The sequence below is a fragment of the Sphingomonas sp. BL2 genome (assembly GCF_056680015.1).
This window is the reverse complement of record NZ_CM155261.1, coordinates 1,862,660-1,973,398: the sequence shown is the minus strand read 5'-3', so window position 1 is coordinate 1,973,398 and position 110,739 is coordinate 1,862,660. Positions and strand designations below refer to the sequence as shown.

General features: G+C 65.9%; 112 protein-coding genes, 2 tRNA genes and 1 other RNA gene (1 of these 115 running past the window's edge). 77 read left to right on the top strand and 38 right to left on the bottom strand.

Annotated elements, in window-relative coordinates:
• Window positions 1–181 precede the first annotated feature (181 nt).
• The 6 genes from AC1ME3_RS09160 to AC1ME3_RS09135 all read right to left on the bottom strand — a co-directional run bounded on the left by AC1ME3_RS09160 (window position 182) and on the right by AC1ME3_RS09135 (window position 5,193).
• Window positions 182–661 (bottom strand): glutathione peroxidase, encoded by a 480-nt coding sequence (locus tag AC1ME3_RS09160; RefSeq protein WP_480955715.1) that lies wholly within the window; start codon window positions 659–661, stop codon window positions 182–184.
• Between the two features lie 14 nt (window positions 662–675).
• Window positions 676–1,266, bottom strand: a complete 591-nt coding sequence (locus tag AC1ME3_RS09155; RefSeq protein WP_480955714.1) for a GNAT family N-acetyltransferase — start codon at window positions 1,264–1,266, stop codon at window positions 676–678.
• Window positions 1,263–1,976: an ABC transporter ATP-binding protein gene (locus AC1ME3_RS09150; protein WP_093399625.1), complete on the bottom strand. Its 714-nt coding sequence runs from the start codon at window positions 1,974–1,976 to the stop codon at window positions 1,263–1,265. Before AC1ME3_RS09150 ends, AC1ME3_RS09155 begins: the two co-directional genes overlap by 4 nt.
• Entirely contained in the window at window positions 1,969–3,219 is a 1,251-nt protein-coding gene (locus AC1ME3_RS09145) for a lipoprotein-releasing ABC transporter permease subunit (protein ID WP_480955713.1), read from the bottom strand. The genes AC1ME3_RS09150 and AC1ME3_RS09145 overlap by 8 nt, the downstream gene beginning before the upstream one ends.
• A 732-nt stretch (window positions 3,220–3,951) precedes the next feature.
• A complete protein-coding gene (gene rsgA / locus AC1ME3_RS09140) occupies window positions 3,952–4,950 on the bottom strand; it encodes a ribosome small subunit-dependent GTPase A (RefSeq protein ID WP_480955712.1) in 999 nt (332 codons plus the stop codon).
• A gap of 153 nt (window positions 4,951–5,103) precedes the next feature.
• Window positions 5,104–5,193 (bottom strand) — tRNA-Ser (locus AC1ME3_RS09135).
• Window positions 5,194–5,349: 156 nt separating this feature from the next.
• On the opposite strand from AC1ME3_RS09135, the gene hspQ reads away from it, so the two are divergent.
• The 4 genes from hspQ (at window position 5,350) to AC1ME3_RS09115 (ending at window position 7,347) form a co-directional block, all read left to right on the top strand.
• Window positions 5,350–5,745 carry a heat shock protein HspQ gene (hspQ, locus tag AC1ME3_RS09130; protein ID WP_253071177.1) on the top strand — a complete coding sequence of 132 codons (396 nt, stop codon included), beginning with the start codon at window positions 5,350–5,352 and terminating at the stop codon, window positions 5,743–5,745.
• A 230-nt stretch (window positions 5,746–5,975) separates the two neighbouring features.
• Window positions 5,976–6,323 (top strand): 50S ribosomal protein L21, encoded by a 348-nt coding sequence (gene rplU / locus AC1ME3_RS09125; RefSeq protein ID WP_107963253.1) that lies wholly within the window; start codon window positions 5,976–5,978, stop codon window positions 6,321–6,323.
• A 13-nt stretch (window positions 6,324–6,336) separates the two neighbouring features.
• Window positions 6,337–6,627 carry a 50S ribosomal protein L27 gene (rpmA, locus tag AC1ME3_RS09120; RefSeq protein WP_056055842.1) on the top strand — a complete coding sequence of 97 codons (291 nt, stop codon included), beginning with the start codon at window positions 6,337–6,339 and terminating at the stop codon, window positions 6,625–6,627.
• A gap of 174 nt (window positions 6,628–6,801) precedes the next feature.
• Window positions 6,802–7,347, top strand: a complete 546-nt coding sequence (locus AC1ME3_RS09115) for a GNAT family N-acetyltransferase (RefSeq protein WP_480955711.1) — start codon at window positions 6,802–6,804, stop codon at window positions 7,345–7,347.
• A 282-nt stretch (window positions 7,348–7,629) separates the two neighbouring features.
• Here the strand turns inward: AC1ME3_RS09115 and AC1ME3_RS09110 are convergent, their stop codons facing one another.
• Window positions 7,630–8,499: a metal-dependent hydrolase gene (locus AC1ME3_RS09110; protein ID WP_133020929.1), complete on the bottom strand. Its 870-nt coding sequence runs from the start codon at window positions 8,497–8,499 to the stop codon at window positions 7,630–7,632.
• Between the two features lie 63 nt (window positions 8,500–8,562).
• Here AC1ME3_RS09110 and AC1ME3_RS09105 point away from each other — a divergent pair, with 63 nt between their 5' ends.
• From AC1ME3_RS09105 to AC1ME3_RS09045, 13 genes are all read left to right on the top strand, one after another.
• Complete coding sequence (locus AC1ME3_RS09105; protein WP_133020930.1) at window positions 8,563–9,162, top strand: TetR/AcrR family transcriptional regulator; 600 nt, start codon at window positions 8,563–8,565, stop codon at window positions 9,160–9,162.
• A 66-nt stretch (window positions 9,163–9,228) separates the two neighbouring features.
• Window positions 9,229–10,275, top strand: coding sequence for a GTPase ObgE (gene obgE / locus AC1ME3_RS09100; protein WP_093399629.1), 1,047 nt, complete (start codon window positions 9,229–9,231; stop codon window positions 10,273–10,275).
• 115 nt (window positions 10,276–10,390) lie between these two features.
• Window positions 10,391–11,488 carry a glutamate 5-kinase gene (gene proB / locus AC1ME3_RS09095; RefSeq protein WP_480955710.1) on the top strand — a complete coding sequence of 366 codons (1,098 nt, stop codon included), beginning with the start codon at window positions 10,391–10,393 and terminating at the stop codon, window positions 11,486–11,488.
• Window positions 11,489–11,585: 97 nt separating this feature from the next.
• Window positions 11,586–12,485, top strand: a complete 900-nt coding sequence (locus AC1ME3_RS09090) for an NAD-dependent epimerase/dehydratase family protein (RefSeq protein ID WP_480955709.1) — start codon at window positions 11,586–11,588, stop codon at window positions 12,483–12,485.
• 58 nt (window positions 12,486–12,543) lie between these two features.
• On the top strand, window positions 12,544–12,789 hold the full coding sequence (locus AC1ME3_RS09085; protein WP_056065939.1) for an acyl carrier protein: 246 nt from the start codon (window positions 12,544–12,546) through the stop codon (window positions 12,787–12,789).
• Window positions 12,790–12,965: 176 nt separating this feature from the next.
• Window positions 12,966–14,228, top strand: a complete 1,263-nt coding sequence (gene spt / locus AC1ME3_RS09080; RefSeq protein WP_480955708.1) for a serine palmitoyltransferase — start codon at window positions 12,966–12,968, stop codon at window positions 14,226–14,228.
• A gap of 165 nt (window positions 14,229–14,393) precedes the next feature.
• On the top strand, window positions 14,394–16,289 hold the full coding sequence (locus AC1ME3_RS09075) for an ATP-binding protein (protein ID WP_480955798.1): 1,896 nt from the start codon (window positions 14,394–14,396) through the stop codon (window positions 16,287–16,289).
• Between the two features lie 89 nt (window positions 16,290–16,378).
• Window positions 16,379–17,572 carry an LPS export ABC transporter permease LptF gene (gene lptF / locus AC1ME3_RS09070; protein ID WP_207897156.1) on the top strand — a complete coding sequence of 398 codons (1,194 nt, stop codon included), beginning with the start codon at window positions 16,379–16,381 and terminating at the stop codon, window positions 17,570–17,572.
• On the top strand, window positions 17,569–18,666 hold the full coding sequence (gene lptG / locus AC1ME3_RS09065; RefSeq protein WP_333960703.1) for an LPS export ABC transporter permease LptG: 1,098 nt from the start codon (window positions 17,569–17,571) through the stop codon (window positions 18,664–18,666). The genes lptF and lptG overlap by 4 nt, the downstream gene beginning before the upstream one ends.
• A 79-nt stretch (window positions 18,667–18,745) precedes the next feature.
• A complete protein-coding gene (locus AC1ME3_RS09060) occupies window positions 18,746–19,162 on the top strand; it encodes a VOC family protein (RefSeq protein ID WP_107963247.1) in 417 nt (138 codons plus the stop codon).
• A 7-nt stretch (window positions 19,163–19,169) separates the two neighbouring features.
• The gene (gene gloB, locus AC1ME3_RS09055; RefSeq protein WP_480955707.1) at window positions 19,170–19,895 is read left to right on the top strand and encodes a hydroxyacylglutathione hydrolase; all 726 of its coding nucleotides are present in this window, start codon (window positions 19,170–19,172) and stop codon (window positions 19,893–19,895) included.
• A gap of 36 nt (window positions 19,896–19,931) precedes the next feature.
• Complete coding sequence (locus AC1ME3_RS09050) at window positions 19,932–20,348, top strand: hypothetical protein (RefSeq protein ID WP_480955706.1); 417 nt, start codon at window positions 19,932–19,934, stop codon at window positions 20,346–20,348.
• Window positions 20,345–20,713, top strand: a complete 369-nt coding sequence (locus tag AC1ME3_RS09045; protein WP_480955705.1) for a hypothetical protein — start codon at window positions 20,345–20,347, stop codon at window positions 20,711–20,713. The genes AC1ME3_RS09050 and AC1ME3_RS09045 overlap by 4 nt, the downstream gene beginning before the upstream one ends.
• A 197-nt stretch (window positions 20,714–20,910) precedes the next feature.
• On the opposite strand, the gene AC1ME3_RS09040 is transcribed toward AC1ME3_RS09045, so the two are convergent.
• Window positions 20,911–21,693 carry a crotonase/enoyl-CoA hydratase family protein gene (locus tag AC1ME3_RS09040; protein WP_480955704.1) on the bottom strand — a complete coding sequence of 261 codons (783 nt, stop codon included), beginning with the start codon at window positions 21,691–21,693 and terminating at the stop codon, window positions 20,911–20,913.
• A gap of 94 nt (window positions 21,694–21,787) precedes the next feature.
• Between AC1ME3_RS09040 and AC1ME3_RS09035 the strand changes: the two genes are divergently transcribed.
• Window positions 21,788–22,243: a PaaI family thioesterase gene (locus AC1ME3_RS09035; protein WP_480955703.1), complete on the top strand. Its 456-nt coding sequence runs from the start codon at window positions 21,788–21,790 to the stop codon at window positions 22,241–22,243.
• Entirely contained in the window at window positions 22,240–22,641 is a 402-nt protein-coding gene (locus tag AC1ME3_RS09030) for a PaaI family thioesterase (protein ID WP_480955702.1), read from the top strand. The genes AC1ME3_RS09035 and AC1ME3_RS09030 overlap by 4 nt, the downstream gene beginning before the upstream one ends.
• Before the next feature lie 124 nt (window positions 22,642–22,765).
• Here AC1ME3_RS09030 and AC1ME3_RS09025 read toward each other — a convergent pair whose 3' ends face one another.
• The gene (locus AC1ME3_RS09025) at window positions 22,766–23,890 is read right to left on the bottom strand and encodes a PQQ-dependent sugar dehydrogenase (RefSeq protein ID WP_480955701.1); all 1,125 of its coding nucleotides are present in this window, start codon (window positions 23,888–23,890) and stop codon (window positions 22,766–22,768) included.
• Between the two features lie 178 nt (window positions 23,891–24,068).
• Between AC1ME3_RS09025 and rimP the strand changes: the two genes are divergently transcribed.
• The 12 genes from rimP to AC1ME3_RS08965 all read left to right on the top strand — a co-directional run bounded on the left by rimP (window position 24,069) and on the right by AC1ME3_RS08965 (window position 37,425).
• Window positions 24,069–24,665: a ribosome maturation protein RimP gene (gene rimP, locus AC1ME3_RS09020; protein ID WP_056065919.1), complete on the top strand. Its 597-nt coding sequence runs from the start codon at window positions 24,069–24,071 to the stop codon at window positions 24,663–24,665.
• Window positions 24,665–26,455, top strand: a complete 1,791-nt coding sequence (gene nusA, locus AC1ME3_RS09015; RefSeq protein WP_480955700.1) for a transcription termination factor NusA — start codon at window positions 24,665–24,667, stop codon at window positions 26,453–26,455. The genes rimP and nusA overlap by 1 nt, the downstream gene beginning before the upstream one ends.
• A complete protein-coding gene (locus tag AC1ME3_RS09010; protein ID WP_332746153.1) occupies window positions 26,455–26,703 on the top strand; it encodes a tautomerase family protein in 249 nt (82 codons plus the stop codon). Before nusA ends, AC1ME3_RS09010 begins: the two co-directional genes overlap by 1 nt.
• Before the next feature lie 196 nt (window positions 26,704–26,899).
• Window positions 26,900–27,637, top strand: a complete 738-nt coding sequence (locus AC1ME3_RS09005; protein ID WP_107954755.1) for a DUF448 domain-containing protein — start codon at window positions 26,900–26,902, stop codon at window positions 27,635–27,637.
• Entirely contained in the window at window positions 27,634–30,483 is a 2,850-nt protein-coding gene (infB, locus tag AC1ME3_RS09000) for a translation initiation factor IF-2 (protein WP_480955699.1), read from the top strand. The genes AC1ME3_RS09005 and infB overlap by 4 nt, the downstream gene beginning before the upstream one ends.
• A 118-nt stretch (window positions 30,484–30,601) precedes the next feature.
• Window positions 30,602–30,991 (top strand): 30S ribosome-binding factor RbfA, encoded by a 390-nt coding sequence (rbfA, locus tag AC1ME3_RS08995; RefSeq protein WP_133020949.1) that lies wholly within the window; start codon window positions 30,602–30,604, stop codon window positions 30,989–30,991.
• A gap of 387 nt (window positions 30,992–31,378) precedes the next feature.
• Complete coding sequence (locus AC1ME3_RS08990; RefSeq protein WP_056065907.1) at window positions 31,379–31,954, top strand: thymidine kinase; 576 nt, start codon at window positions 31,379–31,381, stop codon at window positions 31,952–31,954.
• Between the two features lie 109 nt (window positions 31,955–32,063).
• Window positions 32,064–33,089 (top strand): tRNA pseudouridine(55) synthase TruB, encoded by a 1,026-nt coding sequence (gene truB / locus AC1ME3_RS08985; RefSeq protein WP_480955698.1) that lies wholly within the window; start codon window positions 32,064–32,066, stop codon window positions 33,087–33,089.
• Window positions 33,090–33,107: 18 nt separating this feature from the next.
• Complete coding sequence (gene rpsO, locus AC1ME3_RS08980) at window positions 33,108–33,377, top strand: 30S ribosomal protein S15 (RefSeq protein WP_055881152.1); 270 nt, start codon at window positions 33,108–33,110, stop codon at window positions 33,375–33,377.
• A gap of 247 nt (window positions 33,378–33,624) precedes the next feature.
• Window positions 33,625–36,057 (top strand): polyribonucleotide nucleotidyltransferase, encoded by a 2,433-nt coding sequence (pnp, locus tag AC1ME3_RS08975; RefSeq protein ID WP_480955697.1) that lies wholly within the window; start codon window positions 33,625–33,627, stop codon window positions 36,055–36,057.
• A 118-nt stretch (window positions 36,058–36,175) separates the two neighbouring features.
• Entirely contained in the window at window positions 36,176–36,556 is a 381-nt protein-coding gene (locus AC1ME3_RS08970) for a response regulator (RefSeq protein ID WP_480955696.1), read from the top strand.
• A gap of 209 nt (window positions 36,557–36,765) precedes the next feature.
• Window positions 36,766–37,425, top strand: a complete 660-nt coding sequence (locus tag AC1ME3_RS08965; protein ID WP_480955695.1) for a hypothetical protein — start codon at window positions 36,766–36,768, stop codon at window positions 37,423–37,425.
• Between the two features lie 73 nt (window positions 37,426–37,498).
• On the opposite strand, the gene ssrA is transcribed toward AC1ME3_RS08965, so the two are convergent.
• Window positions 37,499–37,852, bottom strand: a transfer-messenger RNA (tmRNA) gene (gene ssrA / locus AC1ME3_RS08960).
• Between the two features lie 122 nt (window positions 37,853–37,974).
• On the opposite strand from ssrA, the gene AC1ME3_RS08955 reads away from it, so the two are divergent.
• Complete coding sequence (locus AC1ME3_RS08955; protein ID WP_107954747.1) at window positions 37,975–38,406, top strand: RrF2 family transcriptional regulator; 432 nt, start codon at window positions 37,975–37,977, stop codon at window positions 38,404–38,406.
• A gap of 149 nt (window positions 38,407–38,555) precedes the next feature.
• Here the strand turns inward: AC1ME3_RS08955 and mscL are convergent, their stop codons facing one another.
• The gene (mscL, locus tag AC1ME3_RS08950) at window positions 38,556–39,026 is read right to left on the bottom strand and encodes a large conductance mechanosensitive channel protein MscL (protein ID WP_056065888.1); all 471 of its coding nucleotides are present in this window, start codon (window positions 39,024–39,026) and stop codon (window positions 38,556–38,558) included.
• Between the two features lie 104 nt (window positions 39,027–39,130).
• Between mscL and AC1ME3_RS08945 the strand changes: the two genes are divergently transcribed.
• Genes AC1ME3_RS08945 through AC1ME3_RS08930 form a run of 4 tightly spaced genes read left to right on the top strand, consistent with a single transcriptional unit; the run spans window position 39,131 to window position 41,765 of the window.
• Window positions 39,131–39,727, top strand: a complete 597-nt coding sequence (locus tag AC1ME3_RS08945) for a LemA family protein (protein WP_056051590.1) — start codon at window positions 39,131–39,133, stop codon at window positions 39,725–39,727.
• 10 nt (window positions 39,728–39,737) lie between these two features.
• A complete protein-coding gene (locus tag AC1ME3_RS08940; RefSeq protein WP_480955694.1) occupies window positions 39,738–40,598 on the top strand; it encodes a TPM domain-containing protein in 861 nt (286 codons plus the stop codon).
• A gap of 1 nt (window position 40,599) precedes the next feature.
• On the top strand, window positions 40,600–41,265 hold the full coding sequence (locus AC1ME3_RS08935; protein ID WP_480955693.1) for a TPM domain-containing protein: 666 nt from the start codon (window positions 40,600–40,602) through the stop codon (window positions 41,263–41,265).
• Window positions 41,262–41,765, top strand: coding sequence for an NUDIX hydrolase (locus AC1ME3_RS08930; protein WP_480955692.1), 504 nt, complete (start codon window positions 41,262–41,264; stop codon window positions 41,763–41,765). The genes AC1ME3_RS08935 and AC1ME3_RS08930 overlap by 4 nt, the downstream gene beginning before the upstream one ends.
• 85 nt (window positions 41,766–41,850) lie before the next feature.
• On the opposite strand, the gene AC1ME3_RS08925 is transcribed toward AC1ME3_RS08930, so the two are convergent.
• A complete protein-coding gene (locus AC1ME3_RS08925) occupies window positions 41,851–42,132 on the bottom strand; it encodes an ETC complex I subunit (RefSeq protein WP_480955691.1) in 282 nt (93 codons plus the stop codon).
• Between the two features lie 9 nt (window positions 42,133–42,141).
• Window positions 42,142–44,664: an ATP-dependent helicase HrpB gene (hrpB, locus tag AC1ME3_RS08920; protein ID WP_480955690.1), complete on the bottom strand. Its 2,523-nt coding sequence runs from the start codon at window positions 44,662–44,664 to the stop codon at window positions 42,142–42,144.
• Between the two features lie 487 nt (window positions 44,665–45,151).
• On the opposite strand from hrpB, the gene AC1ME3_RS08915 reads away from it, so the two are divergent.
• From AC1ME3_RS08915 to AC1ME3_RS08905, 3 genes are all read left to right on the top strand, one after another.
• Entirely contained in the window at window positions 45,152–47,671 is a 2,520-nt protein-coding gene (locus tag AC1ME3_RS08915; RefSeq protein ID WP_480955689.1) for a penicillin-binding protein 1A, read from the top strand.
• 133 nt (window positions 47,672–47,804) lie between these two features.
• On the top strand, window positions 47,805–48,932 hold the full coding sequence (gene prfB, locus AC1ME3_RS08910; protein ID WP_480955688.1) for a peptide chain release factor 2: 1,128 nt from the start codon (window positions 47,805–47,807) through the stop codon (window positions 48,930–48,932).
• 23 nt (window positions 48,933–48,955) lie between these two features.
• On the top strand, window positions 48,956–49,651 hold the full coding sequence (locus AC1ME3_RS08905; protein ID WP_107954741.1) for a class I SAM-dependent methyltransferase: 696 nt from the start codon (window positions 48,956–48,958) through the stop codon (window positions 49,649–49,651).
• A gap of 365 nt (window positions 49,652–50,016) precedes the next feature.
• Here AC1ME3_RS08905 and AC1ME3_RS08900 read toward each other — a convergent pair whose 3' ends face one another.
• On the bottom strand, window positions 50,017–50,361 hold the full coding sequence (locus AC1ME3_RS08900) for a JAB domain-containing protein (protein ID WP_480955687.1): 345 nt from the start codon (window positions 50,359–50,361) through the stop codon (window positions 50,017–50,019).
• A gap of 139 nt (window positions 50,362–50,500) precedes the next feature.
• On the opposite strand from AC1ME3_RS08900, the gene AC1ME3_RS08895 reads away from it, so the two are divergent.
• The 3 genes from AC1ME3_RS08895 (at window position 50,501) to AC1ME3_RS08885 (ending at window position 52,554) form a co-directional block, all read left to right on the top strand.
• A complete protein-coding gene (locus tag AC1ME3_RS08895; protein WP_480955686.1) occupies window positions 50,501–51,295 on the top strand; it encodes a thymidylate synthase in 795 nt (264 codons plus the stop codon).
• 79 nt (window positions 51,296–51,374) lie between these two features.
• Window positions 51,375–51,893 (top strand): hemerythrin domain-containing protein, encoded by a 519-nt coding sequence (locus tag AC1ME3_RS08890; RefSeq protein WP_480955685.1) that lies wholly within the window; start codon window positions 51,375–51,377, stop codon window positions 51,891–51,893.
• A gap of 196 nt (window positions 51,894–52,089) precedes the next feature.
• A complete protein-coding gene (locus tag AC1ME3_RS08885; protein ID WP_480955684.1) occupies window positions 52,090–52,554 on the top strand; it encodes a dihydrofolate reductase in 465 nt (154 codons plus the stop codon).
• Between the two features lie 185 nt (window positions 52,555–52,739).
• Here the strand turns inward: AC1ME3_RS08885 and AC1ME3_RS08880 are convergent, their stop codons facing one another.
• From AC1ME3_RS08880 to AC1ME3_RS08870, 3 genes are read right to left on the bottom strand one after another with little or no spacing between them, the layout of a single operon-like run.
• Window positions 52,740–53,126 (bottom strand): winged helix DNA-binding protein, encoded by a 387-nt coding sequence (locus tag AC1ME3_RS08880; protein WP_480955683.1) that lies wholly within the window; start codon window positions 53,124–53,126, stop codon window positions 52,740–52,742.
• Between the two features lie 37 nt (window positions 53,127–53,163).
• Window positions 53,164–53,622, bottom strand: a complete 459-nt coding sequence (locus AC1ME3_RS08875) for a hypothetical protein (protein WP_480955682.1) — start codon at window positions 53,620–53,622, stop codon at window positions 53,164–53,166.
• Window positions 53,623–53,654: 32 nt separating this feature from the next.
• A complete protein-coding gene (locus AC1ME3_RS08870; protein WP_480955681.1) occupies window positions 53,655–54,662 on the bottom strand; it encodes a sigma factor-like helix-turn-helix DNA-binding protein in 1,008 nt (335 codons plus the stop codon).
• A gap of 235 nt (window positions 54,663–54,897) precedes the next feature.
• Here AC1ME3_RS08870 and AC1ME3_RS08865 point away from each other — a divergent pair, with 235 nt between their 5' ends.
• Window positions 54,898–55,683, top strand: coding sequence for an alpha/beta hydrolase (locus tag AC1ME3_RS08865; RefSeq protein WP_480955680.1), 786 nt, complete (start codon window positions 54,898–54,900; stop codon window positions 55,681–55,683).
• A 5-nt stretch (window positions 55,684–55,688) separates the two neighbouring features.
• On the opposite strand, the gene AC1ME3_RS08860 is transcribed toward AC1ME3_RS08865, so the two are convergent.
• The 3 genes from AC1ME3_RS08860 to groES all read right to left on the bottom strand — a co-directional run bounded on the left by AC1ME3_RS08860 (window position 55,689) and on the right by groES (window position 58,459).
• Window positions 55,689–56,273 carry a Uma2 family endonuclease gene (locus tag AC1ME3_RS08860; RefSeq protein WP_480955679.1) on the bottom strand — a complete coding sequence of 195 codons (585 nt, stop codon included), beginning with the start codon at window positions 56,271–56,273 and terminating at the stop codon, window positions 55,689–55,691.
• A gap of 175 nt (window positions 56,274–56,448) precedes the next feature.
• Window positions 56,449–58,092: a chaperonin GroEL gene (gene groL, locus AC1ME3_RS08855; protein WP_056065680.1), complete on the bottom strand. Its 1,644-nt coding sequence runs from the start codon at window positions 58,090–58,092 to the stop codon at window positions 56,449–56,451.
• Between the two features lie 79 nt (window positions 58,093–58,171).
• Window positions 58,172–58,459, bottom strand: coding sequence for a co-chaperone GroES (gene groES, locus AC1ME3_RS08850; protein ID WP_056052039.1), 288 nt, complete (start codon window positions 58,457–58,459; stop codon window positions 58,172–58,174).
• Window positions 58,460–58,928: 469 nt separating this feature from the next.
• Here groES and sppA point away from each other — a divergent pair, with 469 nt between their 5' ends.
• Together sppA and AC1ME3_RS08840 are read left to right on the top strand one after the other, a co-directional pair.
• Window positions 58,929–60,872 (top strand): signal peptide peptidase SppA, encoded by a 1,944-nt coding sequence (gene sppA, locus AC1ME3_RS08845; protein WP_480955678.1) that lies wholly within the window; start codon window positions 58,929–58,931, stop codon window positions 60,870–60,872.
• Window positions 60,872–61,459 (top strand): N-acetyltransferase family protein, encoded by a 588-nt coding sequence (locus tag AC1ME3_RS08840; protein WP_480955677.1) that lies wholly within the window; start codon window positions 60,872–60,874, stop codon window positions 61,457–61,459. Before sppA ends, AC1ME3_RS08840 begins: the two co-directional genes overlap by 1 nt.
• A gap of 351 nt (window positions 61,460–61,810) precedes the next feature.
• Here AC1ME3_RS08840 and AC1ME3_RS08835 read toward each other — a convergent pair whose 3' ends face one another.
• Window positions 61,811–62,449, bottom strand: a complete 639-nt coding sequence (locus tag AC1ME3_RS08835; protein ID WP_056066054.1) for a trimeric intracellular cation channel family protein — start codon at window positions 62,447–62,449, stop codon at window positions 61,811–61,813.
• Window positions 62,450–62,645: 196 nt separating this feature from the next.
• Here AC1ME3_RS08835 and AC1ME3_RS08830 point away from each other — a divergent pair, with 196 nt between their 5' ends.
• A complete protein-coding gene (locus AC1ME3_RS08830; RefSeq protein WP_056489725.1) occupies window positions 62,646–62,951 on the top strand; it encodes a glycine zipper 2TM domain-containing protein in 306 nt (101 codons plus the stop codon).
• Window positions 62,952–63,057: 106 nt separating this feature from the next.
• The gene (locus AC1ME3_RS08825) at window positions 63,058–63,486 is read left to right on the top strand and encodes an OsmC family protein (protein ID WP_480955676.1); all 429 of its coding nucleotides are present in this window, start codon (window positions 63,058–63,060) and stop codon (window positions 63,484–63,486) included.
• Between the two features lie 57 nt (window positions 63,487–63,543).
• On the opposite strand, the gene AC1ME3_RS08820 is transcribed toward AC1ME3_RS08825, so the two are convergent.
• Entirely contained in the window at window positions 63,544–63,765 is a 222-nt protein-coding gene (locus tag AC1ME3_RS08820; RefSeq protein ID WP_056052052.1) for a hypothetical protein, read from the bottom strand.
• 234 nt (window positions 63,766–63,999) lie between these two features.
• On the opposite strand from AC1ME3_RS08820, the gene AC1ME3_RS08815 reads away from it, so the two are divergent.
• The 3 genes from AC1ME3_RS08815 (at window position 64,000) to AC1ME3_RS08805 (ending at window position 66,696) form a co-directional block, all read left to right on the top strand.
• The gene (locus AC1ME3_RS08815; protein WP_480955675.1) at window positions 64,000–64,731 is read left to right on the top strand and encodes a hypothetical protein; all 732 of its coding nucleotides are present in this window, start codon (window positions 64,000–64,002) and stop codon (window positions 64,729–64,731) included.
• A 298-nt stretch (window positions 64,732–65,029) separates the two neighbouring features.
• A complete protein-coding gene (crcB, locus tag AC1ME3_RS08810; protein ID WP_056065663.1) occupies window positions 65,030–65,404 on the top strand; it encodes a fluoride efflux transporter CrcB in 375 nt (124 codons plus the stop codon).
• Window positions 65,401–66,696, top strand: a complete 1,296-nt coding sequence (locus AC1ME3_RS08805) for an RluA family pseudouridine synthase (protein WP_480955674.1) — start codon at window positions 65,401–65,403, stop codon at window positions 66,694–66,696. Before crcB ends, AC1ME3_RS08805 begins: the two co-directional genes overlap by 4 nt.
• A gap of 367 nt (window positions 66,697–67,063) precedes the next feature.
• Here AC1ME3_RS08805 and AC1ME3_RS08800 read toward each other — a convergent pair whose 3' ends face one another.
• The gene (locus AC1ME3_RS08800) at window positions 67,064–67,558 is read right to left on the bottom strand and encodes a DUF1440 domain-containing protein (protein ID WP_480955673.1); all 495 of its coding nucleotides are present in this window, start codon (window positions 67,556–67,558) and stop codon (window positions 67,064–67,066) included.
• 114 nt (window positions 67,559–67,672) lie between these two features.
• Here AC1ME3_RS08800 and AC1ME3_RS08795 point away from each other — a divergent pair, with 114 nt between their 5' ends.
• From AC1ME3_RS08795 to AC1ME3_RS08785, 3 genes are read left to right on the top strand one after another with little or no spacing between them, the layout of a single operon-like run.
• Window positions 67,673–68,332: an HAD-IA family hydrolase gene (locus AC1ME3_RS08795; protein ID WP_480955672.1), complete on the top strand. Its 660-nt coding sequence runs from the start codon at window positions 67,673–67,675 to the stop codon at window positions 68,330–68,332.
• Window positions 68,329–68,547, top strand: a complete 219-nt coding sequence (locus tag AC1ME3_RS08790) for a hypothetical protein (protein ID WP_480955671.1) — start codon at window positions 68,329–68,331, stop codon at window positions 68,545–68,547. Before AC1ME3_RS08795 ends, AC1ME3_RS08790 begins: the two co-directional genes overlap by 4 nt.
• A 13-nt stretch (window positions 68,548–68,560) precedes the next feature.
• Window positions 68,561–69,241 carry an ATP12 family chaperone protein gene (locus tag AC1ME3_RS08785; RefSeq protein WP_480955670.1) on the top strand — a complete coding sequence of 227 codons (681 nt, stop codon included), beginning with the start codon at window positions 68,561–68,563 and terminating at the stop codon, window positions 69,239–69,241.
• Window positions 69,242–69,334: 93 nt separating this feature from the next.
• Here AC1ME3_RS08785 and gmk read toward each other — a convergent pair whose 3' ends face one another.
• The 5 genes from gmk to AC1ME3_RS08760 all read right to left on the bottom strand — a co-directional run bounded on the left by gmk (window position 69,335) and on the right by AC1ME3_RS08760 (window position 72,746).
• Window positions 69,335–69,985, bottom strand: coding sequence for a guanylate kinase (gene gmk, locus AC1ME3_RS08780; RefSeq protein WP_132896004.1), 651 nt, complete (start codon window positions 69,983–69,985; stop codon window positions 69,335–69,337).
• 72 nt (window positions 69,986–70,057) lie between these two features.
• Window positions 70,058–70,258 carry a hypothetical protein gene (locus AC1ME3_RS08775; RefSeq protein WP_056052077.1) on the bottom strand — a complete coding sequence of 67 codons (201 nt, stop codon included), beginning with the start codon at window positions 70,256–70,258 and terminating at the stop codon, window positions 70,058–70,060.
• Complete coding sequence (locus AC1ME3_RS08770) at window positions 70,255–70,467, bottom strand: hypothetical protein (protein ID WP_480955669.1); 213 nt, start codon at window positions 70,465–70,467, stop codon at window positions 70,255–70,257. Before AC1ME3_RS08770 ends, AC1ME3_RS08775 begins: the two co-directional genes overlap by 4 nt.
• 218 nt (window positions 70,468–70,685) lie before the next feature.
• Window positions 70,686–72,074: a class II fumarate hydratase gene (fumC, locus tag AC1ME3_RS08765; RefSeq protein WP_480955668.1), complete on the bottom strand. Its 1,389-nt coding sequence runs from the start codon at window positions 72,072–72,074 to the stop codon at window positions 70,686–70,688.
• A gap of 186 nt (window positions 72,075–72,260) precedes the next feature.
• Window positions 72,261–72,746, bottom strand: coding sequence for an SspB family protein (locus AC1ME3_RS08760; protein WP_056489744.1), 486 nt, complete (start codon window positions 72,744–72,746; stop codon window positions 72,261–72,263).
• A gap of 71 nt (window positions 72,747–72,817) precedes the next feature.
• On the opposite strand from AC1ME3_RS08760, the gene hisB reads away from it, so the two are divergent.
• The 8 genes from hisB (at window position 72,818) to AC1ME3_RS08720 (ending at window position 78,615) form a co-directional block, all read left to right on the top strand.
• Entirely contained in the window at window positions 72,818–73,405 is a 588-nt protein-coding gene (gene hisB, locus AC1ME3_RS08755; protein WP_056052090.1) for an imidazoleglycerol-phosphate dehydratase HisB, read from the top strand.
• 109 nt (window positions 73,406–73,514) lie between these two features.
• The gene (hisH, locus tag AC1ME3_RS08750; RefSeq protein ID WP_480955667.1) at window positions 73,515–74,120 is read left to right on the top strand and encodes an imidazole glycerol phosphate synthase subunit HisH; all 606 of its coding nucleotides are present in this window, start codon (window positions 73,515–73,517) and stop codon (window positions 74,118–74,120) included.
• Window positions 74,117–74,851 (top strand): 1-(5-phosphoribosyl)-5-[(5-phosphoribosylamino)methylideneamino]imidazole-4-carboxamide isomerase, encoded by a 735-nt coding sequence (gene hisA, locus AC1ME3_RS08745; protein WP_480955666.1) that lies wholly within the window; start codon window positions 74,117–74,119, stop codon window positions 74,849–74,851. Before hisH ends, hisA begins: the two co-directional genes overlap by 4 nt.
• A 217-nt stretch (window positions 74,852–75,068) precedes the next feature.
• Window positions 75,069–75,842: an imidazole glycerol phosphate synthase subunit HisF gene (gene hisF / locus AC1ME3_RS08740; protein ID WP_480955665.1), complete on the top strand. Its 774-nt coding sequence runs from the start codon at window positions 75,069–75,071 to the stop codon at window positions 75,840–75,842.
• 4 nt (window positions 75,843–75,846) lie between these two features.
• A complete protein-coding gene (locus tag AC1ME3_RS08735; RefSeq protein ID WP_480955664.1) occupies window positions 75,847–76,023 on the top strand; it encodes a hypothetical protein in 177 nt (58 codons plus the stop codon).
• Window positions 76,024–76,055: 32 nt separating this feature from the next.
• A complete protein-coding gene (locus tag AC1ME3_RS08730) occupies window positions 76,056–76,373 on the top strand; it encodes a phosphoribosyl-ATP diphosphatase (protein WP_480955663.1) in 318 nt (105 codons plus the stop codon).
• A 141-nt stretch (window positions 76,374–76,514) separates the two neighbouring features.
• Complete coding sequence (locus AC1ME3_RS08725) at window positions 76,515–76,892, top strand: histidine triad nucleotide-binding protein (RefSeq protein WP_480955662.1); 378 nt, start codon at window positions 76,515–76,517, stop codon at window positions 76,890–76,892.
• Window positions 76,893–77,004: 112 nt separating this feature from the next.
• Complete coding sequence (locus AC1ME3_RS08720) at window positions 77,005–78,615, top strand: amino acid permease (protein WP_480955661.1); 1,611 nt, start codon at window positions 77,005–77,007, stop codon at window positions 78,613–78,615.
• A 133-nt stretch (window positions 78,616–78,748) separates the two neighbouring features.
• Here the strand turns inward: AC1ME3_RS08720 and AC1ME3_RS08715 are convergent, their stop codons facing one another.
• Window positions 78,749–79,747, bottom strand: a complete 999-nt coding sequence (locus tag AC1ME3_RS08715) for an adenosine kinase (protein ID WP_480955660.1) — start codon at window positions 79,745–79,747, stop codon at window positions 78,749–78,751.
• A 480-nt stretch (window positions 79,748–80,227) separates the two neighbouring features.
• Here AC1ME3_RS08715 and AC1ME3_RS08710 point away from each other — a divergent pair, with 480 nt between their 5' ends.
• From AC1ME3_RS08710 to AC1ME3_RS08700, 3 genes are all read left to right on the top strand, one after another.
• Complete coding sequence (locus tag AC1ME3_RS08710) at window positions 80,228–80,917, top strand: EI24 domain-containing protein (protein WP_480955659.1); 690 nt, start codon at window positions 80,228–80,230, stop codon at window positions 80,915–80,917.
• Window positions 80,914–81,285 (top strand): hypothetical protein, encoded by a 372-nt coding sequence (locus AC1ME3_RS08705; protein WP_480955658.1) that lies wholly within the window; start codon window positions 80,914–80,916, stop codon window positions 81,283–81,285. The genes AC1ME3_RS08710 and AC1ME3_RS08705 overlap by 4 nt, the downstream gene beginning before the upstream one ends.
• 199 nt (window positions 81,286–81,484) lie before the next feature.
• The gene (locus AC1ME3_RS08700) at window positions 81,485–81,958 is read left to right on the top strand and encodes an Hsp20 family protein (RefSeq protein ID WP_480955657.1); all 474 of its coding nucleotides are present in this window, start codon (window positions 81,485–81,487) and stop codon (window positions 81,956–81,958) included.
• Here AC1ME3_RS08700 and queG read toward each other — a convergent pair.
• Complete coding sequence (queG, locus tag AC1ME3_RS08695) at window positions 81,955–83,175, bottom strand: tRNA epoxyqueuosine(34) reductase QueG (RefSeq protein WP_480955656.1); 1,221 nt, start codon at window positions 83,173–83,175, stop codon at window positions 81,955–81,957. The two genes, AC1ME3_RS08700 and queG, sit on opposite strands and share 4 nt — an antisense overlap.
• A 44-nt stretch (window positions 83,176–83,219) precedes the next feature.
• On the opposite strand from queG, the gene AC1ME3_RS08690 reads away from it, so the two are divergent.
• The 4 genes from AC1ME3_RS08690 (at window position 83,220) to msrB (ending at window position 87,308) form a co-directional block, all read left to right on the top strand.
• Window positions 83,220–84,146: an ABC transporter ATP-binding protein gene (locus AC1ME3_RS08690; protein ID WP_480955655.1), complete on the top strand. Its 927-nt coding sequence runs from the start codon at window positions 83,220–83,222 to the stop codon at window positions 84,144–84,146.
• Entirely contained in the window at window positions 84,143–85,378 is a 1,236-nt protein-coding gene (locus AC1ME3_RS08685; RefSeq protein ID WP_480955654.1) for an ABC transporter permease, read from the top strand. Before AC1ME3_RS08690 ends, AC1ME3_RS08685 begins: the two co-directional genes overlap by 4 nt.
• A gap of 141 nt (window positions 85,379–85,519) precedes the next feature.
• Complete coding sequence (locus tag AC1ME3_RS08680) at window positions 85,520–86,758, top strand: cytochrome P450 (RefSeq protein ID WP_480955653.1); 1,239 nt, start codon at window positions 85,520–85,522, stop codon at window positions 86,756–86,758.
• Between the two features lie 61 nt (window positions 86,759–86,819).
• Complete coding sequence (gene msrB / locus AC1ME3_RS08675) at window positions 86,820–87,308, top strand: peptide-methionine (R)-S-oxide reductase MsrB (protein ID WP_480955652.1); 489 nt, start codon at window positions 86,820–86,822, stop codon at window positions 87,306–87,308.
• Between the two features lie 359 nt (window positions 87,309–87,667).
• On the opposite strand, the gene AC1ME3_RS08670 is transcribed toward msrB, so the two are convergent.
• From AC1ME3_RS08670 to AC1ME3_RS08655, 4 genes are all read right to left on the bottom strand, one after another.
• The gene (locus AC1ME3_RS08670; RefSeq protein ID WP_480955651.1) at window positions 87,668–88,285 is read right to left on the bottom strand and encodes a CHAP domain-containing protein; all 618 of its coding nucleotides are present in this window, start codon (window positions 88,283–88,285) and stop codon (window positions 87,668–87,670) included.
• Between the two features lie 137 nt (window positions 88,286–88,422).
• Window positions 88,423–90,303 (bottom strand): M1 family metallopeptidase, encoded by a 1,881-nt coding sequence (locus AC1ME3_RS08665; RefSeq protein WP_480955650.1) that lies wholly within the window; start codon window positions 90,301–90,303, stop codon window positions 88,423–88,425.
• Window positions 90,304–90,511: 208 nt separating this feature from the next.
• Window positions 90,512–91,960, bottom strand: a complete 1,449-nt coding sequence (locus AC1ME3_RS08660) for an MFS transporter (RefSeq protein ID WP_480955649.1) — start codon at window positions 91,958–91,960, stop codon at window positions 90,512–90,514.
• A 10-nt stretch (window positions 91,961–91,970) separates the two neighbouring features.
• The gene (locus tag AC1ME3_RS08655; protein ID WP_480955648.1) at window positions 91,971–92,798 is read right to left on the bottom strand and encodes an SDR family NAD(P)-dependent oxidoreductase; all 828 of its coding nucleotides are present in this window, start codon (window positions 92,796–92,798) and stop codon (window positions 91,971–91,973) included.
• Window positions 92,799–92,929: 131 nt separating this feature from the next.
• On the opposite strand from AC1ME3_RS08655, the gene AC1ME3_RS08650 reads away from it, so the two are divergent.
• A complete protein-coding gene (locus AC1ME3_RS08650) occupies window positions 92,930–93,718 on the top strand; it encodes an SDR family NAD(P)-dependent oxidoreductase (protein ID WP_480955647.1) in 789 nt (262 codons plus the stop codon).
• Between the two features lie 157 nt (window positions 93,719–93,875).
• Here the strand turns inward: AC1ME3_RS08650 and AC1ME3_RS08645 are convergent, their stop codons facing one another.
• Entirely contained in the window at window positions 93,876–96,131 is a 2,256-nt protein-coding gene (locus AC1ME3_RS08645; protein ID WP_480955646.1) for an NADP-dependent malic enzyme, read from the bottom strand.
• A 251-nt stretch (window positions 96,132–96,382) separates the two neighbouring features.
• Here AC1ME3_RS08645 and mutS point away from each other — a divergent pair, with 251 nt between their 5' ends.
• From mutS to AC1ME3_RS08630, 3 genes are all read left to right on the top strand, one after another.
• Window positions 96,383–98,962: a DNA mismatch repair protein MutS gene (gene mutS, locus AC1ME3_RS08640; protein WP_480955797.1), complete on the top strand. Its 2,580-nt coding sequence runs from the start codon at window positions 96,383–96,385 to the stop codon at window positions 98,960–98,962.
• A gap of 363 nt (window positions 98,963–99,325) precedes the next feature.
• The gene (locus tag AC1ME3_RS08635; protein WP_480955645.1) at window positions 99,326–100,285 is read left to right on the top strand and encodes a cation diffusion facilitator family transporter; all 960 of its coding nucleotides are present in this window, start codon (window positions 99,326–99,328) and stop codon (window positions 100,283–100,285) included.
• A 77-nt stretch (window positions 100,286–100,362) separates the two neighbouring features.
• Window positions 100,363–100,809 carry a hypothetical protein gene (locus AC1ME3_RS08630; protein WP_480955644.1) on the top strand — a complete coding sequence of 149 codons (447 nt, stop codon included), beginning with the start codon at window positions 100,363–100,365 and terminating at the stop codon, window positions 100,807–100,809.
• Window positions 100,810–100,870: 61 nt separating this feature from the next.
• On the opposite strand, the gene AC1ME3_RS08625 is transcribed toward AC1ME3_RS08630, so the two are convergent.
• Complete coding sequence (locus AC1ME3_RS08625) at window positions 100,871–102,187, bottom strand: Nramp family divalent metal transporter (RefSeq protein ID WP_480955643.1); 1,317 nt, start codon at window positions 102,185–102,187, stop codon at window positions 100,871–100,873.
• Window positions 102,188–102,502: 315 nt separating this feature from the next.
• On the bottom strand, window positions 102,503–103,126 hold the full coding sequence (locus tag AC1ME3_RS08620; protein ID WP_480955642.1) for a DNA-3-methyladenine glycosylase family protein: 624 nt from the start codon (window positions 103,124–103,126) through the stop codon (window positions 102,503–102,505).
• A gap of 60 nt (window positions 103,127–103,186) precedes the next feature.
• Here AC1ME3_RS08620 and AC1ME3_RS08615 point away from each other — a divergent pair, with 60 nt between their 5' ends.
• Window positions 103,187–103,504 carry a 2Fe-2S iron-sulfur cluster-binding protein gene (locus tag AC1ME3_RS08615; RefSeq protein WP_480955641.1) on the top strand — a complete coding sequence of 106 codons (318 nt, stop codon included), beginning with the start codon at window positions 103,187–103,189 and terminating at the stop codon, window positions 103,502–103,504.
• A 163-nt stretch (window positions 103,505–103,667) separates the two neighbouring features.
• Here AC1ME3_RS08615 and rlmB read toward each other — a convergent pair whose 3' ends face one another.
• The gene (rlmB, locus tag AC1ME3_RS08610) at window positions 103,668–104,411 is read right to left on the bottom strand and encodes a 23S rRNA (guanosine(2251)-2'-O)-methyltransferase RlmB (protein ID WP_056055070.1); all 744 of its coding nucleotides are present in this window, start codon (window positions 104,409–104,411) and stop codon (window positions 103,668–103,670) included.
• A 161-nt stretch (window positions 104,412–104,572) separates the two neighbouring features.
• Between rlmB and AC1ME3_RS08605 the strand changes: the two genes are divergently transcribed.
• The 4 genes from AC1ME3_RS08605 to glgC all read left to right on the top strand — a co-directional run.
• Window positions 104,573–104,659: transfer RNA gene (locus AC1ME3_RS08605), tRNA-Tyr, on the top strand.
• A 184-nt stretch (window positions 104,660–104,843) separates the two neighbouring features.
• Window positions 104,844–107,240: a glycogen/starch/alpha-glucan phosphorylase gene (locus AC1ME3_RS08600; RefSeq protein ID WP_480955796.1), complete on the top strand. Its 2,397-nt coding sequence runs from the start codon at window positions 104,844–104,846 to the stop codon at window positions 107,238–107,240.
• Window positions 107,237–109,399, top strand: coding sequence for a 1,4-alpha-glucan branching protein GlgB (glgB, locus tag AC1ME3_RS08595; protein ID WP_480955640.1), 2,163 nt, complete (start codon window positions 107,237–107,239; stop codon window positions 109,397–109,399). Before AC1ME3_RS08600 ends, glgB begins: the two co-directional genes overlap by 4 nt.
• A gap of 90 nt (window positions 109,400–109,489) precedes the next feature.
• Window positions 109,490–110,739, top strand: the 5' portion of a protein-coding gene (gene glgC, locus AC1ME3_RS08590; RefSeq protein ID WP_480955795.1) for a glucose-1-phosphate adenylyltransferase. The gene runs 10 nt beyond the window's last position; the window shows 1,250 of its 1,260 coding nt (coding positions 1–1,250); it begins with the start codon at window positions 109,490–109,492; the stop codon falls past the right edge of the window.

Below are 110,739 nucleotides of genomic sequence, written 5' to 3'. Positions count from 1 at the left end.
CGCTTATTTTGGGATACGCCAGCTTATCCCCTCATACACTACCCCGGCGAAGGCCGGGGCCCAGTTGGAATGGTTGCAGTAACCAAGCGCTGACCGCAGTTAGAGACGTCCCCCAACTGGGCCCCGGCCTTCGCCGGGGTGGCGGCTGTGGTGGGCGGCGCCAACTAATACCGCGCTCGAACTACAGCAGCTTCTCGATGTCCTTGCGGATGTCTTCGGGCTTGGTGGTTGGGGCGTAGCGGTCGACAACCTCCCCATCGCGCCCGACGAGGAACTTGGTGAAATTCCACTTGATCGCCCTCGACCCGAGCACGCCCGGCGCATCCGACTTCAACCGCTCGAACAGCGGGTCTGCCCCTGCCCCGTTGACGTCGACCTTCGCGAACACCGGGAACGTCACGTCGTACGTCAGCGTGCAGAAATTGGCGATCTCGGCCGCATCGCCCGGCTCCTGCCCGCCGAACTGATTGCACGGGAACGCGAGCACTTCGAAATCCCGATCGGCATAGTCGCGGTGGAGTGCTTCGAGGCCGTCATATTGCGGGGTGAAGCCGCATTTCGAAGCGGTGTTGACGATCAGCAACACCTTGCCACGATACGGTTCGAGCGAGGCGGCGCTGCCATCGGCGCTCTTTACGGTGAAGTCGGTGATCGCAGTCATGGACGGTCCTCCAGTCAGGCGGGGTGTCGGGCGAGCAGATACGTCAGGTTCTGGCGCACGCCGGGCCATTCGTGCTTGAGGATGCTGTAGACCACCGTATCGCGCAAGCGGCCGTCGGCCATGACCTGGTGCCCGCGCAACACGCCATCGCGTTTCGCACCGAGCCGTTCGATCGCGGCTTGCGACCGCTTGTTAAGCGCGTCGGTGCGGATCTGGACGCATTCGCAGCCGAGGGCGTCGAAGGCGTGGGTGAGCAGCAGGAGCTTGGCCTCGGTGTTGACGCCCGTGCGCTGAACCGCCTTCGCATAGAAGGTGCCTCCGATCTCGAGCCGGCGATGCGCTTCGTTCAGCCGCATCAAGCGCGTGGTGCCGACGACGATCCCGTCGGCCTCTACCGCGAACAGCCGTGCGCGTCCCTGATCCTGCTGCTGGAACGCCGCCGCGAACCAGCGATCCGGCGTCTTCATCATCGAGACGTTGGCGTAGAACGTATCCCAAAGGTTGTCCGCCGACGCGGCCGCGACCAGCGCGTCCATGTCGTCAGCGACCAGCGGGCGGAGCGTGACGTGACGCCCGGTGAGCGTCGGCGTCTCGCCCCAGCTCACGCCAGCCGTCCCTCGTGCAGTCGCAGCACGCGGTCCATGCGCGCCGCGAGGCGCTCGTTGTGCGTCGCGACCACTGCCGCGGTGCCCTGTTCGCGGACCAGTCGGATGAACTCGGCGAAGACGATGTCGGCGGTGTGCTCGTCCAGATTGCCAGTCGGCTCGTCGGCCAGCACCAGCGCGGGTTTGTTGGCGAGCGCACGGGCGACGGCGACGCGCTGTTGCTCGCCGCCGGAAAGCTGGCTCGGGCGGTGCGTCAGGCGGTGGCCGAGCCCGAGCTGCGTCAGCAATTCCGCTGCACGCCGGTCCGCCTCGACCCGCGTCGCGCCGTGGACGAGTTGCGGGAGGACGACGTTCTCGGTCGCGTTGAAGTCCGGCAGCAGGTGGTGGAACTGGTAGACGAAGCCGAGGCTGTCGCGACGCACCACGGTCCGCTCATGCGCGTTGAGCTTGGCCGCCTCGGTCCCGGCGATCCTGATCGATCCCTGGAAGCCACCCTCGAGCAGGCCCACGGCTTGCAACAAGGTCGACTTGCCCGAGCCCGATGGCCCGAGCAGCGCGACGATCTCGCCTGGTGCGATTGCGAGATCGACGCCGCGCAGCACGTCGATCGTCGCGCCACCCTGCGTGAAGCTCTTGGTCAGTCCGCTGGTCTGAAGGACGTAATCGTCGAACTTCTCGATCTGGCGATCGATTTTGAGGCCTTCATTCATAACGCAGCACCTGCACGGGGTCGGTACTCGCCGCTTTCCAGGCCGGATAGAGCGTCGCGAGGAAGCTGAAAACGAGCGCCATCAGCGCGATCACGACGATCTCGACGGGGTCGGTCTTCGATGGAAGTTCGGTCAGATAGCGGATCGACGGATCCCACAGGTTCTGGCCGGTGAGGAGCTGGACGAAGTTCACCACGCCCTGTCGGTAGAACAGGAAGATGAAGCCGAGCACGAGGCCCGCGACCGTCCCGAGCGCCCCGATGGTGGTGCCGACGACGATGAAGATCCGCATCATCGAGCCACGCGTCGCGCCCATCGTTCGCAGGATCGCGATGTCGCGGGTCTTGGCGCGGACCAGCATGATCAGCGACGAGAGGATGTTGAACACCGCGACCAGGATGATGATCGACAGCACGGTGAACATCGCGACGCGCTCGACCGCGAGTGCCTCGAACAGCTGCGCGTTCATCGTCCGCCAGTCGGCGATCACCGCGTTGCCGCCGATCTTGTCGGCGAGGGGCTTCAGGATCTCGCCGACGCGGTCCGCATCGACCGTCTTCAGCTCGACCATGCCGGCCGCGTCGCCCATCAGGAGGAGCGTCTGCGCATCCTCGATCGGCATGATGATGTACGCCTTGTCGTAATCATAGACGCCGATCTCGAAGATCGCGCCGACCGTATAGCTGACGATCCGCGGGACGGTGCCGAACGGCGTCGTCTGGCCTTGCGGGCTGAACAGCGAAATCTCCGAGCCGACCTGCGCACCGAGCGATTCGGCGAGGCGCGAGCCGATCGCGATCCGGCCGGATCCTTGCGTGATCGACTGGAGCGACCCCATCACGATCTTGTTGCTGATCGTCGAATTGCGACGGATGTCGTCGACGCGCATGCCGCGGACCAGCACGGCCTCGGCGCGGCCGTTATAGGTCGCGGCGAGCGGCTGTTCGATCAACGGCAGCGCGCTGGTGACGCCCGGCGTCTTCTGCGCCTGCGCGACGATCTCGCGCCAGTCGGGAAGCCGGTTGCCGACGCCCTGCACCACCGCATGGCCGTTGAGCCCGACGATCTTGTCGAAGAGCTCGGCGCGGAAGCCGTTCATCACGCTCATCACGATCACCAGCGCGGCGACGCCGAGCATGACCGCGACCAGGCTGATCGAGGCGACGAGGAAGATGAACGCCTCGCCCTTGCCCGGCAGCAGATAGCGGCGGGCTATCATCCGTTCGTAGCGGGACAGGATCATGGGCGGCCAGGTTCGATCGTTAGGGATAGAGTGCAGCGGCTCTAGGACGCGGCCCGTTGCGAGGCAACTGTCGGGCCGGTTCTGAAGCCGGTGCGTTACGGTGTGCCCGGCGTGCGGCGCCCCCCTCGTGCAGGGCCGGGTTAGTCCCGATCCGGAAGTGTCTAGATTGGTCTGTTGCGTAATCGCCACAGGCCCAGTTCAATCGTGAGCAGCCCCGCGCAAAGACCGTGACAAAATTCACGGACATAACTAGCAACAAACTCGCTGAGACACAGGCAACGGCCGTGGTTCGGGGACTGCTTTTCCGCTCCGTCGCAAGACGAGATGCGAGAGCAAAAAAATGGGGGCTGACGAGCGATCGTCACGCAGGCGCCCGGATCGGCAACGGTCCGGGCGTTTGCTTGTCCGGCGTAGATCGTAGCGACCGGCTATACTTTGAAACATCTTCGGGGGACGTTGGCAGTGTGCCGTTGAGCCAGTAATGACGCTCTTGGGGTCGATCTATATTCAGCTTGAGGCGTCAGATGAGCGCTTCCCCGTCATGCCGGACTGGTTCCGGCATCCACGGTGCCGCATGCTCGATAGAATTTAGCTTGCGGAACGGTGGACCCCGGAACGAGCCCGGGGTGACGGACTGATTTTCAGGATCGGCGCGCCCCTCAAGCTGAACATGGATCCGTCCCAATTCCCAGTCGGTGGACGTCGCCGGGATGCCCAACGGCATCCCGGCCGTCAGCGGGTCCGCCGCTTGGTAAGCCGTGACGCGGCGCCGTTTTCCTCCGCGTTGAGCTTGCGCCAGCGTTCGAAGCGGTCAGGTGCCAGCGTCCCCGCAGTGATCGCCGCCTGGATCGCGCATCCCGGCTCGACGCCGTGCGAACAATCGGCAAAGCGGCATTCCTGCGCGAGCAGCGCGATATCGTCGAACACCTCGGCCAGCCCGGTCGCGGCCTCCGATAATTGCAGCTCACGCATACCGGGCAGGTCGAGCAGCCAGCCGCCCTGGTCGAGCCGGTGCATCTCGCGCACCGTCGTCGTGTGGCGGCCGGTACCGTCCTTGACCCGCACCGCCTGCGTTCCGATGCTGTCCGATCCGCGCAAGGCGTTGACGAGCGTGGATTTGCCGACGCCCGACGAACCGAGGAACGCGACGGTCTTGCCGGGCCCGCACCATGCCGCCAGCCGCTTGACGTCCGCCCGGTCGCGCCCGTCGACGGTTTCGACGAGCAATCCCGGCTCGATCGCGCGTGCGGCGGCGGCGAACTCTTCGGGCGTGTCGGTCAGGTCGACCTTGGTGAGCACGACGACCGGGGGCACCCCCACCTCGCGCGCCAGCACGAGATAGCGCTCGAGCCTGGCGATGCTGAAATCCTGGTTGCACGATGCGACGATGAAGACGGTGTCGACATTGGCGGCGATCATCTGATCTTTCCGCGGATCGGCCGGCGAGCGTCGCTTGAACAGGTTCATGCGACGAAGGACGCGCGTCGCCTCCTGCGTGCGATCGTCGATCAGCAGCCAGTCGCCGACCGTCGGATGATCGTCGGTCGGCTGCGCACCGGCGATATAGGGCGAGACGAAACCGTCCGATTTGGCGCCGGACACCGCGATCTTGCCGCGGTGCACCGCCATCACGCGGACAGGGTGGCAATATTGCTGCTCATCTTCGGCAATCTGGTCCGCGAAATGCGCAGACCAGCCAAGGTCTGCCAGTGCCTGGTCGGTCGATATCATAGGCTTGGTGCGGCATCCTTCTCGACGACGCGGCGGCGGTCGTACTCGCTATCGTCTAGGCCGCGACGGAGGGCATTGCCATCGTCGTATGCACGAGAGACCGCGCAATGGCAGTGCGCCTGACGGCGAATGTCCGGTGGTGTAGGGAATAAATGGCGGAGAGGGTGGGATTCGAACCCACGGTACCCTCGCGGGTACGCCGCATTTCGAGTGCGGTACGTTCGACCACTCTGCCACCTCTCCGCAGGTCATCCGAAGCTCTGCGAACAGCGCCTCCGATCGGTCGAAGCGCGGCCTCTAATGAAAGGGCCCCAGCGATGCAAGAGGGTTTTGAGCGCTCCGGGCGCCGCTCGACGCGTTTTCCTTGTGCGGCGCAAAACAAACCCTAAATTAGCCGATATGCCCCGACACGACAGTATCGCTCACGACATCACCCGCCCGATCGTGCCCGCCGAGGTGGTCGCACCGCCGATCTCGCACGCGAATTTCTCGATCGGCGACGTCGTGCGGCACCGGCTGTTCGATTTTCGCGGGGTGATCTTCGACGTCGACCCCGTGTTTGCGAACAGCGACGAATGGTATGCGGCGATCCCCGAGGACATCCGTCCGCGCAAGGACCAGCCTTTCTACCACCTGCTCGCGGAGAACATGGAGTCGAGCTACGTCGCCTATGTGAGCCAGCAGAACCTGGTGCCGGACGACAGCGACGAGCCGGTGGACCATCCGGCGATCGATGGGCTGTTCAGTGAATATGCGGATGGTCGGTACGCGCTGCGGCAGGTTCATCGGCACTAAGGGCGAATCGCTTTGATCCAGTGAAGTTTGTTCTTCCGCGAAGACGGGCGTCCAGTCTGGGCCTCGCCTTCGCGGCGAAAATCTTGTGCAGTTGTGGTGGACGACCCTACGCGCCCCCTCTTTCCCGCCCCTTCGCGGTTGACAACTCTCCCCCCCTCGCTTAGCTGCCCGGCTTCTTCCGGCGGACCCTGCGTTCGTGGGATACACGTATTTGGAAAGTGACAAGGCCCATGTTCGCAGTCGTGCGCACGGGCGGCAAGCAGTATCGCGTCGCCGCCGGAGATAAGATCGTCATCGAGAAGATCGAGGGCGATGCAGGTGCGTCGGTGACGCTGGGTGACGTTCTGCTGGCGGGCGAAGGCTCCGAGCTGCGGTCCGTCGAGGGCTTCGTCGTCGCTGCAGAGATCATCGCGCAGGCGAAGGCAGACAAGGTCATCGTCTTCAAGAAGCGTCGTCGTCATAACTATCGTCGTAAGAACGGCCATCGCCAGCAGCATACGATCCTGAAGATCGTGTCGGTCGGCGGCCAGACTGCAAAGAGCAACGAGGGCGACACCGCCCCGGCCGCTCAGGCATAAGGAGTAGCTTCAGATGGCACATAAGAAAGCAGGCGGCTCTTCGCGCAACGGTCGCGATTCGGCCGGTCGTCGCCTCGGCGTCAAGAAGTTCGGTGGCCAGGCGTGCGTCGCCGGCAACATTCTCGTGCGTCAGCGCGGGACGAAGTTCTATCCCGGCACGAACGTCGGCATCGGTACCGACCATACGCTGTTTGCGCTGGTCGATGGCCGCGTCGTGTTTAGCCAGGGCAAACTTGGTCGCAAGTTCTGCTCGGTCGAGCTGGCAGCGAACGACACTGCCGATATGGCAGCAGCAGCCGAATAATATCGGGTAACCATCCGGGTTGCCCACCAGGGTGACCCGGGTCGCGAAAGCGAACCTGAACAAGGGAGACGGGTCACCCCGGCTCCCTTTTTTATTGCTCCCTCCACGCGGCTGTCGCGGTCCCGTCATTCCGACGTGGCATGCGCGCAGCCAATGACGCGATAGGAGAGAGCCGTGTTCGCGCGCACCAAGAGACTGACATTGCGGCCGGGTTGGCCGGAAGATGCGCCTGCACTGGCGCGGGCGATCGGCCATGAGTCGGTGGTCGCCAAGCTGGCGCGAGCGCCATGGCCGTATGCGCTGGGGGATGCCGAGGCGTTCCTTTCGCAGCCGCGCGGCGGGCACGAGCCGCGATTCCTGATCGAGACCATGGAGACCGGTGCGCCGCGACTCGTCGGTGGGATCGGGCTTCAGGTTGCCGAATCGGGCCATGAACTCGGCTATTGGCTGACGCCGGATGCCTGGGGGCGCGGGTATGCTACCGAGGCTGGTGAAGCCGTGGTTGCGATGGCGCGGCATGCGCTGGGCCTGCACCGGCTGGATGCTTTTCATTTCGTGGACAACCCGGCGTCGGGGCGCGTGCTGGCGAAGCTCGGGTTTCGGCCTACGGGGCGGGTCGAGGCTCGGACTTCGCGGGGCCGTGGTGGGGAAGCGCCTGCGGTGATGTTCGAGCTGGATCTGGATGACGATCGATGTTCGCCGATGCCTTTGGCGGCGTAAGTCGGAGATTCGCTACCCTCTAAAGGTACGCCACCCCGGCGAAGGCCGGGGCCCAGTTGGGGGACGTCTCTAACAGAGGATATCCCTCCGTTACTGCAACCTTTCCAACTGGGCCCCGGCCTTCGCCGGGGTGGGGTGTATGTTTAGGCGGGCAGTTGCTCTTCACTAACTGTTCCCCCGCGAAGGCGGGGCTCCAGGAAACACGGGCGGTGGCGTTTGGTATCCTGGGCTCCCGCCTTCGCGGGAGAACTAGGAGGGAAGGGAGAATTCGAAGCCCGAGGCTCAGGCCACCGCAACCGCCCGCTTCGCAACCGGCAGAACCGCCGCCTCATACTCGCTCTCCGCCAAGCCGATCAGCGCGCGGTCGTCGTGCTTCCACGGATGGAAGCCCGGCAGGAAATACGCGGCCCAGACGCCCGCGATCTTGCGCGCCATCCCCGGGTTGCCGAACGCGTACCACGCCATCCGCGCCCAGACGCGAGGCCCGGTAAGCCCGTCCTGCCGCAACAGTTCCGCCATCCCTCGTGCGCGTCCCGTGAAGAAGCGCCACGTCGTGATCAGCATCACCAGCGACTTCACCCGCCAGCGCGTGAAGCGCGGCCAATCGCGAGTTGCGTGCAGCCATGTGTCGTAGGCGACACCCTTGTGCTCGATCTCCTCGGCGGCATGCCACAGCCAGAGCGCCGCCGCCTGCTGGTCACCGCCCGCGAGGTGCTTCGGGTTGGCGATCAGTTCGTGCGCCAGCATCGCGGTGAAATGCTCGAGCGCGGTGGTGGCGGCGAGGCTCGCGATCTCCGGACGCCCCTTGGTCAGCGCCAGTGCCGCATCGACATCCACGATCAGCGGCGCGACGTCGTAGCCCTGGTCGGTGACGTGGCGGTTGAACGCGACGTGCTCACGGGTGTGGATCACCTCCTGCTTGATGAAGGCGTTGATCTCGGCATGGAGTTTCGGTGGCGTGCCCTCGCGGAACTTCCGCACGCTGTCGACGAAATAGCCCTCGCCCTTCGGAAACGTCACCGACAGCGCGTTATAGAACGCCGTCGCTACGGAATCGTCGTTCAGCCACCAGCGGCGAATCGCGGCACCGCGGCCAAAGCGGCGATCGCGCGGGGTGATCGTTAGATCGGCAGGCGTGGTTGCTTTCGCCACGGAAACCTCCAAACAGGAATGAACACTCGTTACTTACATTGATGTAAATAGGTTTTCCCGTCCGTGACGTCAACTCCGCGCAAGCGACTCTCCCCCACCGAATCACGTGAAGCCGCCGTCGAAGCTGCGCGTGCGCTGCTCGTGGAGAGCGGCCCCAGTGCAGTTACGTTGAAGGCCGTGGCAGGCCGCGTCGGGCGGACGCACGCCAACTTGCTCCACCATTTCGGCTCGGCGGAGGCGCTGCATACCGCGCTGATCACGCGGATGGCGGCGGACATCGTCGGGACGATCGGCGCCGCGGTGCTGCGCGTGAGGGCGGGCGAGCTAGACCCGCGCGAGGTCGTGGAGATGACCTTCGACGCGTTCGGCAAGGGCGGCGCGGGGGCGCTGGCGAGCTGGATGATCCTGTCGGGCAATACCAATGCGCTCGATCCGATCCTGACCGCGATTCACGATCTCGTCGACGAACTGGCGGAGGGCGACATGCCCGGCGACCAGCCGATCCAGGAACAGACGCTGACGCTGGTGCTGATGGCACTCGGCGACGCACTGATGGGGGCACCGATGGCGCGCGCGCTGGGGCTGCCGGTCGGCAAGGCGCGCGAACTGGCGCTCGATGCGCTGCTCGCCAGCAAGGACGCCGCCGCCCCTTCTCGCTGCTGAACCACTCGAACTGCCGGCCGAATCGCAGAGGGTGGAGATTTTCGCCAATTTCGCTATGGGGCGGCGATGCATTTTCTAGACCAAGCCAAGATCTACGTACGTTCGGGTGAGGGCGGCCCCGGTGCCGTCAGCTTCCGCCGCGAGAAATATATCGAATATGGCGGCCCCGATGGCGGCAATGGCGGCAAGGGCGGCGACATCGTGTTCGAATGCATCGCCGGCCTGAACACGCTGATCGACTTTCGCTATACGCAGCATTTCCGCGCGCCACGCGGCTCGGGCGGATCGGGCTCGAACCGCACCGGCGCAGGCGGCAAGGACCTCGTCATCCGCGTCCCGCTCGGCACGCAGGTGCTGTCGGAGGACAAGGAAGAGGTACTGATCGACTTTACCGAAGTCGGCCAGCGCGAAGTGCTGTTCCGCGGTGGCGATGGCGGGCGCGGCAACGCGAGCTACAAGACGTCGACCAACCGCACCCCGCGCCAGCACGGCACCGGCTGGCCGTTCGGCGAGGCATGGGTCTGGCTGCGGCTGAAGCTGCTTGCCGATGCGGGCCTCGTGGGCCTGCCGAATGCGGGCAAGTCGACCTTCATCAACCAAGTGACGAACGCGCAGGCCAAGGTCGGCGAATACGCCTTCACGACGACGCGGCCGCAGCTGGGCGTGGTGCGCCACAAGCAGCGCGAGTTCGTGGTCGCGGATATTCCGGGGCTGATCCAGGGCGCGGCCGAAGGTGCGGGGATCGGCGACCGGTTCTTGGGACATATCGAGCGGTGCCGGGTGCTGTTGCATCTGGTCGATGCGAACGACCGTGACGTGGCCGAATCGTACCGGATCGTGCGCGACGAGCTGGAGAATTACGGCGAAGGGCTCACCGACAAGAAGGTGATCGTCGCGCTGAACAAGATCGACATGCTCGATCCGGAGCTGATCGCGGCACTGTCGGCGGAACTGGCGGAAGCCAGCGGTGCCGAGGTGATGGCGATTTCGGGGGCGAGTGGCGCTGGTATCGAGGCGGTGCTGGACCAGCTGATCGAGGCGATCGGGCCGGCGGCGGGCGCGGCGAAGGAACTGGAAGAAGGCGAAGTGCCGGTCGCATGGTCGCCGCTCTGATCCTTGAAGTCCTCTCCCCTGCGGGGAGAGGGTTGGGTGAGGGGCTGTTCCTGGTGGAGCGCTGCTTGGCGGCCCCTCACCCCGGCCCTCTCCCCGACGGGGAGAGGGAGCAGTGATGTTTCCGCCTTCGTCTTGCGCGCGGCTGATCGTAAAGATCGGGTCGGCGTTGCTGGTCGATCCCGATGGGAGCGTTCGGCGGGAGTGGTTGACCGGGCTTGTTACCGACATTGCTTCGCGGATTGATGAAGGCCAGCAGGTTGCGATCGTGTCGTCTGGGGCGATCGCCTTGGGTGCGCGCCGGCTTGGTCTCGCAAAGGGTGGGCGAGCTAGTCTCGAGGATGCGCAGGCTGCGGCCGCCACCGGCCAGATTGCGCTCAGCCAGGTCTGGGCCGAACTTCTCGCTGCGCAGGGTCTGAACGCGGCGCAGATCCTCGTCACGCTGGACGATCTCGAAGACCGGCGACGCTATCTCAACGCCGCCGCGACGCTCAACCGGCTGCTGTCCCTCAAAGTCGTGCCGGTCATCAACGAGAACGACAGCGTCGCGACCGAGGAAATCCGGTTCGGCGACAATGACCGCTTGGCCGCCCGTGTCGCGCAGGCCGCCGGTGCGCAGGGCGTGATCCTGCTGTCCGACGTCGATGGGCTCTACACCGCCAATCCGCATGTCGATCCGTCCGCGACGCATATTGCTAGCGTGGGCCGGATCGATACGGTTGCGGGGATGGCGGACGACGGCTCGGGTTCGGGAATGGGTTCGGGTGGGATGGCCTCGAAGATCGCCGCGGCGCGGATCGCGACGGGTGCGGGCATTCCACTGGCGATCGCTTCGGGGCGGATCGAGCATCCGCTGTCCACCCCTGCCCGCCATACGATCTTTACTGCCGAGCGGACTGCGTCTGCGCGGAAGGCCTGGCTTGCCGGGGGGCTTACCGCAAAGGGTGCGATCCATGTCGATGCGGGGGCGGCGGCCGCGCTTGGCCAAGGGCGAAGTCTGCTGGCGACTGGTGCGACGCGGATCGACGGTGGTTTTACGCGGGGTGACCTCGTGACGATCGAGGGGCCTGCCGGGACTGTCGCGCGGGGGCTTGCGGAGTATGATGCGGCGGATACCGCGCGCCTGCTCGGCCGTCATAGCGACGATCATGCGGCCATCCTCGGCTACGCACCTCGGTCGGCACTGGTGCACCGCAATCATCTGGCGCTCGTATGATCGGCCGGGCCTTGTTCACCCGCGAAGGCGGGTGCCCAGTCTGGGCACCCGCCTTCGCGGGTGAACATACTTCTGCTGCAACCTCGGGAGCGCCGTCATGATCCTGGCCATCACCGGCGGCACCGGGTTCGTCGGCAGCCACCTGATCGATCACGCGCTGGAGACCGGGCACACCGTACGTGCGCTCGCCCGGAAGCCGCAGGCCAAGCGCATCGGTGTGACCTGGATCGAAGGCGCGCTTGATCGGCCTAAGAGCCTCGCGACGCTGGTCGAGGGCGCGGATGTGGTGATCCACGTCGCCGGTGTCGTCAACGCGGCCAACCGTGCGGGCTTTGCCGAGGGCAACGTCGCCGGAACCGAAGGCATCCTTCAGGCGACGAAGCACGCTGGAATCCGCCGCTTCGTCCACGTCTCCTCGCTTGCCTCGCGCGAGCCGACGCTGTCGAACTATGGCTGGTCGAAGGCCGAGGCGGAAACGCGCGTGCAGACGTCGGGGCTGGACTGGACGATCGTCCGCCCGCCCGCGATCTTTGGTCCGCGCGACCATGAGCTGCTCGACGTCTTCAAGGCGGCGCGGTCCGGCTACATCCCGATGCCCCCGGCCGGCACGCGCGTGTCGTTGCTGTACGTCGAGGACCTGACCGCGCTGCTGCTCGCGCTCGCCGAGAGTGACGATGCGCCCTCGATCATGGAGCCCGACGACGGTGTGTCGAACGGCTGGGACAACCGCGATTTCGCGCGCGCGATCGGTGTGGCGGTCGGCAAGCCGGTCAGGGTCTTCTCCACACCCCGCGCGCTCCTGAAGCTTGCGTCCGCCGCGGACCGGCTCGTCCGCCGTCGCAAGGCCAAGCTGACGCGCGACCGGGTGAGTTATTTCTGCCACCCCGACTGGGTCTCGCACAAGCCGCCGCCGGCCGCGCTGTGGACGCCGTCCGTCCCGACACCGCAGGCGCTCGCGCAAACCGCGGCGTGGTATCGCGCCGCCGGGCTGCTATAGCGCCGAAAAGCCGCCGCAATTCCCTGTCAGGACTGCGCCGACACTCGGAAGGATTACGATGAGCGACCGCCAGCAGATCTACGACACCGTCACCGCGCAGATCGAGCCGTTCAACAAGAAGAACGCGCCGCTGACCGATGCGACGACGTTCCAGGGCGACCTGGAGTGGGACAGCCTGACCGTCATGGATTTCGTCGCCGCGATCGAGGACGAATTCGACATCATCATCACGATGAACATGCAGGCCGAGATCGAGACGGTCGGCCAGCTGGTCGACGCGGTCGCGAAGTTGAAGCAGGACTAATTCAAAATATCCCGTTCGTGGTGAGTAGGGACTGAGCGTGGCAAAGCCTGCCCTGAGCGACTGCCATAGCAGGCAGTCGAAGGGGCCCGTATCGAACCACCTGCCCTTCGATACGCGTCTTCGGCTTCGCTCAGCCGCTACTCAGGACGAACGGAAATTTTCAAGGCCGAATGACGATGACCGAAGCCGCCACCACTGCCCACGCCCTCCCCGTCGACGCTCCCGAGATCGCCCCCGAACGCGACCTCATGTCGAAATTCGACGCGCTGATCGCTGAACGCGAGGCGCTGATCGCCAGTGGCGTGCGCAATCCGTTCGCGATCGTGATGGACGAGGTGAAGGGGCCAACCCAGGCGGTGATCCGCGGCAAGGACACGATCCTGCTCGGCACGTACAATTACATGGGCATGACGTTCGACCCCGACGTCATCCAGGCGGGCAAGGATGCGCTCGACGCGTTCGGTTCGGGCACCAATGGCAGCCGGATGCTCAACGGCACGTTCCACGACCACATCGACGTCGAGCAGGCGTTGCGCGAGTTCTACGACATGACCGGCGCGATCGTGTTCTCGACCGGGTACATGGCCAATCTCGGGATCATCTCGACGCTCGCCGGCAAGGGCGAATACGTCATCCTCGACGCCGACAGTCACGCGTCTATCTACGACGGCTGCAAGCAGGGCAATGCCGAGATCGTCCGCTTCCGCCACAACGACGTGAACGATCTCGACAAGCGGCTCGGCCGCCTGCCGAAGGAAGCCGGCAAGCTGGTGGTACTCGAAGGCGTCTATTCGATGCTCGGCGACATCGCCCCGCTGAAGGAGATGGTCGCAGTCGCCAAGAAGCATGGTTGCATGGTGCTCGTCGACGAGGCGCATTCGATGGGGTTCTTCGGCCCCAACGGGCGCGGCGTGTACGAGGAGATGGGGCTCACCGACGAGGTCGATTTCGTCGTCGGCACCTTCTCGAAGTCGGTCGGCACGGTCGGCGGGTTCGTCGTGTCGAACCACCCGAAGTTCGAGATGGTGCGGTTCGCGTGTCGTCCGTACATCTTCACCGCGTCGCTGCCGCCGTCGGTGGTCGCGACCGCCGCCACATCGATCCGCAAGCTGATGACCGCGCACGACAAGCGCGCGCAGCTCTGGAAGAACGCGCGCCGGCTGCACGGCGGGCTCAAGGCGATGGGGTTCAAGCTCGGCACCGAGACGTCCGACTCGGCGATCATCGCGGTGATCCTCACCGACCAGGAACAGGCGATAGCGATCTGGCAGTCGCTGCTCGAGGGTGGTCTCTACGTCAACATGGCGCGCCCGCCCGCGACGCCGGCGGGGACGTTCCTGCTGCGCTGCTCGCTGTGCGCGGAGCATACCGACGAGCAGATCACGACGATCCTCGGGATGTTCGAGACCGCTGGCCGCGCCGTCGGCGTGATCGGCTGACGGTTTCCTCCTCCCGCCGGGAGGAGGAAACATCCGTGAAATGTTCGATCGGTACCGGCATTCCAAGTCATTGCGTGTGGGCAACGACGCGTTAGGATGCCGGCCGTGACGCAAGACGAGGTCGAGACTGCGGCCCAGGGGGGCGGGGCGAGGTGGCGCATAGCCATGCTGGTCGTGATGGGCTTGCTCGGTGCGGCGGTACTGGTCGCGCTGATCGTGACGCTCGGCCACGCCAATCGCCAGCGGGATCGCGCGCTGGCGCTGCAGGCGCACAGCTATGACGTGATGATCCTTGCCCGCACTCTGTCGGGGACGATCGCGCGGTCGGAGGCGTCGCTCGGGCGCTACGTGATCAGCGGCGACAAGCAGCTCGGGCAGCTCTATTTTGACGAATGGCTCCTCGCGGGGACGCAAATCGACCGGCTCGACCAGATCACTAACGACAATCCCGAGCAACAGCCACGCGTCGATCGGCTGCGAACCGCCTATGATTCACGCGGGCGGGAGCTGTCGCTCACCGCGCTCAACACGAGTTACGGCAAGAACGGCCAAGCGCTCGCGCGGTATTACCAGTCACGGAAATCACCGACGCTGGCGGAGATCAATACGACGCTCGACACACTGATCGCCGGAGAACGCGCGTTGCTCGACGACCGGACGGCGGCGGCGATGAGATCGGTCGAACGGTCAAGCTGGGTCGCGGGGGTGCTGGCCATATTTGGCGTACTGATCGTGCTCGGCGCGATCGTGCTAGGTTGGTTCACGATCCGCGCGGTCGGCGAGCGTGCGACCGCACTGGCCGATGCCGAACTGGAACGCGAGCGCGCGGACGAGCTGACCACCGCGGTTGCCGCCGCCACCGCCGAATTGCGCGTGCAGGAGGCGAAGCTGCGCCAGATCCAGAAGATGGAGGCGGTCGGCCAGCTGACCGGCGGGATCGCGCATGACTTCAACAACATGCTGGCGGTGGTGCTGGGCGGCCTGGAACTCGCGCGCCGCAATCTCGCGAGCGATCCCGCCAGCGTGCGCCGGCATATCGACAGCGCGACCGAGGGTGCGAACCGCGCGGCGGCGCTGACCCGCCGGCTGCTCGCCTTCAGTCGCGAGGATTCGCTGAAGGCCGAGACGATCGACGCGGCCGCGCTGGTCGCCGGGATGTCCGACCTGCTCGACCGCACCTTAGGCGACGCGATCACGGTCACCGTGCGCGACGATGCGGCCGGCGGGTGCGTCCGCGCCGACCGGGTCCAGCTGGAGAACGCGGTGCTGAACCTGGCGGTCAACGCGCGCGACGCGATGAACGGGCGCGGCACGCTGACCGTCGCGACCGGTACGACGACATTGGCGGCGGAACAGGTCGGGCGGTGCGCGGCGGGTGACTACGTCACGATCATGGTCGGCGACGATGGCTGCGGGATGGCGCCCGACGTGGCCGAGCGCGTGTTCGAGCCGTTCTTCACCACCAAGGAGGTCGGCAAGGGCACCGGTCTTGGCCTCAGCCAGATCTTCGCGCTGGTCCAGCAGTTGCACGGCGAGGTCGGCATCGTCTCCGCACCGGGCGAAGGGACGACCGTCACACTCTATTTACCCCGCGCTGCCGAACTAATCGCAACCCCCCTGCCGACCGTCCCGATCGCGATGGTCGAATCGATCGCCCCGACGATGCCCGAGACGTTGCAGATCCTGGTGGTCGAGGACGATCCGCGCGTGCTGGCCGCGACGACCGGCGCGCTGGAAGAGATCGGGCATCATCCGATCGCGTGCGACGATCCGCTTGCCGCTCCTGCGCTGCTGGCGGCGAACCCGGGGATCGGGCTGATCATCTCCGACGTGCTGATGCCGCGCCAGACCGGGCCGGAGATGATCGCCGCGCTCTCCCCGCTGTATCCGCACGTCGCGGTGCTGTTCGTCACCGGGTTTGCCGGCGAGGTGAACGTCGCGCAGTTCGGCGGGCACGAGGTGCTGCGTAAACCCTTCACGCTCAACGGCCTGGAGCGCGCGGTCATGACGGCGATGGCCACGGAGCGCCGCGAGACGAACCACCCGATCGCCGCGGAATGATCGTTCGCTGATCCGTTGCGATTGAGGATGACGCCTCGCGCGTGCGCCCCTATACCCGCGCGACCCAGCATACCGAGCCCAACCCGCGCATGAAATCCATCGACCGCTACATGGCCCGGCTGATCGCGGTGCCGCTCTTTTCGACGCTGCTGATCGCCGTCATGCTGTTCGTGCTCGATCGCATGCTCGGGCTGTTCAATTTCGTCGCGACGCAAGGCGGCCCGATCAGCGTCGTGTGGCGGATGCTCGCCAATCTGCTGCCCGAATATCTGGGCTTGGGCATTCCGATCGGGCTGATGCTCGGCATCCTGCTCGCGTTCCGCCGGCTGTCGACCTCGTCCGAACTCGACGTGCTGCGTGGTGTCGGGATGAGCTACAATCGGCTGCTGCGCGTGCCGTACATGTACACGATCGCACTGGCGCTGCTGAACCTCGCGATCGTCGGCTATGTTCAGCCGATCGCGCGCTATTATTACGAGGGGCTGCGGTTCGAACTGCGTACCGGTGCCCTCGGCGCGTCGATCAAGGTCGGGGAGTTCACCAATCTCGGCAGCAAGATGACGCTGCGGATCGAGGAGAGCAAGGACAAGGGCCGCGAGCTGTCGGGCATCTTCGTCCACGCGCAGAGCCCGAACGGCGACTGGCTGGGGGTGACCGCGGAGAAGGGCAAGTTCCTTGCGACCGATGATCCCAACGTCATCATCTTCCGCCTCGCCAACGGCACGCTCGTCCACAACCGGCCCGAGTTCAAGACGCCGCGCGTGCTGACCTTCACCAGCCACGATCTGCCGATCAACCTGCCCAAGTTCGAGAGCTTCCGCGTCCGCGGAGGCCGTAACCTCGAATATACCCTGCCCGAACTCGCCAAGCAGGGTCAGCGTGGCAAGACGCTGGAGCAGCGTGACGGCAGCCGATCGGAGTTCCACTTCCGCCTTGCCGAAGTCGCGACGATGTTCCTGTTGCCACTGCTCGCGCTCGCGCTCGGGGTGCCGCCCAAGCGATCCTCGTCCGCGCTTGGCGTGTTCCTGTCGATCGTGATGATCGTCACCTATCACAAGGTGAACCAGTATGCGGCGGACGTCGGCGAGCTTGGGCGGATCGATCCAATCATCGCGCTGTGGGTGCCGTTCACGATCTTCGCCGGGCTGATCCTGTGGATGTACTACACGATCGCCTATGTCCCTGGCGGACAACCGATCGGTGCGCTGGAACGCGTCTTCTCGAAGACGTTCAAGGCGATCACCAAGCGTATCCCGGGCTTCCGTAAGAGCAAAGCCGCATGAACATCGTCAGCTTCTTCCCGTCGCGGACGGTCGCGATCTACATGGGACGGATGTTCCTGGTGCGGACGTTCGCGGTGCTGGCCGCGCTCGTGCTGGTGCTCCAGGCGCTCGACCTGCTGAGCAACTCCGGCGACATCCTCGCCTTTCCCGGCAATGGCGATGCGCAGGTCTGGCAGTATGTGTCGTTGCGCGCGCCGCAGATCGTCTCGCGGTTCCTGCCGTTCTCGGTCCTGCTTGGCACCATCCTGACGCTGATCACGATGAACCAGAACAGCGAGATCGTCGCGCTGAAAGGCTCCGGCCTGTCCGCACATCAGGTGCTTGCCCCGTTGCTGGTCGCGAGCCTGGGTGTCGCGGTGATCAGCTTCGTGTTCAACGACCGCGTGGTGGCGCGCGCGACGGCGACGCTGAACCAGTGGCAGAAAGTGAATTACGGCAAGTTGCCGATCGATCGCGGCGACCGTGCGAACGTCTGGGTACGCGACGGCGACGACCTGATCGAGGTTGCGCAGATCCGCGGGCGCGGCGACGCGACGCGACTTGGCGGCATCACGCTGTACGATCGCACCGGCGGTAACCTCGTCGCGATCCTGCGGGCGGATCACGGCAGGCGCGTCGCTAACGGCTGGGAGGTGAGCCCTGCGACCCGGTTCGACGTGAAGAGCGGCACCGTCCGCCCCTTGGGCGCCGTGGTGATCGCGAAGGACGTGCGGCCGGACCAGTTCACGCTGGCGAGCGTCGATGCGGACGGACTGTCGTTCGGCGCGCTGAAGGCGGCGATCGCCGACCTGTCCGATGCGGGGCGGCCGACCAAGGCGCTCGAAGGGTCGTTGTGGCACAAGCTGTCGGGTCCGCTGTCGTCGGTGCTGATGCCGCTGCTGGGCGCGGTCGCGGCGTTCGGGATCGCGCGATCGGGCAAGCTGTTCGTGCGCGCCGTTATCGGCATGGGGCTCGGCTTCGCGTTCTTCGTCGCGGACAATTTTGCGCTCGCGATGGGCAATCTCGGCGCCTACCCGCCGTTCCTCGCCGCCTGGGCGCCGTTCCTGCTGTTCTTCTTCATCGGCGAGGCGGTGCTGATCCGGTCGGAGGAATAGGACGCGGGCGGTGGCTCGAACCCTTTCACGCCACCGCCCCCGTCCCTATCTGCGGTTCCGAACAACCCTCGGAGCCAGCATGAAATATCTCCACACGATGATCCGCGTGACCGACCCGGCGAAGACGATCGCGTTCTTCGAGACGCTGGGCCTGAAGGAGGTCCGCCGGATGGAGAACGAGAAGGGTCGGTTCACGCTGATCTTCCTGTCGGTCCCCGGCGACGAGGGTGCCGAGGTCGAGCTGACGCATAATTGGGATCCCGAGGAGTATGGCGAGGGTCGCAACTTTGGTCACCTCGCCTACCGCGTCGACAACATCTACGACACCTGCCAGCGGCTGATGGACTCGGGCGTGACGATCAACCGGCCGCCGCGCGACGGTCACATGGCGTTCGTGCGGACGCCGGACAACATCTCGATCGAGCTGTTGCAGGCAGATCGTCCGCTCGATCCCGCCGAGCCGTGGGCGTCGATGCCCAACACTGGCAAGTGGTGACCTGCTGATGCTTGATATCGTCCGCGTCCCCGTCCTTGCCGACAATTACGCCTGGTTGATCCACGACACCGTCTCGGGCGAGACGGTGGTGGTCGATCCGGGCGATGCGGGGCCGGTGATCGCCGCCGCGAAGAAGCGCGACTGGCGGATCGACCGGGTGTGGACGACGCACTGGCATCCCGATCATACCGGCGGGAATGCCGAGATGAAGGCGTATGGTGCGACGGTCGTCGGGCCTGCGGCGGAGGCGGACAAGATCCCGACTCTCGACGAGCAGGTCGGCGAAGGCGATGTCGTGCGCCTTGGTGCGCACGAGGCGACCGTGATGACGGTGCCGGGGCATACGCAGGGGCATATCGCGTTCCACTTTGCCGACGATGCTGCGATCTTCACCGGCGATACGCTGTTCGCAATGGGCTGTGGGCGGCTGTTCGAGGGCACGCCGGCGGACATGTTCGCGAACATGCAGCGCTATGCGACGCTGCCGGACGAGACCGAGGTGTTCTGCGGGCACGAATATACGCAGAGCAACGGGCGCTATGCGCTGGTCGCCGAGCCGGACAATGCCGACATCGTGACGCGTATGGCCGAGGTCGACGCGTTGCGCGCCAAGGGCGAGCCTACCGTGCCGACGACGATCGGGCTCGAGCGGGCCACCAATCCGTTCCTCCGCGCGACGTCGCTCGAACAGTTCGCAGGATATCGTGCGGCCAAGGACTCGTTTCGCGCGTAATAGCGGTATAGCGGCAAGATCCCGAGGAGCGTTTCGATGACCATGCGAGCCTTACCGATGATGTTGCTGCCCGCGATGATGCTGGTGGGATGTACGCAGACCCAGGCGGAAGTCGAACGCGCGCAGGTTCGTGAAGCGGGCGTGCAGGAGAAACTCGCCAAGGAACTGGCGGGACTTGTACCGGGCAAACCCGAAACGTGTCTCACCCAGTTTCCGCAGAAACAGAGCTCGGGCTACGGCGCGACGATCCTGTACCGGGTGAATAGCGGGCTGGTGTATCGCAGCGATACCGCCGGTGGGTGCGAGGGAATCGCGCGCGGCGATATCCTCGTGACGCGGACGCCGAGTGGGCAGCTTTGCCGCGGCGATATCGCGCAGACGTTCGACCAGGCGTCGCGCTTTCCGACCGGGAGTTGCAGCTTCGGCGACTTCGTACCGTATCGGAAGCCATGATGCGCGGGGCCATTTTGGCGTCGGTGGCGCTGCTGACGGTGGGGATGCTCGGGGCGGGCAAGTCGGACCCGTTGGCGGGACGGGTTGCTGGGACGCCGGTTCGGTGCATCGACCTTCAGCAGTTGAACGGGCCTGAGATCGTTGATTCGCAGACGATCCTGTATCGGCAGTCGGGCAAGCGGATGTGGAAGACCGGGCCGGTCGGCGAATGCCCTTCGCTGCGACCGCTCGATACGTTGATTGTCGATGTTTACGGTGGGCAATTGTGCCGGAATGACCGGTTTCGGACGGTGTCGGTCGGTATGTCGATTCCGTCTGGGTATTGCCGGTTCCGGGATTTTACGCCGTATGACAAGGTGAAGTAGACACGTCACACGCTACACATTCGCCACCCCGGCGGAGGCCGGGGCCCAGTTGGGGGACGATGATGGCGCAAGATAGCGCTCCGTTACAACGACCTTTCCAACTGGGCCCCGGCCTTCGCCGGGGTGGTAGAAGTAGGGCTGAACGTCGCCCCCTTCGTCATCCTGACTTTCGTCAGGATGACGAAGGGGGGGAGGGCTCAGTCCCCGAACACTGCCGCCCGCTTTTCCATGTTCGCCCGCACCTGCTCGACCTGGTTGGGCGTACGGATGACCTTCAACTGCTCTTCGGTTTCTGCATGAAGCACTGCCGCCGCGTCCGCATCCGCCGCGAGGTTGTAGAGGCGCTTCGACCCGCGGATCGCGTGGGGGTTCCTCGCCGCGATCTCGCGGGCGAGCATCATCGCCTCGCCGAGCGGGTCTTCAGATATACGCGTGACGAAGCCGTGCCGCAACGCCTCGGCGCCGTCGAACTCGCGGGCGGTATAAGTGAGTTCGCGCAGCACGTCGTCGCGGGCTAGTGTGCGCCACAAGGCGATACCGGCCATGTCGGGGACCAGGCCCCAGTAGCTCTCGCGAATTGCGAAGCGGGCTTGCGGGTGGGCGATGCGGATGTCGGCGCCCGACATGATCTGGAAGCCGCCGCCGAACGCGACGCCGTGGACCGCGGCGATCACCGGCATCGGCAGCGTGCGCCAGCCCCACGCGACCTGCTGGACGAGGTTCGCGCCCTCCTCAGTGCGGTCGCCTAGCGCCAGCCCGGAACCACCGTTTGCCATCGAGGCCATGTCGAGGCCGGCGCAGAACGCCTTGCCTTCGCCGGAGAGGACGACGCAGCGGACTTCGGCCATTCCCTTGAGCCGGTCGATCGCGGCGGCGATGCCCTCGAACATTGCGGGGTCGATCGCGTTCATCTTGTCGGCGCGCGCCAGGCGGACGTCGGCGATGCCGTCCCTGACGGTAATGATGACCCGGTCGTTCATTGTGGCGATCCTCTCGATCTTTGCGCGAACGCTAAACGCCCCTGCCCTCCCCCGCAATGTTGCGCACGCTCACGCGGCGTGTAGAGCCTCGCACATGGCTGGTTTTGATCCACAATGGTTTGCGACGCGCGGGTTCGGCGGGCACGGCGCCGCGCTGGGGATGCGCTATCACGCGCATGGCGACGACTGGGCGGAGCTTGCGCTGCCCTATGACGAGAAGCTGATCGGCGATCCGGCGAGCGGCGTGATCGCGTCGGGGCCGATCATCACGATGATGGACATGGCGACGAGCCTGGCGATCTGGATCAAGCGCAACGCGTTCGTGCCGCATGCGACGCTGGATTTGCGGGTGGATTATCTGCGGCCGGCGACGCCGGGGAAGACGGTGATCGGGCGCGGCGAATGCTACCGGATCACGCGCTCGATCGCGTTCGTGCGGGGGCAGGCACATGACGGCGATCCGGGCGATCCGCTGGCGCATGTCGCGGGGACGTTCATGGTTGTCGGCGATGTCGCCGGCATGGGTCTCAACAGAAGGATCGAGGCATGACGATCGGCCTGCCGCCCTATGCGGAGATTCTCCGCGTGTCGGTCGAGGCCGAGGATGGGGCGCCGCCGGTATTGCTGATGCCGTTTGCCGATGACGTGCTCGGGCGGCCGGGGTTTCTGCATGGGGGTGCGATCTCGGGGTTGCTGGAGATGGCGGCGATCGCGGCTTTGCAGCATGCGCTGGAAGCTGAGGGTGCCACTGGCTCCGATGCTCGGATCAAGCCGGTCAACGTTACCGTCGATTTCATGCGGGGTGGCCGGGACAAGCCGACGCGGGCGGCTGGGGTGGTGACTCGGTTGGGGAACCGGGTGGCCAATGTCGAGGCGACGGCGTGGCAGGACGAGCGCGACAAGCCGATTGCGGCTGCGCGGATGAATTATTTGATCGTGCGCGACTAGCCGCTTTTGCTCCCCTTCCGCTTGCGGGAGGGGTTGGGGGAGGGGCGTGCCTCACAGACCGGACGCCAGTACGTACGTCGCGCCCTCCCCTAACCCCTCCCGCAAGCGGGAGGGGAATTTGGCCTTACTTTGCGGTCAGTTTTATCATGCGGCCTTGTGAGTCGCCGCCGTCTTCCAGGACCCAGATCGCGCCGTCGGGGCCTTGTTCGACTTCGCGGATCCTCGCACCCATGTCCCATTGGTCGCCCTTTGCCGCGTTGGTACCGATGAGGTGGACGCGGACCAGGGACTTCGAGGAGAGGCCGCCGATGAACGCGTCGCCTTTCCACTGCGGGAACATGCTGCCCGAATAGATCATCAGGCCGCCGGGCGAGATCACGGGGTTCCAGAACACCTTGGGCGGCTCATATCCATCGCCGGGCTTGTGATCGGGAATGTCGGTGCCGTCGTAGTTGCTGCCGTTCGAGGCGTTGGGCCAGCCATAGTTGAGGCCGGGCTTGATGAGATTGACCTCGTCGCCGCCCTTGGGGCCCATCTCCTGCTCCCAGAGATTGCCCTGCGCATCGAACGCGATGCCGAGCAGGTTGCGGTGGCCATAGCTCCAGATTTCGGGCGCGAAGCCCTTTGCCACGAGCGGGTTGCCGGGGGCGGGCTTGCCGTCGAGGGTGAGGCGCAGCACCTTGCCGAGCGTCATCTTCGGGTCCTGTGCAGGCGTGAACTTCTGGCGCTCGCCGTTGGTGAAGAACAGGTATTTGCCGTCGGGCGAGAAGGCGATGCGGCCGGAATAATGGCCGTTGCCCTCGACGAACGGTCGCGCGCTGAACAGCGCTTCGATCTCGCCGAGACGCTCGCCACCACCGCCGTTCGGACGCAGGCGGCCGCGCGCGAGGACGACGCCCTTGCCGCCCTCGCCTGCGGTCGAATAGCTGAAATAGACGCGCTGACTGGTCGCGAAGTCGGGCGCGAGGACGACGTCCATCAGCCCGCCCTGCCCGGCCGAATCGACGGTGAGCGTCGCGACCGTCTGGCGCGACTTGCCGTCGGCGGAGACCAGCAGCATCTGCCCCTTCTTCTCGGTGACGAGCATGCGCTTGTCGGGCAGGAACGTCATCGCCCAGGGCGAATCGAAATCGGCGACCACAGTTTCCTTGAAGGGCTTCCCCGCCGCAGCCGGTTGAGCCGAACAGGCGGTGGACGCGAGCAGCGTGGTTGTCAGCAACCCAGTGGCAAACAGCGTTTTGCGAATCATGATCTTCTCCCGGAAATCCCTGCGCTAACGCAGCGTACTAAACGAAGGTTGCTCCCGCTTGCGGAGCAGCGCCACCCCGCGTATAGAGGCACCACTTCTCTACATCGCCAGATGAAGAGGCTGCGGGGCTTGCTCCGCGGCGGCAATCACCTGTGCTTTGGCCCTGTTTGGAATTTCGATGGCGAATATCGCCCTGCTGACCGACCTGATCGAACCCGAGGCGACCGCGCTCGGCCTCAGCCTCGTGCGCGTGCGCATGCAGGGCGGCAAGTCCGATCCGACGTTGCAGGTGATGGCCGAGCGCCCCGACACTCGCCAGCTGGTGATCGAGGATTGCGCCGAGCTGTCGCGCCGTATCTCCGACAAGTTCGATGCGCTCGAAGCCGAGGGCAAGGACCCGGTCGGCGAGGACGCGTATCGTCTCGAAGTGTCAAGCCCCGGTATCGATCGCCCGCTGACCCGGCTTCAGGACTTCGCCGACTGGGAAGGCCAGGAGGCGCGTATCCGCCTCGTCGAGCCGTTCGAGGATCGCAAGCAGATCTCGGGCAATCTGATGGGCGTCGAGGGGACGAAGATCACCGTCGACGTCAACAAGCACAAGCTCATGACGATCGACTTTTCGCAGGTCGCCGACGCCAAGCTCGTCATGACCGACCGACTCATCGCCGCGACCGCGCCGCTTTCCACCGAAGGCGCGGACGAGGTTTTCTATCAAGATACGCCCACCGATGAGCCCGATGCTCACGAGGCCGACACCGAAGAAGGACAGCATTGATGGCCACGGCAGTCACCGCAAACCGCGCGGAACTGATCGCGATCGCGAATTCGGTCGCGTCGGAGAAGATGATCGACAAGGCGATCGTGATCGAGGCGATGGAGGACGCGATCCAGCGCGCCGCCCGCTCGCGTTACGGCGCCGAGAACGACATCCGCGCGAAGCTCGATCCGAACACCGGCGATCTGCGCTTGTGGCGTGTCGTCGAAGTGGTCGAGGCGGTCGACGATTATTTCAAGCAGGTCGACGTCAAGGGCGCGCAGAAGCTCCAGAAGGACGCCGCACTCGGCGACTTCATCGTCGATCCGCTGCCCCCGATCGAGTTCGGCCGCATCGCCGCACAGGCTGCCAAGCAGGTCATCTTCCAGAAGGTCCGCGACGCCGAGCGCGAGCGCCAGTTCGAAGAGTATAAGGACCGCGCAGGCGAGATCATCACCGGCGTCGTCAAGCGCGTCGAGTTCGGCCATGTCGTCGTCGACCTTGGCCGCGCAGAAGGCGTCATCCGCCGCGACGCGCAGATCCCGCGCGAAGTGGTGCGCGTCAACGACCGCATCCGCTCGCTGATCCTGAACGTCCGCCGCGAGAACCGTGGACCGCAGATCTTCCTCAGCCGCGCGCACCCCGACTTCATGAAGAAGCTGTTCGCGCAGGAAGTGCCCGAGATCTACGACGGCATCATCGAGATCAAGGCCGCGGCCCGCGATCCGGGTTCGCGCGCGAAGATCGGCGTCATCTCGCATGATTCGAGCATCGATCCGGTGGGCGCGTGCGTCGGCATGAAGGGCTCGCGAGTCCAGGCCGTCGTGCAGGAAATGCAGGGCGAGAAGATCGACATCATCCCCTGGTCGCCCGACATCGCGACCTTCGTCGTCAACGCGTTGCAGCCGGCTTCGGTCAGCCGCGTCGTGATCGACGAGGAAGAAGAGCGCATCGAAGTGGTCGTTCCCGACGACCAGCTTTCGTTGGCGATCGGCCGTCGTGGCCAGAACGTGCGGCTTGCGTCGCAGCTGACCGGCAAGGCGATCGACATCCTTACCGAGGCGGATGCGTCGGAGAAGCGCCAGAAGGACTTCGTCGAGCGTTCGGCGATGTTCGAGAAGGAGCTCGACGTCGACGAGACGCTCGCACAGCTGCTGGTCGCCGAAGGGTTCACGAACCTCGAGGAGGTCGCCTATGTCGAGGTCGAGGAGATCGCCGGCATCGAGGGCTTCGACGAGGACCTGGCGGGCGAGTTGCAGAACCGCGCGACCGAGGCGCTCGAGCGTCGCGACGCAGCGAGCCGCGAAGAGCGTACTGCGCTCGGCGTCGAGGACGCGCTCGCCGGCATGCCGTATCTCAACGAGGCGATGCTGGTCACGCTCGGCAAGGCGGGCATCAAGACGCTCGACGACCTCGCCGATCTCGCGACCGACGAGCTGGTCGAGAAGAAGCGCGTTGAGCCACGTCGTCGCAACGAAGACGCGCCGAAGCGTCCCGAGCCCAAGGGCGGGATTCTCGCGGAATATGGTCTGAGCGACGAGCAGGGCAACGAGATCATCATGGCCGCGCGTGCGCACTGGTTCGAGGACGAGGCGCCTGAGGCCGAGGCTGACGACGTCGAGGCGAACGAGGCTCCGGTGGAAGAGGCTTCGGCTGATGACGCCGTGGTCGAGGACGCTGCAACTGAAGAGCCGACGGCCGAAGAAGCCGTGGCTGAGGACGTTTCGGCGGACGACGCTTCGGTCGAGGACGCTTCGGTTGAAGACGCGGCGGACAAGACCGACGCGAAGAGCGAGGGCGACAAGGCCTGATGCCCTTCGTCAGCATCCGCATCTCGGGGTCCGCCACCAAGGACCAGAAGTCCGGCATCGTCGCCGACGTCACCCAGTCGCTCGTGCAGCGGCTGGGAAAGAACCCGGCTGCGGTGCAGATCGTGATCGAAGAGGTCTCGACCGAGAATTACGGCGCGGGCGGCCAGCTGCTGGTCGACCGCGACGCTCCGAAGACGGCCCCGAATACTCCGGCGCAGGAGGACGCACATGCGGAACCCTCCCGATGAGGCGCTAGGCGCTACCGACACCCTACCTTCCTCCCCTCCCGCAAGCGGGAGGGGACCGAGGGGTAGGCGCCCGGCTTCGGCCAAGGGCGACGCTTCGGCCAAATCTCACGCGTCCAAGGCCAAGGCCAAAGGCAGCAATGGGGGTGAGCGCGTGCCCACCCCTAGCCCCTCCCGCATGCGGGAGGGGGATGACGACATGCCTGTTCGCAAGTGCATCCTCTCGGGTGAGCGCGACGTTCGGCCGCACCTCGTGCGACTCGCATTGTCGCCCGATGGCCAGATCCTTCCCGACGTTCGCGCCAAGGCTCCCGGCCGCGGCGCGTGGATCGGGGTGACTCGAGTCGAGCTCGAAGCCGCGATCAAGAAGGGCAAGCTCAAGGGCGCTCTCTCCCGCGCGTTCAAGACCGGCGAGTTCACCATCGATCCCGAGCTTCCCGCCAAGATCGAATCCGCGCTCGAGCGTAACGCGCTCGACCGGCTCGGGCTCGAATCGCGCTCGGGGACGGTATTGATCGGTTCCGACCGGATCGAGCAGAACGCGCGGCAGGGCAAGCTGAAGGCGCTGTATCACGCGTCCGACGCGGCAGAGGACGGCAACCGGAAACTCGATCAGGCGTGGCGCATCGGCAACGATGTCGAGGGCTCGGGTTTGCGGGGGTTGGCACTCCCGGTATCGCGCACCATATTGGCGTTGGCGCTGGGGCGGGAAAATGTGGTACACATTGGCCTGACCGACCGCGCTGCAGCAAAGCGGGTGAGCGAAGCGCTCGACCGTTGGCTGCATTTTATCGGCCCCGAACCTTCTTCCGTGTCTTGCGAAACGGCCTCGCAGGGCGCATCGGCGTCACCACAAAATGGGGCGCCACCGATACAACAGGCGTCCGGATCGACCGGAACACGCCCGGCCGTGGACATGACTGAGGAATTTGAGTGAGCGACACGGACAACGAGAAGCCGAAACTTGGCATGCGCGCACCTTTGGGTGTGAAGCGCACGGTCGAGACCGGCCAGGTGAAGCAGAGCTTCAGCCACGGCCGATCGAATACGGTGATCGTGGAAACCAAGCGCGCGCGCGTCCTGCGCCGTCCGGGCGAGCCCGACGTGCAGGTCGCGGATGCCGCACCGGTTGCCGCGCCCGCCCCGGCGGCTGCCCCCGCAGCCCCGGCACCGCAGGCGCGCGCGCCGCAGCCTGCGCCTGCCCCCGTGCGTCAGCAGCAGAGCAATCTGTCGCCGCAGGAGCGCCAGGCCAAGCTGCTCCGCGAGGCCGAAGAGCAGCGCATGAACACGCTGGAAGAAGGGCGTCGTCGCCAGGAGGCCGAACGGGCCAAGGCGATCGAAGACGAGCGTAATCGCGTCGCCGATCGTGCGCGTGCCGAGGCTGAGGCCAAGGCGCCGAAGCCCGTCGAGGCCCCTGCGCCCGCGCCGGCACCTGTGGCCGAAGCGGCTCCCGCTCCGGTCGCAGCACCAACGCCAGCGCCTGTGCCGGCTCCGGTCGAAGCCCCCGTTGCTGCGGCGCCTGCACCGGCACCGGTTGCCACGGCGCCTGCGCCTGCGCCTGCTCCGGTAGCTGCCGCTCCTGCACCGGCTCGCAAGCCTGCGCCGGCCCCTGTCGCTCCGCCGGCACCGCCGCCCGTCATCGAACTGACCCGCGATCCGGCGTTCCCGGCACCGCGCCGGTTCTCGCCGGTGGCACGTCCAGAGCGTCCTCCGCCGCCGCCAAAGCCTGTCGCAGCACCTGCTGCCGCAGCGCCGACCACGGCTGCGAATGCCGGCACGTCCGCGGCGCGCCCCGGCGCGACCGGCGTCAACGCTCCGGCTGGTGGCGTCCGTCGCGATGCAGTGCCTGCGCGTCCGCAGCAGCGTGACCGCAAGGGTGACGATCGTCGCACGTCGGGCAAGCTCACCGTCAACCGCGCGCTCGGCGATGGTGATGGTGCACGCGCTCGCTCGCTCGCCGCGCTGAAGCGTGCGCGCGAGAAGGAGCGTCGTGGTACCGGTGGTCCGCGCGAGGCGCAGGCCAAGCAGATCCGCGACGTCGTCGTCCCAGAGGCTATCACGGTGCAGGAACTCGCCAACCGCATGGCCGAGAAGGGTGCAGACCTCGTCAAGGCGCTGTTCAAGATGGGCATGCCCGTCACGATGACGCAGACGATCGATCAGGATACCGCCGAGTTGCTCGTCACCGAGTTCGGCCACAACCTGACGCGCGTCAGCGATGTCGACCAGGATCTGGCCAACGACACGATCGACGATGCCGAGGAGACGCTGAAGCCGCGCGCTCCCGTCGTCACGATCATGGGTCACGTCGATCACGGCAAGACGTCGTTGCTCGATGCCCTGCGCGGCACCGACGTGGTGCGCGGCGAAGCGGGTGGCATCACCCAGCATATCGGCGCCTACCAGGTCACGCTGAAGGACAAGTCGAAGATCACCTTCCTCGACACGCCGGGCCATGAGGCGTTCACGCAGATGCGTGCGCGTGGTGCGGACGTCACCGACATCGTCATCCTGGTGGTGGCGGCGGATGACGGCCTGATGCCGCAGACGGTGGAGGCGATCGCCCACACCAAGGCGGCGGGCGTGCCGATGATCGTCGCGATCAACAAGATCGACAAGGAAGGCGCCAATGCCCAGAAGGTGCGCGAGCGCCTGCTGAGCGAGGAGATCGTGGTCGAGGACATGGGCGGCGACGTCCAGGACGTCGAAGTCTCCGCGACCAAGAAGATCGGTCTCGATGCGTTGATCGAGAAGATCCAGCTTCAGGCCGAACTGCTCGAACTGCGCGCCAATCCGGATCGCGCCGCCGAGGGTACGGTGATTGAGGCCAAGCTCGACAAGGGCCGTGGTCCGGTCGCGACGATCCTCGTGAACCGTGGGACCTTGAAGGTCGGCGACATCTTCGTGGTCGGTGGCGAGAGCGGCAAGGTCCGTGCGCTGGTCGACGACAAGGGCAAGCAGATCAAGGAAGCGGGTCCGGCGATGCCGGTCGAGGTCCTCGGTCTGTCGGGTGTTCCGCAGGCGGGCGATCCGTTCCAGGTCGTCGAAAACGAGGCACGCGCCCGCGAAGTCGCGGAATATCGTCGCAGCGTGAAGACCGACAAGCGGACCGCCTCGGTTCCTGCCAGCCTCGAGAGCATGTTCTCGGCGCTGAAGGAAAAGCAGGCGATCGAATATCCGCTGGTCGTGAAGGCGGATACGCAAGGCACGGTCGAGGCGATCGTCGGGGCGATCAACAAGATCTCCACCGACCTGATCAAGGCACGCGTGCTGAGCTCGGGCGTCGGCGGCATCACCGAGTCGGACGTCACGTTGGCGGCCGCATCGGGTGCACCGATCATCGGCTTCAACGTCCGCCCGAACGCCAAGGCACGCGAGATCGCCGAGCGCCAGAAGGTCGCGTTCAAATATTACGACGTGATCTACGACCTGATCGACGAGATCCGGGCGGGGATGGCAGGCGAGCTTGGGCCGGAAGCGTTCGAGACGGTCGTCGGTCGTGCCGATATCCGCGAGGTCTTCTCGGCGGGCAAGCACGGCAAGGCGGCGGGTCTGCTCGTCACCGAGGGCAATATCCGCAAGGCGCTCAAGGCACGTATCACGCGCAACGACGTCATCATCTACCAGGGCGAAATCGCATCGCTGCGTCGCTTCAAGGATGATGTTGCCGAGGTCCGTGCGGGGCTGGAGTGCGGCGTGACGTTCACGTCGAACTTCGTCGACATCAAGGCCGGCGACGTCCTCGAGACGTTCGAAGTCGAGATGCGCGAACGTACGCTTTGAGGCCGAGAGCCCTCTCCCCCGCGGGGAGAGGGTTGGGTGAGGGGCAATACCGCGCGACAGCGTTCGTGGCAGCCCCTCACCCCCACCCTCTCCCCGGAGGGGCGAGGGAGTTAGAAGAATGAAGACCGATACCCCAGAAGCAAAAGCCGTCCGCTCGCTACGAGTCGGCGAGCAAGCGCGTCATGCGCTGTCCGACATCCTCGCGCGCGGCGATGTCCACGATCCGGTGCTCGAAAAGCACCTCGTGACGATCACCGAAGTCCGCATGTCCCCCGACCTCCGCCACGCCACCGTCTTCGTGAAGCCGTTGCTCGGCAAGGACGAGGAGAAGGTACTGAAGGCGCTGCGCACCAACACCGCCTACCTCCAGCGCGAAGTCGCGAACCGGGTGCAGATGCGGTATGCGGCGAAGCTCAAGTTCCTGGCAGATGAGAGCTTCGACGAGGGCACGCACATCGACACGCTGCTGCGTGACCCGCACATCGCGCGAGATTTGGCTGAAGATTGATTTTGCCGGGCTGCGAGCACCTCGCTCGCAGTCAGTAAGGGCTTTGCGGCGATTGGAATGAAACGCCTCTTAAGTCCTGTCCCGTTCCGAACCTCTTACGCTCCTCGTGCCCTTCCCCCTCCCCGTTCGTGCTGAGTAGAGACCGAGTAGGCTCGAAGAGCCGTATCGAGGGCTCGTATCGAAGCACAGGTCCCCCGCGCCAATCCATCCTTCGATACGCCGCTTCGACAAGCTCAGCAGCTACTCAGGACGAACGGGTGGTGGGGGCGGTCCCACGGGACGGGTGATGAGCGGCGGTCGTACGGGAGCAGCTTGCTGCTTGCGGAATTCCCGGCCTAAGACTGCGACGCCTCTGGACATCCCCCCGCGTTCCCGCTCTTTGCCCCCATGGCCAAGCTGTATTTCTACTACGCGTCGATGAACGCGGGGAAGTCGACGAACCTGTTGCAGGCGGACTTCAACTACCGTGAGCGGGGGATGCGGACGATGCTGTTCACGGCGGCGATCGACGACCGGTTCGCGGCGGGGACGATCACGTCGCGGATAGGGCTGGAAGCGCCGGCGATCGCGTTCGATGCGGGGACGGATATCGGGGCCTGCGTGGTTCGGCAGCACGGCGAGGACGCGATTTCTTGCGTGCTGGTGGATGAGGCGCAGTTTTTGACGTCTGCGCAGGTGGATCAGCTTGCGCATATCTGTGATGTGGTCGGGATACCGGTGCTGGCTTACGGATTGCGGACCGATTTCCAGGGCGCGCTGTTTCCGGGGTCGGCTCGGTTGCTGGCGCTGGCGGACTCGCTGGTGGAGATCAAGTCGGTTTGCGGGTGTGGGCGGAAAGCTACGATGAACCTGCGGGTCGATGGGAACGGGCGGGCGATTGCCGAAGGGCAGCAGACCGAGATTGGCGGGAACGACCGGTATGTCGCGCTGTGTCGGCGGCATTTTTGCGAGGCTTTGGGCTGAACCTTACTCCCCTGCCCGTTCGTGCTGAGCGAAGTCGAAGCACCTTTGCCTCATGTCCTTCGACTTCGCTCAGGACGAACGGGGGGCCCATACTCTAGGACTTATACGCATGCATGGCTGGATCATTCTCGACAAGCCGCTGGGGCTTGGCTCGACACAGGGGGTGTCGGCGGTGAAGCGTGCCTTGCGCAGCGGCGGGTATGGGAAGTTCAAGGTGGGGCATGGGGGGACGCTCGATCCGCTCGCTACCGGGGTTTTGCCGATTGCCGTCGGGGAGGCGACTAAGCTGGCCGGGCGGATGCTCGATAGCGACAAGATCTATGACTTCACGGTGATGTTCGGGGTGCAGACCGACACGCTCGATGCGGAGGGTGTGAGCATTGCTACCTCCGATGTGCGGCCGACTCTGGCGGCGGTCGAGGCAGTCCTTGCCCAGTTCACGGGGCCGATTTCTCAGGTGCCGCCTGCTTACTCCGCGCTCAAGGTGGATGGGGAGCGGGCTTATGATCTGGCGCGGGCCGGGCATGAGGTGGTGCTCGCGAGCCGGGATGTGACGATTCATTCGCTATCCTCCCCGGTACGGGGAGGGGGACCAGCGCAGCTGGTGGAGGGGGGCTTCCGCAAGCGTACCGTTGGTGGCGAGCCCCCCTCCACCCCCGTCCAAGCGGACGGCGGTCCCCCTCCCCGTGCCGGGGAGGAGTTGCAGGATGCGCCCCTGCCCCACTCCCTACTTGAAGAGGTCACCCTCACCGCACATGTGTCGAAGGGCACTTACATCCGCTCCCTCGCGCGCGACATCGCCCTTGCCCTCGGCACCGTTGGCCACGTCACGATGTTGCGCCGGACCAAGGCCGGTCCATTCGACCTCACGTCCGCGATATCGCTGGACAAACTGGACGAACTCGCTAAGGCCTCCGCGCTTGAAGATGTACTTCTGCCCTTGAGGGTGGCGCTGGACGACATCCCGGCTCTCTCCCTCACCCCCGACCAGGCAGGGGCGCTCCGACAGGGGCGTATCTTGGCCGGGATCGCCGCAGACGATGGCCAATACTTCGCCGAACTGGACGCTGTCCCGGTCGCGCTGGTCGAGGTCGAGGACGGAGACGTCCGGGTCGTTCGCGGTTTCAATCTGTGATGTCGAGGACATGAATTCATGACGATTACCGCTGAACGCAAGACCGAGCTCGTCAAGGAGCATTCGCGCGCCGAGGGTGACACCGGTTCGCCGGAAGTCCAGGTCGCGATCCTGACCGAGCGCATCAAGAACCTGACCGAGCATTTCAAGGGCCACAAGAAGGACAACCACTCGCGTCGTGGTCTTCTCATGATGGTCAACAAGCGCCGGACGCTGCTGGATTATCTCCGTCACAAGGACGGCCAGCGCTATCTGGATCTGATCGCGAAGCTCGGTCTCCGCAAGTAACCAAGTAACCAGAGGGGCGGCCGAAAGGTCGCCCCTTTTGGCATCATGGCAAAAAGAATTTAAACTGGCGGCGCGCGCGACAAGCAGCGTACCCCAATTGGGCCCCGGCCTTCGCCGGGGTGGAATTTAGGGAGGGGCAATTCGGCCGATCCCTTTAGGAGCGACAACTCGCTCCACACCGCCGCGGGCCGGCTAAGCCCGCACATAGGCCCCGTTCGCATCTGGCGACCGGAGTGAAGGAAAAAGAATGTTCGATACCAAGACCGTAAGCGCCCAGTGGGGCGGCAAGACGCTGACGCTCGAGACCGGCCGCGTTGCGCGCCAGGCTAATGGCGCAGTGCTCGCCACCCTCGGCGAGACCGTCGTTCTGTGCGCCGTGACGGCTGCACGGACCGTCAAGGAAGGGCAGGATTTCTTCCCGCTCACCGTCCATTACCAGGAGAAGTTCTCCGCAAGCGGCCGCATCCCCGGCGGTTTCTTCAAGCGTGAGCGCGGCGCGACCGAAAAGGAGACGCTGACCAGCCGTCTCATCGATCGCCCGATCCGTCCCCTCTTCCCAGAGGGTTTCTACAACGAGATCAACGTGATCTGCCAGGTTCTGTCGTATGACGGCGAGAACGAGCCGGACGTCCTCGCGATGGTCGCGGCATCGGCGGCCCTGACGATCTCGGGCGTGCCGTTCATGGGCCCGATCGGCGCAGCGCGCGTCGGTTACGTCGATGGCGCGTACATCCTCAACCCTACCCTCGAGGAAGCCAAGGCTGGCGATCTCGACCTCGTCGTCGCCGCCACCGGCCAGGCCGTGATGATGGTCGAATCGGAAGCCAAGGAGCTTTCGGAAGAGATCATGCTCGGCGCCGTGCAGTTCGCCCACAAGGCCTGCCGCGAAGCCGCCAACCTGATCATCGATCTCGCCGAGATGGCCGCCAAGGATCCTTGGGAAATGGCCGAGCAGGCTGACCTGTCGACCGCCAAGGACAAGCTGAAGAAGCTGATCGGCAAGGACATCGCGGCCGCCTACAAGGTGACCGACAAGTCCAAGCGTTCGGACCTGCTGAATGCCGCTCGTGCGAAGGGCAAGACCGCATTTGCGGACGCGTCCCCGCAGGACCAGATGGCTGCCGGCAAGCTGATGAAGAAGCTGGAGGCGGAGATCGTCCGCGGCGCCATCCTCAAGGACGGCACCCGCATCGACGGCCGCACCACCACGCAGATCCGTCCGATCGAGGCGATGGTCCACTTCCTCCCGCGTACGCATGGCTCGGCCCTGTTCACGCGCGGCGAGACGCAGTCGATCTGCACCACCACGCTCGGTACGCGTGATGCGGAGCAGATGATCGACGGCCTGAACGGTCTGTCGTACGAAAACTTCATGCTGCACTACAACTTCCCTCCCTATTCGGTCGGTGAAGTCGGTCGCTTCGGTGCACCGGGTCGTCGCGAAGTCGGTCACGGCAAGCTCGCATGGCGCGCGCTGCACCCGGTGCTGCCGACCAAGGAAGAGTTCCCGTACACGATCCGCGTTCTGTCGGACATCACGGAGAGCAACGGTTCGTCGTCGATGGCGACGGTCTGCGGCGGTTCGCTGAGCATGATGGATGCAGGCGTTCCGCTGAAGCGTCCAGTGTCGGGCATCGCGATGGGCCTGATCCTCGAGGGCAAGAACTTCGCCGTTCTGTCGGACATCCTCGGCGACGAGGATCACCTCGGCGACATGGACTTCAAGGTGGCTGGCACGTCCGAGGGCATCACCACGATGCAGATGGACATCAAGATCGCCGGCATCACCGAGGAGATCATGGGCAAGGCACTGGCGCAGGCCAAGGAAGGCCGCGCGCACATCCTGGGCGAGATGGCCAAGGCACTCGACCACACTCGTGAGGAACTCAGCGCCCACGCACCGCGCATCGAGAGCTTCCAGATCGACAAGTCGAAGATCCGTGAAGTCATCGGCACCGGCGGCAAGGTAATCCGCGAGATCGTCGCGCAGACCGGCGCCAAGGTCGACATCGACGACGAGGGCGTGATCAAGGTGTCGTCGTCCGACCCCGCGCAGATCGAAGCCGCGATCAAGTGGATCAAGGGCCTCGTCGAGGAAGCCGAAGTCGGCAAGGTCTATGACGGCAAGGTCGTCAACCTGGTCGATTTCGGGGCGTTCGTGAACTTCATGGGTGGCAAGGACGGTCTCGTCCACGTGTCCGAAATCAAGAACGAGCGCGTCGAGAAGGTGTCTGACGCCCTGACCGAAGGCCAGGAGGTCAAGGTCAAGGTTCTCGAGATCGACCCGCGCGGCAAGGTGCGCCTGTCGATGCGCGTCGTCGACCAGACGACCGGCGAAGAGCTGGAGGACACGCGTCCTGCACGTGAGCCCCGTGAGGGTGGCGATCGTGGTCCGCGCGGTCCGCGTCGTGATGGCGATGGCGGTCGTGATGCTGGCGGCAACGGCGGTGGCCGTGATGGCGGCGGTCGTGGTCCGCGCGGCGAAGGCGGCGGCGGTGATCGCGGCTCGCGTGGCCCGCGTCGTGACGGCGATGGCGGCCGTGACGCCGGCGGCAACGGCGGTGGCCGTGGTCCGCGTCGCGATGGCGGCGGCAACGGCGGCGGCGAGCGTGCTGCACGCACCGACGGCGACAAGGCCCCCGAGTTCGCGCCGGCGTTCCTGACCGGCGATCGCGACTAAGCCATTACGGCCTAACGGCAGTGATGGAGGGGCTCGGGAAACCGGGCCCCTTTCTCATGTCAGGCTCGCTTTGCCCCGTTATGCCTTGAGAACATGACTTATATTGGAACGGAGCGGCATGCCGGATGTTCGAACCGGTATGAATGCCATTGCGAAGTCCGTTATTCTCGTCGTCGATGACGATGCCCTCGTCCGGGTCCATTCCAACCTCGCGCTGGAGGATGCCGGCTACGAAGTCGTTGAAGCCAGCAACGCGGCCGACGCCTTGGCGAAGCTCGAAGAGCGGCCCGATATCGCCGCGCTGTTCACCGACGTCCGCATGCCCGGAGACCTGAACGGCATCGACCTCGCCAATGCCGTTCACGCGCAGCGTCCCGACATCGCGATCTTGGTCACGTCGGGTGCCGACAACGGTACCACTGACGCATTGCCCAAGGCCGCGCGGTTCGTGCAGAAGCCCTATACCGGCGCACAACTCAGCAAGCTCCTGCAACCCTGAGGAGTTAACGGACTGGAAGAGTATTCAGGATCTTACATCTACTAGTCTAGGCAGTCCTCATTCGTCATGAGTATTGCCCGTTATCAGTATTAGGGCCATCGTCCATCGCTTGAGCATCGACTCGCGGGGGCGGTCCAATGGCATCGTTAAATAGTGTATGGCCTGCGCAACGGAATGTCGTCGCGAGCGAGCGTCGCTTCTTCCTCGGCATGGCGATAGCGATCGCCTTCACGGTGATCTTTGGCTTCACGTTGAATGCCGCACGGATGAGTTGGACGTTTCTCGAACTGCCGGGCCAAGTTCATTTGCATGCCGCCGCCTTCCTGGCGTGGATCATCCTCTACGTCGTGCAGAACTGGCTGGTCGTCCGGGGATCGATTACTAGGCATCGACAACTCGGCGTACTCGGCGCCGTTATCGCAGCGGCGATGGTCGTGCTGGGCATCGTCACCACCGTCGCAGCGATCCAGCAGCACCGCGTCCCGCCGTTCTTTCCGCCTGGGATCTTCCTCGTGCTAGATGTGCTGGGGGTGATCGGGTTTGGCATTCTGACCGCCTGGGCGATCGCACTGCGGAAACAGGCGGCGTGGCACAAGCGGTTGATGTTGTGTGGCACGATCCTGGTCATGTCGCCGGCGCTCGGGCGGATCCTGCCAATGCCGCTGCTGGGCCAGTTCGCGCCGCTCGCGGTGTTCGCGTCGATGGCGGTGTTCGTCATCGCGGGGATGATCGTCGACCTGCGCCTGCGCGGGAAGATACATCCGGCCTATTATTGGGGTGGCGGCGTGCTGGTCGTGACCAACGTGCTGGTCGGTCCGCTCGGCGTCAGCCCGCCGGTACTGCGACTGGTCGAGCGCCTTGCCGCGTGATTGGAGCCGCGGGATCGGAGCCAAATGTCAGGTTAGTGGGGAGCTTCTGTTGCTCGGTGCCCCCCGTACCGCCGGTGTCCACTTCTGTTGCCCGGTGTGGCCCGAACCGCGCTTTCGTCCGTATACTAGGTCGTTAGACCGTCAGTTATGCGGCAATTGCGAGTGCTTCGTTATCGTTGGCACTTGTGTATGGGCCGTTGCGGTGGTCCCATTCCGAGCGAAACATAGCGTCGTTGAACACACGTCGATCCTAGTTCGACCCCGTCATCGTCCCCCTCTTGCGAAGAGGGCGGTGGTGGAGTCGCCGGGTACTGCCCCCGGGTCCGCTGTGTCTATGACACGCCACGGTTTATCGCCATAGCCGCCAGGAGAAGATTCCCCCGACGGCATCACCGATATAGGGGGGCCGCATCGATCTGAAAAGCCCGGTCAAATGAAAAGACTGGCGCTGTGACGCGACCTGCCCCGAATAAATCACCGACGGGTTAGCACACGGCGTGCCAAACCGCCTTCCGCTCGCCACAAAGCGCGTGCATAGCAACCTGCATTATGTTGACGCAGCGCTCCCGCTACGCGCTCCGCGCGATGATCTTCCTTGGCGGTGCTCCCGCTGGTGGCCCTCCCATCCCGATGACGCGGATCGCCGCCGAGGCGAACGTGCCGCGCAAATTCCTCGAGCTGATCCTCGCCGACCTACGCGAGTCCGGGCTTTTGCACAGCCATCGCGGCAAGATGGGCGGCTATCGCCTGTCGCGGCCGAGCCATCTGATTTCGCTCGGCGAGATCATCCGGATCATCGAGGGGCCGTTGGCGCTGGTGCCGTGCGTGAGCCGGACCGCGTACCGGCCGTGCCTCGACTGCAAGAGCGAAGCCGACTGCGCGATCCGCTTTGCGATGATGCGCGTGCGCGACGAGACCGCGCGGATTCTGGATGGCACGAGCCTGGCGGATGCCAACGCCGAGGAACTGGTAGCGGCGTAGTTCTATCCTTCTCCCCTCGGGGAGAAGGTGGCGCGGCAGCGTCGGATGAGGGGGCGTTGGGATGTAACGTCCCGAGTCTCAAACCCCTCACCCTTCCGTTGCCTACGGCTCCTCCCTCCCTCTCCCCGACGGGGAGAGGGAAAGGTGTGTTACCCCCGCGCCTTCAACTCGTCGCGGATTTCGCGAAGCAGCGCGATCTCGACCGGCTCTGGCGCAGGCGCGACAACCACCGCCTCTTCCTCACGCTTCAACCTTGCCGTCTCGCGCTCGATCAGTGCCGCCGTCCGGTTCACCACGCGCAAAATCATGAAGATGATACCCGCGACGATCACGAAATTGACCAGCTGGGTCGCGAACGCGCCATAGCCGAGCAGCGGCACCCCCGCCTTCTTCAACGCCGCGTAATCGCTCAGCGAGCCCGCATAGTTTGCCGGCACCGGCCCCATCCGCCAGAAATAGCTCGAGAAATCGAGCCCGCCGAAGATTTTGCCGATCACCGGCATTAGCACGTCGTCGGTTAGCGACGTGACGATCTTGCCGAACGCCGCGCCGATGATCACTGCGATGGCGAGATCGAGCACGTTGCCGCGCATGATGAACGCCTTGAATTCCTTGAGCAATGCCGCCCCCTTCTGTTGCCAGCCCAAGGCTAACCGCCGATTTCGGTTTCGCCAACCCTGCGGACTGTCCTATGAGGGTGACACAGGTATTCAGGAGAGCCCCGATGTCACGTGCCCCAATCGCCCGCGGTACCGCCGCGATCCTCCTCGCATCGGCGCTGGCCGGATGCGGAATCAACAGCATTCCGACCGCGGAAGAGACCGCGAAGGCGCGCTGGGCCGACGTCCAGAACAATTATCAACGCCGCGCCGACCTGATCCCCAACCTCGTCGCGACCGTGAAGGCGGCGGGCGCGCAGGAAAAAGACATCCTCGTGCAGGTGACGCAGGCGCGCTCGGCCGCGAACTCGGTGCAGGTTTCGGCCGCCGATCTCTCCGATCCGGCGAAGATGGAGCAGTATCAGCGCGTCCAGGGTGCCGTCGGCGTGTCGCTGCAGCGCTTGCAGGAGGCGTATCCCGAGCTGAAGAGCCAGGCCAATTACACCACGCTGATGAGCCAGCTCGAGGGCACCGAGAACCGCATCACGATCGCGCGACGCGATTACAACGGCGCGGTCCAGGCGTATAATACCAAGATCCGCACTTTCCCCGACGCGGTCGGCGCGAAGATCTTCTACGGCGCCAAGCCGATGGTGCCATTCGCCGCGACCACGCCGGGTGCCGAGACCGCGCCGACAGTGAACTTCGGCAACGCGAGCTGATCCGAGCATTATGCTCCGCCACCTTTTGACGCTGGCGTTCGCGGTGCTGCTGGGAAGCAATGCTGCGACCGCGCAGACGCTTCCCAAGTTCACCGGCTTCGTCGTCGATGCGGCGAACGTCATCCCGCCCGATCAGGAAGCGGCGCTGACCAAGCGGCTCGACGACCTGCAAAAGACGACCGGCAACCAGCTGGTGGTTGCGACGGTGCCCGATCTCGAAGGCTATCCGATCGAGGATTATGGCAATCGGCTGCTGCGAAGCTGGGGCGTCGGGCTGAAGGACGCGAACAACGGCGCGATCCTGCTGGTCGCGCCGAACGACCGGAAGGTGCGGATCGAGGTCGGTTATGGCCTGGAGCCGGTGCTGACCGACGCGTTCTCCAGCGTCGTCATCAACCAGCAGATCCTGCCGCGCTTCAAGGCGGGCGACATCCCCGGCGGCATCGTCGCCGGGACGAACGCGGTCGCGGACCAGCTTGCGCTGCCCGATGCGGAAGCGCGCGCCAAGGTGACGGCGGCGGCGGCGGAGTATGACGAGACGCATCGTCGTTCAAATTCGGGCGGTGGTGGCGTGCCGATCGGGCTGATCTTCTTCGGGATCGTGCTGGCGGCGATCGTCATTCCGATGATCTCGCGGCGCGCCGGCGGACAACGCTACACCGATGGAGGGCGCGGCGGTGGCAGCGGTGCGTTGCCGATCGTGTTGTGGAGCATTGCCGACGCGATGACTCGCGGCGGTGGTGGTGGCGGCTGGGGCGGTGGCGGTGGCGGTGGCGGCGGCGATAGTGGCGGCGGCGGCTGGGGCGGCGGTGGTTTTGGCGGCGGCGGCGGTGGATCCGGCGGCGGCGGCGGCGCATCGGGGGGATGGTGACATGCGGTTGAGTGACACCGACCACGACCGCGTCACGGCGGCGGTCACCCAGGCGGAGACCGCGACGACCGGCGAGATCGTTACGATCGTCGCGCGGCAGTCCGATGCCTATCACGACGTGTCGATGCACTGGGGCGTGCTGGCGATGCTGCTGACGCTGGCGCTGCTCGCATATCACCCGGTCGCGGCGGACCATATCTACGCGTTGGTCGATCCCTGGCAGGCGGCACCACAGGGTGCGCTGTACGTGGTCGCGCTCGTGCTGGTGACCTTGGTGTTCTTGGGCGTACGGCTGGCGCTGGCGTGGACACCGGCACGGCTCGCGCTAACGCCGGGCGCGACCAAGGCGCGGCGCGTGCGGCGGCGGGCTTTGCTCCTATTTCGTGCGGGCGCGGAGAAGCGGACCAAGGGTTCGACTGGCGTGCTGCTGTACCTGTCGCTCGCCGAACACCGGGCGGAGATCATCGCCGACGATGCGATCCATTCTCGCGTGCCGAACGAAACTTGGGGCGCTGCGATGGCGGCGGTACTTGCCGGCGTCCGCGACGATCGCCCCGCCGACGGCATGGCGGATGCGGTCGCGCAGATCGGCGCGGTGCTCGCCGAACACTTTCCCCGCACCGGTGCGCCGGTGAACGAACTTCCGGACAGGCTGATCGAACTATGAGCAAGACCGTATGGGCCGGGAAATTCCTGACCGTGCAGACCGAAGGCACGTGGGAATTCGCCGCGCGCCAGGCCGAGATCGCAGCGGCGGTAATCGTCGCGATCGACGACGGCGACGTGATCCTGGTGGAGCAGTTCCGCGTGCCGCTGGGCCGCGCGTGTCTCGAACTGCCGGCCGGGCTGGTCGGTGACGAAACCGCGGGCGAGAGCGTCGCGATGGCCGCCGGGCGCGAACTGGAGGAAGAGACCGGCTACCGCGCGGACGCGATCGAGGACCTGGGCCTGTTCTATTCGTCGCCGGGAATGACGTCAGAATGCTTCACGCTGGTCCGCGCGACGGGGCTGACGAAGGTAAGCGACGGCGGCGGTGATGGTGACGAGAACATCACCGTGCACCGGGTGCCGCTGGCGGACGTGCCGGCGTTCGTGGCGGAGAAGCGTAAGGCTGGCGTGGCGATCGACACCAAAATGCTACTGATCCTGGCAGGTTCGATTCTCTAACCAAGACTTGTTTCCCCGCGAAGGCGGGGACCCAGCCTGGGCTCCCGCCTTCGCGGGAGAACAAGTTGGTGGGACGCCAGCCGGCTTACTTGAAGTTATCCGCGTAGCTCTGCAGCTTCAGCGTCTTCTGCGGCGCCGGCACGACGGTGTAGTCGAACCCCTCGCGCTCGCAGTGTGCGATCGCGGCTTCGGCGGTCGGGAACAGCAGGCGCAGCTGGTCGCGGGTGTCGCCGCTGCCGGCCCAGCCGGTGAGCGGGTCGGGGCGCTTGGGCTCCGAGGGTTCGAATTCGAGCTGCCAGGCATCGGTCCGGTGCTTGCCGGACTGCATGGCGTTCTTGGGGCGCTGAAAGATACGGGCGGTTGGCATGAGCCCCCCTTATCGCGAACCGGCGGCCCTTGCATCCGCCTTTTTCGTGCGCAGCGTGGCGGACGCCGCGGCGGGGTCGTCGGGCCAGGGATGCTTGGGATAGCGCCCGCGCATTTCCTTCGCCACCGCGGTCCAGCTGCCCGCCCAGAAACCGGGCAGGTCTCGCGTCGTCTGTATCGGGCGGCCGGCGGGGGATGTAAGGCTCAACACGAGCGGTACGCGCGCCTCGCCGATCACCGGATGCACTGCGAGTCCGAACAGGGCTTGGACGCGGAGCTCGACGCGCGGGCCGCCTTCGGCTGCGTAATCGATCGCGTGCGTGCTGCCGGCGGGGCTGGTGAAGTCGGGTGGCGCGAGGCGGTTGATCGTCTGCATCGCGTCCCAGCCGAGCAGGTTGCGCAAGGCTTCGGCGAGCGCGCCGGGGGCGATCGCGTCGAGTCGGCGTTTGCCGGTCAGGAGGGTAGCCAGCCATTCGTCGATGCGGTCGAGCAGGGTTACGTCATCGAGCGGGACGCCGGCATAGGCGGCGCGGTCGCGCAGGGTTTGGGCGCCGTCGCTCCACGGTAGCAGTGCGAAGCCGTGCTCGCGGACGCCGTCGATGAGCGCGGCGAGAATCGCGTCGGGGTCCGCGCCACTCTCGGGGCCGCTCGACAGGCGGATCGCGCCGAGGCGGCGTTCGCGGAGCGCCTGGATGCCGCCGGTTGTGGGGTCGAACGTCACGGTGCGGCGGGATTCGATGCGGTCGGCGAAGAGGGTTTCGACGGTGGCCTGGTCGATCGCCACGGCGGAGAGAATGCGCGCGCCGGCGGCCGAGCCTTGCGTGTCGGCGACGGCGAGCCATTCGGAGCGGGCGAGCGGCGAGGTCGGGTCGAGCTTGAACCCGCGGCCGCCGACCGAAGCCCAGGTTTCGCCGGACGCATCGCGGCGGCGCGCGATGCGGTCGGGGAAGCCCAGCGCGACGCAAACCTCTGCCCCCCTTCCGCTTGCGGGAGGGGTCGGGGGAGGGGCTGACCCAGCAGTGCCGCGCGCTTGGGATATGTCGCGCCCTCCCCCGACCCCTCCCGCAAGCGGGAAGGGAGCAAGGCGTGCCCACCTTTCGGCCATTGCTCTTGCCGCTTGCGCCTTGGGTCCACGTTCGGTTTTCCAGCGGCGGAGGCGGGTTTCCAGGTCGACGTCCTGTCCACCGATCCCGCGCTCGCCGAGCAAAACCGCGATTTGTGCCGCTACGCTCGCCAAGCCGCGCTCCCCCGCTCGCAGAAGCATATGCGCCAACCTCGGCGGCATCGGCAGCTTCGCGATCGCGCGGCCGTGCGATGTCGGGCGGCCGTCTTCGATCGCCTCCAGCGTCGTAAGCCGCGCCATCGCCTCGTCGATCGCCGCGGCGGGGGGCGGGTCGATCCAGCGGAGGTCTCGCGGATCACCGACGCCCCAAAGTGCGCAGGCAAGGACTAGTGCGGACAGGTCCGCCTCCAGGATTTCAGGCGGGTCGTACCGTGGAAGGCCAGCCGTCGCCGCTTCCTCCCACAGGCGGTACGCTATGCCCGGTCCGAGGCGCGCGGCGCGGCCGGCGCGTTGGGTTACGGCGGCCTGACTCGCACGCTCGGTGACTAGGCGCGTCATGCCGGCTGCGCGGTCGTAGCGGGGGCGCCTCGCGAGCCCGGAGTCGACGACGATGCGGATGCCGTCGAGCGTCAGGCTGGTCTCGGCGATGCTGGTGGCGAGCACGACCTTCCGCCGGCCGACCGGTTCGGGAAGGATCGCGGCGCGTTGGGCGACGGGATCGAGGCTGCCGTGGAGTTCGTGCAGGACGATGTCGTCGGGCAAATTGGCGAGGCGGTCGGCGGTCCGTTCGATCTCCGCGACGCCGGGTAGGAACGCGAGCACGCCGCCCTCCGCTTCGCCGAGCGCGCGGCGGATCGCGGCGGCGACCGAGTCCTCGACACGCAGTTCCGCCTGCCGCCCGATGTGGCGGAGGGTGAGTGGGTAGCTGCGGCCTTCGCTTTCGATGACGGGCGCGCCGTCCATCAATGCCGCGAACCGTGCGCCGTCGAGCGTTGCGGACATCGCGACGATACGGAGGTCGGGGCGGAAGCCGGCTTGCACGTCGAGCGCTAGCGCAAGGCCGAAATCGCCGTCGAGGCTGCGTTCGTGGACTTCGTCGAACAGGACTGCGGAGACGCCGGCGAGTTCGGGATCGGCCTGGATGCGGGCGACGAAGATGCCTTCGGTGATCACCGTGACGCGGGTCGCGGCGGAGCGCTTGCTGTCCATGCGGGTGGCGTAGCCGAAGGTCTGGCCGACGGGCTCGCCGACGATCGAGGCCATGCGTTCGGCGGCGGCACGGGCGGCCAGGCGGCGGGGGGATAGGAGGAGGATCTCGCCGGTGCACCAGGGTTCGGTGAGGAGGGCCGGCGCTACTGCCGTGGTCTTGCCGGCACCTGGGGGGGCGACGAGGACTGCGGAGATACGGTCGCGGAGGGTGGCGAGGAGTTCGGGGAGTATGGCTAGGATCGGGAGGGGCGGCGGGGTCATGCGCGCCTGCTGCCACAGTAGCGGGGTTGGCGACAGGTTTTGCTTGGGCGGTCCCTTGGGAAGGGGCGGGTTCAAACCGACGATCGCGCGCTTTCGATCCTCCCCCGCCAGGGGGAGGTGGCAGGCACTTGCCTGACGGAGGGGGCGGTAAGCGACGACTTCGGGTCCGTGTCCTCCCCCTCCGTCACCTTCGGTGCCACCTCCCCCTGGCGGGGGAGGATCGTTCGAGCTCACGGACGTCGATGGCTTACCTACCCGCCAACAGCACCGCCCCGGCGAAGGCCGGGGTCCAATTGGGAAACGGCGCTGACTGCTGTTGCGCTCCGTTATTGCCACCTCTCCAATTGGGCCCCGGCCTTCGCCGGGGAGGTGTGTAGCCGGTGGGCCGCTTCTCACGCCCCCGCGCCCTCCGCCCTTTCCCAACCACCACTCCGCCGAAGGCCGCTGGCAAGCGCCCGCGAACCTGCTAGACGCTGCGGCAGTAATCATGGCGTCCGATCCCTCCCCCACCTCGACGACGGCGACAGGCCGCACTTCCGACCGGCTGCGCGGCGGGGTCGCGCGCGCCTGGGCGAGTCGGTGGACCAAGGCGGCGCTGGTGCTGGTCGTGCTCGGCTTCGTCGCGATCTTCGCGTTCTGGTTCGCGGTCATGCGCGACCTGCCTTCCGTGGATACGCTGCGGACGTACGAGCCGCCGCTGCCGACCAACGTCCGCGGCATTGATGGCGCGCCGATCCACAGCTACGCCCGCGAACGCCGCGTCGAACTGAGCTACGCCGAATATCCGCCGCTGCTCGTGAAGGCGTTCCTCGCCGCGGAGGACAAGTCGTTCTTCGAGCATCACGGCGTCGACTACCCGGGCCTCGCCGGCGCGGTGTACGATTATGCGACCAAGCTCGGCACCGGCAAGCGCGCCAAGGGCGGCTCGACGATCACGCAGCAGGTCGCCAAGAACCTGTTGATCGGCAACGCCTATTCGCCGTCACGCAAACTGCGCGAGGCGGTGCTGGCGTACAAGATCGAGGATACGCTGACCAAGGAGCAGATCCTCGAGCTGTACCTCAACCAGATCGCGCTCGGGCGCAACGCGTTCGGCGTCGAGGCGGCGAGCCATGCGTATTTCGACAAGGAGCTCGACCAGCTCGATCTCGCGCAGATGGCGTATCTCGCGATCCTGCCCAAGGGTCCGTCGAACTACGATCCGGTGCGCAACACCGAGCGCGCGATGATCCGCCGCAACTATGTGCTCAACCGCATGCTCGACAACGGCTTCATCACTCGCGCGCAGCATGACCAGGCCAATGCCGAGCCGCTCGGCGCGGTGATGCGGCGCACACCGAAATTCGAGAGCGTCGGCGGCTATTTCGTCGAGGAAGTCCGTCGCCAGCTGATGGCGAAGTTCGGCGAGAATGCGAAGGATGGCCCGTACAGCGTCTATTCGGGCGGGCTGTGGGTACGGACGTCGTTCGACGCGAAGCTGCAGGACCTGGCGCAGCAGGCGTTGCGCGACGGGCTGGTGCGGTTCGACAGCGGGCGCGGCTGGAACGGCCCGATCCGTCATGTCGAGATCGAGGACGACAACTGGCTCCAGCCTCTGCTCAACAGCAATATCGCGCTCGATTATCGCGACTGGGTCGCGGCGATCGTGACGGGCAAGGACGGTAATGCCTGGAGCCTCGGCTTCCGCACCGGCAAGACCGGCACGCTGCCGCGCTACGCCGCGCAGATGCCGGTGCGCGGCAAGGGTGGCAACGCGTTCGGCGCGATCAAGGTCGGCGACATCATCGCGGTGGCGCCAGATGGCGGCGAATTCTCGCTGCGGGCGATCCCCAAGGTCTCGGGCGCGTTCGTCGTCGAGGAGCCTGCGTCGGGCCGCGTGCTGGCGATGCAGGGCGGCTTCGACGACCGCTTGCAGGCGTTCAACCGCGCGACTCAGGCGATGCGCCAGCCGGGGTCGACGATCAAGCCGATCGTCTATTCCGCCGCACTCGACAACGGCATGACCCCCGCCTCGATCATCGTCGACGGGCCGTTCTGCGTCTATCAGGGCGCGCGGCTCGGACAGAAGTGCTTCCGCAACTTCGGCAATTCGCGTGGGTCGGGCCCGCACACGATGCGCTGGGGTATCGAGCAGTCGCGCAACCTGATGACGGTGCGCGCCGCCGCGCAGACCGGCATGCCCAAGGTGGTCGCGACGATCAAGAAGATGGGCGTCGGCGACTACGCGCCGTATCTCTCCTACGCGCTCGGCGCTGGCGAGACGACCGTCGGGCGGATGGTCAACGCGTATTCGATCCTTGCCAACAACGGCAAGGGCGGCCCGCCGTCGCTGATCGACTTCGTCCAGGATCGCCACGGCAAGGTGATCTGGCCGGAGAACTGGCGGCCGTGCGATCGCTGCAACGCGCCGGACTGGGACGGCAAGCCGATGCCGCGGCCGATCACGCGCCAGCGCCAGGTGCTCGATGCGATGACCGCGTACCAGATGGTCCATATCACCGAAGGCGTCGTCCAGCGCGGCACCGCGGTGACGCTGCGCGATCTTGACCGGCCGATGTTCGGCAAGACGGGCACGAACAACGGCCCGACCGACGTGTGGTTCGTCGGGGGCACGCCGCAATTCGTCGGCGGACTGTATATCGGGTTCGACACGCCGAAGAACCTCGGTGGCGCAGCACAGGGCGGTACGCTCGCCGCACCGATCTTCAAGCAGTTCGCGGTTAAGGCGTATGAGGATTTGCCCAAGCTGCCGTTCCGTGCCCCCGCCGGGATCCGCATGGTCCGGATCGATCGCGGTAGCGGGCGTCCGGTCTATGGCACATGGCCCGACACCAGCGATCCGAAACCCGCGGTGATCTGGGAAGCGTTCAAGCCCGAGAGCGAACCGCGGCGTGCGGCACGACGCTCGGATGCCGCTCCTACTGCTGCCACAACGACGACCGCGGTGAAGAAGGCCGAAGCGCCGCGCGACAGCGATTTCTTGCAAAGACAAGGCGGAATCTACTAGCGCGCTTATATAGACGTCATCCCGGCGCCCGCCGGTGACCCGCCCCGCTCGCTTGGGGCGGCGATCCCGGCCTCCGCTGAGACGACGAAATTCCCCGGCCTCCGCCGGGGCGGCGGAATTTTTGGAGAATATCATGCGCGCCGAAGCGCAGGCTTACGTAGACACCATCAACGACGCGCTGGCGCTGCTGCGCCGCTTCCTCGACTGGGACCGCGCGCTGCGTCGTCTCGACGAGCTGAACGCGCGCGTCGAGGATCAGGCGCTCTGGTCCGATCCCAAGGCCGCGCAGGAGGTGATGCGCGAGCGTCGTCGTCTCGACGAGGCGATCAGCGCGACGCGCGCGATCCAGAGCGAACTGTCGGACACCGCCGAGCTGATCGAGATGGCCGAGGCCGAGGGCGATACCGAGATGGAGGCGGACGGCGTTGCGTCGCTCGCCGAACTCGCCGCGCGTGCCGACAAGGACAAGATCAAGGCGCTGCTGGCGGGCGAAGCCGACGCGAACGACACCTATATCGAGGTCAACGCCGGCGCCGGCGGGACCGAGAGCCAGGACTGGGCGGGCATGCTTAGCCGGATGTATTCGCGCTGGGGCGAGCGCCACGGTTTGAAGGTCGAGCTGGTCGACCAGCATTCGGGCGAGCAGGCGGGGATCAAGTCCGCCACGCTGCTGCTGAAGGGCGAGAACGCCTATGGTTACGCGAAGACCGAAAGCGGCGTGCACCGGCTGGTGCGAATCAGCCCGTACGACTCGGCGGCGCGACGGCATACGTCGTTCGCGAGCGTCTGGGTGTATCCGGTCGTCGACGACAATATCGAGGTCGAATACAACGAGAGCGACCTGCGCATCGACACCTACCGCGCGTCGGGTGCCGGCGGCCAGCACATCAACACGACCGATTCGGCGGTGCGTATCACGCACATCCCGACCGGCATCGTCGTGCAGTGCCAGAACCAGCGTTCACAGCACAAGAACAAGGCCGAGGCGTACAACCAGCTTCGCGCGCGTCTGTACGAGCGCGAACTGGCGATCCGCGAGACTGCGGCGAACGCCGAGAATGCCGGCAAGACCGATATCGGCTGGGGTCACCAGATCCGCAGCTACGTGCTCCAGCCGTACCAGATGGTGAAGGACCTGCGCACCGGCGTGGTGTCGACCAGCCCGTCGGACGTGCTCGACGGCGACCTCGAGATGTTCATGGCGGCGGCGCTGTCGCAGCGCGTGACCGGCGAGGCCGTCGAGGTGGAGGACGTCGATTGAGCTTGCGGGGTGTCCTTGCCCTGATGGTCCTGCCGATGCTTGCGCTATGCGCGTGTGACGGCAGCAAGCCGCTGATCAAGCGCGAGCCCAAGGAACCGGTGTTCCCCGCCGCCGACCGTCCGGTCGCGTCGATCGTCTCGACGCGCTGGTCGAACGAGGAAGCGCGCGACCGGCTGAACGAAGCCGGCGAGGTCATGAACAAGGGCGAGATCCGCAAGGGCATGACGGTCGCAGATATCGGCGCGGGTGAAGGATACTACACGATCCGTCTCGCGGCGCGCGTCGGCAAGGACGGGCGCGTGCTCGCGGAAGACATCATCCCGGCGGTGCGCGACCAGCTCGCGGAACGCGTCGCGCGCGAGGATCTGGCGAACGTCAGCGTGAAGCTGGGCGAGGCGAACGATCCCAAGCTGCCCGAGGCGAGCTTCGACCGGGTGCTGATGGTCCACATGTATCATGAGATCGAGCAGCCGTACGAGTTCCTGTGGCGGCTGCGGCCGTCGCTGAAGCCTGACGGGCTGGTCGTGGTGGTCGATGCGAACCGCCCGACGCAGAACCACGGTACGCCGCCGGCGCTGTTGAAGTGCGAGTTCGCGGCGGTGGGGTATACGCAGGTCGATACCGACGACATGCCCTCCGCCGGAGGCTACATCGCGACGTTCCGCGCGAACGGGCCGCGGCCGGCGCCGGAAGCGATCCGGGCGTGCCGGCTCGGGTGAGCTTTGGTCCGGGTCATGACCCAACTAAAAGCACCACCCCGGCGAAGGCCGGGGCCCAGTTGGGAAGGCAGTAGTAACGGCGTTCGGCGCTAAGTTGGCGACGTCCCCCAACTGGGCCCCGGCCTCCGCCGGGGTGGTAAAATTAGGACGCGAGCGCTCCTCACACCACGCCGACTGCCGCCGACTTGTAAACCGGCCGTATGCAATCCGACGGCAGCCCACACTTCCGTGTTCTCCCGCGAAGGCGGGAGCCCAGTCTGGGTCCCCGCCTTCGCGGGGAAACAAGCTTTTCTGTCGTCATCTGGAAGATGCTGCCCCATCTCGCTGATGCCAGCCACCGGTTCGGTAGGAATCGATGCGACAAGTCAGACGATCCCCATCGCTCGCAAACTCGTCACCTGCCCGCCAGCGATCACCAGGTGATCGAGCAAAACCGCTTCCAACGTCCGCAACCCCGCCGCCAGCGCCCGCGTAAACGCCACGTCCCGCGCACTCGGCGTCGCATCCCCGCTCGGATGGTTGTGCGCGATGACCACCCCGTGAGCGCCGAACGCCAGCGCATCCACCGCGACCGTCCGGATCGAGATCGCCACCTGATCCCGCCCCCCGACGACATGCCGCATTCCGAGAAGCCTCCGATTCGGATCAAGATACGCGACCGCCACCGTCTCCACCGTGGCATCACGCAGCCCGGCGAACAGCGCGCGCACCGCGGCGAAGTCGGCAATACGAGGGCAAGGCACGGACGACGGTGGCACATACCCGACTGCGTCGGAGCGCGGGCGGCTGCACGCGCAACCGCGTCCACATCGGCTTGAGCCGCCGCCCCTACGACGCTACGCCCGCAGCATGCGCCAATATCTAGACCTCATGGACCGCGTGCTCTCGACCGGCGTCGAGACGATGGACCGCACCGGCACCGGCACGCTCAGCGTGTTCGGCGCGCAGATGCGCTTCGATCTCGCGCAGGGCTTCCCCGTGCTCACCACCAAGAAGCTCCATCTTCGCTCGATCATCGTCGAGCTCCTGTGGTTCCTCCGCGGCGACACCAACGTCCGCTGGTTGCAGGAGCGCAAGGTGGCGATCTGGGACGAATGGGCGGACGAGAACGGCGATCTCGGCCCGGTCTACGGCAAGCAATGGCGCGACTGGGCCACTGCCGACGGCCGCCACATCGACCAGATCGCCGAACTCATAACGCAGATCCGGACCAACCCCGCCTCGCGCCGCCAGATCGTCAGCGCGTGGAATCCAGGCGACCTGCACGCGATGGCGCTCGCGCCGTGCCACTGCCTGTTCCAGACACACGTCGCCAACGGCAAGCTTTCGCTGCAACTCTACCAGCGCTCGGGCGACATCTTCCTCGGCGTGCCGTTCAACATCGCCAGCTACGCGTTGCTCACCCACATCCTTGCGCAGCAATGCGGGCTCGAGGTCGGCGAGTTCATCTGGACCGGCGGCGATTGCCACCTCTATTCGAACCATCTGGAGCAGGCACAACTGCAGCTGACGCGCTCGCCGGGGCCGTTGCCGCGGCTTGAAATTCTCCGAAAGCCGGACTCGATCGACGCCTACGAGTATGAGGATTTCGTCCTCCAAGATTACGTCGCGCAGGCGCACATCAAGGCCCCCGTCGCGGTCTGAACAGAGAGCGACCCCGCGGCAGCGCCGCGCGACCGAATCGCAATAGGAACCGCCGGCAGCGCGCGCGGTTCAGATGCGCATGGATATCACACAGCTCATTCTCGACGAACACGCGCAGCAGCGCGCATTGTTCGCGCAGATCGATTCGATCGACGCCAAGGACACCGAAGCGCTGTCGGCGCTCTGGACCCGCCTCAAGAACCTGCTCGACGCGCATGCCGAGGCCGAGGAACGCTTCTTCTACCCGCGGCTGATGAAGATCGGCACCGGCGGCAACGACGCCGACTCGGCCGGCGAGGAGACCGAGGACGCGATCGAGGATCACAACGACATTCGCGAGACGGGCGAAGCGGTCGACAAGCGCCCGGTCGGCTCAGACGCTTGGTTCGAGGCGGTCGGAAAATGCAACAAGGCGAACAGCGATCACCTGGCCGAGGAAGAACGCCAGGGCCTCACCGATTTCCGCAAGCATGCGACGCTGGAGGAGCGGCATGAACTGGGTGTGCGGTTCGCGGCGTTCGAGGCGAATCACCTGAACGGGGTGAAGGTCGTCGAGAAGGATCCCGAGGCGTATGTGAAGGAACATGCGCCGGGGTGAAATTGCACATGTCCCCAAACGTGACTTCCCCGGCGAAGGCCGGGGCCCAATTGGAAAGGTGGGAGTGACGGGACGCAGCGCTCCGTTAGGAATGTTTCCCAACTGGCCCCCGGCCTCCGCCGGGGAGGTGCTCGGGTTAGGTTTGGGCGCAATCCCCGGACTAGAACCCCTTCCCTCATTCCGGCATGACTGAAGCATGATCACCTTCTACCTCGCCCGCGCCACCAACGGCGTCATCGGCCGTGACGGCCAGCTCCCCTGGCGCATCCCCGCGGACCTGAAGCGCTTCAAGGCGCTAACGATGGGCAAGCCGATGGTGATGGGACGCAAGACGTTCGAGGGTTTCCCTAGCCCACTGCCCGGCCGCCGCCACATCGTCCTGACGCGGGGCGACTGGACCGCGCAAGGCGCCGAAGTCGCACATTCCATCGAGGAGGCGTTGGCGATAGCCGGCGATGATGTCGCAGTGATCGGCGGTGCGCAGATCTATGCGCAATTGCTTCCCCACGCGGACCGTATCGAACTCACCGAAGTTCATGCCGAGCCCGAGGGCAACGCGACCGTGCCCTCGTTCGACGGCTGGGCAGAAATCGCCCGAGAGGACCATGTCGCCGAGAACGAATGCCCGGGCTATAGTTTCGTCACCCTCACCCGCACCTAGAGAGCGGGGTCTGCGCGGCGAACTTTCCCAAATCGCGGACTTACTGCGTGATCCCAAGTTCCGAGCGATGAGACCGAGGTGGGCAGTGACGCGCGTATGACGTCGCAAAGTCAGAGGCAGTCAGAAACGGCGTTCGAAGGGTGATTACTGCCTCATCGGTTCGAACCGTTCTCTGTAGGCTAACTTCAGCTATCTTCAAGCAATCGCCCGAGTAGGTTCACCATGCGCACGCGCCCGAGCGGCGTCAGTTGAACGTGAGAGCGACGGCCATCGCGTGCGTCGCGAATGCGTTCGACGAGATCGGCTTCCTGCAACATGGCGAGATAGCGCAGTGCCGTTGCGGATGGCGCTCGGGCTCCGATGCAGACCGCGGAGACACTCAGCCGGCGCTGCTCGTGTTCCGAAATGAACAGGTCGAGCAGGATGTCCCAGGCAGGTTCCGAGAACAGTGCGTCGCCGAGCATCGCATCCCGGACCTTGCGGAGTTCGTACAGCCGCCGGGCCATATCGACCAGAACGGTATCCGATACGGCGAACGGCGTCGCGCGTTTGGCGATATTGATAGGCGCCATGGCAAGTGCGTAAGTCATAAACGTCTTCCGAATTCGCTTATCGGATCGTGCGGTCCTGACGACTCCAGTCGAGATCCCAGCCCTGGGCCTGGATCCGCCGCGAATGCCTGACCGTCCCGATCACGAGAAGCAGAACGATGGGATAGCTCCAGACGGCAGAGAGGACGGCGTAGACGAGGCGGATGACGTCGGGGCTGATCGCCTTGGCCAGATGGGCACCCGTCCCCAACGCGTGGAGCGCGGTAACCCAGGCTGGCCAGAAGCGATCGGCATGCAACGTGATCACGATCATCACGACGAGCAGGATCAGGTCGACGACCATGACACCGACCTCCATCCCGGCGAACAATACCGGGATGTCGCGCTGGATGACGCTCGTGGAGAGCGCTGCCAGCAACAGGGCCAGGCCCGTCAACCGCTCCGGTGCCCCGCCCCGCAGGAGCGCGTAGCCGGATGCGGTCGACTGTATCGCGTAGAACACCCAGACCCGATCCAACTCTTATCTCCGCAGGACCGTCAGTCGGTCGTTCAGGCGACCGCGGCCAGATGGACCGGGGCCAAGTGGGCCGGGGAGTCGAATTCGGTCGCAAGCCGCAGCGTGCCCTCGTTCGGCGGGCATTCCGCGGTGTCGCCATAACCGTAGAACTGGCCGAGGCCGATCTCGGTTCGGACATCGACCAGCGCACGGTGTGCTTCGATGAAGCGCTGCCGAACGGCGACCATCTCGAACGACGCCTGCGATACCATCTGCAACGCGGCGGCACCCGTGCCGAGCGGCAGGTTCGCAGCGACGCGCTGCTGCATCAGCGTCGCCATGCACGAAGCTGTGAGCATCGCTGCCTTGTCGACCGCGGCCTCTGCCTCGAGAAAGTCATTGGCTACCCTGTCGGCAGCGCGGCGGCGTTCTCTCAACATCGAAATTCCTCCCCTATGCACCGACGTTGCGGTGCCGTGTACGGGAGCGCTCTGGTCTCGGTTCGATCGCAACAGCGTCGTCAACGTCATCGCCATGTTGACGACCGCCATCGACGTGACGGCGATCAGTCCCATGAGTGCGAGCAGTCGAAATATCCTGTCGCCGATCGAAAACCGATTGCGCGCCACCCCCGTCGATCCGCTGCCACCGGATAGCCCGAGGAAGCGGCGAACAAACCCCCACGGCTCGATCTGATCGCTGCTTGCTCGCTTGGGTGGCGTGAAGGGAACGTCGAGTGGTTCGGATGGTAGCCGTTCGTATACGGCGGCCGGTTCGGCAGGTGATGCCGGCTTGGCAAGGGCGCCAGTGTCGGACGCAGGACGGTCGCGAGCGAGCAGGACATCGTTCGCCCCCTCACGCTCATGGTCTTGCAATCGACGCGCCGCCTCGAACCGCGTGCCGACGCCTAGAATCTGGATCGCACGCTCGACCCGCTTGTCGATCGCGGACGGCGACACGCCGACGATCAGCGCGATCTCCTTCGAGTTGTGATGGGTCAGTACGAGCCGGAGGCAGGTGCGTTGGGCTTCGGTCAACTGATCGATGCGTCCTACGGTCATGGCGTGATGGTAGCGTGAACCTATGACGGTTGCACCATTCGCGTGCGGCTCCAGGAAACTGAATTACAAACCTTTGAATTGGAAAGAATTTCCGATGTACGAGCGAGGCGCAGATCTTAGTATCCGCACAAATAGAGAGGATGCGATGATCAATGTTGCGGCGAACGCGAGGCTGGCCCTGCGCGGGGGAGGACAGCAACGCCCGCGGCGGATCGGATTCTTACCGATTGGGGCATTGATTCTGTCCACGGTGCTCGCCGGTTGCGTCAATCCGGTTGGCCGTTCGCTGTACCAGCCTGCCCCGCTCGCGGCGACGCCGACATGGATCGGACGGACGCCGAGGCTGGTCGAAGCGGTCGCGGCGGACGGCGTGCATTTGCAAGGCTGGTTCTGGCCGCCGGAAACACCGGGCGGCGCGGTGCTGATCTACGTTCCAGGACGCGCGGGCAATCGCGACATCGCGGCAAAGGCCGCTCAGGCCTTCGCCCGTGACGGCCGCGGCGTGCTCGTCGCGTCGTATCGCGGCTATGGCGATAATCCGGGCGTCCCGGACGAACGTGGACTGTACCAGGATGGCCGCGCGTTCGTGGATCTGGCGAAGCAGCTCGTGCCAGACGGCAAGCGGTTCGTCTTCGGCGACGGTCTCGGTGCGGCGGTCGCGCTGCGCGTCGCGGCCGATGCGTCGACGGGGACGGACATCGACGGCGTCGTGACGCTGGGGGCGTTCGACTCGTTTGCGCGGTTCGTTCCCGGCGTGACGCGGACGTTTTACGCGGACGCGTTCGACAACGTCGCAGCGATCCGACGGGTCACGGTGCCGGTGCTGCTGATGCACGGTCGCAAGGACGAAGTCGTGCCGTTCGCGGCGGCGGAGCGGTTGCGCGCCGCGGCTGGCGGCAAGGCGTTGGTCGTGCCGGTCGATGGGGAGGCGTATCACAGCTTCGACTTGAGCCACATCGCGCCGGTGGTGTGGCGGGCGCTGGACCAGATCGCGGCGGACGAAGCGGCGGCAGCGAAGTAGCGGGTTTAGTCGCGAGCGAAGATCTCGGTGTGAGGGATCGTAAGGTCGAGCGAGGGAATGACCAAGTCCAGCGAGGTCGAGAACACTGTCTCGATCCAGCCGCCCGCGATCCGCTGGTGAACCGACAACGCTTCGGCATCGACGTCGACGAACGCTAACGTGTCGACGGAATCGATCGCGCGGTATTCGTCTCTCTTGATGGTCAAATCGAAGTGCCGGGTCGAGGGAGACAGAACCTCGATGATGACGCGCGGATCGGACAGGGTCAGATCGTCCGGCCGGTCGCAGGGTGCGCCGCAATCGATGGTGAGATCGGGATAGCGCACCGACCGGTCCTGCGTGCGGACCGCCATGTCGGAGCCGTAAGGTGTGCAGCCCGAGCCGCGTAGAGCAGAACGGACGAACGCGGTCAGATTCACTTGCACGCGAGAATAATCGCGTGTGCCGCCGGCCATCATGCGGATGACGCCGTTGTCGAGTTCGGCCTTCATGTCGGCGCCGAAATCGATCTGGAGGAATTCCTCGGCTGTCAGCAGCCGGTAGTGCGGGTCGCTCGCCATGTCGGAGACATACGCTGGTTGGGTAGACAAACAAAGGGCCGGGGATTGCTCCCCGGCCCTTTGCTTTGGTCGGTGTTTGGCTTGGAACCGAGCAGCGGCGAAGCCGCTGCTTTCGTCGGACGGGATCGGTGGCTTGCGCCGCCGACCCGCCGGCCGTCCTTGGGCGAGTCCGTAGCCAGATTGGCTACGGCCACCACCCTGCGGATCAGAAGTCCATGCCGCCCATGCCGCCCATGCCGCCGCCGCCCATGGGCATGGCGGGCTTGTCTTCGGCCATTTCGCTCACGGCCGCTTCGGTCGTGATCAGGAGGCCTGCGACCGATGCTGCGTTCTGCAGCGCGGTGCGGACGACCTTGGTCGGATCGATCACGCCGGCTTCCACCAGGTTCTCGTAGGTGTCGGTCGCGGCGTTGAAGCCGATCGACGTGTCGTTGCCGTCGAGCAGCTTGCCCGAAACAACCGCACCGTCATGACCGGCGTTCTGTGCGATCTGGCGAACCAGAGCCGTCAGCGACTTGCGGACGATGTCGATACCGCGAGTCTGGTCGTCGTTTGCGCCTTCGAGGCCGTCGAGAGCCTTGGTTGCGTACAGCAGAGCCGTACCGCCGCCGGGGACGATGCCTTCTTCGACAGCTGCACGGGTTGCGTGCAGCGCGTCGTCGACGCGGTCCTTGCGCTCCTTGACTTCAACTTCCGAAGAACCACCGACCTTGATCACGGCAACGCCGCCGGCAAGCTTGGCAAGACGCTCCTGGAGCTTCTCCTTGTCGTAGTCGCTGGTCGTGTTCTCGATCTGCTGGCGGATCGCTTCGGTGCGGCCCTTGATCGTGTCGTGATCGCCGGCACCGTCGACGATGACGGTGTTGTCCTTGTCGATCGTGACGCGCTTGGCGGTGCCGAGCATGCCGAGCGTGACGGTCTCGAGCTTGATGCCGAGGTCTTCCGAGATCATCTCGCCCTTGGTCAGGATCGCGATGTCCTCGAGCATCGCCTTGCGACGATCGCCGAAGCCCGGTGCCTTGACCGCTGCGACCTTCAGGCCGCCGCGCAGCTTGTTGACGACGAGCGTGGCCAGAGCCTCACCCTCGATGTCCTCGGCGATGATCAGGAGCGGACGACCCGACTGGACGACGGCTTCCAGGATCGGGAGCATCGCCTGCAGGTTCGAAAGCTTCTTCTCGTGGATCAGGATGTAGGGATCCTGAAGCTCGACGGTCATCTTCTCGGGGTTGGTGATGAAGTACGGCGACAGATAGCCGCGGTCGAACTGCATGCCCTCGACGACGTCGAGCTCGAATTCGAGACCCTTCGCTTCCTCGACGGTGATCACGCCTTCCTTGCCGACCTTCTCCATGGCTTCGGCAATCTTCTCGCCGACTTCACGGTCGCCGTTTGCCGAGATGATACCGACCTGCGCCACTTCCTTCGAACCCGAAACCGGCTTCGAACGCGCCTTGACGTCCTCGACGACCTTGATGACGGCCAGATCGATGCCGCGCTTCAGGTCCATCGGGTTCATGCCCGCTGCGACCGACTTCATGCCCTCGCGAACGATGGCCTGCGCCAGAACCGTTGCAGTGGTCGTGCCGTCGCCGGCGATGTCGTTGGTCTTCGAGGCCACTTCGCGCAGCATCTGCGCACCCATGTTCTCGAACTTGTCCTTGAGCTCGATCTCCTTGGCGACGGTGACGCCGTCCTTGGTGATGCGCGGTGCGCCGAAGCTCTTGTCGATGACGACGTTGCGGCCCTTGGGGCCCAAGGTCACCTTGACCGCGTCGGCGAGAATGTCGACGCCGCGGAGGATGCGCTCACGCGCGTCACGACCGAATTTTACGTCCTTGGAAGCCATGTCAGCTGCCCTTTCGTATAAGTTGAAAAGTCACGATAAGGTTACACCCCGGCAACTTGGCCAGGTAACCCGGCTAAAGTCAGCCGACGATCCCGAGGATGTCAGATTCCTTCATGATCAGAAGGTCTTCGCCGTCGACCTTGACCTCGGTGCCCGACCATTTGCCGAACAGGATCTTGTCGCCGGTCTTGACGTCGAGCGGGGTGATCGTGCCGTTCTCGGCGCGGGTGCCGGTGCCGATGGCGACGACTTCGCCTTCCTGCGGCTTTTCCTTGGCGGTGTCGGGGATGATGATGCCGCCAGCCGTCTTCTCTTCGGCTTCGAGGCGCTTCACCAGCACGCGATCATGCAACGGACGAAAGTTCATGGGGTCCATGTCCTTTTGGATTGTGACAGATTTCTGGCACTCGAGGTTATCGAGTGCCAACGGACGGCATATGTGCCTCGGGGTGCGGCATGTCAAAGGTTCCGGGGGTGAAATTTTTTCGGGCGGGCGTGGTATTCGGGCACCTGCGCGTGTTTGCCCGAAACACCACCCCGGCGGAGGCCGGGGCCCAGTTGGCAAGGTCGTTGTAACGGAACGCTCCGCTCCGTTTGCGACGTTCCCCAACTGGGCCCCGGCCTTCGCCGGGGTGGTGGGATTGGAGTGCGCACTCGCCGACCACTCCGTCACCCCGGGCTTGTTCCGGGGTCCACCGTGCCGCGGATCAGCGGCCGGTGAGTTTGAGGAACCGTGGATGCCGGAACAAGCCCGGCATGACGAAGACGGTCGGTCTGTGTTGGACGCGTAATACAGGGCATTTACCTCGGTCCGCGCATGCTCTAGCTCTCGTCCCATGACCGATACCGCTGCGCCGTCCTACGCCCCCTCCTATGTCGACCCCGCCCGCCCGCCGCGGCGGAAATGGCGGCTCGTACGGGGCGTGTGGAAGTTCCTCGTGGCGATCAAGGACGCGCTCGTCCTGATCGCGATGCTGTTGTTCTTCGGGCTGATTTTCGCGGCGCTCAATGCGCGGCAGAGCACGACGGCGATCAAGGATGGCGCGCTGGTGCTCGACCTCAACGGTTCGATCGTCGAGCAGCCCGAGGAGCAGGCCGCGTTCGCCGCACTCTCGGGGCAGAGCCGGACTCGGCAGTTTCGCCTGCGCGACGTGGTCCGTTCGATCGATACCGCACGCACCGATGCGCGCGTGAAAGTGGTCGTGCTCGATCTCGACAGCTTCGGCGGCGCGTATCCGGCAGCCCTCGCCGAGGTCGGCGATGCGCTGGCGCGGGTGCGTGCGAGCGGCAAACCGGTGCTGGCCTATGCGACCGCGTACACCGATGGCGGCTATCGCCTCGCGGCGAACGCGACCGAGATCTGGGTCAACCCGCTGGGCGGGACGGTCTTCATGGGGCCGGGCGGCAATCAGCTCTATTACAAGGGCCTGATCGACAAGCTCGGCGTCAACGCGCACGTCTACCGCGTCGGCCGCTACAAGTCGTTCGTCGAGCCCTACACGCGGGCAGACCAGAGCGACGACGCGCGCGCCGCCAGCACTGCGCTGTACGGCACGCTGTTCGCGCAGTGGCGCGAGGCCGTCGCGAAAGCACGCCCCAAGGCGCAGATCGCGCAGTTCATGACCGCACCCGACAAGGTGATCCTCGCCTCGAACGGCAACATCGCCGAGGCGAACCTGCGCGCGGGCATCGTCGACAAGCTCGGCGATCGCACCAGTTTCGGGCGGCGCGTGGCTGAGTATGCTGGCAGCGACGCCACCAAGCCGGCGGGCAACTACACCGCGATCAAGTACGACGCGTGGGTGAAGGCGAACCCTCTCCCCACCGCGGGCGACTCGATCGGCGTGCTGACGATCGCCGGCGAGATCGTCGACGGCGAGAGCGGCCCCGGCAAGGCGGCGGGCAAGACGATCGAGAAGGCGGTGCTCGACGGGCTCGCCAAGAAGACTTTGAAGGCGCTCGTCGTGCGCGTCGATTCGCCGGGTGGATCGGTGATGGCATCGGAGCAGATCCGGCTCGCGATCCTCGAAGCCAAGCGGCAGAAATTGCCCGTCGTCGTGTCGATGGGCGGGCTCGCGGCTAGCGGCGGGTACTGGGTGTCGACGCCGGCCGACGTGATCTTTGCCGAGCCCGGCACGATCACCGGCTCGATCGGTATCTTCGGGGTGATCCCGACCTTCGAGAACGCGCTCGCCAAGATCGGCGTGACCAGCGACGGCGTGAAGACCACGCCGCTGTCGGGCCAGCCCGACATCACCGGCGGCACCACGCCGATGTTCGACGCGATCGCGCAGGCGGGGATCGAGAACGGCTATCGCCAGTTCGTGTCGCGCGTGGCGGCATCGCGGAAGATGACACCGGCGCGGGTCGACGAGATCGGCCAGGGCCGCGTCTGGGATGGCGGCACCGCGCGCCAGATCGGGCTCGTCGACCGGTTCGGCACGTTGCAGGACGCGATCGACGAGGCCGCCAAGCGCGCCAAGCTCGATCCGGCCAAGGTGCATGCCGAGTATCTGGAGAAGAAGCCGGGCTTCCTCGCGACGATCGCGCAGGATTTCGGCAATGATGGCGACGATGATGCGGGTGGCGGCGATGCATTCGCGCACGTCGCGGCGGACCGGCGCCAGATGCTTGCGCGCGCCGTGGGTGACATGAAGCGGCTAGCGACCTCGGGGTCGATCCAGGCGCGCTGCCTGGAGTGCGGCGGGATGGGACCGACGAGCGCGGGTATCGGCGATGCCAAGCTGCTCGATATGCTGCTGGCGCGGATCGGATTCTGATGGCGATCCCCGCTTCGGGCAATGGGGGCGGGATCGTCATTCGGGCGGCGGTGCCCGAGGATGCCGCGTCGATCGCGGCGATCTATGCGCCGCACGTGCTGGTCGGGACGGTGTCGTTCGAGACCGAAGCGCCGGATGCGCGGCAGATGCGCGCGCGGATGGCGGCGTCGGACGGGCTGTACCCGTGGCTGGTGGCGACGATTGGCTCCGAGGGTGGCGTGCTGGCCTACGCTTATGCGTCGGCGTTCCACAAGCGCGAGGCGTACCGGTTCGCGTGCGAGACGACGATCTATGTCGCGGATGCGGCGCAGCGCCAGGGCGCGGGGCGGCTGTTGTACGAGGCGCTGATCGATACGCTGCGCGCGCAGGAGTTTACGCAGGCGATCGGGGCGATCGCGTTGCCGAACGATTCGTCGATCAAGCTGCATGAGGCGGTCGGGTTTCGGCGGGCCGGGGTGTACCGGGAGGTCGGGTACAAGAACGGGCAGTGGATCGATGTCGGGCATTGGCAGTGTGAGTTGAACGAGCCTGCGGTGCCGCCGGTGGAGCCGAAGCGGTTTGCGAATGTCGGGGTGGTGCGGGGGTGAAGCCTTTCTTGGGGTGGCATTGACCGTAGTCGGAGTGGCGCACCCTGGCGGAGGCCACCACCCCGGCGAAGGCCGGGGCCCAGTTGGGGAACGTCGCTGACGTGCGCTGCGCTCCGTTACTCCAACCTTTCCAACTGGGCCCCGGCCTTCGCCGGGGTGGTTACTGTGTTGGAGCGCGTCGCTCTCGACAAGTAGAGATCAGGCGCGCAAGATTGGATCGAGTAAGATCGGACCGTTGGCTCAAGCCCAACCACCGGCCCGCCCATCCTTGTTCTCCCGCGAAGGCGGGAGCCCAGACTGGGTCCCCGCCTTCGCGGGGACACAAGGTTATTGCGCGGCAAACTTGGTGAGTTAGCGCCGTCCACCGTACGCAGGCAGCGCTAGATGAAAGCGGATGGCGGCCGCCCTGAGCGTGAAGCCGGCACTCGCCGCGATCACCGCCGCCAAGGCGAGCGGCACGCCCAGCAACACCAGCCCCACATAACTCGCCGCCGCCAAAGCCGCCGCGGTCACGTACAGCTCCGGTCGCATCAAGATAGACGGCTCGCCCGCCAGCACGTCGCGGATGATGCCGCCGACGCAGGCGGTCATCACCCCCATCAGCGCCGCCGGCACCGGTGGTACGCCGTAGCCGAGCGCCTTCGCCGCGCCGTACACCGCGTACGCCGCGAGCCCGACCGCGTCGAACCAGCCAAGCGCCTCGTCCTTCCACCATCGCTCGGGCGTTACCCAGATCAGCAGCGCCACGCCGAGGCACACGCTGGCAGCACGCGCGTCATGCACCCAGAACACCGGTGCGCCGATCAGCAGGTCGCGTACCGTGCCGCCGCCGACGCCGGTGATCAGCCCGAAGAACACGAGCGTCACGAACGTCTGGCCGCGCTTGGCCGCGGCGAGCGCCCCCGAGGCTGCGAACACGGCGAGCCCGGCCAAGTCGAACCAGGGCGCGGCAACGGGCAGGATCTCGACGGGCAAGGGCACGGGCAACATCGCGGCGGCGTAACCGGCCTGCCATCCAGCGTAAAGCGGGACCGCGGAATGATGCCCGTCGGCTGTTGATAGCAACGCCCCGATGCCGGTCCCGAAGATGAACGCCAGCATGAACGCGGTGTTGTTTTTGGTTCATGCAACTGGCGCTATAGCGGCTTCGTTATACCAGCAGATCAATTCACTAGGGAGTTACATCATGCGTAAGTTCGTTCTGGCCATGGGCCTCAGCGCAATGGTCCTGCCGACCGTCCTCGTTCCCGTGTCGGCCGCAGATGCGCGCGATCGTCGCGAATGGCGTGGTCGTGACGGCCGGGTCTATTGCAAGAAGAACAACGGCACGACCGGCACGATCATCGGCGGCGTCGGCGGCGCGCTCCTCGGCCGCACGGTCGACACCCGTGGCGACCGCACGGTCGGCACGCTGGGCGGCGCGGTTCTCGGTGGTCTCGCCGGTCGCGCGATCGACAAGGGCACGAGCAACAACAACCGTCGTTGCCGCTGACACTCATCGGCTAAATCAATGCCGCTATTTCGGTAGTTGCGCGTTGTGGAAGGGCGTCGTGGGAAACCGCGGCGCCTTTTTTCTTGTCCGATAAAGGATCAAAACGATGACCACACGCAGCGGTTCGGCAAAATATGAAGGCCTCGGCAAGAGCGGCAAGGGCCATGTCTCGACCCAGTCGGGCGTGCTGTCCGATAGCCCGTACGGCTTCAACACGCGGTTCGAGAACGAGCCCGGCACCAATCCCGAAGAGCTGATCGCGGCCGCGCATGCATCGTGTTTCACCATGGCTCTGGGCTTTGCGCTCGCTGGCAAGGGGTATGAGGCCGGCACGCTCGAGACGTCCGCCAAGGTTACGCTCGACAAGGATGGCGACGGGTTCAAGATCACCAAGTCGGCGCTGACGCTGAACGCCAAGGTCGACGGCATCTCGAAGGAAGAGTTCGAGGCGATCGCCGCGGACGCCAAGGCGAACTGCCCGGTGTCGAAGGTGCTCAACGCCGAGATCACGCTGGAGCACAACCTCGCCGCATAATAGCGGGTACGTTTCGCAATCAGGAGGGCCCGGTGGAAACGCCGGGCCCTTCTTGCGTCAGATGATCCCGCCGCCGAGGCTGAGGCGGAGCGCGAAGATGATGATCAGCACGATGTTGAGGTTGCGGCCGCCGCTGCTCGATGACAGCGCGCCGACCGCGGCCCCAACGATGCCGATCGGGATGACGAGCCAGTTCATCCAGCCAAGCAACGGGATGAACGCGACGAGGCCAAGCACCAGGGTGACGAGGCCGATGAGGATCGAGACGATGTTCAGCATGGGGTGAACATGGCGAGTCGGACCGGTTCGAGCAAGACTTGGCGGATCCTTACGATCCTCCCCCGCCAGGGGGAGGTGGCACCGAAGGTGACGGAGGGGGAGGATACGAAACAGTCGTTGCCGCGTGCCTCCCCCTCCGTCTGGCAAGCGCCAGCCACCTCCCCCTAGCGGGGGAGGATCGAGGGTGTGTGGAAAACGTTTTCTTCATCGGAGGGCGCGCATAGGATGTCCGTGATGAGTTTTCCCCTGCGCCCCGCCCTGATCCTTTTGCCGCTTGCGCTGGCCGCGTGCGGACGGTCGTCGACCGACCAGCAGGATCTCAACAGCCTCGATGCCGAGCTGACCAACGGCGCGGTGCGCGATCCGGCGCTGACGTCGTCGTTGGGGGGGCAGATCATGGTCGATCCCCGGCTGGCACAGTCGTCGAATACCGACGCGGTGCGGCCGCCGCCCCGGCCGGATAGCGGCGCGGTGCCGCCGGAAGGTCCGCTCAAGGCGGATCCGGTCGATCCGCGGACTCTCAAGCGTGCGCCAGCAGCGTCTAACGACTGTCCGGAGTGCAAGACCGCGAACGGCGCGCTGACGCTGGGGGCGCTGGCGGAGCGGCAGACGACGCCGAATGCTGCGGCTTGCGCGCAGAAGATTGGGTATTCGGCGGGGTGGGCGAACCGGTTGCCGGCGGACCTGCCGCTGTATCCGGCGGCGCGGCTGACCGAGGCTGCGGGGGCGGATCGGGACGGGTGTCGGTTGCGCGTGGTGAGTTTTGCCAGCGCTGCGCCGATGCAGAAGATGCTCGACTGGTATTTCACGAAGGCTAGCGCCGCTGGGTATTCGGCTGGGCATAGTACGGACGGCAAGCAGCATGTGCTGGGCGGGGTTCGGGGGAACGACGCTTATGTGATGTATGTGACGGCAAGGGCTGGTGGCGGGAGCGATGTGGATTTGGTTTCCAACGCTGGGCGGTGAGGTGTTGCGATAGGTGCACCACCCCGGCGGAGGCCGGGGCCCAATTGGGAAACGTTGCTAATTGAGCGCCGCCCTTCGTTACTGCGACCTTTCCAATTGGGCCCCGGCCTTCGCCGGGGTGGTGGGATGTAGGGTGACGTCACCCTCCTCTCCTTGTTCTCCCGCGAAGGCGGGAGCCCAGACTGGGTCCCCGCCTTCGCGGGGAAACAAGCTTTGGGTTGAACCCTTTGGCGAGCATCTACTCCACCCTAGCCAACCCCACCTTTCCGTTTTGCCCGATTCACGCTAGGGCGCGAGAATGCTTCCCCTTCTCTATGTCATGGTCGGTGGTGCGGTCGGGTCCGGCGCGCGCTATCTGACTGGCCGCGCGATGCTGTCGTTGCTCGGCGCTGACTATCCCTTTGGTACGCTGGCCGTGAATCTGATCGGTGGGTTGCTGATGGGGGTGCTGGTTGGCGTACTCGCCCGCAATACCGCGTCGGAAACGTGGCGGCTGTTGCTTGGCGTAGGCGTATTGGGGGGATTCACGACGTTCTCAGCATTCTCGCTGGACGTCGTCACGATGATCGAGCGAGGCGCGATCGGCGTCGCGTTCGGGTATGTTTTGGTGTCGGTGATCGGTTCGGTCGCCGCGTTGTTCGCGGGTCTCTCCGCAGTAAGGGCCGTCGCATGACTGCGGGCAAAAGCGATAGCGATACGGGTTTCCGCGAGTTCAACGTCGGGTTCGACGATGACGGCATCCGGCTTGACCGGTGGTTCAAGCGGCATCTGCCCGACACGAGCTTCACGACGGTGGCGATGTGGGCGCGCACCGGGCAGCTCCGCGTCGACGGCGCGCGTGCTACGCCGGGCGACCGGATCGCGGCAGGCCAGATGCTCCGCGTGCCGCCGCCCGAAGCCGACAAGGCCACCGCGGACGTGGACAAGCCCCGGCGCGTCCGCGAACGCGTGATCCTGTCGGACGAGGAGACCGAACTCGCGCAGTCGATGGTCATCCACAAGGATTTCCAGGCGTTCGTGCTGAACAAGCCGCCAGGTCTCGCCACGCAGGGCGGCACCAAGACGACGCAGCATGTCGACGGGCTGCTCGACGGGTTGCAGTACGATAACGAGGGGCGGCCGAAGCTGGTCCACCGACTCGACAAGGACACGTCCGGCGCGCTGCTGGTGGCGCGGACGTCGCGCGCGGCGGCGTTCTTCGCGAAGGCGTTTTCGGGGCGGACGGCGCGGAAAGTCTATTGGGCGCTGGTGGTGGACGTGCCGTCGATCGAGGACGGCATGATCGAGCTGCCGATCGCGAAGCAGCCGGGCACCGGCGGCGAAAAGATGCACGTCGACGAGGCCGAGGGTGCACCGGCGCGGACGCGCTACCGCGTGATCGAGCGCGCGGGCAACCGTGCGGCATGGGTCGAGTTGCAGCCGTTTACCGGGCGGACACATCAGTTGCGCGTGCATATGGCGGCGATCGGGCATCCTATCGTCGGTGATGGGAAGTACGGCGGCGCCGCTGCGTTCCTGACCGGCGGGATCTCGCGGAAGATGCATCTGCACGCGCGGCGGATCAAGGTGGATCATCCGGATGGCGGGTCGATCGACGTAACCGCGGAACTGCCGACGCATTTCGCCGAGAGCCTCAAGCAATTGGGTTTCGAGGAGAAGCTGGGCGACGACCTGGTGCTCGACGAGAAGACCGCGCCGACGCGCGAGCAGATGAAGTCGCGGGCCAAGGCGCATGCGAAGTCGGTGCGGAAAGACCGTAAGGGTGAGCGGCGTGGGCGTGGGGTTGTCGAGGAGAAGGCGACGGGCAAGCCTGCGCCGAAGACGGGTGGGCCTCGGACTGGGGCTGGGTCGAAGTTCGGAGCGCCGCGGAGCGGGCCTCGGGTTGAGGGGGCCAAGCCGGCTGGGCGTGGGCGTCCGGGTGGGGCTGGGAAGCCTGGGCCTCGAAGTGGGCCTGGGACTCGGTAGTTGATGCTCGTAGGCTGACGCGTGCCCTCACCCTTCCCACGGCCAAGTGGCCGCGGGCCCCTTCCCTCTCCCCTGAGGGGAGAGGGAGAATTGGTCAGACTGGGCGCTCAGATCTAACCATATTGCGCCACCCCGGCGGAGGCCGGGGCCCAGTTGGGGGACGTTGCTAACGAAGGGCGGCGCTTCATTATTGCCACCTTTCCAACTGGGCCCCGGCCTTCGCCGGGGTGGGGCATTTGGTTAGCGCTAGCTTCTCCGCGCATTGCATTCCCCCTCGAAGGCGGGGGTTCAGGGGCCACTATCGTAACGCTGCTTGATTCCCGAGCCCCCGCCTTCGCGGGGGAACTAGGTGAGCGCAGTTAACGCCCTACTTCAGCCACCCCATCAGCAACCGCCGCACACCCTCCGTCACCGTCCCGAACACGATATGCGACGCCGCGCTATACAGATGTGTCGTCGGCGCGGTGTTCCACGGCGTATCGCCGAGACCCACCGCCGGCACCGCCGCCTCATCGAGTAACGCCGTCGTCGCCGCAGCGAACGCGGTGCCGTAGCCAGCGGTGACCGCCGGCCGGTATTCCGCCGCCACCGCGTAGGCGATCCCCAGCCCTGCCCCGAGTGCATAATGCACGACCTGCCCTGCAAGCGGCTTGCGATCGTCGGGAATGTCGTGGCCGACCACCATTTGCGACACCTTGTCCGCCGCCTTCTCCGTCGCAGGCTCGGCATCGCTCTCCGACGAGGACAGCGCGGCGACTCCAGCCTGGAAGCGGTCCATCACGAACGAGGCGGCGAGACCTGCAACCAGACCCGCAGCGGCGGCGGCCCAGATGTTCGGGGTGTCGGTCTGTGCGTGCGCCATCGTTGTGTCTCCAGAGCTATCCGATACGAACCGTTCGCAAGCGAGCGCGTTCCGGTTTGGCGTTCCCTCGCGTGCACGCGTGATCTACGAGGCGGCGATGCGTTGGAAAATTTCATGATCCGTCTTGCCGTGTTCGATTGCGACGGGACGCTCGTCGACAGCCAGGCCAATATCTGCGTCGCGTGCGAGCGTGCGTTCGAGGGCGCCGGGTTGATCCCGCCGCCGCGCGCGGACATTCGGCGGATCGTCGGCCTTAGTCTCGTAGAGGCGATGCAGGTGTTGCTGCCGGAAGCGGACGACGCGCTGCACCGGTCGCTCGCCACCGACTACAAGAACGCGTTCCATGCGATGCGCGCGAGTGGCGAGCTGGCGGACGAACCGCTGTTCGAGGGGATTGCCGGGGTGCTGGGGACGCTTGCCGATGACGGCTGGGCGCTCGGCGTGGCGACGGGGAAGTCCGATCGCGGGCTCGCGCATATCCTTGCCGCGCACGGGATCACCGAGCGGTTCGTGACGTTGCAGACCGCGGATCGGCACCCGTCGAAGCCAGATCCAGCGATGTTGCTCGCGGCGATTGCGGAGGCTGGCGCTGCCGTGGAGACGACCGCGATGATCGGCGATACGAGCTTCGACATGGCGATGGCCCGCGCGGCCGGTGTGCGAGCCGTCGGGGTCGCGTGGGGGTATCACGACGTGCATGAGCTTTCCGATGCGGGGGCGGATGTCGTTGCGGCGGTCGTGCCGGATCTGCTGCACATGGTGGCTCGGCCATGACCGATGCCGACAAGCTGGCACAGCGGCGCTGGTTCGTGCTGGTCGGCGTGCGACTGGCAGGAGTCGCGGGCGCACTGCTGGGGCTGATCCTGATCGCGCGCGCGCATGGCTGGGCGCCGAAGATCCTCGGGACGGCGATCGTGCTGTCGGCGATGGCGATGATCGCGATCGTGCCGCGCAGTCTCGCGCATCGCTGGCGGAGCACGCCTGAATGAACGGAATGGGCGCATGAAGCGGTTCTGGAAAGACGTCGCGATCGATGCGGATCGGGTGGTGACGCTCGATGGCAAGCCGGTGCGAACGCCCGGGCGGCGGCCGCTGGCGTTGCCGAGCGATGCGCTGGCCGAGGCGGTCGCGGAGGAATGGCGCGCGGTTGGCGAGACGATCGATCCGCGGACGATGCCGCTGACGGGCTTGGCGAACGCGGCGACCGATCCGATCGCGAACGATCCTGCGCAGTTCGCCGCGCGGCTGGCGGCGTATGGCGAGAGCGACCTGCTCTGTTACCGCGCGGAGGGGCCGCCGCTGCTGGTCGAGCGGCAGGCGGCGTCCTGGGATCCGCTGCTGGCGTGGGCGCGGGGGCGATATGACGTGACGTTCGCGGTCACCACCGGCGTGATGCACGTCGCGCAACCGGACGCGACGATCGCGCGGCTGCATGAGGCGGTGGCGGCGTATGACGATTTTCGGCTGGCGGGGTTGTCACCGGTGGTGACGCTGACCGGGTCGCTGGTGATCGGGCTGGCGCTAATCGAGGGCGAGATCGATGCGGATGCGGCCTGGGCAGCGGCGGGGATCGACGAGGACTGGTCGGTCGAGATGTGGGGCGAGGACTGGCAGGCGACTCAGTTGCGCGAGTTGAAGCGCAAGGAGTTTGGGGTCGGGGTAGAGTTCCTGGGGTTGCTCTGACGCATCGTCATCCTGGGCTCGACCCAGGATCCAGAGCCACGGACGCTGGCGCTCTTGGCTCTGGATCCTGACTTTCGTCAGGATGACGGGCGGTTACCGCGTCAGCCTGCGGATGAAGCCGATCAGGCCGGTCTGGCGCGAGCGCTTGAGACGCTCCGCGGCCAGGATCGTCTTCACGCCGCGGATGCAACTGTCGACATCGTCATTGACCAGCACGTAGTCATAGCCGTCCCAGTGGCTGACCTCGTTCGCCGCGCGCGACATACGGGCTTCGATCACTTCTTCCGAATCGGTGCCGCGGCTGGTGAGGCGGCGATGGAGTTCTTCCATTGACGGCGGGAAGATGAAGACGCGGACGACGTCGCCGCCGGCGATCTGGAACAGCTGTTGGGCGCCCTGCCAGTCGATGTCGAACAGCACATCCTTGCCGGCCGCCAGCAATTCCTCGACCTGCGCGCGCGGGGTGCCGTAGCGGTGGTTGAAGACGTGCGCCCATTCGAGGAACTCGTCCTTCGCGACCATGTCGCGAAAGCCCTCGAGGTCGGTGAAATGGTAATCTTTCCCATCGACTTCGCCGGGTCGCATCGACCGGGTCGTAACCGAGACAGACATCTCGAGTTCGTGCTCGTCCGCGAGCAATCTGCGCGCGATCGTCGACTTGCCGGCACCGGACGGCGAGGACAGGACGAACAGGACTCCGCGACGACGGAAACCATGCGGGTCGGACGGAAGTGTGTGGGGCATGCGCGCCCTTGCCGCGGACCGCATATGGGCGTCAACCCATGCGCGGCCCGCGCGTGGTATTACGAAGGTGGATTAATAGCCGGCCTTGCGGGCCTTGTTGCGATCATAGGCCTTCTTCGCTGCGTAACCGCCGCCGAGGATCATGCCGAGTGGGCCCATGCGGCGCATCAGGCCCATCGCCACCACGCCCTTTACTGCACCCGAGGCGCCGCCCGAACCGTCGCGACGGCCCATCTCGCGGCCGACCAATGCACTGATAATACGTCCGATCATGCTTCTGAATCCCCGAAAACCTGGTCCTTGAGTTCCGCTGCACCACGCAGCACTGCCCAGCCGATCGCGTAGGTCACGGCTAGCGGCACGACGACCTTGAGTACGTTGGCGGTGATCGCACCGATGATTGCGCCGTCCGCGTTGCCGTCGTCGCCGCTGAGCGAGTCGATGCCTGCGCCGATCAGCGCGCCTATGGTCGTTGCGCCCACGTAATTTCTCCTGTCCGTGTGGCGGGTTAGCGCGCGAGGGGCGTTTGGGTTCCCGGCTGAGTTGCCGGCGGGCGCCCCACCCCTCCCGTTCGCCCTGAGCGAAGTCGAAGGGTATGCCCCAAGCGGGGGTGCTTCGACTTCGCTCAGCACGAACGGATTTGGGACGTGGACGGTGTGCCTGGTATCCTGGGCTCCTGCGTTCGCAGGAGAACGGAAGGTTAGCGGCCGAGCATCGATTCGGGTTTGACGACGCGGTCGAAGGTTTCAGCGTCGACGAGGCCTAGCGCGAGGCCCGCCTCCTTCAGTGTCAGTCCTTCGGCATGCGCGTATTTGGCGATCTTTGCGGCGGCGTCGTAGCCAATCTCGGGCGCCAACGCCGTTACCAGCATCAGCGAACGGTCGAGCAGTTCGGCGATACGCCCGCGATTGGGTTCGATGCCGTCGACGCAGCGTTCCGCGAACCCTTCCATCGCGGTGGCGAGCAGGTCGATCGAGCGCAGCACGTTGGCGCCGATCAGCGGCTTGAAGACGTTCAATTCGAGATGGCCCTGCATTCCGCCGACGGTGACCGCGACGTGGTTGCCCATCACCTGGCCGGCGACCATCGTCAGCATCTCGCACTGCGTTGGATTCACCTTGCCGGGCATGATCGAGCTGCCGGGCTCGTTCGCGGGGAGATCAATCTCGCCGAAGCCGCAGCGGGGGCCGGAACCTAGCAGGCGGATGTCGTTGGCGATCTTGGTGAGCGCGACCGCCAGCGTGTTGAGCGTGCCCGAGAGGTGGACGAGCGGATCGTTCGACGCGAGCGCCTCGAACTTGTTGCGCGCGCTGACGAACGGCAGGCCGGTGATTGCCGCCAGTTCATGCGCGATCGCGTCGCCGAACCCGGCGGGGGCGTTGAGGCCGGTACCGACTGCGGTGCCGCCCTGCGCGAGGATGACCATGCCGTGGCTGATCGCAGGCTCGATGCGGGCACGGCAGCGGTAGAGCTGGTTCGCATAGCCGGAGAATTCCTGCCCGAGCGTCAGCGGGGTCGCGTCCTGGAGATGGGTGCGGCCGATCTTGACGATGTCGTCCCAGGCGTTGGCCTTCGCGTCGAGCGCAGCGTGGAGCGTGTCGAGTGCGGGGATCAGGCGGTGCGTGGTGGCGATCGCGGCGGCGATGTGGAGTGCGGTCGGGAAGCTGTCGTTGGACGACTGGCTCATGTTGACGTGGTCGTTGGGATGGACGGGGGACTTGCCGCCGCGGGTGCCTGTGAGGACCTCGTTCGCGCGGCCGGCGATCACCTCGTTGGCGTTCATGTTCGACTGCGTGCCGCTGCCGGTCTGCCAGATGACGAGGGGGAACTGGTCGTCGAGCTTGCCGTCGATGACTTCCTGCGCGGCGGAGTCGATCGCGGTGGCGATGGTTTCGTCGAGGCCGTGGTTGCGGTTTACGCGGGCGGCGGCTTGTTTGACGAGGGCTAGCGCGTGGACAATCTCGATCGGCATGCGTTCGCGGGAGGCGAAGGGGAAGTTCTCGATCGAGCGTTCGGTTTGGGCGCCCCAGTAGGCGGCAGCGGGGACTTCGATCGGGCCGATCGTGTCGGTTTCTGTGCGGGTGGTCATGCGAGGAGAACCTTCCGGGGCTTGCGTGGGTCCCTCGCCCCTTCGGGGAGAGGGAGGGAGGAGCCGCAGGCTACGGAAGGGTGAGGGGCTTTTGGGGGTTCGGTTCCGAGCCTCACTCCCCTCTCCCTTCCCACGGCAAGTGCCGCGGGCCCCTTCCCTCTCCCCGTAGGGGCGAGGGAGTTTGGGTTACTTCTTCCGCTTGAAATCCACCGCGACTACGTTCGAGCCGTCCTCGATCGGCACAGCCGTTGGGCCGTCGTTTTCCGCTTCGTCGTGGTCGCCTAGCGCGTCCTCCGCACCTTCCTGCGCCTGGAAGCGGAGTTCGAAACTTACGGCCGGATCCTGGAACGCGGTGATCGCCGAGTATGGGATCACCAGTTTCGAGGGCACCTGATTGAACGAAAGCCCGATCGAGAAGCGCTCGTCGTCGACGATGAGGTCCCAGTAGCGGTTCTGCATGACGATCGTCATCTCGTCCGGGAAGCGCTCGATCAGGCGCTTGGGGATGTCGACGCCGGGGGCCTGCGTCTTGAAGGTGATGTAGAAATGATGCTCGCCGGGAAGCCCACCAGCCTCCGCGACGGAGCCGAGCACGCGGCCGACCACGGCACGCAGGGCTTCTTGTACGATCTCGTCGTACGGAATCAGGCTATCGGGCAGTCCATCGGTCATATCCCTTGGGTAGCGTCATTCGATTGGCGGTCAAGATTGCATGCGTCGTGGCGCACGTTATGGGAGGTGGCATGCGCACCGCCACGATCACCCGCTCCACCGCCGAGACGGCGATCGACGTCACCGTGAACCTCGATGGGACCGGCGTGTACGACGTCGAGACCGGGGTCGGTTTCTTCGATCACATGCTCGAACAATTGTCGCGCCACTCGCTGATCGACATCCGCGTGCGGACCAAGGGCGATCTGCATATCGACGAGCATCACACTGTCGAGGATACCGGCATCGCGATCGGCCAGGCGTTCGCGCAGGCGCTCGGCGATAAACGCGGCATCGCGCGGTACGGCGATGCATTGTCGCCGATGGACGAGACGCTGACGCGGGTGGCGCTGGATATTTCCGGTCGGCCGTGGCTCGTGTGGAAGGATCTGTTCTCGCAAAAGCGCCTGGGCGGGATGGATACCGAGATGTTCGAGCATTTCTTCCACAGTTTCGCGCAGGCGGCGGGCATCACGCTGCACGTCGAGACGCTGTACGGGACCAACAACCATCACATCGCCGAGGCGGCGTTCAAGGGTGTTGCGCGGGCGCTGCGGACGGCAATCGAGATCGATCCCCGCAAGGCGGACGCGATTCCGTCGACCAAGGGGATACTGTGATGCTCCCCTCCCGCTTGCGGGAGGGGTCGGGGGAGGGCCTGGCCTCGATCGTCGGCCCCGCGGCTATGTCACTCCCTCCCCTAACCCCTCCCGCAAGCGGGAGGGGAATTTGACGCTCGCGCTGATCGATTACGGCGCTGGCAATCTCCATTCGGTCGAGAACGCGTTGCGGACGGCTGGGTGTGTCGATCTGGTTGTCACTGCCGACGCTGACGTCGTTGCGAAGGCTGACCGGATCGTGCTGCCGGGCGTCGGCGCGTATGGCGCTTGTGCGGCGGCGTTGCGTGCTGTGCCGGGGATGGTCGAGGCGGTGAACCGGCGGGTTCGCGACGAGGGTACGCCGTTTCTCGGCATCTGCGTCGGCATGCAGTTGATGGCCGATGCGGGGGAAGAGATGGGGACTCATGCCGGGCTCGGCTGGGTTTCGGGACGCGTGCGGCGGCTGGAGCCGGGGACGATGGAGGCGAAGGTACCGCATATGGGGTGGAACGACGTCGTTCCCTCCGTCGCGCATCCGCTGATCGAGCCGGGCGAGGCGTATTTCCTGCATAGTTTCGCGTTCGAAGGCGCCGATGTCCTCGCGACCACCGATCATGCCGGCCCCGTCACTGCGGCGATTGGTCGCGACACGATGATCGGCGTGCAGTTTCATCCCGAGAAGAGCCAGCGCTACGGCCTGGCCTTGCTCGAACGTTTCCTGGAGTGGCGGCCGTGAGCCTGATTATTTTTCCCGCGATCGACCTCAAGGCGGGTCAGGTGGTGCGTCTCGCCGAGGGCGATATGGACCGGGCGACCGTGTACGGCGACGATCCGGCGGCGCAGGCGATGCTGTTTGCCGACGCGGGCGCGGAGCATCTGCACGTGGTAGATCTCGATGGCGCGTTTGCGGGGGCTTCGGTCAACGGCGATGCGGTGCGGGCGATCGTCGCGCGGTTTCCGGGGCATGTGCAGCTTGGTGGCGGGATCCGGACGCGGGCCAGCGTCGAGGGGTGGTTCGATCTGGGCGTGTCTCGCGTGGTGATCGGGACGGCGGCGCTGGAGGATCCCGAGTTTGTGCGCGGCGTGGCGAAGGATTTCCCCGGCGGGATCGTCGTTGCGGTCGACGCGAAGGACGGCATGGTCGCGACCAAGGGCTGGGCGGACGTGTCGACCACCAGCGCGGTCGATCTCGCGCGGCGGTTCGAGGATGCGGGGGTGGCGTCGTTGCTGTTCACCGATGTCGGGCGCGACGGGATGCTGAAGGGGTGCAACGTCGAGGCTACGGTCGATTTGGCGCGGTCGGTGGACATTCCTGTGATCGCCAGCGGCGGGGTCAAGGGGATTGCCGAGATCCACGTTCTCGCTTTGCATGTGCGGGATGGGGTCGAAGGCGTGATCACGGGGCGGGCTTTGTATGATGGCCGGCTCGATCTCGCGGCGGCATTGAGTGTGGCTAAGGCCGCATGATGGTTCACGCGGAGACGCGGAGACGCGGAGAGAAGTCGAGCGCCGCAGGCAGAAACTTGTTCGCGCAGAGGCGTAGAGGCGCGGAGAGTAAGAAGGTAGGCCTTGCTCCCTTCCTCTCTCTCAGCGCCTCTGCGCCTCTGCGCGAAAATTTCTTAGCGGCTCCGCCGCGTCTCCGCGTCTCCGCGTCTCCGGGTGAACAAAACCTTCGGCGCAGCGCATGACGGTCCGCGCGCGCGTCATTCCGTGCCTCGACGTTGCCGATGGGCGCGTGGTGAAAGGTGTGAACTTCGTCGAACTGCGCGACGCCGGCGATCCGGTCGAGCAGGCGCGGGCGTATGATGCGGCCGGGGCGGATGAATTGTGTTTCCTCGATATCGGTGCGAGCCATGAGGGTCGGGGGACTATCCTTGACGTCGTGCGACGGACCGCGGCGGTGTGTTTCATGCCGTTGACGGTCGGCGGCGGGGTGCGGACGGCGGACGATGCGCGCGCGCTGTTGCTGGCGGGGGCGGACAAGGTGGCAGTCAACTCCGCGGCGGTCGAGCGACCGGAACTGGTCGCGGATATCGCGGAGCGGTTCGGCAGCCAGTGCTGTGTCGCGAGTGTCGATGCGCGACGGTCGGGCGAAGGCTGGGAAGTATTCACGCATGGCGGTCGGCGCGCGACGGGGATCGATGCGATCGCGCATGCGCTGAAGCTTGCCGAACTGGGGGCGGGCGAGTTGCTCGTCACGTCGATGGACCGGGATGGAACGCGGAGTGGTTACGACCTCGACCTGATCCGCGCGATTTCCGACCGGGTCAGCGTTCCGGTGGTGGCGAGCGGCGGCGTTGGCGGGCTCAACGATCTGGTGGCGGGGATCCGCGACGGGCATGCGAGCGCAGTGCTGGCGGCGTCGATCTTCCATTTCGGGCAGGCGTCGATCGGCGATGCGCATGCGGCGCTGGCGGCGGCGGGGATTCCTGTGCGATCGCCGGTTCGGTCAGCCTGATCCGATGATCGCCCTGCCCCTTCTCGCGGTGCAGTCGGGACATAGTGGTATCGTCCATCCTCGCACCGGGCCCGAACTGTCGGACATCGCGCTGTTCGTCTTCGCGGTGATGGGCGTGTTCCTCGCACGGCGGGCGTTGCGGAAGCGGTTCGCGAAGACCAAACCGCCCGCGGAGGATTGACCCGCCTGCGCGCCTGCTCCAGCACGCCGCGCATGGACCCCGTATTCGACCGCCTCGAGGCGACCATCCGCGCGCGTCGCGATGCGCCCGCCGACACAAGCTACACCGCGAGCCTGTTCGCCAAGGGTCGCCCGAAGATCGCGCAGAAGTTCGGCGAGGAAGCCGTCGAGACGGTGATCGCAGCGTGCTCGGGCGACGAGGCGAGCATCGTGCCGGAAGCGGCGGACCTGATGTTTCACCTCGCCGTGTTGCTGGCGGATGCGGGGTTGAGTTTGGATGACGTGCGTGCCGAGTTGGAACGGCGCGAGGGTGTTGGCGGACTGGTCGAGAAGGCTGGGCGGACGGACTAAACGCCACATCCGTCATGCCCGCGGAGGTGGGAACCCATACTGGCTGGCGCCGCGAACAGATTGCGACGATTCGAGGATATGGATCCCCGCCTTCGCGAGGATGACGAAAGTGGGTATGCTACGGCGAAAGGAGTTTGCCCTATGCCGATCGACGCCACGCAGCCTTATGACGACCAGAACATCTTCGCGAAGATCCTGCGCGGCGAGATCCCGTCGCAGCGGGTGTACGACGACGACTTCGCGATCGCCTTTCATGACATCAACCCGCAGGCGCCGACGCACCTGCTCGTGATCCCCAAGGGCGCGTATGTCTCGTGGGACGATTTCTCCGCGCGCGCACCCGACGCCGAGATCGCCGGGTTCGTCCGCGCGGTCGGCACCGTCGCGCGGGCCGTGGGCCTCGTCGAACCCGGCTATCGCCTACTCGCGAATATCGGGCAGGACGGACAACAGGAGGTACCGCATCTGCATGTTCATGTCTTCGGCGGGCGCCCGCTCGGGCCGATGCTCGCGCGATAGGCCAGCTTCACCGCACTAAAGGATTGCGCGTAATAAAATTGCCATTAGGCTCGGGCGCTTGAGCAAAGGGGGCCATTTGACCCGGCCCTCGCTATCCCCGGGGGACACCGCGTTGATTTTTGGTCGCGTAAAATCGCTGGATGCCATTCTGGCGACAGCAGAGAAAAAGGGGTTGGCGCGAACGCTCAGCGCGTTTCAGCTGACCCTGCTGGGCGTCGGCGCGGTGATCGGCACGGGTATCTTCGTGCTGACGTCCGAGGCCGCGCAGAAGGCCGGGCCGGGCATGTTGCTGAGCTTCGTCGTCGCCGGCTTCGTCTGCGCGGTCGCGGCGCTCTGCTATTCCGAGCTTGCGTCGATGGTGCCGGTGTCGGGCTCGGCCTACACCTACACCTATGCGGTGACGGGTGAGCTGCTCGCCTGGATGGTCGGCTGGGCGCTGATCCTCGAATATGCGGTCGGCGCGAGCGCGGTCGCGGTCGGGTGGTCGAACCATCTGGCCGGGCTGCTCGACGGGATCGGCTTCCACATCCCCAATGGGTTGCGCAACGCCGACGCGCTGATGGCGAACGTCCAGGTCGCATTCGGCGCGACGCCCAACGCCGATCTGCAGACCGCAATGACGGTTGGCGGGTTCATGAACCTGCCCGCGGTGATCGTCATCGCGCTGGTCACGTGGCTGTTGGTGGTCGGCACGACCGAGAGCGCACGCGTCAACGCGGTGCTGGTGCTGATCAAGATCGCCGCGTTGACCGCGTTCATCGCGTTGACGATCCCGGTTCTGAAGGCCGACAATTTCCATCCGTTCCTGCCCTACGGCGTCGGCAATCCGCTGAGTTCGTCGGGTGTCGGCGTCCTGGGTGCGGCGGCGTCGATCTTCTTCGCCTATGTCGGTTTCGACGCGGTCTCGACGGCGGCGGAGGAGACCAAGAATCCGCAGCGCAACGTGCCGATCGGGCTGATCGCCAGCCTCGGCATCTGTACGTTGTTCTATCTGCTGGTCGCGTCGGGCGCGATCGGTGCGATCGGTGCGAACCCGGTGACGACCGCCGAGGGCGGTATCCTGGCACCGGGCTCGGCCGAAATGGCTGGGCGTTGCGCGGCGATCGTCGCAGGGGGCGCGATGGAGCCTCTGGTCTGCTCGAAGGAAGCGCTCGTTCACGTGCTTCAGGTCATCAACTGGCCGATCATGGGCCGGCTGGTCGGTCTCGCCGCGGTGCTGGCGCTGCCGTCGGTCGTGCTGATGATGATGTTCGGCCAGACTCGCGTGTTCTTCACGATGGCACGCGACGGTTTGTTGCCCGCCAAGCTTGCGTCGATCCACCCTAAGTTCCGGACGCCGCACGTCGTTACGATCGTGACGGGTATCGCCGCGGCGATCGCGGCGGCAGTGCTGCCGGTCGGCAAGCTCGCCGATTATTCCAATGCGGGCACGCTGTTCGCGTTCATGATGGTGGCGATCTCGGTGATGGTGCTGCGCAAGACCGATCCGGCACGCAAGCGTCCGTTCCGCACGCCCGCGGTGTACATCGTTGCGCCGCTCGCGATCATCGGTTGCGTCGGGCTGTACCTGTCGTTGCCGCTGACCGCAAAGCTGGTCCTGCCGGGCTGGGGCGCGATCGGGCTGGCGATCTACTTCCTGTATAGCCGCTCGCGCAGCCATGTCGGGCTAGGGCTCGATGACGGTGTAGCCGAGGATGACCGGACGCCTCCGGCCAGCCACTGATCGAGTGCGACGAAAAAGGGCCGCGGGAGAACCTCCCGCGGCCCTTTTTTTATGCCTTCGCACCAAGCGTGTTCTCCCGCGAAGGCGGGAGCCCAGTCTGGGTCCCCGCCTTCGCGGGGACACAAGGCTTGGCTCAGCCGATATGCTTGGCGGCGAGCGCCTTCATGTCGACCATCGGGCGGGCGCCGACATGGCTGATGATCTCGGCTGCGCAGACCGCGCCGAGCTTCAACGATGCGTGCAGGTCGTAGCCCTGTGCCTGACCGTGGAGGAAACCCGCCGCGAACAGGTCGCCGGCGCCGGTGGTGTCGACGACCTTGGCGATCGGCTCGGCCTTCACTTCGGCACGATTGCCGTTCTGGATCGCGCAGGCGCCGTGCTCGCCACGGGTGACGACCAGGGTCGGGACCTGTGCCGAGATCTTGGCGACGGCGGCGTCGAAGTCGTCGGTCTCGGCGAGCGCGGCGAGTTCGCTCTCGTTGGCGAACAGGATGTCGATCAGGCCGTCCGACAGCAGCTGGCGGAAATCACCACCGTGGCGCGAGATGCAGAACACGTCGCTGAGCGTGAAGGCAACTTTTCGGCCTGCCCCGCGTGCGCAGTCGATCGCGGCGCGCATCGCGGCGCGCGGCTCTTCGGGATCCCAGAGATAGCCTTCGAGATACAGGATCGCGCTGTCGGCGATCATCGCGGTGTCGATCGCGGCGGCGGGAAGGAATTGCCCTGCGCCGAGGAAGGTGTTCATCGTGCGCTGGCCGTCGGGCGTCACGAAGATCAGGCAGCGGCCGGTGGTCGGGTCGCCGGCGCGGACCGGCGTCGCGAACTCGATGCCGATGCTGCGGACGTCATGCGCGAAGACCTGGCCGAGCTGGTCGTCGGCGACCTGGCCGATGAACCCGCACTTGCCGCCGAGCGCGGCGATGCCGGCGACGGTGTTGGCCGCCGACCCGCCGGAGATCTCCATGCCGGGGCCCATCTTGGCGTAGAGCGCGTCGGCTTCTTCCGACGAGAACATGAGCTGCATCGAGCCCTTGGCGACGCCGATCTCGGCGATGAACGCGTCGTCGGCGGTGGCGAGGATGTCGACGATGGCATTGCCGATCGCGACGACATCGTAAGTGGGTGTGCTCAAGGGGGAACTCCGGGAATGCGGGAAAGCTCTGCCGTAAATGCCGGGGGGGATTGGTGCAACTGGTGTGGGGGGTGGGAATGATTGGCCACAACGAACGCAATGATCGAAGTGCCGATTGATAGCTGGGAAAGACCACCACCCCGGCGGAGGCCGGGGCCCAATTGGGGGACAGTGATAACGACGGGCTGCGCGTCATCACGACAACATTTCCAATTGGGCCCCGGCCTCCGCCGGGGTGGTGGCTTTAATTTGGGAGGGCCAAACTTCGGCGGCTCGGCGGTTTGGATAATCCGTGCCCCCCGCCCTCTGCTGTTCCCTCGCGAACGCGGGGGGCCAGGGTCTCGGGCGGTGGCTTTGGTTTAGCTGGGCCCCCGCGTCCGCGGGGGAACGGGATAAGGTCGGGCTGCCGAAAAGCTAAAACGACGGAGATACGGCGGAAACGCGCGTTGACCTTCGCCTGCCCCCACGGCATCCCGAGCCATGCTCCGCGCCCTCATCCTCTCGCTTGGCCAGCTTACCGATCCGCCGGTCCTGCGCGTGTTCGTCAAGTCGATGGTCGTCACGCTGCTCGTCTTCGCGCTGCTCGGCGTCGGCACGTGGTGGGGTACGCAGGCCGCGCTCGCCGCGTGGCTCGACTGGCATTCCGACGGACTTGCCGCTGCGTTCGCGGTGTTCGTCACGATCCTGGCGCTGTGGCTGCTGTTCCGTGCAGTCGCGATCGCGGTCGTCGGGATTTTCGCGGACGAGGTCGTAGAAGCGGTCGAGGCGCGGCATTATCCCGAAGCCCTGCGCACCGCCCGGCCCGTTCCGTTCGCCCGGAGCCTCGCGATGGGGCTCCGCTCGGCCGGTCGCGTCGTGCTCGTCAACCTCGTGATGCTGCCCATCTACATCGCGCTTTTGGTTACCGGTGTCGGGACTGCCGCCGCGTTCTTCATCGTCAATGGCTGGCTGCTCGGGCGCGATCTGGGCGACATGGTGGCGGCGCGGCACATGGATGCGGCGGCGATGCGGGGCTGGCGTGCGACGACCAAGGGGAGCCGGTTCGTGCTGGGGCTTGCGAACACCGGGCTGTTCGTGGTTCCGGTCCTCAACATCGCCGCGCCCGTGCTGGGGGCCGCAATGGCAACGCATTATTTCCACAGCCAGTATTCTCGCAAAGGCCGACCATGACGCGATTGACCACTATAGCCATCGCGCTGGCCCTCGGCAGCGGCTTGGCCGGTTGCGCCGCACCGGTCGCCAAGCCCGCGGTCGGACGCCCGGCGATACCGTATACGAGTGTCGGGCTAGAACGCGTCCTCGGCCAGGATGCCGCAGGCCTGACCAAACTGTTCGGCCAACCCGACGCCGACGTCCGCGAAGGCAGCGCGCGGAAGCTCCAATTTCAGAGCGGCATCTGCGTGCTCGACGCGTATCTGTATCCCAAGGGGTCCGACGCCCCGCGCGTCACCTATCTCGACGCGCGCGAACCCGACGGCAGCACGATCGACCGGGCGAGTTGCGTCGCGGCGCTGACCCGGCGTGAGGGGGGCAAATAGTCGCTCTCCCCGCACGGTTTTCGGTCGATTGCAGGCCGCACGAACGGCCTTCCAAAAAAATTCACAGCTCCTCTTGAACGCGGTCCAGGCAAAATTATTTTGCCGTCACCGGGCGCATTTCGGTCCGGCGTCACCTGAGGGCACCGGCTCGGTTTCCGGTGTTCCTCGTGCTCAGATTGCTCATGAGGAGGATTTGAATATGAGGACCAACTTCGATTTCGCTCCCTATCGCCGGTCGACGGTCGGCTTTGATCGGCTGTTCGACCTGCTCGAAACCACCGCACGGATGGAGGCACCCGAGGGCTATCCGCCGTTCGATATCGAGCGCGAGAGCGAGGACAGCTATCAGATCACGCTGGCGGTCGCGGGCTTCCGTCCCGACGATATCGAGATCGTGGCACAGAACAATCAGCTGACCGTGACCGGACGTCGCCCGGACAATCGTGATGAGAGCCGGTTCCTGCACCGCGGCATCGCGACCCGCGCGTTCGAGCGACGCTTCCAGCTGGCCGACTTCGTCCAGGTACAGAACGCGCGGTTCGACAACGGGCTGCTCGTCATCGCCCTGAAGCGTGAGGTGCCCGAGGCGATGAAGCCGCGCCGGATCGAGATCTCCGGAGCTGCGGCGAACGATCGTATCGGCGCGCCCGAGGGTGACCGGGACGTCGCCTAAAACGGGAGGACGCTGTCGGCTGCGAGGTCGGCAGCGTCCTTCGCATCCGCGGGCGTCGACTGCTGCCGATCGGCCGGCATGGCGTCGGCAGACGCCCATGCAGCGCGAATGCCGTCGTCGGCTTCGTGCAAAATGCGGCCGGCGCGTTCGTTCAGGAACCGCACGCGATCGAGCCGGGCCAGCGCCCAGATCGCCGAATCGCGAACGACCGAAGCGGGATCTTCCAAGAGCCGCACGACCGGTTCGGTCAGGACGGGATCGCCGCTGTTGCCCGCGGCGATCAGCGCATTGCGGATCATCTTGGCGCGACCGATGCGCTTGATCGGCGAGCCCGCGAACACCGTGCGGAAGCTCGCATCGTCCAGCGCCAAGATGTCGGCGAGTTCCGGCGCGACCAACTCCGCACGAGGATGAAACGCCAGGTTCGCGTTGGCCGCGGCGGCGAACTTGTTCCAGGGGCAGACGGCGAGGCAATCGTCGCAGCCATAGATGCGGTTGCCGATCGCGGTGCGGAATTCGTGCGGGATCGGGCCGGCATGCTCGATCGTCAGGTAGGATATGCAGCGGCGCGCATCGAGCTGGTACGGCTGCGGAAACGCCGCGGTCGGGCATGCGGTCTGGCACGCGTCGCAACTGCCGCAGGTGTCAACGCCGCCCTTGTCCGGCTCTAGATCGAGCGTCGTGTAGATCGCGCCGAGGAACAGCCAGCTGCCATGCTCACGACTGACGAGATTGGTGTGCTTGCCCTGCCAGCCGAGCCCGGCGGCTTCGGCGAGTGGCTTCTCCATCACCGGCGCAGTGTCGACGAACACCTTCAGGTCGAACGGCGGCAAGTCGCGCCCCGCCTCCGCCGCCAGCCACCGCCCGAGCGCCTTCAACTGCCGCTTCACGACATCGTGATAATCCGGCCCCTGCGCATAGACCGAGATGCGCCCCACCCCGCCCTCGTCCGCCAAGCGCAACGGATCGTCCTTCGGCGCATAGCTCATGCCGAGCGCGATGACGCTGCGGACTTCGGGCCAGAGGCCGGCGGGGCTCTCGCGGTGGTGCTTGCGCTCCTCCATCCAGATCATGTCGCCGTGGCGCCCATCCGCCAGCCATTGGTGGAGCCGTTCGCCCGCGCGCGGCGCCGCCCCCGCATGCGCGATCCCGCACGCGACGAAGCCCAGTTCCGCCGCTTTGGCCTTCAGCCTGTGTTCCAGCTTGTCTTGCGCCACGTCCGCCCGCTACCACGACGCCACCCTCGGTAGGAAGATTGCGCGTGAACGATGAATGGGCGGTCACCGCGAACGGGATCGTAAAGCGGTTCGGCGATCGGCGCGTGGTCGACGGGGTGGACATGATGGTGCCGCGCGGCTCGGTGTACGGCGTGCTCGGGCCCAACGGCGCGGGCAAGACGACGACGCTGCGGATGCTGCTCGGGATCATCGAGCCCGACGAGGGTAGCCGCACGCTGCTCGGCTACGACAATCCGCGCGATGCCAGCGACCGGGTCGGCTATCTTCCCGAGGAACGCGGGCTGTATCCGGCGATGAAGGCGCGCGAGGCGATCGCGTTCCTGGGGGCATTGCGTGGGCTCGACTGGAAGACCGGGCGCGAGCGTGCGGTGGTGCTGATGGAAGCCGCCGGGCTTGGCCATGCGGTCGACGAGAAGATCCGCAAGCTGTCGAAGGGCATGGCGCAGCTGGTGCAGCTGCTCGGCTCGGTGGTCCACCAGCCCGACCTGCTCGTGCTCGACGAGCCGTTTTCGGGGCTCGATCCGGTCAACCAGGAGCGCCTCGAGAAGCTGATCCTCAACGAGCGCGATCGCGGCGCGACGATCCTGTTCTCGACCCATATCATGAGCCACGCCGAACGGCTGTGCGACCGCCTCGCGATCATTGCCGGCGGCAAGCGGCGCTTCGAAGGCACGGTGGCGGACGCGCGAGGGATATTGCCGCAACGCGTCCACTACACGCCGCACCGCCCCGATCCGGCGATCCGCGGCGTGCTGCCATCGGATGCGGTAGCGGACGGGGATAGCTGGCGGTTCGAGCTGCCGAACGAAGGGATCGAGAGCTTGCTCGTGAGACTGATCGACGCGGGATACGGGATTTCAGGGCTGTCGATCGAGCGGCCCGGCCTGCACGAAGCGTTCGTAAGGATCGTTGGGCAGCATGCCGACATCGCGAAGGAGGACGCGGCATGAGCCGTTTCCGCCGCACCCTCCGCCAGACCTTTACGATAGCACGCCGCGACTTCATCGCCACCGTGTTCACGCCGATCTTCCTGCTGTTCCTGTTCGCGCCCCTGATCATGGGGTCGTTCGGCGCGATAGGTGGGTTGGGCGCGGCTAGCGTCAGTGGCGACGCGCAGGACAAGACGCGGATCGTCGCGATCGTCCCCGCCACCACTGCGCGGCCGATCGACGAGTCCGACCAGCGTCTGCGCGGCATGTTCCGCAACGACGAAGCGCCCCCCGAACTGTCGATCGTAGCGCCGACTGCGGATCCCGCGGCGCAGGCGCGCGCGGCGTTCGAGACGAAGGATATCGATGCGTCTGCGGTGCTGTACGGCCCGCTCGATGCGCCGCAGATCCTGTACGGGCCGCGCGGGAAGCGCTCGGCGGACTATCTCGGGCTGCTCGCACAGACGACGCTCGCGGCGGAGAAGCTCGGCGGCACGCTGCCGACGATCGCCGCGACCAAGACGCAGATCACGCGCTCGACCACCTCGGTCGGTGGGCAGCACCAGTCGGCCTTCTTCGCGGTGTTCGGGATTTTCTTCCTGACGCTGTTCCTGTCGGGTCAGGTCGTCGGCACGATGGCCGAGGAGCGCAACAACAAGGTGATCGAGGTGCTCGCCGCCGCGGTGCCGCTGGAATCGGTGTTCTTCGGCAAGCTGATCGGGATGTTCGGCGTCGCGGTGCTGTTCGTCGCGTTCTGGGGCACCGTCGTTACGCAGATCACGTCGCTGATGCCTGCCGCCGCGGCGGTGGCGCTAGGCGACCTGACGCCGGCGGTCGGCGCACCGATGTTCGCGCTGCTGTTCGCGGCGTATTTCAGCATGGCGTATCTGCTGCTCGGCTCGGTATTCCTCGGCGTGGGCGCGCAGGCGACGACGATGCGCGAGATCCAGATGCTGTCGCTGCCGATCACGATCCTGCAGGTCGCGATGTTCGGACTGTCCTCCGCGGCGGTCTCCCACCCCGGCAGCTGGCTCGCCACCGCCGCCGAACTGTTCCCCCTCTCCTCGCCATTCGCAATGGCCGGCCGCGCGGCAAACTCGCCCGAACTGTGGCCACACGCCGCCGCGCTCGCATGGCAAGCCTTGTGGGTGACGATCTTCATCACGGTGGGGGCCCGCCTCTTCCGCCGCGGCGTCCTACAATCGGGCAGCGCCCGGCCGTTCTGGCGGCGCAAGGCCAAGGCAGTCGCTTAACCGTTCTCCTGCGAACGCAGGAGCCCAGGCTGACGAACGCCATCCCTCGCGGTCCTGGACTCCTGCGTTCGCAGGAGAACGGCGCCTATTGACATAAGTGTCAGCAAAGCCTCTCCTGCGGCAAAACACGGGAGAGAAACGATGGCGACTCTAGTAAGAGACGTAGCGCAACAGACGGTCGATCCGCTCGACGTGAGCCGCGCCGAACTCTACCGCGACGACCTCTGGCAGGCACCGTTCGCGCAACTCCGCGCCGAAGCCCCGGTCCACTATGTCGAGCATTCCGACTACGGCCCCTATTGGTCGGTCTCTTCCTACAAGGGCATCGTCGAGGTCGAATCCCTCCCCGATCTCTACTCCTCCGAGGCGGGCGGGATCACGATCGCCGATTTCGTCGCCGAGCGCGACGTCCGCATGCCGATGTTCATTGCGCGCGACCGGCCCGTTCATACCGGCCAGCGCCGCACCGTCGCACCCGCCTTCACCCCCAGCGAGATGACCCGGATGTCGGGCGATATCCGCAGGCGGACCGCGGAGATGCTCGATAGCCTGCCGTGGAATACGCCGTTCGACTGGGTCGATACCGTCGCGATCGAACTCACCACGCAGATGCTCGCGATCCTGTTCGACTTTCCCTGGGCGGACCGACGGAAGCTGACCCTATGGTCGGACTGGGCAGGCGATATCGAGATCGTCAAGAACGAGGAGCTACGCGGCCAGCGGCTCGCGTACATGTTCGAATGCGGATCGTATTTCAAAGGCTTGTGGGACGCGAAGATCGACAAGGATCCGACGCCCGACCTGATCTCGATGATGATCCACTCGGACGCGATGAGCCACATGGATCACAACGAGTTCATCGGGAATCTCATCCTGCTGATCGTCGGCGGCAACGACACGACGCGCAATTCGATGTCGGCGCTCGCCTATGGCCTCGACAAGTTCCCGGAGTCGCGCGCGAAGCTGGAGGCGGACCCGACGCTGATCCCCAACGCGGTGAGCGAGATTCTGCGCTGGCAGACGCCACTCGCACACATGCGCCGCACCGCGACCGCCGACGCGGAACTGATGGGGCAACAGATCAAGGCCGGCGACAAGCTCGCGCTCTGGTACATCTCGGCGAACCGCGACGAGAGCGTGTTCGGCGACGATGCGGATGCGATCGTGGTCGACCGCCCGAACGCGCGGCGGCACTTGGCGTTCGGCCACGGCATCCACCGCTGCGTCGGCGCGCGGCTGGCCGAAATGCAGATCGCGATCCTGCTGGAGGAAATGGCCGCCCGCCGCATGCGGATCAACGTGCTCGCCGAACCGACGCGGGTCGCGGCGTGCTTCGTCCACGGCTATCGCACGCTGCCGGTGGAAATCAGCAAATACTGAGGCTCGGCGTAACCTTATCGGGTGGTTCGACCGTACCTATATCCGAACCATGGAGACGAACATGACCCAGGACCGCCGCGCTTTCCTCACGCTTGCCGGAGCAGGCGTTGCCGGCTTCGCGCTCTGGGGATGCACGTCGCAGCCCGCGCAGGCCGCCGAGCGGTTCGAGGTGACGCTGACCGACGCGCAGTGGCGCAAGAAGCTGTCGCCGGACGCGTATGATACGCTGCGCAAGGAAGGCACCGAGCGGCCCTATTCGAGCCCGCTCAACGGCGAACATCGCGCGGGGATCTTCTCGTGCGGCGGCTGCGCGCTGCCGAACTTCTCGTCGAAGACAAAGTTCGAGAGCGGCACGGGGTGGCCGAGCTTCTGGCAGCCGTTGCCGAACGCGGTGCGGACGCGGGTGGATTCGACGATGGGGATGGGGCGGACCGAGGTGCATTGCCGGCGGTGTGGCGGGCATCTCGGCCACGTGTTCGATGATGGGCCTAAGCCGACGGGGAAGCGCTATTGCATGAATGGCGATGCGCTGACGTTCAAGGCTGCTTGAGGGCGTTCATCCGTCAGGCGGCCACCGCGGATCGCTGCTGAGCAAATAGAGTGTTCCCCCGCGAAGGCGGGGGTCCAGCCTGGGCTCCCGCCTTCGCGGGAGAACAAGAAGTTCAGTCGAACAGTGATCGCCCTCAGAAGACACCACCCCGGCGAAGGCCGGGGTCCAGTTGGGGGACGTCGCTAATGGAGGTGGCGGTCTGTTACCGCGACCTTTCCAACTGGGCCCCGGCCTTCGCCGGGGTGGTGTCGTTAGGATCAGGTCAGTGCGCTGAACCATCGAAGGGTGATCAGCAGCGAGACTTCGAGTTTGGAGCGTGGGCTGTCGATGACGTCAGGCAGCCTTCACAAAGACGAACCTCAGTTCGCCTCGTTCACTAGCGTGAAGATCCCACGGGGATCGGTCGGGCCGTGCTGGATCGTCGCAAGCTGAGCGGCGTTGGCGCGCTGCGTTGCGGTGATGGTGTGGGTGGTGCTGGCCATCTGGTACGAAGGCTGTGCGTCGAGCGTGTCGCCAGCAGGCGCGTGGCCCGAGTAGATGAAGCCCTTGGTCGGATACGCCGAGGTGCCGAGGTCACCCTGCGGGCCGTACCACACCTTCACCATGCTCCAGTCACCGGCAGCCGAGACGTCGACCGCGCGAACGTTGGTCTCGATCGCGCCGGGACGCGACCAGTTGGCATGCGTAAGGAGGACTTCGCGGTCGCTGACCACCTTCGAGACCATCGCGACATGGCCGACGCGCATCCGGGAAGTCGGCGAGAAGGCGAGGACTGAGCCGGCCTTCGGGGTGTGGCCACGCTCGTAGCGACCCTCGGCCTGGCTCCACCAGGTGTTGGCGTTGCCGCGGATTTCGATGCCCGACACCGAGCGAGCGAACGTCACGCACTGCCAGAACTGAGCCGCAGCAGGGGTGGCCGTCATCAGGCCGCACGATACCACCAGCGCAAAACGCGCTGCTAACGCCTTGAAATTCATCGAGACCCCCCGGCCAAAACCCGTTTGTCGCATTCTGGCTACGGGAGGTTCGATTTAATTGGAACCCGTGCGGGAACCATATCCGACGAAGCGTGTTATCGCGCCGACCAACGCCCCGAACGGGCGCTCAGGGCGGCTCAGTTCATGAGTTTCCAACCGGTTATGCGGTCTACCGTGACCTGTGTGACCGCATGATAGCCCGGCCGCGCCTTGCCGTAGATCTGCATCGCCAGCTTGTGGCCCCAGTCGCCCGAGTTCATCATCTGCTGGAACAGCGGCGCGACGAATTTACGCCGACCCTGCGAGGTCAGGAACTGCTCGGCCGAGGCGTCGGCGGGCGCATAGTGATTGGCGAGCGCGAGTTGCAGCCAGGCGAAGCGGATCTCGGCATTGCCGGTGGTGTTCCAGCCGAATGAGGTATCGAGCGTCTTCAACCGCTCCGCCGGAAGCTTCCGCGGCAACTGCGTGATGAAGCGCGTGATCTCCTGCGTAGTTGCCTTGCCCGGAACGCCCGAGACCGGCCCGCCGGCCGCATATGCCTTGGCCGCCGCATCGACTGCGGGGAACGCCGCGGACGTCACGTGCACCGCGTTCGCGGGGATGCCGGGGCTGTAGACCCACGTATCGACGCCGATCGTCTTGGCTTCGGCAGGGGTCAGCAGCTTCGACTTGAGGTCGGCCAGGAAGCCGGCGCTGGTCTGCGGCTGGAAGGCGTGGCGGTCGAAATAGCTGCGGAGATACGCATCCCAGCGGGCGCGCCCGACCTGTTTCTCGATCGTGCGGAGGAACGCAGCGCCCTTGTCGTAGGCGATCTGCGTCATGCCGTCGTCGGGATCGCGCGCGGCGTCGAGATCGAGGTGGAGTTGCGTGTCCTTCGCGGCGGGGCCACCGGCGTCCTTCACTGCGGCGAGCATGTCGGTCCAGGCGAGGTCGGCCTCCATGTCGGCGCGGCGCTTGCCGTAGAGCGCCTCCATGATCCGGTTTTCGAAATAGCTGGTGAAGCCTTCGTTGAGCCAGAAATCGTCCCAGGTCGCGTTCGTCACGAGGTTGCCCGACCAGCTGTGCGCGAGCTCGTGCGCGATCAGCGAGACGAGGCTGCGGTCGCCGGCGATCGCGGTCGGCGTGGCGAAGGTGAGCGTCGGGTTCTCCATGCCGCCGAACGGGAACGACGGCGGCAGGACCAGCACGTCGTAGCGGCCCCAGCGATACGGGCCGTACAGCCCTTCCGCGGCGGCGACGAATTTCTCGAGCTCCCCGAATTCATACGCGGCCTTGGGGAGGGTCGCGGGTTCGGCCCAGATCCCGGTGCGCGGGCCGGTCGACTTGAACGCGATGTCGCCGACCGCGAGGGCGATCAGGTACGGCGCGACGGGCTTGTCCATCTTGTACTGGAACGTGCAGCGATCGGCAGCGCAGGTCGGCTTGCCGGTCGCGAGCCCGCTCATCACCGCGGTGAGTTGCTTGGGAACGGCGATCTTCGCTTCCCAGGTCTGGCGGATACCGGGGGAGTCCTGCGTCGGGATCCAGCTGCGGTTGAGGATCGCCTCGCCCTGGCTGAACAGGAACGGCTGTTTCTTGCCCGCGGTCTGCGCAGGGGTCAGCCATTGCAGCGCCTTCGCGTCAGGCGACGAGGCGTAGGCGATGCGGATTTTCTTGGCCCCGTTTAGCGTGACGGTCAGCGGCGCGCCGTGGATCTTGTCGACCGCGCCAACCGAGTAGGGGAGCGGTTTGCCGGCGGCGTCGGTGATGTTGACGATCTTGAGGCCGTTGTCGTCGAGAACAATTTGCTTGGCGCCGGGGGCCGCGAGGATGTCGAGTGTGGCGATGCCGCGGATGACGTGCGTGTCGAAGTCGGCGGCGAGATCGAGCGCGACATGCATGACGCGCGCCTCGGCGGGGCGGGCGTAGCTATGCGGGTCGTGCGCGTCGGGGGTGGTGAGGATCGGGGCAATCGTCTGCGCGACGGCGGGGGATGCGAGGACGAGCGTCAGGGCGGTGGCTAGGGCGGGGATACGCATGGGAACTCCGATGTCGCCGTTCCTCGATATCGGGACGGCCAAGCTTGGGTCCTACCGCGCGGGTCCCGTTGCTGGAAGGGTGGCTGTCACCGTCCTGCTCCCCTCCCTGGAAGGGAGGTGTTGGGGGTGGGTCGGCCCGTTGGCCGACGGAGCGCTCGACAGGCGGCCGACCCACCCCCGGCCCCTCCCTTTCAGGGAGGGGGGAAGGTCAGGGTTCGCATGGGGCCGCGTCGATGCTGGGCGCGCCAGCTAGTCTGGCTAGTCGCGCCTCGTGCTCCACCCGGCCAAACGGGAACCGCGAGAAGAAGAACGCCGAGACGCACGCCAGCACGATATAAAGGCCGGCGTAGATCAACGTCAGCCGATCGATCGTCCCGACCGGCACGGTCCCCGGCGTCGCCTTGGCCGGGAACCCCGCCACCGCGAGGATCATCCCCGCGAAGAATATCCCGATCCCGCTCGTGCATTTCTGGACGAAGAACGAGCCGGCGAAGAACACGCCTTCCGACCGCCGCCCCGTCTTCGCCTCCGAATCCTCGACCACGTCCGCCATCATCGACGCGCCGAGGATGAACCCGGTGACGTTCGACGCGGTGCCGAGGATGAAGAACCCGAACAGCATCGGCAGCAGCGACGGATCGCCGACCTCGGGAAACACGCCGAGCATCCGCAGCCAATACGGCGAGGTATTGAGCGCCGCGCCGAGCAGCACCGCGCCCATCGCCGCCTTCGGCTTGCTCCCCGTCCTGCCGAGCCGGGGCGCGGCGAGGAACGCGAGGAACACGCCCGAGAACAACGCGATCGTCAAATAGACGAACACCGGGCCCTTGAAGCCCCACACATAGGTGTAAAGGTAGTTCGACATGGCGTAGCTGATGCCCTGGATCGTGTACGCGCAGACGCCCGCCGCCATCAGGATCGCGAAGGCGCGGTTCTTCACCGTCTGCCGCAGTTCGGCAAAGGACTCGCGGAGGGTCTGCTTGGCGATCGGCGGGTTCGGCAGATGCCTGATCTCGTGATGCGTGCCGAGCGCGGAGACGAGGATCGCAACGCCGATGAAGATCGCGCCAGCCAGCGCGAAGCCGCCATAGCCCGCGCGGTTCAGCAGGCCGTTCGGGAACGCGGCCGTCGGCGCGAGGAAATACTGGTACGCCGACAACAGCATCAGCAGCCCGCCGACCCAGCCGAACAGGTACCGATACGCCATGATCCGCGTGCGCTCGTCATACCCCGACGTCAGCTCGGGCGTCAGCGCGACCGAGGGGACCTCGTAGCAACTCACCGCGCTGCGCACGATCACCGCCATGACGAACAGCCAGACGAGCGTCTGCGGTTCGGACATTATCGCAGGCGGGTTCCACAGCAGCAGCCAGCCGACCATGATCGGCAGCGCAGACGCGTACATCCACGGATGCCGCCGCCCCCAACGCGTCCGCGTGCGATCGGAGAAGAAGCCCACCGCCGGATCGACGAACGCGTCGATCAGCAGCGCCATCATGATGACGAGCCCGACGGTGGCGGACGGCAGCCCGACGACCTGATTATAGAACAGCAGCAGGAACGTGCCGAACCCGGCGTCCTTCACCCCGTACGCGACCGCGCCGAAGCCGTAGCTTGCCATCGTGCCGTTGGAGAGGCGGCGGGCGGGTGCGCTCATGACGCGGCGGTCATTTCAGCTTGTCGAGCATGGCGAACAGCGAGGGTTGCGCAGGGTCCCAACTCGGCCGCGTGCCGATCGTCATGCCGCCATCCACGAGGATGTGCGTGCCGGTGATGAAGCTCGCATCGTCACTGGCGAGGAACGCGACCGCGGCGGCGATGTCCTCGCTGGTGCCGGGGCGGCGGATCGGCTGCGCGTCGGCGGCGATATGCGCGATCATCGCGTCGGCCTGCGACGTCTTGGTGGCGTCGAGTTCGAGCGTGCGCGTGAAGATGTTGGTGACGATGAAGCCGGGCACGACCGCGTTCACGCGGATCTTGTGCTGCGCGAGATCGGCGGCGGCCTGCTTGGTGAGGTGGAGCACGCCGGCCTTGGCGGTGGAATAGGCGGTCGGCGCATAGCCGGTGCCGAGCGCGGATACCGACGAGGTGTTGACGATCGTGCCGCCGCCGCGTTTCGCCATCAAGGGTGCTGCGTAGCGGATGCCGAGCGCGACCGAGCGGAGGAGGAGCGCCTGAGTGCGGTCCCAGTCCTCGGGGGAAATATCGCCGATCGGGTCGCGCGAGCCGCCCGCGCCGGCGTTGTTGAACAGGATGTCGAGCCCGCCCGCGTCGTCGGCGGTCTGCATCAACGCCTCGATATCGCCCGCCTGGAGCACGTCGGTACGCTGGAACAGGATGCGGCCGCCGGACGCGTCGGCGATCGCGTGGCCGCCGGCCTCGTCGATGTCGCCGATCAGGACGGTGGCGCCTTCGTCGGCGAGTCGCAGCGCGGTCGCCCGGCCGATGCCGGACGCACCGCCGGTCACGACGGCACGCTTGCCAGAAAACCTCACACGCTCTCTCCTGCTCTTTTGGCGAGCATAGTACGGGCGCCGCACTCGTCAATGACGGCTGGTTCGAAAAACGGGTTTGCGGCGGACGGCGCTCGGCGATACCAAGCGCGCAAACATTCGGAGGATGCGTGATGGATACGACCAACCTGTTCCGGCTCGACGGCCGCGTCGCGCTGATCACCGGCGGCAGCCGCGGGATCGGCAAGATGATCGCCGCAGGCTTCATCGCACAGGGGGCCAAGGTGTATATCTCGTCGCGGAAAGCCGATGTGTGCGAGGCGGCGGCCGCGGAACTCGGGCCCAACTGCATCGCGTTGCCGCAGGACGTCTCGACGGTGGCGGGGTGCAAGGCGCTGGCCGCGCAGTTCGCCGAGCATGAGTCAAAGCTCGATATCCTCGTGAACAATGCGGGCGCGGCGTGGGGCGTGCCGTTCGAGGAGTTTTCGGAGGTCGGCTGGGACAAGGTCATGGACCTCAACGTCAAGTCGCCGTTCTTCCTTACCCAGGCGCTGCATGCGGCGTTGAAGGCATCGGCGTCGCGGGAGCGGCCGGCGAAGGTGATCAACATCACGTCGATCGACGGCCAGCGGCTGAACCCGTGGGAGACGTACAGCTATCATGCGTCGAAGTCGGCGCTGATCTACCTGACGAAGCGGATGGCGGCGCGGCTGGTGACGGACTCGATCAACGTGACGTCGATCGCGCCGGGCGCGTTCGCGAGCGACATGAACAAGGCTGCGCGGGATCACGGGGATGCGGTGGCGCAAGGCATCCCGGCGAAGCGCGTCGGCGTGGACGAGGATATGGCGGGGGCGGCGATCTACCTCGCCAGCCGTGCGGGGGATTATGTGATCGGGGAGACTGTTACTGTGGATGGCGGGCTGGTGCATGCATCTTTGGGGACGAGTATCGACGCGTAAGCTACTTCCCTCGCCCCTCCGGGGAGAGGGAGGGAGCAGCCACTTGGCTGCGGAAGGGAGAGGGGAGTTGGGATGAACCGTCCCGAGCCTCATTCCCCTCTCCCTTCCCACGGCAAGTGCCGCGGGCCCCTTCCCTCTCCCCGTATGGTGAGGGAGATTAGCGCGCTATGCCGCCGGCAGCGAGAACGGCCAGGGTCACCAGTTCGCTCGCGGTCGACGTCATCGGGGCGACTTGGACTGGCTTTTCCATCCCGATCAGCATCGGACCGATAACCGAGTCACCACCCAATTCCCGCAACAACTTCGCCGAGATATGCGCGGACTGAAGCCCCGGCATGATCAGCACGTTCGCCGGCCCCGACAGCCGCGCAAACGGATAGTTCGCCAACTGCTTCGGGTTCAGCGCGACATCCGGCGCCATCTCGCCCTCATACTCGAACCCGACCTTCCGCCCGTCCAGCACCGTGACCGCATCGCGGATGTTGTCGAGCCACTCCCCCTTCGGATTGCCGAAGTTCGAATAGCTCAGGAACGCCACGCGAGGCTCATGCCCCATCCGCCGCGCAACCGCCGCGGTCTGCTCGGCAAAATCGGCCAATTGCTCGGCGGTCGGGCGTTCGTTGACAGTGGTATCGGCAATGAACACCGTGTGGCTCTGCCCGACCAGCAGGTGGATACCGAAGGGCGTCTTCCCCGCGACCGGATCGATCACGCGATAAATCTGGCGCATCGTCTCGCCGTAGGTGCGCGTGATGCCGGTGATCATCGCGTCGCCTTCGCCGAGCTGGAGCAGCAGCGCGCCGAAGATGTTGCGGTCCTGGTTGACCATCCGCTCGCAATCCCGGCGCAGATAGCCGCGACGCTGGAGCCGCGAATAGAGGAAGTCGACCATCCGCGGTACGAGCGGCGAGACGCGGCTGTTGTGGAGTTCGAAGCTCTCGGGATCGGTGACGCCGAGCGCGCGCAACCGGTCGGGCACGTCGTCGCGGCCGACCAGGACGGGGGTGCCATACCCCCCTTCCTTGAAGGCGATCGCGGCGCGCAGGACGACTTCTTCCTCGCCCTCCGCGAAGATCACGCGCTTCGGGTGCGCGCGTGCGCCCTCGTACGCCATAGACAGGACCGAGGTGGTCGGGTTGAGGCGGGCCCGCAACGAGTGCCGATACGCCTCGATGTCGAGGATCGGCTTGGTCGCCACGCCCGAGGCCATCGCCGCCTTGGCGACCGCGACGGGGACGACTTCCATCAGGCGCGGATCGAACGGTGCCGGAATGATGTACGCCGGACCAAAGCTGTGGCTGACGCCGTATGCGGCCGCGACTTCTTCCGGAACGCGTTCGCGCGCCAACTCCGCAATCGCATTGGCGGCGGCGATCTTCATCGCGTCGTTGATGCCAGTCGCGCGGACGTCGAGCGCCCCGCGGAAGATGAACGGGAAGCCGAGCACGTTGTTGACCTGGTTCGGATAATCCGAACGGCCGGTCGCGACGATCGCATCGGGACGCGCGGCCATCGCCAGTTCGGGGCGGATCTCCGGCTCGGGATTGGCCATCGCGAAGATGATCGGCGCGGGGGCCATGTCCTTGACCATCTCCGGCGTCAGCGAACCCGCCGCGGAGAGCCCCAGGAACACATCGGCGCCAACCAAGGCCTCGGTCAGCGTGCGCGTCTCGGTGATCGCGGCGTGCGCGGACTTCCACTGGTCGACGCCCTCGCGCCCCTGGTAGATCACGCCTTTCCGGTCGCAGAGAATGACGTTGTCGCCGCGCACGCCCATCGCTTTCACGAGTTCGGTGCAGGCGATCGCCGCCGCGCCCGCGCCGTTGACGACGATCTTGACCTCGGAGAGTTTGCGCCCGGTCAGCAGGCACGCGTTGATCAGGCCGGCGGCGGTGATGATCGCGGTGCCGTGCTGGTCGTCATGGAAAACGGGGATGTTCATCCGCTCGCGCAGGGCCTGCTCGATGATGAAGCATTCGGGCGCCTTGATGTCCTCGAGGTTGATCCCGCCGAACGTCGGCTCCATCAGCTCGACCGCGTCGATGAAGCGGTTCACGTCCTCGGTCTTCAGCTCGATATCGATCGCGTCGACGTCGGCGAAGCGCTTGAAGAGCACCGCCTTGCCCTCCATCACCGGCTTGCTGGCGAGCGGCCCGAGATTGCCCATGCCGAGGATCGCGGTGCCGTTCGAGATCACCGCGACGAGGTTTCCCTTCGCGGTATAGTCGTAGACGGTCGCGGGATCGTCGTAGATCGCCTGCACCGGCACCGCGACGCCGGGCGAATAGGCGAGCGCGAGATCGCGCTGCGTCGCCATCGGCTTCGACGCGATGATCTCGATCTTCCCCGGGCGGCCTTCCGAATGGAAGAGCAAGGCTTCGCGTTCGGAGAATTGCAGCGTTTCGTCGGACATGGGCGGGGCCTCTCTCTGTGGCCTGTGTCTTTACGCAGACGATGCCGCGATTGGAACGGCCTTCTCCCCCTCGGGGAGAAGGTGGCGCGAATGCGCCGGATGAGGGGCGTTGGGGTGAGCACCCGAGCCTCACGCCCCCTCACCCTCCCACGCTTCGCGCGGGCCCCTCCCTCTCCCCAAGGGGAGAGGGGTTTTATGGGGCGCGGCTTTTCGCTACCCGCACCGTGATGTCGCACCCCGCTCCTACCCCCATGATGACGCAGTATCTCGGCCTGAAGGCGGAGGCGCAGGATTGCCTGTTGTTCTACCGGATGGGCGATTTCTTCGAATTGTTCATGGACGACGCGCGGATCGCGGCGGGGGTGCTCGACATCGCGCTGACCGCGCGTGGGGAACATGAGGGCAAGCCGATCCCGATGTGCGGCGTGCCGGTGCATGCGGCGACGGTGTATCTGCAACGGCTGATCAAGGCGGGCCACCGGGTGGCGATCGCCGAGCAGGTCGAGAGTCCGGCGGAAGCCAAGGCGCGCGGCGGATCGAAGACGCTCGTCGCCCGCGCCATCGTCCGCGTGGTGACCGCGGGTACACTGACCGAGGAGGCTTTGCTCGACGCGCGGTCAGACAATTGGTGCGTGGCGATCGGCGAGGCTGGCGGATCGGTGGCGATCGCCGCGGCGGACGTGTCGACCGGGCTGTTCGAGATCGTCGAGGTTGCGGGTGATGCGGTCGAGGCGGAACTCGCGCGGCTCGGTGCGGCCGAGGTTGTTGCGTCAGAGGCTAGCGCGTTCGAGGAAGCCGCTACCACGTTGCGCCCGAAGATAGATTTCGACAGCGGTGCAGGCGAGGCTCGGTTGAAGCGGCTGTACGGCGTGGCGACGCTCGACGGGTTCGGGCAGTTCGGTCGCGCGGGGCTGGCCGCAGCCGGAGGCCTGGTCGCGTATCTGGAGCATAATGCGAAGGGTGCGATGCCCTTCCTGCGACCGCCGCGGATCGGTCGGGCGGCGGAGACGATGGCGATCGATGCCGCCACGCGCGAGAGCCTGGAGCTGACCTGCACGACCGGCGGTGTGCGGAAGGGGAGCCTGCTCGACGCGGTCGACCGGACCGTGACGGGGGCCGGGGCGCGGTTGCTCGGCGCGGATCTCGGCGCGCCGCTGATGGACAAGGCGGCGATCGATGCGCGGCTCGATCTGGTGCGGCTGTTCCATGACGACCAAGCCGCGCGCGAGCGGTTGCGGTCGACGTTGCGCGCTTTGCCGGACATCGGGCGGGCGCTCGGCAGGCTCGCGGCGGGGCGTGGCGGCCCTCGCGATCTCGGGCAGTTACGCGACGGGCTGGACGGCGCGTGGAGCCTTGGCGAGCGGATGGATGTGATCGTCGATCCGCCGGTGTTGTTGCGAGAAATTGCGCCGAGGTTGCGCGGGCACGGCGCGCTGATCGACCTGCTCAAGCGCGCGCTGGTGCCGTCGCCACCGATCGAGGCATCGGACGGCGGGTATATCGCGGCGGGCTATGACGCGGCGCTCGACGACCTGCGCGATGCCGGCGCTGGCGGGCGACGCGCGATCGCCGCGCTGGAGGCGGAGTTCCGCACCGCGACCGGCGTCACCGCGTTGAAGATCCGGCACAACGGCGTGCTCGGCTATCATGTCGAGGTCCCGGCGCGGGCCGCGGATCCGTTGATGAAGCCCGAGAGTGGCTTCACGCATCGCCAGACGCTCGCGGGCGTGGTCCGCTTCAATACCCCTGCCCTGCACGAAGTCGCGGCGAAGGTGTCGCAGTCAAGCGCACATGCGTTGGCGGCAGAGGCGGCGCATCTCGAGGAGCTGACGGCGCAGGCTCTGGCCGGGCGCGATGCGATCGCGGCGACCGCGGATGCGATCGCGCGGCTCGACGTCGCGGCCGGGTTGGCGGAGCGCGCCGCAGAAGGCGCCTGGGCGCGGCCTTCGCTGGTTGATCACGCGTGCTTCGAAATCGAGGGCGGCCGGCATCCGGTGGTCGAGGCGGCGGTGGCCAAGTCGGGCGACCGGTTCGTCGCCAACGACTGCAATCTGTCGGAAAATTCGCGATTGTGGCTCGTCACCGGCCCGAACATGGGCGGTAAATCCACCTTCCTCCGCCAGAACGCGCTGATCGCAGTCCTTGCGCAGGCCGGGTCCTACGTGCCCGCGACCAAGGCCACGCTGGGTCTGGTCGACCGCCTGTTCAGCCGCGTCGGCGCGTCGGACAACCTCGCGCGCGGGCGGTCGACGTTCATGGTCGAGATGGTCGAGACCGCGGCGATCCTCGCGCAGGCGACGCCGCGCTCGTTCGTGATCCTCGACGAGGTCGGGCGCGGCACCTCGACCTACGACGGCCTCGCGATCGCCTGGGCGGTGGTCGAGGCGATCCACGAGGACAATCGCTGCCGCTGCCTGTTCGCGACGCATTACCACGAGCTGACTCGGTTGGCGGAGCGCTGCGAGGCACTGTCGCTGCACCACGTCCGCGCGCGCGAATGGAAGGGGGAGCTGGTGCTGCTCCACGAACTCGCCGATGGCCCGGCGGATCGGAGCTACGGGCTGGCCGTCGCGCGGTTGGCGGGGATGTCGCCGGTTACGGTGGCGCGTGCGAAGGCGGTGCTGGCGAAGCTCGAGGCCGGGCGGGCGAAGACAGGGGGGCTCGCAGCCGGGCTCGACGACCTGCCGTTGTTCGCCGCCGCTGCGCAGGTCGAGGAGGCTGCGTGCGACGTGCTGCGCGAGGATCTCGCCAAGCTGGATATCGACGCGATGAGCCCTCGCGATGCGCTGGACGCACTGTACCGGCTGAAGGCGCTCGCGAACGAGGGGTGACCGCTTCCACCGTCATGCCGGACCCTTCGACTAGCTCAGGAGAGCCTCGTTCCGGCATCCACTGTTCCGCACATTCGAGAGAATTGCGTGCGCGGGACGGTGGGCCCGGCCTCCGCCGGGGTGACGGAGTGGGTTGGTGGCAGGGTAAGCTGCTCCCCTCCCTGGAAGGGAGGGGTTGGGGGTGGGTCGGGTCCCGCATGTCCTTGCCGTTGCGACATAAACCGGCCGACCCACCCCCTGCCCCTCCCTTCGAGGGAGGGGAGACCGTTGCGTGATTGGCGACGTGCGAGAATGTCTCTCGCGTCCTAGTATCTCACGATACGTCAATGCTAGGCGGCGGCCGAATTTAGCGGAGCGCGGGCTTTGGGCGGACATCATCACGGACATGACCATGCGCATGGTCACTCACACGGCGGCGGCCATTCGCACGGCGGCCACAGTCACGCCCCGGCCTCGTTCGACCGCGCGTTCGCGATCGGCATCGGCCTCAATATCGTCTTCGTCGTCGTTGAGGCGATCGTCGGCCTGCGCATCGACTCGGTCGCGCTGCTCGCCGACGCGGGGCACAATTTGTGCGACGTGCTCGGCCTCGTCGTCGCCTGGGGCGGCACGATGCTCGCACGCACGGCACCGACCAAGCGCTACACCTACGGGCTGAAGGGCTCGACGATCCTGGCCGCACTGGCCAACGCGCTGCTGCTGCTGGTCGCGCTCGGCGCGATCGTGCTCGAGGCGTCGCAGCGCTTCTCCGATCCCGCCCCGACCGCCGGCCTCACCGTGTCGATGGTCGCGGGCATCGGCATCGCGGTCAACGCGTTCACCGCGTGGATGTTCGCACGCGGCCGCAAGGGCGACGTCAACATCCGCGGTGCCTATCTCCACATGGCTGCCGACGCGCTGGTGTCGGCGGGCGTGGTGATCGCCGGCTTCGTGATCTGGCGCACCGGCCTCACCTGGATCGACCCCGCGGTCAGCATCGTCATCGCGATCCTGATCTTCTGGCAAACCGGGGGTCTGCTCCGCGAAACCGTCGAGATGTCGCTGTCCGCCGTCCCCCGCGGGATCGAGTTCGACCATGTCGACGAGGCGCTGTGCGGCCTGCCCGGCGTGAGCGAGATCCACGATCTCCACATCTGGCCGATGAGCACCACCGAACCCGTTCTAACCGCGCATCTCGTAATGCCCGCCGGCCACCCCGGCGACCAATTCCTCAGCGACGCCCGGACGATGCTCCACGACAAATTCGGCATCGGCCACGCCACGTTGCAGGTCGAGACGGGCCACGGCCACGACTGCTCGATGGCGGACAAGGCTACAGTCTGAACTGGCGTCTGAACTTGGCCGTTTGAACTTTTCCGATGCGGCACGGGTTACCGTGTGACGCATCAGGAGATTATCCCATGAAGAAGCATCTTATCGCCGCGTTGATGTCGGTCGCCGTCGCAGCGCCGGCGATGCTGCCGACCGCCGCGACTGCACAGCGTTACGACGATCGTCGCGACAACAACGACCGTCGCGATCGTGACGATCGCCGGTACGACAGCGACCGCCGCGGCAACGATCGCAACTGGCGTGGCGACGACCGCAACTGGGATCCGTCGAACAGCTATCGTGACGGCAAGTACCGCGAGCGCCGCCTTAGCCGCAACGACCGGATCTATCGTGGTCGCGACGGCCGCGCCTATTGCAAGCGCAACGATGGCACGACCGGTCTCGTGATCGGCGCGCTCGGTGGCGGCGCGCTGGCCAACCTGATCGGTGGCGGCACGCTCGGAACGCTGGCGGGTGCCGGTGGCGGTGCCTTGCTCGGCCGCTCGGTCGACCGCGGCAACGTGAAGTGCCGCTGAGCTTCAGCCGACGCTAGAGACAACGAAGCGGCGGCCGAGCAATCGGCCGCCGTTTTCGTGTTCAGAGCATGCCGTACAGAAGCGTGCCGTTCAGCCCGATGATCACCGCGGCGATCACCCAGGCGAGGATCTTCAGCCAGGCCGGGCTGACCAGATCGCCCATGATCGTGCGGTCACCGGTGAACTTTACCAGCGGCACGACCGCGAACGGAAGTTGCAGGCTGAGCACGACCTGGCTCAACACCAGCAATTTGGTCGCGCCCGCATCGCCCGACGCGCCGACCACGAACACCGCGGGTACAATCGCCAGCAACCGCGTCACCAGCCGGCGTGCCCAGACCGGCATACGCAGGTTGAGGAACCCCTCCATCACGATCTGGCCGGCAAGCGTTCCCGTCACCGTCGAGTTCTGCCCCGACGCCAGCAGCGCGACCGCGAACAACACGCTCGCCGCGCCCATCCCGAGCATCGGCGCCAGCAGCTGGTACGCTTGGTCGATCTCCGCAACATCGGTCCGGCCGGCAACGTGGAAGGTCGCCGCCGCGAGGATCAGGATCGCCGCGTTGATGAAGAAGGCGAGCCCCAGCGCCACCGTGCCGTCGATCGTCGCCATCGTGATCGCGTCGCGCTTGCCCGCGGTGTCCTTGGCGAACGCGCGCGTCTGCACGATCGACGAGTGGAGATACAGATTGTGTGGCATCACGGTCGCGCCGAGGATGCCGATCGCGATGTAGAGCATCGCTGGGTTGGTGACGATCTGCGTCGTCGGAACGAGCCCACCGAGCACGCCCGCCCATTCGGGCCGCGCCAGGAACAGCTCGAAGACGAAGCAGCCGGCGATGATCACGAGCAACGCGACGACGAACGCCTCGAGCTTGCGGAACCCGAAGCGTTGCAGCGCGAGGATCAGGAACACGTCGAGCGCGGTAAGCACGACGCCGTAGACAAGCGGCAGCCCGAACAGCAGCTTCAGCGCGATCGCCGTGCCGAGCACTTCGGCAAGATCGCAGGCGATGATCGCGATCTCGCAGAGGAACCAGAGCGCGACCGATACGGGCTTAGAATAATGCGCGCGGCAGGCCTGGGCGAGGTCGAGCCCGGCGACGATGCCGAGGCGTGCGGAAAGCGCCTGGAGGACCATCGCCATCAGGTTCGACAACAGCACGACCGACAGCAACGTGTAGCCGAACGCCGAGCCGCCGGCGATGTCGGTCGCCCAGTTGCCGGGGTCCATATAGCCGACTGCCACCAGATACCCCGGCCCGACGAACGCGAACAGCCGCCGCCAGAACGACGCGCCTTCGGGGACGACGATTGTGCGGTGGCTCTCGGCGAGCGAGTTGGCGAAGTCGGACGCGGGGAGATTGGGGGCTGACATCGGGGGGTGCTTTGCCGGAACGAGGGGAAGGGGACAAGGCGTGGCTGGCGAGTCGGGCGACAACGCGTTCACCAACTCCCGTTACTCCAGCGGAAGCTGAAGCATCCGGGGGCCGGATGTCCCGACTTAAACGGGGCGGTCCAAGCTTTCGCCGAGCCGACGTGTGCGTGCGTACACAACGAATATATGGGAAACGTCTCCCTTCCCTGAAAGGGAGGGGCTGGGGGTGGGTAGGCCCGCTTGAGCCACCACGGTCCGAACATGCGGAAACCGACCCACCCCCGCCCTCTCCCTTCCAGGGAGGGAAGAAGGAGGTCAGATGACCTTCATGTCCGCCTGATAATGATGCCAAGCGAAGATCGCCGCCGCGCCGCGATGCGGGCGCCAGGCCTCAGCCACCTCACGCGTCAGCTTCTCGCTCGGCCGCGTCTCGTGACCCAATATCCGCCCGACCTCGATCTGGATCGCAAGGTCGCCCGCCGGCCAGATGTCCGTCCGCCCTTCCGCGAACAGCAGGTAGATCTCCGCCGACCAGCGGCCGATCCCCTTCACGCGGACCAGCGCCGCGATCGCCTCCTCGTCGTCCTCGGGCAGGTTGGTCAGATCGAGCCGCCCACTCGTCACCTCGTCGGCGAGACTACGCGCATAGCCGAGCTTCTGGCGCGATAGTCCGGCGCTCTTCAACAACTCGTCGCTGGCGGCGGCGATCTTCGCCGGGTCGCCTGCGCCGCCGACCACCGCGTCGAGCTTGTTCCAGACCGCTGCGGCCGAGGCGACGCTCACCTGTTGCCCAACGATCGTCCGCAGCAACGTCGCAAACCCGCGCTCGCTGATCCGCGGCGCAGGGTGGCCCGCATTGCCGACCGCGACCGCGAACGCCGGCTCGATTTGGCACAACGCCGCCATCGCGGTTTCGAGTTGCTCTGCGCTCAGGCCCATGATGCTTGATCCCTGGCTCGCGCAACGGCATGAACGCGCAGAAGTTTTTCGGAGAATGACATGCCCAAGCTTATCGTCGTGACGCGCGAAGGGGAAGAACGCGAGATCATCGGCGAGGCGAGCCTATCGGTGATGGAAGTCATCCGCGACGCCGGGATCGACGAGATCCTGGCGCTGTGCGGCGGCTGTTGCTCGTGCGCCACCTGCCACGTCCATGTCGACCCGGACTTTGCGGCCAAACTGAAGCCGATGAGCCCCGACGAGGACGACTTGCTCGATTCGACGAGTGATCGGGACGAGTTTTCGCGCCTGTCGTGCCAGATCGAGCTGACCGAAGGACTCGACGGCCTGAAGGTCCGGATCGCCGAAGAGGACTGATTTCCCGATTCCCTCGCCCCTACGGGGAGAGGGAGGGAGGCGCCCTTGCGCCGGAAGGGAGAGGGGCGTTGGGATCCAAGTCCCGAGCCTCATTCCCCTCTCCCTTCCCACCGCAAGTGCGGCGGGCCCCTTCCCTCTCCCCGGAGGGGCGAGGGAGTTCAGGTCACCGCGTGGTGATGGCGTAGAGCGCGATCGCCGCGGCGTTCGAGACGTTGAGGCTCTCCACCTTCTCCGAGATCGGCAGTTTCGCCAGCTCGTCGCAATGCTGCTCGGTATTCTGCCGCATCCCCTCGCCCTCGGCGCCGAGCACGATCGCGATCCGCTGCGTGCCCATCGCTTCCGACAGCGTCTGCGTCGCGTGGCCGGTCAGCCCGATCCGCCAGAACCCCGCCGCCGCAATCTCCTCCAGAGCGCGAGCAAGGTTCACCACCCGAATCCACGGCACGCTCTCGAGCGCCCCAGACGCGGCCCGAGCGATCGTCCCCGACTCCGGCGGCGCATTGCGGTCCGGCGTAATGATCCCCAGCGCATCGAACGCCGCCGCCGAGCGCAAGATCGCGCCGACATTGTGCGGATCAGTCACCCCGTCGAGAATCACCAGCGGGCGATTGTCGTCCTTGCCATGCTCGAGCAAATCCGCCAGCCACATGTCCTCGAGCGGCTCGACCTCGATCACCACGCCTTGGTGCGGCGCATCGCCCGGCACCAGTCGCGCCAGATCCATCGCCTCGGCATAGGTCACCGGCACGTCGGCCGGCAGGTCGAACCCGGCCAGCGCCTCGCGCGTGCCGAGGATTTTGCGCACCGTCCGCTCCGGATTGGCGAGCGCCGCCCCTACTGCGTGCTTGCCCCAGAAGCGGGGGCGGCCTGCCGGTGCCTTGCTCGGCCTGTGTCCCTTGCGTGCCATATTCGCTCTCTATCGTGTCTGTGTATGCCGCGTCCTTGTCGGCATTCCGCTCCCGCGGCAACTATGAACCACGAAACTTCGCAAAACCCGCGTTGACAGGCGGGGCGCGCTTCGCCATTGAGCCGCCTCGCTTGAAAGAGCGGCGCTTGCAAAAGCGGCCTGGACAGGTGGCCGAGTGGTTAAAGGCAGCAGACTGTAAATCTGCCGGAGTTTCTCCTACGTAGGTTCGAACCCTACCCTGTCCACCACCGCTTTCGCGCGGTGATGGCTTTCCCCAAATCAAAGCATTGATCGGCAACCTTCTTTTCCATCACGGGAAGGAAGTCCGCGTGACATCGGCTCGCGGACGGCTAGGATCGCCGCGACCGTAACGATTTCGGAAACCGCGTGACCTCAGATCCTGCCGTACAGCCGCCCGTTCAAGCACCCGTCATCCAGGATCTGGCCGACTCGATCCTCGACACGCTGGTCCACCGCATCGGCAAGGATGCGCAGGCCGCCCGCCCCCACGACTGGCTCGCCGCGACGATCCTGACCGTCCGCAACGACATCGTCGAACGCTGGATGGCGTCGACCAAGGCGGCGCACGCGGCCGGCGCCAAGCGCGTCTATTATCTCAGCCTCGAATTTCTGATCGGCCGGCTGCTACGCGACGCGGTGACCAACCTCCAGCGCAACGACGAGGTCACGCAGGCGCTGAAGCTCCACGGCGTCGACCTTGCCGAACTCGAAGAGATCGAACCCGACGCGGCGCTCGGCAACGGCGGCCTCGGCCGGCTGGCGGCGTGCTTCATGGAGAGCATGGCGAGCCTTGCGCTGCCCGCCTACGGCTACGGCATCCGCTATGTGAACGGCATGTTCCGCCAGCGGATCGACGATGGCTGGCAGGTCGAGATGCCCGAGAACTGGCTCGCGCACGGCAATCCCTGGGAGTTCGAACGCCGCGAGAGCGCCTATTTCGTCGGCTTCGGCGGCGAGGTCACCGCCGCGGACAACGGGCAAGTTCACTGGAGCCCGTCCGAGGCGGTCGAGGCCACAGCCGTCGACACCCCCGTCGTCGGTTGGCGCGGCAAGCACGTCAACACGCTCCGCCTGTGGACCGCCCGCGCGTTCGATCCGATCAAGCTCGATCGTTTCAACGCCGGCGATTTCACCGGCGCGCTCGCCGACCAGTTGCGCGCCGAAACGCTGACCCGCGTCCTCTATCCCAACGACTCCACTGCCGCAGGCCAGGAACTCCGCCTGCGCCAGGAGTATTTCTTCTCCTCCGCGTCGATCCAGGACATCGTCCGTCGCCACATCCAGTATTTCGGCGACATCCGCACGCTGCCCGACAAGGCCGCGATCCAGCTCAACGACACGCATCCCGCGGTGTCGGTTGCCGAACTCATGCGTCTCCTGATCGACCATCATGAATTCGCGTTCGACGAAGCGTGGAAGATCACGCGCGCCACCTTCGGCTATACCAACCACACGTTGCTGCCCGAGGCGCTGGAAAGCTGGCCGCTGCCGCTGTTCGAACGCTTGCTCCCGCGCCACATGCAGATCGTCTACGCGATCAACGCCAAGCTGCTGCGGGAGGCGCGCGGCACGGACGGCATTGACGACCGCGCGATCTCGGCGATCAGCCTGATCGACGAAGGTGGCGAGCGGCGCGTGCGGATGGCGAACCTCGCCTTTGCCGGGTCGCACAGCGTCAACGGCGTCGCCGCGCTGCATACGCAGCTGATGAAGAAGACGGTCTTCGCCGATCTCCACAAGCTCTACCCGACGCGGATCAACAACAAGACCAACGGCATCACGCCGCGCCGTTGGCTCCAGCAATGCAACCCCGGCCTCACCGCGCTGATCCGCGATGCGATCGGCGACGGCTTCCTCGACGACGCCGAAAAGCTCGTCGATCTGGATGTTTTCGCCGATGATTCCGGTTTCAGGGAGCGCTTTTCGAGCGTGAAGCGTTCGAACAAGGTGGCACTGGCTAATCACATCAAGGAGAGCATGGGGCTCCGCGTCGATCCGGATGCGATGTTCGACGTCCAGATCAAGCGCATCCACGAGTATAAGCGCCAGTTGCTCAACATCATCGAGACGGTCGCGCTCTACGACCAGATCCGCAGCCATCCCGAGCGGGACTGGACGCCTCGTGTGAAGCTCTTCGCGGGCAAGGCGGCGTCGAGCTATCACAACGCGAAACTCGTCATCAAACTGGCAAACGACGTCGCGCGCCGGATCAACGCGGACCCTTCCGTGGGCGGCCTGCTCAAGGTCGCGTTCCTGCCCAATTACAACGTGTCGCTGGCAGAGAAGATCATCCCCGCCGCCGATCTGAGCGAACAGATCTCGACCGCCGGCCTCGAGGCGTCGGGCACCGGCAACATGAAGTTCGCGATGAACGGCGCGCTGACGATCGGCACGCTCGACGGCGCGAATATCGAGATCAAGGACCGCGTCGGCGACGACAACATCTTCATCTTCGGCATGACCGCGGACGAGGTCGAGGCGAAGCGCGCCAACGGCTATGATCCGCGCAGCGTCATCGATGGCTCGAACGAACTCCGCCAGGCGGTCTCCGCGATAGCGTCCGGCGTATTCTCGCCCGACGACAAGACGCGCTATGCCGGCTTGATGGGCGGGCTGTACGAGGGCGACTGGTTCATGCTAGCCGCCGATTTCGACAGCTATGCCACCGCCCAGCGCGCGGTCGACACCCGCTGGAACGACCGCGACGCATGGGTCGCCTCGACCGTCCGCAACGTCGCGCGCGTCGGCTGGTTCTCGTCCGACCGCACGATCCGCGAATACGCGCGCGAGATCTGGACGGTGATGTGAAGCCACCCGAAGGCGCCATCGTTGCCCTGCTGGAAGGGCGTCACGACGATCCGTTCTCGCTGCTTGGCGTCCACAGCGGCCCGACCGGCGTGTTCGCGCGCGTCTGGCTACCCGGCGCGGACACGGCGGAGGCGCATGCGCTCGACGGCACCGCGCTCGGCACCCTCCCTCGCATCGATGATCGCGGCCTGTTCGAGGGTCCGATCGACGGCGAAGCACAGCCGGTGAAATACCATGCGGAGGCGGGCGACACCTCGTGGTGGGTCACCGACCCCTACAGCTTCGGCCCGGTCCTCGGCCCGATCGACGACCTGCTGATGGCGGAGGGCACGCACCAACGCCTCCACGACAAGATGGGCGCCCACCTGATCGAGCATGAAGGCGCATACGGCGTCCACTTCGCGCTCTGGGCCCCCAATGCACAGCGCGTGTCGGTGGTCGGCGACTTCAACGACTGGGACGGCCGCCGCCACGCGATGCGCAAGCGCGGCGACGTCGGCGTGTGGGAGATCTTCATCCCCGATATCGCCGAATACCGCGCCTACAAGTTCGAGATTGTCGGCCCCGACGGCCAGTTGCAGCCGCTCAAGGCCGACCCGTTCGCGTTTGCATCCGAACTCCGCCCCGCCAACGCCTCGATCACGCGGAAACTCGCGCACGACTGGGCCGATACCGATCATCGGAAACACTGGTCGTCAGTCGATCCGCGTCGCGTGCCGATCAGCATCTACGAGGTGCACGCCGGCTCATGGGACCGCGACGCCGACGGTTGGTTCCTGACCTGGGACGCGCTCGCCGACCGCCTGATACCCTACGTGGTCGAGATGGGCTTCACGCACATCGAGTTCCTGCCGATCAGCGAACACCCGTACGACCCGAGCTGGGGCTACCAGACCACCGGCCTCTATGCGCCGTCCGCGCGCTTCGGCGACGTCGAAGGGTTCGCGCGGTTCGTCGACGGCGCACATCTCGCCGGGATCGGCGTGCTGCTCGACTGGGTCCCCGCGCATTTCCCGACCGACGCGTTCGGCCTCGCCAAGTTCGACGGCACCGCGCTGTACGAACACGAGGATCCGCGGCTCGGCTTCCATCCCGACTGGAACACCGCGATCTACAATTTCGGACGGCGCGAAGTGACGTCGTTCCTCGTCAACAACGCGCTGTTCTGGGCCGAGCGCTATCATATCGACGGCCTGCGCGTGGATGCGGTCGCGTCGATGCTGTACCGCGATTATTCGCGCAAGGCCGGCGAATGGATCCCCAACGACGCCGGCGGCCGCGAGAACTGGGAGGCCGTCGCGTTCCTTCGCGACATGAACCGCGAGATCTACGGCCAGCATCCTGGCGTCTTCACGATCGCCGAGGAATCGACCTCATGGCCGGGCGTCTCCGCGCCGGTGAGCGACGACGGCAAGAGCGGCGGGCTCGGGTTCGGGTTCAAGTGGAACATGGGCTTCATGCACGACACGCTCCAGTACATGGCGCGCGATCCGCTGCACCGGAAGCACCACCACGGCGAGATCAATTTCGGCCTCGTCTACGCGTTCAGCGAGAATTTCGTCCTGCCGCTCAGCCATGACGAGGTCGTCCACGGCAAAGGCTCGTTGCTCACCAAGATGCCCGGCGACGACTGGCAGCAATTCGCCAATCTGCGCGCCTATTACGCGTTCATGTGGGGCTATCCCGGCAAGAAACTGCTCTTCATGGGGCAGGAATTTGCGCAGCGTCGCGAATGGTCGGAAGCGCGCGCGCTCGACTGGGACCTGCGCAACGCGCGCAGCCACGAGGGCATCCGCAACCTCGTCCGCGACCTCAACACCGTCTACCGCGACAAGCCGGCGCTGCACGCACGCGACTGCGAGGCGGAGGGCTTTGAATGGCTGGTCGCCGACGACGCCGCCAATTCGGTGTTCGCGTGGTTGCGCAAGGCCCCCGGCGCGAAACCGATCGCGATCGTCGCCAACATGACGCCGATCGCCCGCGCGCCCTACCGCGTACCGCTGCCGCTCGACGGTCGCTGGTGCGAAATCATCAACAGCGACGCGCACGACTATTGGGGCAGCGGGCTTGGCAATCTCGGCGGCGTCGTCGCGAAGGACGGCGCGGCGTGGGTCACGCTGCCTCCGCTGGCGACGATCATGCTCGAATACGAAGGCTGATCGAGTTCGAAGACCGATCCGGCGCAACGACGGAACAACCGGCGGGTGACGGCGCGTTATACCGCTGAATATTAGGGAGAGACTGACATGGTGGAACGGCGGGGACAGCCATTGGCGCGCGACGCGATGGCGTATGTGCTGGCCGGCGGCCGCGGCAGTCGCCTGATGGAGCTGACCGATACGCGCGCGAAACCCGCGGTGTATTTCGGCGGCAAGGCGCGCATCATCGATTTCGCGCTGTCCAACGCGATCAACTCGGGCATCCGCCGGATCGGCGTCGCGACGCAATACAAGGCGCATTCGCTGATCCGCCATCTCCAGAGCGGCTGGAACTTCCTGCGCTCGGAACGCAACGAGAGCTTCGACATCCTGCCCGCGTCGCAGCGCATCAGCGAGTTCCAATGGTACGAGGGCACCGCCGATGCCGTGTACCAGAACATCGACATCATCGAGAGCCACGCGCCCGAATACATGGTCATCCTGGCCGGCGACCACATCTACAAGATGGATTACGAGCTGATCCTGCAACAGCATTGCGAGACCGGCGCGGACGTCACCATCGCCTGCCTCGAAGTGCCACGGATGGAGGCGGTCGGCTTCGGCGTGATGGCCGTCGACGAGCACGACAACGTCACCGCGTTCGTCGAGAAGCCCGCCGATCCGCCCGCGATCCCCGGCAACCCGGACATCGCGCTGGCATCGATGGGGATCTACGTCTTCACGACCAAGCTGCTGTTCGAGGAGCTTCGTCGCGACGCCGCAACCCCCGGATCGTCGCGCGATTTCGGCAAGGACATCATCCCGTACCTCGTGAAAAACGGCAAGGCGGTCGCGCATCGCTTCTCGGACAGCTGCGTCCGCTCGGGGCTCGAGGTCGAGGCCTATTGGCGCGATGTCGGCACGGTCGACGCGTATTGGGAGGCGAATATCGACCTCACCGACGTCGTGCCCAAGCTCGACCTCTACGACCGCAGCTGGCCGCTATGGACCTATTCGGAGGTCACGCCACCCGCGAAGTTCGTCCACGCCGACGACGGCCGCCGCGGCGAGGCGGTGTCGAGCCTCGTGTCGGGCGACTGCATCATCTCCGGCTCCTCGATTCATCGGAGCCTGATCTTCACCGGCACGCGCGCGCACAGCTACTCGATGCTCGACCAGGCCGTGATCCTCCCGCACTGCGTGATCGGCCGCGGCGCGCGGTTGTCGAAGGTGGTCGTCGATCGCGGCGTAGAAATTCCCGACGGCCTGGTAGTCGGCGAGGACGCAGAATCCGACGCCCGACGCTTCCGCCGCACCGACAACGGCGTGGTGCTGGTAACCAAATCCATGATCGACCGGCT

Excerpts from the sequence above, each read along its gene's own strand:
- AC1ME3_RS09025 (WP_480955701.1), bottom strand. The coding sequence starts at position 23,890 with ATGATTCGCAAAACGCTGTTTGCCACTGGGTTGCTGACAACCACGCTG.
- AC1ME3_RS08815 (WP_480955675.1), top strand. The coding sequence starts at position 64,000 with ATGAGTTTTCCCCTGCGCCCCGCCCTGATCCTTTTGCCGCTTGCGCTG.
- AC1ME3_RS08915 (WP_480955689.1), top strand. The coding sequence starts at position 45,152 with ATGGCGTCCGATCCCTCCCCCACCTCGACGACGGCGACAGGCCGCACT.
- gmk (WP_132896004.1), bottom strand. The coding sequence starts at position 69,985 with ATGCCCCACACACTTCCGTCCGACCCGCATGGTTTCCGTCGTCGCGGA.
- AC1ME3_RS08870 (WP_480955681.1), bottom strand. The coding sequence starts at position 54,662 with ATGACCGTAGGACGCATCGATCAGTTGACCGAAGCCCAACGCACCTGC.
- rlmB (WP_056055070.1), bottom strand. The coding sequence starts at position 104,411 with ATGGCACGCAAGGGACACAGGCCGAGCAAGGCACCGGCAGGCCGCCCC.
- pnp (WP_480955697.1), top strand. The coding sequence starts at position 33,625 with ATGTTCGATACCAAGACCGTAAGCGCCCAGTGGGGCGGCAAGACGCTG.
- AC1ME3_RS08895 (WP_480955686.1), top strand. The coding sequence starts at position 50,501 with ATGCGCCAATATCTAGACCTCATGGACCGCGTGCTCTCGACCGGCGTC.
- rpmA (WP_056055842.1), top strand. The coding sequence starts at position 6,337 with ATGGCACATAAGAAAGCAGGCGGCTCTTCGCGCAACGGTCGCGATTCG.
- hisF (WP_480955665.1), top strand. The coding sequence starts at position 75,069 with ATGACGGTCCGCGCGCGCGTCATTCCGTGCCTCGACGTTGCCGATGGG.
- AC1ME3_RS08955 (WP_107954747.1), top strand. The coding sequence starts at position 37,975 with ATGTTGACGCAGCGCTCCCGCTACGCGCTCCGCGCGATGATCTTCCTT.
- AC1ME3_RS08670 (WP_480955651.1), bottom strand. The coding sequence starts at position 88,285 with ATGAATTTCAAGGCGTTAGCAGCGCGTTTTGCGCTGGTGGTATCGTGC.
- AC1ME3_RS08625 (WP_480955643.1), bottom strand. The coding sequence starts at position 102,187 with ATGTCAGCCCCCAATCTCCCCGCGTCCGACTTCGCCAACTCGCTCGCC.
- proB (WP_480955710.1), top strand. The coding sequence starts at position 10,391 with ATGTTTCCGCCTTCGTCTTGCGCGCGGCTGATCGTAAAGATCGGGTCG.
- AC1ME3_RS09035 (WP_480955703.1), top strand. The coding sequence starts at position 21,788 with ATGGCTGGTTTTGATCCACAATGGTTTGCGACGCGCGGGTTCGGCGGG.
- AC1ME3_RS08630 (WP_480955644.1), top strand. The coding sequence starts at position 100,363 with ATGAAGAAGCATCTTATCGCCGCGTTGATGTCGGTCGCCGTCGCAGCG.
- AC1ME3_RS08880 (WP_480955683.1), bottom strand. The coding sequence starts at position 53,126 with ATGGCGCCTATCAATATCGCCAAACGCGCGACGCCGTTCGCCGTATCG.
- AC1ME3_RS08930 (WP_480955692.1), top strand. The coding sequence starts at position 41,262 with ATGAGCAAGACCGTATGGGCCGGGAAATTCCTGACCGTGCAGACCGAA.
- AC1ME3_RS08700 (WP_480955657.1), top strand. The coding sequence starts at position 81,485 with ATGAGGACCAACTTCGATTTCGCTCCCTATCGCCGGTCGACGGTCGGC.
- hisB (WP_056052090.1), top strand. The coding sequence starts at position 72,818 with ATGCGCACCGCCACGATCACCCGCTCCACCGCCGAGACGGCGATCGAC.
- AC1ME3_RS09150 (WP_093399625.1), bottom strand. The coding sequence starts at position 1,976 with ATGAATGAAGGCCTCAAAATCGATCGCCAGATCGAGAAGTTCGACGAT.
- AC1ME3_RS08685 (WP_480955654.1), top strand. The coding sequence starts at position 84,143 with ATGAGCCGTTTCCGCCGCACCCTCCGCCAGACCTTTACGATAGCACGC.
- AC1ME3_RS08935 (WP_480955693.1), top strand. The coding sequence starts at position 40,600 with ATGCGGTTGAGTGACACCGACCACGACCGCGTCACGGCGGCGGTCACC.
- rbfA (WP_133020949.1), top strand. The coding sequence starts at position 30,602 with ATGAAGACCGATACCCCAGAAGCAAAAGCCGTCCGCTCGCTACGAGTC.
- fumC (WP_480955668.1), bottom strand. The coding sequence starts at position 72,074 with ATGACCACCCGCACAGAAACCGACACGATCGGCCCGATCGAAGTCCCC.
- AC1ME3_RS08830 (WP_056489725.1), top strand. The coding sequence starts at position 62,646 with ATGCGTAAGTTCGTTCTGGCCATGGGCCTCAGCGCAATGGTCCTGCCG.
- AC1ME3_RS08945 (WP_056051590.1), top strand. The coding sequence starts at position 39,131 with ATGTCACGTGCCCCAATCGCCCGCGGTACCGCCGCGATCCTCCTCGCA.
- groES (WP_056052039.1), bottom strand. The coding sequence starts at position 58,459 with ATGAACTTTCGTCCGTTGCATGATCGCGTGCTGGTGAAGCGCCTCGAA.
- AC1ME3_RS08710 (WP_480955659.1), top strand. The coding sequence starts at position 80,228 with ATGCTCCGCGCCCTCATCCTCTCGCTTGGCCAGCTTACCGATCCGCCG.
- AC1ME3_RS08905 (WP_107954741.1), top strand. The coding sequence starts at position 48,956 with ATGGTCCTGCCGATGCTTGCGCTATGCGCGTGTGACGGCAGCAAGCCG.
- AC1ME3_RS08925 (WP_480955691.1), bottom strand. The coding sequence starts at position 42,132 with ATGCCAACCGCCCGTATCTTTCAGCGCCCCAAGAACGCCATGCAGTCC.
- AC1ME3_RS09075 (WP_480955798.1), top strand. The coding sequence starts at position 14,394 with ATGCTGGTCGTGATGGGCTTGCTCGGTGCGGCGGTACTGGTCGCGCTG.
- hspQ (WP_253071177.1), top strand. The coding sequence starts at position 5,350 with ATGCCCCGACACGACAGTATCGCTCACGACATCACCCGCCCGATCGTG.
- AC1ME3_RS08760 (WP_056489744.1), bottom strand. The coding sequence starts at position 72,746 with ATGACCGATGGACTGCCCGATAGCCTGATTCCGTACGACGAGATCGTA.
- AC1ME3_RS09040 (WP_480955704.1), bottom strand. The coding sequence starts at position 21,693 with ATGAACGACCGGGTCATCATTACCGTCAGGGACGGCATCGCCGACGTC.
- AC1ME3_RS08835 (WP_056066054.1), bottom strand. The coding sequence starts at position 62,449 with ATGTTGCCCGTGCCCTTGCCCGTCGAGATCCTGCCCGTTGCCGCGCCC.
- AC1ME3_RS08795 (WP_480955672.1), top strand. The coding sequence starts at position 67,673 with ATGATCCGTCTTGCCGTGTTCGATTGCGACGGGACGCTCGTCGACAGC.
- AC1ME3_RS08820 (WP_056052052.1), bottom strand. The coding sequence starts at position 63,765 with ATGCTGAACATCGTCTCGATCCTCATCGGCCTCGTCACCCTGGTGCTT.
- AC1ME3_RS08615 (WP_480955641.1), top strand. The coding sequence starts at position 103,187 with ATGCCCAAGCTTATCGTCGTGACGCGCGAAGGGGAAGAACGCGAGATC.
- AC1ME3_RS08725 (WP_480955662.1), top strand. The coding sequence starts at position 76,515 with ATGCCGATCGACGCCACGCAGCCTTATGACGACCAGAACATCTTCGCG.
- AC1ME3_RS09030 (WP_480955702.1), top strand. The coding sequence starts at position 22,240 with ATGACGATCGGCCTGCCGCCCTATGCGGAGATTCTCCGCGTGTCGGTC.
- AC1ME3_RS09090 (WP_480955709.1), top strand. The coding sequence starts at position 11,586 with ATGATCCTGGCCATCACCGGCGGCACCGGGTTCGTCGGCAGCCACCTG.
- AC1ME3_RS08890 (WP_480955685.1), top strand. The coding sequence starts at position 51,375 with ATGGATATCACACAGCTCATTCTCGACGAACACGCGCAGCAGCGCGCA.
- AC1ME3_RS09085 (WP_056065939.1), top strand. The coding sequence starts at position 12,544 with ATGAGCGACCGCCAGCAGATCTACGACACCGTCACCGCGCAGATCGAG.
- AC1ME3_RS09005 (WP_107954755.1), top strand. The coding sequence starts at position 26,900 with ATGCCTGTTCGCAAGTGCATCCTCTCGGGTGAGCGCGACGTTCGGCCG.
- AC1ME3_RS08840 (WP_480955677.1), top strand. The coding sequence starts at position 60,872 with ATGGCGATCCCCGCTTCGGGCAATGGGGGCGGGATCGTCATTCGGGCG.
- spt (WP_480955708.1), top strand. The coding sequence starts at position 12,966 with ATGACCGAAGCCGCCACCACTGCCCACGCCCTCCCCGTCGACGCTCCC.
- obgE (WP_093399629.1), top strand. The coding sequence starts at position 9,229 with ATGCATTTTCTAGACCAAGCCAAGATCTACGTACGTTCGGGTGAGGGC.
- AC1ME3_RS08660 (WP_480955649.1), bottom strand. The coding sequence starts at position 91,960 with ATGAGCGCACCCGCCCGCCGCCTCTCCAACGGCACGATGGCAAGCTAC.
- AC1ME3_RS08650 (WP_480955647.1), top strand. The coding sequence starts at position 92,930 with ATGGATACGACCAACCTGTTCCGGCTCGACGGCCGCGTCGCGCTGATC.
- lptG (WP_333960703.1), top strand. The coding sequence starts at position 17,569 with ATGAACATCGTCAGCTTCTTCCCGTCGCGGACGGTCGCGATCTACATG.
- AC1ME3_RS09145 (WP_480955713.1), bottom strand. The coding sequence starts at position 3,219 with ATGATCCTGTCCCGCTACGAACGGATGATAGCCCGCCGCTATCTGCTG.
- groL (WP_056065680.1), bottom strand. The coding sequence starts at position 58,092 with ATGGCTTCCAAGGACGTAAAATTCGGTCGTGACGCGCGTGAGCGCATC.
- hrpB (WP_480955690.1), bottom strand. The coding sequence starts at position 44,664 with ATGACCCCGCCGCCCCTCCCGATCCTAGCCATACTCCCCGAACTCCTC.
- AC1ME3_RS08825 (WP_480955676.1), top strand. The coding sequence starts at position 63,058 with ATGACCACACGCAGCGGTTCGGCAAAATATGAAGGCCTCGGCAAGAGC.
- AC1ME3_RS09060 (WP_107963247.1), top strand. The coding sequence starts at position 18,746 with ATGAAATATCTCCACACGATGATCCGCGTGACCGACCCGGCGAAGACG.
- prfB (WP_480955688.1), top strand. The coding sequence starts at position 47,805 with ATGCGCGCCGAAGCGCAGGCTTACGTAGACACCATCAACGACGCGCTG.
- AC1ME3_RS09160 (WP_480955715.1), bottom strand. The coding sequence starts at position 661 with ATGACTGCGATCACCGACTTCACCGTAAAGAGCGCCGATGGCAGCGCC.
- rpsO (WP_055881152.1), top strand. The coding sequence starts at position 33,108 with ATGACGATTACCGCTGAACGCAAGACCGAGCTCGTCAAGGAGCATTCG.
- msrB (WP_480955652.1), top strand. The coding sequence starts at position 86,820 with ATGACCCAGGACCGCCGCGCTTTCCTCACGCTTGCCGGAGCAGGCGTT.
- sppA (WP_480955678.1), top strand. The coding sequence starts at position 58,929 with ATGACCGATACCGCTGCGCCGTCCTACGCCCCCTCCTATGTCGACCCC.
- AC1ME3_RS08885 (WP_480955684.1), top strand. The coding sequence starts at position 52,090 with ATGATCACCTTCTACCTCGCCCGCGCCACCAACGGCGTCATCGGCCGT.
- AC1ME3_RS08620 (WP_480955642.1), bottom strand. The coding sequence starts at position 103,126 with ATGGGCCTGAGCGCAGAGCAACTCGAAACCGCGATGGCGGCGTTGTGC.
- rplU (WP_107963253.1), top strand. The coding sequence starts at position 5,976 with ATGTTCGCAGTCGTGCGCACGGGCGGCAAGCAGTATCGCGTCGCCGCC.
- AC1ME3_RS08965 (WP_480955695.1), top strand. The coding sequence starts at position 36,766 with ATGGCGATAGCGATCGCCTTCACGGTGATCTTTGGCTTCACGTTGAAT.
- AC1ME3_RS09010 (WP_332746153.1), top strand. The coding sequence starts at position 26,455 with ATGCCCTTCGTCAGCATCCGCATCTCGGGGTCCGCCACCAAGGACCAG.
- AC1ME3_RS08775 (WP_056052077.1), bottom strand. The coding sequence starts at position 70,258 with ATGATCGGACGTATTATCAGTGCATTGGTCGGCCGCGAGATGGGCCGT.
- AC1ME3_RS08990 (WP_056065907.1), top strand. The coding sequence starts at position 31,379 with ATGGCCAAGCTGTATTTCTACTACGCGTCGATGAACGCGGGGAAGTCG.
- rimP (WP_056065919.1), top strand. The coding sequence starts at position 24,069 with ATGGCGAATATCGCCCTGCTGACCGACCTGATCGAACCCGAGGCGACC.
- lptF (WP_207897156.1), top strand. The coding sequence starts at position 16,379 with ATGAAATCCATCGACCGCTACATGGCCCGGCTGATCGCGGTGCCGCTC.
- gloB (WP_480955707.1), top strand. The coding sequence starts at position 19,170 with ATGCTTGATATCGTCCGCGTCCCCGTCCTTGCCGACAATTACGCCTGG.
- mutS (WP_480955797.1), top strand. The coding sequence starts at position 96,383 with ATGATGACGCAGTATCTCGGCCTGAAGGCGGAGGCGCAGGATTGCCTG.
- AC1ME3_RS08790 (WP_480955671.1), top strand. The coding sequence starts at position 68,329 with ATGACCGATGCCGACAAGCTGGCACAGCGGCGCTGGTTCGTGCTGGTC.
- AC1ME3_RS08730 (WP_480955663.1), top strand. The coding sequence starts at position 76,056 with ATGGACCCCGTATTCGACCGCCTCGAGGCGACCATCCGCGCGCGTCGC.
- AC1ME3_RS08970 (WP_480955696.1), top strand. The coding sequence starts at position 36,176 with ATGCCGGATGTTCGAACCGGTATGAATGCCATTGCGAAGTCCGTTATT.
- AC1ME3_RS08940 (WP_480955694.1), top strand. The coding sequence starts at position 39,738 with ATGCTCCGCCACCTTTTGACGCTGGCGTTCGCGGTGCTGCTGGGAAGC.
- AC1ME3_RS08785 (WP_480955670.1), top strand. The coding sequence starts at position 68,561 with ATGAAGCGGTTCTGGAAAGACGTCGCGATCGATGCGGATCGGGTGGTG.
- crcB (WP_056065663.1), top strand. The coding sequence starts at position 65,030 with ATGCTTCCCCTTCTCTATGTCATGGTCGGTGGTGCGGTCGGGTCCGGC.
- AC1ME3_RS08800 (WP_480955673.1), bottom strand. The coding sequence starts at position 67,558 with ATGGCGCACGCACAGACCGACACCCCGAACATCTGGGCCGCCGCCGCT.
- truB (WP_480955698.1), top strand. The coding sequence starts at position 32,064 with ATGCATGGCTGGATCATTCTCGACAAGCCGCTGGGGCTTGGCTCGACA.
- AC1ME3_RS08680 (WP_480955653.1), top strand. The coding sequence starts at position 85,520 with ATGGCGACTCTAGTAAGAGACGTAGCGCAACAGACGGTCGATCCGCTC.
- rsgA (WP_480955712.1), bottom strand. The coding sequence starts at position 4,950 with ATGATATCGACCGACCAGGCACTGGCAGACCTTGGCTGGTCTGCGCAT.
- AC1ME3_RS08705 (WP_480955658.1), top strand. The coding sequence starts at position 80,914 with ATGACGCGATTGACCACTATAGCCATCGCGCTGGCCCTCGGCAGCGGC.
- AC1ME3_RS09050 (WP_480955706.1), top strand. The coding sequence starts at position 19,932 with ATGACCATGCGAGCCTTACCGATGATGTTGCTGCCCGCGATGATGCTG.
- AC1ME3_RS09045 (WP_480955705.1), top strand. The coding sequence starts at position 20,345 with ATGATGCGCGGGGCCATTTTGGCGTCGGTGGCGCTGCTGACGGTGGGG.
- AC1ME3_RS08645 (WP_480955646.1), bottom strand. The coding sequence starts at position 96,131 with ATGTCCGACGAAACGCTGCAATTCTCCGAACGCGAAGCCTTGCTCTTC.
- AC1ME3_RS08735 (WP_480955664.1), top strand. The coding sequence starts at position 75,847 with ATGATCGCCCTGCCCCTTCTCGCGGTGCAGTCGGGACATAGTGGTATC.
- AC1ME3_RS08805 (WP_480955674.1), top strand. The coding sequence starts at position 65,401 with ATGACTGCGGGCAAAAGCGATAGCGATACGGGTTTCCGCGAGTTCAAC.
- nusA (WP_480955700.1), top strand. The coding sequence starts at position 24,665 with ATGGCCACGGCAGTCACCGCAAACCGCGCGGAACTGATCGCGATCGCG.
- AC1ME3_RS08665 (WP_480955650.1), bottom strand. The coding sequence starts at position 90,303 with ATGCGTATCCCCGCCCTAGCCACCGCCCTGACGCTCGTCCTCGCATCC.